At 29.5% G+C, this 115,343-nt stretch carries 108 protein-coding genes, 3 pseudogenes and 1 other annotated feature (1 of these 112 cut by a window edge); of the genes and pseudogenes, 95 read left to right on the top strand and 16 right to left on the bottom strand.

What is annotated here, in order from left to right; translation table 11 throughout:
- Positions 1-109: the beginning of a GGDEF domain-containing protein gene (locus KEC93_RS16950; protein ID WP_039769352.1), read on the bottom strand. 1,598 nt of this gene lie to the left of the window's left edge; the window shows 109 of its 1,707 coding nt (coding positions 1-109); it begins with the start codon at positions 107-109; its stop codon lies beyond the left edge, outside the window.
- 404 nt (positions 110-513) lie between these two features.
- Here KEC93_RS16950 and KEC93_RS16945 point away from each other — a divergent pair.
- From KEC93_RS16945 to KEC93_RS16930, 4 genes and pseudogenes are all read left to right on the top strand, one after another.
- Positions 514-1,992: pseudogene (locus tag KEC93_RS16945) on the top strand (ISLre2 family transposase).
- Positions 1,993-2,198: 206 nt separating this feature from the next.
- On the top strand, positions 2,199-3,332 hold the full coding sequence (locus tag KEC93_RS16940; protein WP_077870074.1) for a deaminase domain-containing protein: 1,134 nt from the start codon (positions 2,199-2,201) through the stop codon (positions 3,330-3,332).
- Between the two features lie 116 nt (positions 3,333-3,448).
- Positions 3,449-4,129 (top strand): helix-turn-helix domain-containing protein, encoded by a 681-nt coding sequence (locus KEC93_RS16935; RefSeq protein WP_111944672.1) that lies wholly within the window; start codon positions 3,449-3,451, stop codon positions 4,127-4,129.
- On the top strand, positions 4,102-5,016 hold the full coding sequence (locus KEC93_RS16930; RefSeq protein WP_111944671.1) for an IS3 family transposase: 915 nt from the start codon (positions 4,102-4,104) through the stop codon (positions 5,014-5,016). Before KEC93_RS16935 ends, KEC93_RS16930 begins: the two co-directional genes overlap by 28 nt.
- 80 nt (positions 5,017-5,096) lie before the next feature.
- Here the strand turns inward: KEC93_RS16930 and KEC93_RS16925 are convergent, their stop codons facing one another.
- Together KEC93_RS16925 and KEC93_RS16920 are read right to left on the bottom strand one after the other, a co-directional pair.
- On the bottom strand, positions 5,097-5,381 hold the full coding sequence (locus KEC93_RS16925; protein WP_077869437.1) for a hypothetical protein: 285 nt from the start codon (positions 5,379-5,381) through the stop codon (positions 5,097-5,099).
- Positions 5,382-5,595: 214 nt separating this feature from the next.
- Positions 5,596-6,579 (bottom strand): SDR family NAD(P)-dependent oxidoreductase, encoded by a 984-nt coding sequence (locus KEC93_RS16920; protein ID WP_077869436.1) that lies wholly within the window; start codon positions 6,577-6,579, stop codon positions 5,596-5,598.
- Between the two features lie 409 nt (positions 6,580-6,988).
- Here KEC93_RS16920 and KEC93_RS16915 point away from each other — a divergent pair, with 409 nt between their 5' ends.
- From KEC93_RS16915 to KEC93_RS16890, 6 genes are all read left to right on the top strand, one after another.
- Entirely contained in the window at positions 6,989-7,393 is a 405-nt protein-coding gene (locus tag KEC93_RS16915; RefSeq protein ID WP_012059488.1) for a MerR family transcriptional regulator, read from the top strand.
- A gap of 171 nt (positions 7,394-7,564) precedes the next feature.
- A complete protein-coding gene (locus KEC93_RS16910) occupies positions 7,565-9,283 on the top strand; it encodes an ABC transporter ATP-binding protein (protein ID WP_077853891.1) in 1,719 nt (572 codons plus the stop codon).
- A 6-nt stretch (positions 9,284-9,289) separates the two neighbouring features.
- On the top strand, positions 9,290-11,140 hold the full coding sequence (locus KEC93_RS16905) for an ABC transporter ATP-binding protein (RefSeq protein ID WP_077869435.1): 1,851 nt from the start codon (positions 9,290-9,292) through the stop codon (positions 11,138-11,140).
- Between the two features lie 22 nt (positions 11,141-11,162).
- Complete coding sequence (locus tag KEC93_RS16900; RefSeq protein WP_077869434.1) at positions 11,163-11,861, top strand: MBL fold metallo-hydrolase; 699 nt, start codon at positions 11,163-11,165, stop codon at positions 11,859-11,861.
- A 170-nt stretch (positions 11,862-12,031) separates the two neighbouring features.
- Positions 12,032-12,775, top strand: coding sequence for a hypothetical protein (locus tag KEC93_RS16895; RefSeq protein ID WP_077869433.1), 744 nt, complete (start codon positions 12,032-12,034; stop codon positions 12,773-12,775).
- Between the two features lie 197 nt (positions 12,776-12,972).
- Positions 12,973-13,533: a class I SAM-dependent methyltransferase gene (locus KEC93_RS16890; RefSeq protein ID WP_077869432.1), complete on the top strand. Its 561-nt coding sequence runs from the start codon at positions 12,973-12,975 to the stop codon at positions 13,531-13,533.
- 169 nt (positions 13,534-13,702) lie between these two features.
- Here the strand turns inward: KEC93_RS16890 and KEC93_RS16885 are convergent, their stop codons facing one another.
- On the bottom strand, positions 13,703-14,425 hold the full coding sequence (locus KEC93_RS16885; protein WP_077869431.1) for a hypothetical protein: 723 nt from the start codon (positions 14,423-14,425) through the stop codon (positions 13,703-13,705).
- Positions 14,426-14,652: 227 nt separating this feature from the next.
- Between KEC93_RS16885 and KEC93_RS16880 the strand changes: the two genes are divergently transcribed.
- Entirely contained in the window at positions 14,653-16,440 is a 1,788-nt protein-coding gene (locus KEC93_RS16880; protein ID WP_077869430.1) for a GGDEF domain-containing protein, read from the top strand.
- Positions 16,441-16,695: 255 nt separating this feature from the next.
- On the opposite strand, the gene KEC93_RS16875 is transcribed toward KEC93_RS16880, so the two are convergent.
- Entirely contained in the window at positions 16,696-18,027 is a 1,332-nt protein-coding gene (locus tag KEC93_RS16875) for a PLL family lectin (RefSeq protein ID WP_077869429.1), read from the bottom strand.
- Positions 18,028-18,405: 378 nt separating this feature from the next.
- Here KEC93_RS16875 and KEC93_RS16870 point away from each other — a divergent pair, with 378 nt between their 5' ends.
- From KEC93_RS16870 to KEC93_RS16730, 30 genes are all read left to right on the top strand, one after another.
- Complete coding sequence (locus KEC93_RS16870) at positions 18,406-18,837, top strand: MarR family winged helix-turn-helix transcriptional regulator (protein ID WP_077869428.1); 432 nt, start codon at positions 18,406-18,408, stop codon at positions 18,835-18,837.
- 323 nt (positions 18,838-19,160) lie between these two features.
- Positions 19,161-20,894, top strand: a complete 1,734-nt coding sequence (locus KEC93_RS16865) for an ABC transporter ATP-binding protein (protein WP_077869427.1) — start codon at positions 19,161-19,163, stop codon at positions 20,892-20,894.
- Between the two features lie 31 nt (positions 20,895-20,925).
- Complete coding sequence (locus tag KEC93_RS16860; RefSeq protein ID WP_111944682.1) at positions 20,926-22,818, top strand: ABC transporter ATP-binding protein; 1,893 nt, start codon at positions 20,926-20,928, stop codon at positions 22,816-22,818.
- A gap of 249 nt (positions 22,819-23,067) precedes the next feature.
- Entirely contained in the window at positions 23,068-24,120 is a 1,053-nt protein-coding gene (locus KEC93_RS16855; RefSeq protein ID WP_077869425.1) for a galactose ABC transporter substrate-binding protein, read from the top strand.
- Positions 24,121-24,203: 83 nt separating this feature from the next.
- A complete protein-coding gene (locus KEC93_RS16850) occupies positions 24,204-24,428 on the top strand; it encodes a hypothetical protein (protein WP_012059475.1) in 225 nt (74 codons plus the stop codon).
- A gap of 37 nt (positions 24,429-24,465) precedes the next feature.
- Positions 24,466-24,789 carry a DUF2085 domain-containing protein gene (locus KEC93_RS16845; protein WP_077869438.1) on the top strand — a complete coding sequence of 108 codons (324 nt, stop codon included), beginning with the start codon at positions 24,466-24,468 and terminating at the stop codon, positions 24,787-24,789.
- Between the two features lie 213 nt (positions 24,790-25,002).
- Positions 25,003-26,991, top strand: coding sequence for a methyl-accepting chemotaxis protein (locus KEC93_RS16840; RefSeq protein ID WP_077869424.1), 1,989 nt, complete (start codon positions 25,003-25,005; stop codon positions 26,989-26,991).
- 176 nt (positions 26,992-27,167) lie between these two features.
- A complete protein-coding gene (locus KEC93_RS16835) occupies positions 27,168-28,148 on the top strand; it encodes a substrate-binding domain-containing protein (protein ID WP_077869423.1) in 981 nt (326 codons plus the stop codon).
- A 491-nt stretch (positions 28,149-28,639) separates the two neighbouring features.
- Positions 28,640-29,101, top strand: coding sequence for a PIN domain-containing protein (locus tag KEC93_RS16830; protein WP_077869422.1), 462 nt, complete (start codon positions 28,640-28,642; stop codon positions 29,099-29,101).
- 1 nt (position 29,102) lies between these two features.
- A complete protein-coding gene (locus tag KEC93_RS16825; protein WP_077869421.1) occupies positions 29,103-29,426 on the top strand; it encodes a thioredoxin family protein in 324 nt (107 codons plus the stop codon).
- A gap of 310 nt (positions 29,427-29,736) precedes the next feature.
- Complete coding sequence (locus KEC93_RS16820; RefSeq protein WP_039769777.1) at positions 29,737-30,168, top strand: HD domain-containing protein; 432 nt, start codon at positions 29,737-29,739, stop codon at positions 30,166-30,168.
- A 199-nt stretch (positions 30,169-30,367) separates the two neighbouring features.
- Entirely contained in the window at positions 30,368-30,838 is a 471-nt protein-coding gene (locus tag KEC93_RS16815) for a GNAT family N-acetyltransferase (protein WP_039769779.1), read from the top strand.
- Between the two features lie 671 nt (positions 30,839-31,509).
- The gene (gene ltrA / locus KEC93_RS16810; protein ID WP_012059836.1) at positions 31,510-32,424 is read left to right on the top strand and encodes a group II intron reverse transcriptase/maturase; all 915 of its coding nucleotides are present in this window, start codon (positions 31,510-31,512) and stop codon (positions 32,422-32,424) included.
- A 180-nt stretch (positions 32,425-32,604) separates the two neighbouring features.
- Positions 32,605-32,853, top strand: coding sequence for a hypothetical protein (locus KEC93_RS26565; protein WP_238953652.1), 249 nt, complete (start codon positions 32,605-32,607; stop codon positions 32,851-32,853).
- 428 nt (positions 32,854-33,281) lie between these two features.
- On the top strand, positions 33,282-33,779 hold the full coding sequence (locus tag KEC93_RS16805) for a DUF3850 domain-containing protein (RefSeq protein WP_077869474.1): 498 nt from the start codon (positions 33,282-33,284) through the stop codon (positions 33,777-33,779).
- A gap of 664 nt (positions 33,780-34,443) precedes the next feature.
- Positions 34,444-35,334, top strand: a complete 891-nt coding sequence (locus KEC93_RS16800) for a cation diffusion facilitator family transporter (protein WP_039769447.1) — start codon at positions 34,444-34,446, stop codon at positions 35,332-35,334.
- Between the two features lie 597 nt (positions 35,335-35,931).
- Positions 35,932-37,479: an acyl CoA:acetate/3-ketoacid CoA transferase gene (locus KEC93_RS16795; protein ID WP_012059458.1), complete on the top strand. Its 1,548-nt coding sequence runs from the start codon at positions 35,932-35,934 to the stop codon at positions 37,477-37,479.
- Between the two features lie 30 nt (positions 37,480-37,509).
- Positions 37,510-38,145 (top strand): class II aldolase/adducin family protein, encoded by a 636-nt coding sequence (locus KEC93_RS16790; RefSeq protein ID WP_023976985.1) that lies wholly within the window; start codon positions 37,510-37,512, stop codon positions 38,143-38,145.
- Positions 38,146-38,624: 479 nt separating this feature from the next.
- Entirely contained in the window at positions 38,625-40,031 is a 1,407-nt protein-coding gene (locus KEC93_RS16785; protein WP_077869473.1) for an amino acid permease, read from the top strand.
- 196 nt (positions 40,032-40,227) lie between these two features.
- A complete protein-coding gene (locus KEC93_RS16780; protein ID WP_012059455.1) occupies positions 40,228-40,437 on the top strand; it encodes an alpha/beta-type small acid-soluble spore protein in 210 nt (69 codons plus the stop codon).
- Between the two features lie 442 nt (positions 40,438-40,879).
- Positions 40,880-42,277, top strand: a complete 1,398-nt coding sequence (locus KEC93_RS16775) for a prolyl oligopeptidase family serine peptidase (RefSeq protein ID WP_077869472.1) — start codon at positions 40,880-40,882, stop codon at positions 42,275-42,277.
- 218 nt (positions 42,278-42,495) lie between these two features.
- Positions 42,496-42,651, top strand: a complete 156-nt coding sequence (locus KEC93_RS16770; protein WP_167514420.1) for a hypothetical protein — start codon at positions 42,496-42,498, stop codon at positions 42,649-42,651.
- 304 nt (positions 42,652-42,955) lie between these two features.
- Positions 42,956-43,216, top strand: a complete 261-nt coding sequence (locus tag KEC93_RS16765) for a hypothetical protein (RefSeq protein ID WP_017211070.1) — start codon at positions 42,956-42,958, stop codon at positions 43,214-43,216.
- Between the two features lie 340 nt (positions 43,217-43,556).
- The gene (locus tag KEC93_RS16760; protein WP_012059448.1) at positions 43,557-43,814 is read left to right on the top strand and encodes a phage holin; all 258 of its coding nucleotides are present in this window, start codon (positions 43,557-43,559) and stop codon (positions 43,812-43,814) included.
- A 97-nt stretch (positions 43,815-43,911) separates the two neighbouring features.
- On the top strand, positions 43,912-44,946 hold the full coding sequence (locus KEC93_RS16755; RefSeq protein ID WP_077869471.1) for a GH25 family lysozyme: 1,035 nt from the start codon (positions 43,912-43,914) through the stop codon (positions 44,944-44,946).
- A 667-nt stretch (positions 44,947-45,613) separates the two neighbouring features.
- Entirely contained in the window at positions 45,614-45,784 is a 171-nt protein-coding gene (locus KEC93_RS16750) for a hypothetical protein (protein WP_017211073.1), read from the top strand.
- A 261-nt stretch (positions 45,785-46,045) separates the two neighbouring features.
- A complete protein-coding gene (locus KEC93_RS16745; RefSeq protein WP_017211074.1) occupies positions 46,046-46,684 on the top strand; it encodes a hypothetical protein in 639 nt (212 codons plus the stop codon).
- 544 nt (positions 46,685-47,228) lie between these two features.
- Positions 47,229-47,618, top strand: a complete 390-nt coding sequence (locus KEC93_RS16740) for an ACT domain-containing protein (RefSeq protein ID WP_039769438.1) — start codon at positions 47,229-47,231, stop codon at positions 47,616-47,618.
- A 135-nt stretch (positions 47,619-47,753) separates the two neighbouring features.
- Complete coding sequence (locus tag KEC93_RS16735; protein ID WP_012059444.1) at positions 47,754-47,960, top strand: alpha/beta-type small acid-soluble spore protein; 207 nt, start codon at positions 47,754-47,756, stop codon at positions 47,958-47,960.
- Positions 47,961-48,443: 483 nt separating this feature from the next.
- On the top strand, positions 48,444-49,181 hold the full coding sequence (locus KEC93_RS16730; RefSeq protein WP_023973848.1) for a cell wall-binding protein: 738 nt from the start codon (positions 48,444-48,446) through the stop codon (positions 49,179-49,181).
- A gap of 111 nt (positions 49,182-49,292) precedes the next feature.
- On the opposite strand, the gene KEC93_RS16725 is transcribed toward KEC93_RS16730, so the two are convergent.
- Together KEC93_RS16725 and KEC93_RS16720 are read right to left on the bottom strand one after the other, a co-directional pair.
- The gene (locus tag KEC93_RS16725) at positions 49,293-50,111 is read right to left on the bottom strand and encodes a TIGR03943 family putative permease subunit (protein WP_023973847.1); all 819 of its coding nucleotides are present in this window, start codon (positions 50,109-50,111) and stop codon (positions 49,293-49,295) included.
- A gap of 595 nt (positions 50,112-50,706) precedes the next feature.
- Complete coding sequence (locus KEC93_RS16720) at positions 50,707-52,317, bottom strand: permease (RefSeq protein ID WP_077869470.1); 1,611 nt, start codon at positions 52,315-52,317, stop codon at positions 50,707-50,709.
- Positions 52,318-53,096: 779 nt separating this feature from the next.
- On the opposite strand from KEC93_RS16720, the gene KEC93_RS16715 reads away from it, so the two are divergent.
- Entirely contained in the window at positions 53,097-53,777 is a 681-nt protein-coding gene (locus KEC93_RS16715; RefSeq protein ID WP_077869469.1) for a YjjG family noncanonical pyrimidine nucleotidase, read from the top strand.
- Between the two features lie 255 nt (positions 53,778-54,032).
- The gene (locus KEC93_RS16710; protein WP_039769421.1) at positions 54,033-55,034 is read left to right on the top strand and encodes a Gfo/Idh/MocA family protein; all 1,002 of its coding nucleotides are present in this window, start codon (positions 54,033-54,035) and stop codon (positions 55,032-55,034) included.
- Positions 55,035-55,156: 122 nt separating this feature from the next.
- Here the strand turns inward: KEC93_RS16710 and KEC93_RS16705 are convergent, their stop codons facing one another.
- On the bottom strand, positions 55,157-55,600 hold the full coding sequence (locus tag KEC93_RS16705) for a hypothetical protein (RefSeq protein ID WP_077869468.1): 444 nt from the start codon (positions 55,598-55,600) through the stop codon (positions 55,157-55,159).
- Between the two features lie 278 nt (positions 55,601-55,878).
- Between KEC93_RS16705 and KEC93_RS16695 the strand changes: the two genes are divergently transcribed.
- The 3 genes from KEC93_RS16695 to KEC93_RS16685 all read left to right on the top strand — a co-directional run bounded on the left by KEC93_RS16695 (position 55,879) and on the right by KEC93_RS16685 (position 58,932).
- On the top strand, positions 55,879-56,670 hold the full coding sequence (locus KEC93_RS16695; RefSeq protein ID WP_077869467.1) for a ferritin-like domain-containing protein: 792 nt from the start codon (positions 55,879-55,881) through the stop codon (positions 56,668-56,670).
- A gap of 508 nt (positions 56,671-57,178) precedes the next feature.
- Positions 57,179-57,556, top strand: coding sequence for a hypothetical protein (locus KEC93_RS16690; protein WP_077869466.1), 378 nt, complete (start codon positions 57,179-57,181; stop codon positions 57,554-57,556).
- Positions 57,557-57,810: 254 nt separating this feature from the next.
- The gene (locus tag KEC93_RS16685; protein WP_172462699.1) at positions 57,811-58,932 is read left to right on the top strand and encodes an IS4 family transposase; all 1,122 of its coding nucleotides are present in this window, start codon (positions 57,811-57,813) and stop codon (positions 58,930-58,932) included.
- 643 nt (positions 58,933-59,575) lie between these two features.
- Here KEC93_RS16685 and KEC93_RS16680 read toward each other — a convergent pair.
- Positions 59,576-60,877: an IS110 family RNA-guided transposase gene (locus KEC93_RS16680; protein WP_111944670.1), complete on the bottom strand. Its 1,302-nt coding sequence runs from the start codon at positions 60,875-60,877 to the stop codon at positions 59,576-59,578.
- 420 nt (positions 60,878-61,297) lie between these two features.
- On the opposite strand from KEC93_RS16680, the gene KEC93_RS16675 reads away from it, so the two are divergent.
- Positions 61,298-61,843: a hypothetical protein gene (locus KEC93_RS16675; protein ID WP_039768287.1), complete on the top strand. Its 546-nt coding sequence runs from the start codon at positions 61,298-61,300 to the stop codon at positions 61,841-61,843.
- Positions 61,844-61,978: 135 nt separating this feature from the next.
- On the opposite strand, the gene KEC93_RS16670 is transcribed toward KEC93_RS16675, so the two are convergent.
- Entirely contained in the window at positions 61,979-62,635 is a 657-nt protein-coding gene (locus KEC93_RS16670; protein WP_236886673.1) for a Crp/Fnr family transcriptional regulator, read from the bottom strand.
- 76 nt (positions 62,636-62,711) lie between these two features.
- On the opposite strand from KEC93_RS16670, the gene KEC93_RS16665 reads away from it, so the two are divergent.
- The 5 genes from KEC93_RS16665 (at position 62,712) to KEC93_RS16645 (ending at position 66,281) form a co-directional block, all read left to right on the top strand.
- Positions 62,712-63,584 (top strand): YitT family protein, encoded by an 873-nt coding sequence (locus tag KEC93_RS16665; RefSeq protein ID WP_077869346.1) that lies wholly within the window; start codon positions 62,712-62,714, stop codon positions 63,582-63,584.
- Positions 63,585-63,683: 99 nt separating this feature from the next.
- A complete protein-coding gene (locus KEC93_RS16660; RefSeq protein ID WP_077869345.1) occupies positions 63,684-64,079 on the top strand; it encodes a hypothetical protein in 396 nt (131 codons plus the stop codon).
- Positions 64,080-64,196: 117 nt separating this feature from the next.
- A complete protein-coding gene (locus tag KEC93_RS16655; protein WP_012059430.1) occupies positions 64,197-64,406 on the top strand; it encodes an alpha/beta-type small acid-soluble spore protein in 210 nt (69 codons plus the stop codon).
- Positions 64,407-64,711: 305 nt separating this feature from the next.
- Positions 64,712-65,431 (top strand): DedA family protein, encoded by a 720-nt coding sequence (locus tag KEC93_RS16650; protein ID WP_242960335.1) that lies wholly within the window; start codon positions 64,712-64,714, stop codon positions 65,429-65,431.
- A 157-nt stretch (positions 65,432-65,588) separates the two neighbouring features.
- The gene (locus KEC93_RS16645) at positions 65,589-66,281 is read left to right on the top strand and encodes an MBL fold metallo-hydrolase (protein WP_077869343.1); all 693 of its coding nucleotides are present in this window, start codon (positions 65,589-65,591) and stop codon (positions 66,279-66,281) included.
- Between the two features lie 125 nt (positions 66,282-66,406).
- Here KEC93_RS16645 and KEC93_RS16640 read toward each other — a convergent pair whose 3' ends face one another.
- A complete protein-coding gene (locus KEC93_RS16640) occupies positions 66,407-66,571 on the bottom strand; it encodes a hypothetical protein (RefSeq protein WP_023973835.1) in 165 nt (54 codons plus the stop codon).
- 583 nt (positions 66,572-67,154) lie between these two features.
- On the opposite strand from KEC93_RS16640, the gene KEC93_RS16635 reads away from it, so the two are divergent.
- Positions 67,155-67,319, top strand: a complete 165-nt coding sequence (locus tag KEC93_RS16635) for an aspartyl-phosphate phosphatase Spo0E family protein (protein ID WP_012059427.1) — start codon at positions 67,155-67,157, stop codon at positions 67,317-67,319.
- A 730-nt stretch (positions 67,320-68,049) separates the two neighbouring features.
- Here KEC93_RS16635 and KEC93_RS16630 read toward each other — a convergent pair.
- Complete coding sequence (locus KEC93_RS16630; protein ID WP_077869342.1) at positions 68,050-68,625, bottom strand: class I SAM-dependent methyltransferase; 576 nt, start codon at positions 68,623-68,625, stop codon at positions 68,050-68,052.
- Positions 68,626-68,958: 333 nt separating this feature from the next.
- Between KEC93_RS16630 and KEC93_RS16625 the strand changes: the two genes are divergently transcribed.
- The gene (locus tag KEC93_RS16625; protein WP_238893217.1) at positions 68,959-70,515 is read left to right on the top strand and encodes a peptidoglycan-binding domain-containing protein; all 1,557 of its coding nucleotides are present in this window, start codon (positions 68,959-68,961) and stop codon (positions 70,513-70,515) included.
- Between the two features lie 57 nt (positions 70,516-70,572).
- Here KEC93_RS16625 and KEC93_RS16620 read toward each other — a convergent pair whose 3' ends face one another.
- The gene (locus KEC93_RS16620) at positions 70,573-71,970 is read right to left on the bottom strand and encodes an aspartate ammonia-lyase (RefSeq protein ID WP_077869341.1); all 1,398 of its coding nucleotides are present in this window, start codon (positions 71,968-71,970) and stop codon (positions 70,573-70,575) included.
- 155 nt (positions 71,971-72,125) lie between these two features.
- Here KEC93_RS16620 and hydF point away from each other — a divergent pair, with 155 nt between their 5' ends.
- Complete coding sequence (hydF, locus tag KEC93_RS16615; protein ID WP_023973830.1) at positions 72,126-73,364, top strand: [FeFe] hydrogenase H-cluster maturation GTPase HydF; 1,239 nt, start codon at positions 72,126-72,128, stop codon at positions 73,362-73,364.
- Here hydF and KEC93_RS16610 read toward each other — a convergent pair.
- Entirely contained in the window at positions 73,361-73,591 is a 231-nt protein-coding gene (locus tag KEC93_RS16610) for a hypothetical protein (protein ID WP_111944669.1), read from the bottom strand. The two genes, hydF and KEC93_RS16610, sit on opposite strands and share 4 nt — an antisense overlap.
- A 144-nt stretch (positions 73,592-73,735) precedes the next feature.
- Between KEC93_RS16610 and KEC93_RS16605 the strand changes: the two genes are divergently transcribed.
- The 11 genes from KEC93_RS16605 (at position 73,736) to KEC93_RS16555 (ending at position 82,430) form a co-directional block, all read left to right on the top strand.
- Positions 73,736-74,353, top strand: coding sequence for a DUF3267 domain-containing protein (locus KEC93_RS16605; RefSeq protein WP_077869340.1), 618 nt, complete (start codon positions 73,736-73,738; stop codon positions 74,351-74,353).
- Between the two features lie 145 nt (positions 74,354-74,498).
- On the top strand, positions 74,499-74,825 hold the full coding sequence (locus KEC93_RS16600; protein WP_077869339.1) for a CPCC family cysteine-rich protein: 327 nt from the start codon (positions 74,499-74,501) through the stop codon (positions 74,823-74,825).
- 151 nt (positions 74,826-74,976) lie between these two features.
- Positions 74,977-75,453 carry a DUF5301 domain-containing protein gene (locus tag KEC93_RS16595; RefSeq protein ID WP_171780648.1) on the top strand — a complete coding sequence of 159 codons (477 nt, stop codon included), beginning with the start codon at positions 74,977-74,979 and terminating at the stop codon, positions 75,451-75,453.
- Positions 75,454-75,580: 127 nt separating this feature from the next.
- On the top strand, positions 75,581-75,865 hold the full coding sequence (locus KEC93_RS16590) for a YjcN family protein (RefSeq protein ID WP_077869338.1): 285 nt from the start codon (positions 75,581-75,583) through the stop codon (positions 75,863-75,865).
- Between the two features lie 239 nt (positions 75,866-76,104).
- Positions 76,105-76,398: a hypothetical protein gene (locus KEC93_RS16585; protein WP_077869337.1), complete on the top strand. Its 294-nt coding sequence runs from the start codon at positions 76,105-76,107 to the stop codon at positions 76,396-76,398.
- Positions 76,399-76,982: 584 nt separating this feature from the next.
- Complete coding sequence (locus KEC93_RS16580) at positions 76,983-77,147, top strand: hypothetical protein (RefSeq protein ID WP_172462698.1); 165 nt, start codon at positions 76,983-76,985, stop codon at positions 77,145-77,147.
- Between the two features lie 24 nt (positions 77,148-77,171).
- Positions 77,172-77,978: a hypothetical protein gene (locus KEC93_RS26745; RefSeq protein WP_077869336.1), complete on the top strand. Its 807-nt coding sequence runs from the start codon at positions 77,172-77,174 to the stop codon at positions 77,976-77,978.
- Between the two features lie 599 nt (positions 77,979-78,577).
- Positions 78,578-79,243 (top strand): Type 1 glutamine amidotransferase-like domain-containing protein, encoded by a 666-nt coding sequence (locus KEC93_RS16570; RefSeq protein ID WP_077869335.1) that lies wholly within the window; start codon positions 78,578-78,580, stop codon positions 79,241-79,243.
- Between the two features lie 201 nt (positions 79,244-79,444).
- Complete coding sequence (locus KEC93_RS16565) at positions 79,445-80,704, top strand: glycosyltransferase (RefSeq protein WP_077869334.1); 1,260 nt, start codon at positions 79,445-79,447, stop codon at positions 80,702-80,704.
- A gap of 303 nt (positions 80,705-81,007) precedes the next feature.
- Positions 81,008-81,895, top strand: a complete 888-nt coding sequence (locus KEC93_RS16560; RefSeq protein ID WP_077869333.1) for an alpha/beta fold hydrolase — start codon at positions 81,008-81,010, stop codon at positions 81,893-81,895.
- Positions 81,896-82,043: 148 nt separating this feature from the next.
- Positions 82,044-82,430 carry a VOC family protein gene (locus KEC93_RS16555; protein WP_077869332.1) on the top strand — a complete coding sequence of 129 codons (387 nt, stop codon included), beginning with the start codon at positions 82,044-82,046 and terminating at the stop codon, positions 82,428-82,430.
- A 209-nt stretch (positions 82,431-82,639) separates the two neighbouring features.
- Here the strand turns inward: KEC93_RS16555 and KEC93_RS16550 are convergent, their stop codons facing one another.
- A complete protein-coding gene (locus KEC93_RS16550; RefSeq protein WP_077869331.1) occupies positions 82,640-83,269 on the bottom strand; it encodes a class I SAM-dependent methyltransferase in 630 nt (209 codons plus the stop codon).
- 441 nt (positions 83,270-83,710) lie between these two features.
- Here KEC93_RS16550 and KEC93_RS16545 point away from each other — a divergent pair, with 441 nt between their 5' ends.
- The 18 genes and pseudogenes from KEC93_RS16545 to KEC93_RS16470 all read left to right on the top strand — a co-directional run bounded on the left by KEC93_RS16545 (position 83,711) and on the right by KEC93_RS16470 (position 93,328).
- On the top strand, positions 83,711-84,316 hold the full coding sequence (locus KEC93_RS16545) for a WecB/TagA/CpsF family glycosyltransferase (protein WP_077869330.1): 606 nt from the start codon (positions 83,711-83,713) through the stop codon (positions 84,314-84,316).
- A gap of 92 nt (positions 84,317-84,408) precedes the next feature.
- Positions 84,409-84,867, top strand: a complete 459-nt coding sequence (locus KEC93_RS16540) for an NUDIX hydrolase (RefSeq protein ID WP_077869329.1) — start codon at positions 84,409-84,411, stop codon at positions 84,865-84,867.
- 211 nt (positions 84,868-85,078) lie between these two features.
- Positions 85,079-85,837, top strand: a complete 759-nt coding sequence (locus KEC93_RS16535) for a nucleoside phosphorylase (protein ID WP_077869328.1) — start codon at positions 85,079-85,081, stop codon at positions 85,835-85,837.
- 93 nt (positions 85,838-85,930) lie between these two features.
- Complete coding sequence (locus tag KEC93_RS16530; protein ID WP_065418304.1) at positions 85,931-86,320, top strand: hypothetical protein; 390 nt, start codon at positions 85,931-85,933, stop codon at positions 86,318-86,320.
- A gap of 157 nt (positions 86,321-86,477) precedes the next feature.
- Positions 86,478-87,086 (top strand): DJ-1/PfpI family protein, encoded by a 609-nt coding sequence (locus KEC93_RS16525; protein WP_077869327.1) that lies wholly within the window; start codon positions 86,478-86,480, stop codon positions 87,084-87,086.
- Positions 87,087-87,362: 276 nt separating this feature from the next.
- Complete coding sequence (locus KEC93_RS16520; protein WP_077869326.1) at positions 87,363-87,854, top strand: GNAT family N-acetyltransferase; 492 nt, start codon at positions 87,363-87,365, stop codon at positions 87,852-87,854.
- A 56-nt stretch (positions 87,855-87,910) separates the two neighbouring features.
- The gene (locus KEC93_RS16515; RefSeq protein WP_238893216.1) at positions 87,911-88,264 is read left to right on the top strand and encodes a pyridoxamine 5'-phosphate oxidase family protein; all 354 of its coding nucleotides are present in this window, start codon (positions 87,911-87,913) and stop codon (positions 88,262-88,264) included.
- Positions 88,252-88,380 carry a hypothetical protein gene (locus tag KEC93_RS26740; RefSeq protein WP_274597750.1) on the top strand — a complete coding sequence of 43 codons (129 nt, stop codon included), beginning with the start codon at positions 88,252-88,254 and terminating at the stop codon, positions 88,378-88,380. The genes KEC93_RS16515 and KEC93_RS26740 overlap by 13 nt, the downstream gene beginning before the upstream one ends.
- A 170-nt stretch (positions 88,381-88,550) precedes the next feature.
- Positions 88,551-88,907 carry a RidA family protein gene (locus tag KEC93_RS16510; protein ID WP_077869325.1) on the top strand — a complete coding sequence of 119 codons (357 nt, stop codon included), beginning with the start codon at positions 88,551-88,553 and terminating at the stop codon, positions 88,905-88,907.
- Positions 88,908-88,998: 91 nt separating this feature from the next.
- Positions 88,999-89,181: an NUDIX hydrolase gene (locus KEC93_RS16505; RefSeq protein ID WP_077869324.1), complete on the top strand. Its 183-nt coding sequence runs from the start codon at positions 88,999-89,001 to the stop codon at positions 89,179-89,181.
- A gap of 7 nt (positions 89,182-89,188) precedes the next feature.
- On the top strand, positions 89,189-89,377 hold the full coding sequence (locus KEC93_RS16500) for an NUDIX hydrolase (protein ID WP_077869323.1): 189 nt from the start codon (positions 89,189-89,191) through the stop codon (positions 89,375-89,377).
- 423 nt (positions 89,378-89,800) lie between these two features.
- Positions 89,801-91,124 (top strand): annotated as a pseudogene (locus KEC93_RS16495) (IS1380 family transposase).
- Positions 91,125-91,319: 195 nt separating this feature from the next.
- On the top strand, positions 91,320-91,544 hold the full coding sequence (locus tag KEC93_RS16490; RefSeq protein WP_012059407.1) for a hypothetical protein: 225 nt from the start codon (positions 91,320-91,322) through the stop codon (positions 91,542-91,544).
- A 243-nt stretch (positions 91,545-91,787) separates the two neighbouring features.
- Positions 91,788-92,000, top strand: a complete 213-nt coding sequence (locus KEC93_RS16485) for a hypothetical protein (RefSeq protein ID WP_026887875.1) — start codon at positions 91,788-91,790, stop codon at positions 91,998-92,000.
- A 158-nt stretch (positions 92,001-92,158) separates the two neighbouring features.
- Complete coding sequence (locus KEC93_RS16480) at positions 92,159-92,485, top strand: hypothetical protein (RefSeq protein WP_077868773.1); 327 nt, start codon at positions 92,159-92,161, stop codon at positions 92,483-92,485.
- A 116-nt stretch (positions 92,486-92,601) separates the two neighbouring features.
- Positions 92,602-92,738, top strand: a pseudogene (locus KEC93_RS26910) (IS1595 family transposase); the annotation flags it as partial.
- Between the two features lie 125 nt (positions 92,739-92,863).
- Positions 92,864-93,040 carry a hypothetical protein gene (locus KEC93_RS16475; RefSeq protein ID WP_172462696.1) on the top strand — a complete coding sequence of 59 codons (177 nt, stop codon included), beginning with the start codon at positions 92,864-92,866 and terminating at the stop codon, positions 93,038-93,040.
- An 81-nt stretch (positions 93,041-93,121) separates the two neighbouring features.
- The gene (locus KEC93_RS16470) at positions 93,122-93,328 is read left to right on the top strand and encodes a hypothetical protein (RefSeq protein ID WP_077868772.1); all 207 of its coding nucleotides are present in this window, start codon (positions 93,122-93,124) and stop codon (positions 93,326-93,328) included.
- Positions 93,329-93,801: 473 nt separating this feature from the next.
- On the opposite strand, the gene KEC93_RS16465 is transcribed toward KEC93_RS16470, so the two are convergent.
- Complete coding sequence (locus KEC93_RS16465; protein WP_077868771.1) at positions 93,802-94,758, bottom strand: LysR family transcriptional regulator; 957 nt, start codon at positions 94,756-94,758, stop codon at positions 93,802-93,804.
- A gap of 168 nt (positions 94,759-94,926) precedes the next feature.
- Here KEC93_RS16465 and KEC93_RS16460 point away from each other — a divergent pair, with 168 nt between their 5' ends.
- The 11 genes from KEC93_RS16460 (at position 94,927) to polC (ending at position 114,197) form a co-directional block, all read left to right on the top strand.
- Entirely contained in the window at positions 94,927-96,387 is a 1,461-nt protein-coding gene (locus KEC93_RS16460) for an aspartate ammonia-lyase (RefSeq protein WP_077310109.1), read from the top strand.
- An 815-nt stretch (positions 96,388-97,202) separates the two neighbouring features.
- The gene (locus KEC93_RS16455; protein ID WP_039768229.1) at positions 97,203-98,468 is read left to right on the top strand and encodes a cation:dicarboxylate symporter family transporter; all 1,266 of its coding nucleotides are present in this window, start codon (positions 97,203-97,205) and stop codon (positions 98,466-98,468) included.
- A gap of 1,208 nt (positions 98,469-99,676) precedes the next feature.
- Positions 99,677-99,799 carry a winged helix-turn-helix transcriptional regulator gene (locus tag KEC93_RS16450; protein ID WP_206154756.1) on the top strand — a complete coding sequence of 41 codons (123 nt, stop codon included), beginning with the start codon at positions 99,677-99,679 and terminating at the stop codon, positions 99,797-99,799.
- Positions 99,800-99,884: 85 nt separating this feature from the next.
- On the top strand, positions 99,885-100,448 hold the full coding sequence (locus KEC93_RS16445) for a nitroreductase family protein (protein WP_023973812.1): 564 nt from the start codon (positions 99,885-99,887) through the stop codon (positions 100,446-100,448).
- A gap of 225 nt (positions 100,449-100,673) precedes the next feature.
- Positions 100,674-101,570, top strand: a complete 897-nt coding sequence (locus KEC93_RS16440; protein WP_039773536.1) for a GNAT family N-acetyltransferase — start codon at positions 100,674-100,676, stop codon at positions 101,568-101,570.
- 50 nt (positions 101,571-101,620) lie between these two features.
- Positions 101,621-101,905, top strand: coding sequence for a hypothetical protein (locus KEC93_RS16435; protein WP_039773538.1), 285 nt, complete (start codon positions 101,621-101,623; stop codon positions 101,903-101,905).
- Between the two features lie 325 nt (positions 101,906-102,230).
- Positions 102,231-103,373 carry a leucine-rich repeat domain-containing protein gene (locus KEC93_RS16430; protein ID WP_039773539.1) on the top strand — a complete coding sequence of 381 codons (1,143 nt, stop codon included), beginning with the start codon at positions 102,231-102,233 and terminating at the stop codon, positions 103,371-103,373.
- A 430-nt stretch (positions 103,374-103,803) separates the two neighbouring features.
- On the top strand, positions 103,804-104,718 hold the full coding sequence (locus tag KEC93_RS16425) for a class I SAM-dependent methyltransferase (protein ID WP_039773541.1): 915 nt from the start codon (positions 103,804-103,806) through the stop codon (positions 104,716-104,718).
- Positions 104,719-105,563: 845 nt separating this feature from the next.
- Positions 105,564-105,794: a binding site (T-box leader), on the top strand.
- A gap of 142 nt (positions 105,795-105,936) precedes the next feature.
- Complete coding sequence (gene thrS, locus KEC93_RS16420) at positions 105,937-107,844, top strand: threonine--tRNA ligase (protein WP_077868770.1); 1,908 nt, start codon at positions 105,937-105,939, stop codon at positions 107,842-107,844.
- A gap of 881 nt (positions 107,845-108,725) precedes the next feature.
- A complete protein-coding gene (locus tag KEC93_RS16415) occupies positions 108,726-109,343 on the top strand; it encodes a hypothetical protein (protein WP_023973802.1) in 618 nt (205 codons plus the stop codon).
- Positions 109,344-109,856: 513 nt separating this feature from the next.
- A complete protein-coding gene (polC, locus tag KEC93_RS16410) occupies positions 109,857-114,197 on the top strand; it encodes a DNA polymerase III subunit alpha (protein ID WP_077868769.1) in 4,341 nt (1,446 codons plus the stop codon).
- The last annotated feature ends 1,146 nt before the right edge of the window (positions 114,198-115,343 follow it).

Raw genomic sequence — 115,343 nt, 5'->3', positions numbered from 1 at the left:
ATTTTAGAACCTTTACAAAATTTATTAATAGTATAATTGAAATAATAATGATGCCCGTTAGAGCTACAAAATTTACCTCCTTTAATTTTATTGATATATTTTTTAACATACTGCCACCCCATATTAATGTTTTTAGATTAATGAACTCATATTCCTGAAAATATTTATTAGATTTAATATATTTTATATGTTTCTACTATGTTCTTTATTTTAGTACATTATTAAGCTACTTTTTTCTATAATTAAAGCTAAATTGTTTATAACAAAAGTATGATTAATTGCATTATAATTCACGATAAGTATTATTATACCATATAAATTTTACATGATATTTTTATGTTTATAATCTTATGATTATTTTTAAATCGTATCGGTGTTAGAGTATAATTTTAGTAGGCAAAGATAATAAAGAATACTATATAAATAATAAAGGAGATGCAAAAGCATCTCCTCAATACATAAATTATCCATTATAATTAAGTTGACGAAACTAAATAGAATAGAGTTAGATTTATGTATGAATTAAGTTTAAATGATAATGGATTTACTTTCAAGGAGTTAGAGAAAAGAATTTATAAATATGCTTGTGATGAAGCTTGCAATGCATTAAAAAGCATATTAGAATCCTTGGATGAAAAACTACTTAATGAAAGAGATAGCAAGGTTTACCGTAATAAAGGCCGTAAGCAAACTTGTTTGAGGACTATTATGGGGAATGTAGAGTATTCTAGGCGTGTTTATGAATTAAAACTTGAGGATGGTAAGAAAGCAACTAAATACCTTTTGGATGAGTATTTAGGAATGGATACTATAGGAAATGTTTCTATAAATCTCGTAGAAACTATTTTGACTAACGTGGCGGATGTTTCTTTTAGAAAGACATCTGAGAATATTAAAACTATGTGTAATCAAGAAATTAGTGCTCAAGGCGTTTGGAACGTAGTTCAAACAGTTGGAGAAAAGATTAAAGAACTAGAAAATCGTAAAATTGAACTAGATGATAAAGGTGTGTTAAAAGGCGAAAAGGAAGTACCAGTATTGTTTCAAGAGCAAGATGGAGTTTGGCTCTATCTTCAAGGTAAAGATAGACCAAAAGGGAAAAATAAAAAGAAAGAGTTAAAACTAGCAGTATCATATACAGGCTGGACTTTACGTCCATAAGCAAAAAAAGAATATGTAGTTGTTGATAAAACTGCTTGTGCAAGTTTTAGTAATTCTAGCCACTTTAAAAAGCTTGCTAGCGCAACAATTTCAGAAAAATACAATGTAGACGAAATTCAAACTAGAATATTAAACGGTGATGGAGCAAAGTGGATTAAGGCAACTTGTGAGGATCAAGACATTCATTTTCAACTAGATCCATTTCATGTAGGTCAAGCAATTATGCGTAAGGTAAGTGATAAAAGAACCCAAAAGCAATTATTAAAACTATTTAGAGAAGGTAAAATTGATGAAGGTCTAGAAGCTATTGTAAATATGATGACACTTACAAATGAAGAAGATGTTTCATTTAAGAAGCTTACTGAGTTATATGATTACTTAGCTCACAATAGAGATGGATTAACACCATATAAATTAAGAGGTAACATAGACATGCCTACGGCGCCGGAAGGCATAGAATACAGGAATTTAGGTACAATGGAACATAATATTTGTGATGTATTAGCTCAAAGGATGAAGGGCAGAAAAATGAGCTGGTCTATTAATGGTGCAGATAATTTATCTAAAATATTATCTGAAAAATTTAGTAATAGGTTGTTTGATACTGTGGATAAAATCTATAGAAATATTATTCCTGATAATGTTATTGATACAATAGTTACAAAACTACCATTAACAGTATTTCAAGCAAATAAAGAATCTAATAAATGTAAGGTATATAAGTGTAATAGCGCACAAATTCCGTACAGCGGAGCTGCCACAACGCTAGGTAGAAAAATAGTGCGTGATTTATGTGGATTAAAATCATTTAGTGATATTAGTTATAGTTAAGTATAAAGCGTGTGTAGGGAAATTCTAAAAATATGATGTAAAATAATGGATAATAAATTAAATAAAATTCTTGCCAACTTTTACTTGACTCAAACCGTATCGGTATTTGATTATAATCATTTTAAAATTTATGATATAATGATTAAATTGTTAAAGAGTTAAAATCAGTAATATATTTAGATAAGCATAAAACATAAGAGGGAAGTATGACTAAAATAAACATAATTTCAAATAAAAGAAAAAAAGAACGAATAAAGATTAATAATTTAAATGATTTTAAAGATGCATTGAAAAAAGAAGGCTATAAAATAAATTACTTTGATGAAGAGAAATTTAAAATAGAAGTTGCCAAGGCTTTTAAAGTAGAGAATAGTCTCATAGAGGAATTATATAAATGTATTGGTAAGGCGCAGGCCACTTACAGAGCAGATGATGTTAGTGATTTAATTAATTACATGAAAAAAATAATACTATTTGAATATGAACATGATAGATTATGGAAAAAAATAAATTCAATAAAAATATTAAATATAAATAGAATTGAATATGAGCGAGATGCAGTATCTAGAGATGATGTTAAAGATATGCTGATTGACATAAAAGAAGTTAAAAAAAGAGTATCCAGAATAGTAAGTGAAAAAGAAAAAGAGAAATTAGAAATTTTGGAAAAAGAATTAGATAATGATTATTTATATTCAAAGGATATTGAGCTTTTGAAGAAAATGCTTCTTATTAAAGAAGAAAGAGTAAAAGAAAGTTATAATGTTAATACTAAAGTTAAAACAATATCTATAGAAATTCCAAAGCAAATAGATTATCACTATATAACGCCACAAAAAGGCACTGTTGAATATCATCAACATCTAAGTAATAATATACCGAGAATGCAGCGATTAATAAAGAATATTAATAAGTATATGAAAGCCGATGAAGAAGAAAGATCAGTATTTAAAATAAATCAAAGTAAAACATTACAGGATTCTATAAATATTGCAGTGGCAGTATATGATAATAAAGAATTTAAGGCGATAAGCGGAAGTAATAATATAAAGGATTATTGTCATGCACCAACGAAAGATGAATCATTTTTTAAAAGTAATAAAGTTAACAAATTGGGTGAGTTTGGAATTGGATATGACAGAATCAATGATAGTGAAAAAAAGATAATTGAAGAAATACATAAACAGATAGAAGCAAAAGTATTGAAAGATGAGGGAAACTTAACTTTATATAGCAAATGGGAGCCTTGTCCAAGTTGCTGCTTTGTAATTAGCCAGTTTTGCAAAAAGCATCCTAAGATAGAAGTTCAAGTTAAGTACCATAAGAAATATGGTGAATAAAAGACATATATTATTTGAAAAATAAAGATGGAACCAACGACAATACATAAATGATATGCTCCCTTTATAGTAGACAGTTAAAATAATAAAACTGTTTCTATAAAGGGGGTATTTTAATGTCAAGAAAAATGAAATGTTCTCTGGAAGAGAAATTGAAAGGAATTAAAGAATACCTATCAGGAGAAAAAGCAGTTATACAGATATGCGATGAGATGGGAATTCATAGTGCCACATTTTATGACTGGTTGAAAATATATAATGATGTTGGTGAAGCAAATTTAATAGTTTCTACAAAAAACAAATATTATTGCGATTCGCTTAAACTTAATGCAGTTAAAGATTATCTAGCTGGAAAAGGCTCTTTAAGAAATATATGTTGCACATATGAAATTTCATCTCCTCGTGTTCTCAGCGATTGGATTAAGAAGTATAATGGTCATAAAACAATTAAATCTCATAATAAGCAAGGGGATAGAATTATGACTAATGGAAGAAAGACTACTTATGAAGAAAGAATTGAGATTGTTGCATTCTGCATTTCGAATAATGATGATTATCAAGCTACTGCTGATAAATTTAATGTTTCTTATCAACAAGTTTATACCTGGGTAAGAAAATACAAAGCTAATGGATATGAAGAGCTAATAGACCGTCGCGGTAAGCGTAAAGATACTGATGAGATTACTGAGTCTGATAAATTATCCGCACAATTAAAACTTATTGAAGCAGAAAATAGACGTTTAAAGATGGAGATTGATTTCTTAAAAAAATTGAAAGAAGTAGAAAGAAGGCGATAAGCACTAAAAGACTCCAAGAATATAAATATATTTCTATAAAAGAATTACATGAAAAAAATGGCTATCCAATAGCTGATCTATGCAATTTAGCTGGGATTGCACGATCATCTTACTACAAATGGATTAACCGTTCAGAGACTGAATTAGATAAGGAAAATTCAATAATACTAAAAGAGATTGTTAAGCTTTATGAAGATGTAAATGGTATCTATGGATACCGTCGGATAACAATGAATATAAATAGACTCCTGGATAAACAGTATAATCATAAACGAATTTATAGATTAATGAAATCTATTAACATGAGATCAGTTATAAGAAAAAAGAGAAAGCATTATATTCAAAGTACTCCACAAATTACAGCAGAAAACAAATTAAATAGAGAATTTTATGCAAAGAAACCAAATGAAAAATGGTTAACAGATGTTACTGAATTTAAACTACTTAATGGTAAAAAGGCTTACCTTAGCGCAATATTTGATTTAGCTGATAAGAGCATTGTTTCTTATGTTGTTGGTCACTCAAATAACAATCAGCTTGTTTTTGATACATTTGATTTAGCAGTAAGTGCTAATCCGACTGCAAAGCCACTGTTTCATAGTGACAGAGGATTTCAGTATACTAATAGGACTTTCAAAGCTAAACTTGATAAAATCAAAGCAACTCAAAGCATGTCACGTGTCAGCAGATGTATCGACAACGGACCAATGGAAGGTTTTTGGGGAACTCTAAAATGTGAGATGTACTATTTGCAAAAATTTTATACATATGAAGAATTGAGACAAGCAATTGATGAATACATAGTTTTCTATAATACAAAAAGACTACAGAAAAACTTAAAAGGTCTGACTCCAATTGAATATCGAAATCAGACCTTGGTTTCATAATTTTTTGTTTTTTCATCTGTCTACTTGACAGGGGGCAGTTCATAAATATGCTGTCGTTGGTTTTGATTTATATAGATAATTTATATTTCACCTTGATAGTCAAATTCATCATCATCTTTATGTATGTCAGAATCAGAATATCTAACTGATGTAGGAATTCTTTCTGTAGAGTCTGGATTTTTTGTATTAACAGGGCTTACGTCGCTTGAACCATGAGTATATTTTGAACGTGAAGCATGACTGTTAGCGTATCTTACTTTTTCTGAATCAAGGGATTGATCGTCCTCAGATGAATGGATATCAATAATTTTTTCAGTATCATAGACGCTTGGTGTTTGATCATCTAGTGTTTTTCCTTTTTTCATTGAAATCACTCCTAACATAATAATCTAAAAAATTATTTATAATATATTAAAATACTCTAAATAAAAATTTAAATAACTTAAAGATAAGTTATATAGTTATTATTGAGAAAAGTAAACTTATTAATACGTGGAAGATTTAGTTTTATAAATATTTAATGAAGATAAAACTAATTAATTATACTTGATTAAATGCTAAAAATTATATTAAGAAAACTTAAATTATGAATTTAACATTTGTAAGATCTTCACTAAGTATCCACAGTTTTTTTGCTAGATCTTTATCTATAGCCCAAGGACGAACACCATTATCTTTCAAACTGTCATAAGGAACAGCTTCAGCTATATTGCAGTCTTCACAGTAAACTCCACCCATTCCATCTAAAATACTATTTGTAGCACACCAAACAGAGGTTGCTGCACCTTGTTCAATGGTTTTAAATTCATTTGATTTTGTATTAGTGTCATCTTTTCTAGTGTTAGTTTTTAGTTCTTGTACAGTAGTTTTTCCATTAACAGAGAATCTTCCAAGATTTGTAGTTGGAATTAAACCTGGATGAACTGAGAAAGCCCTAACACCATGGGTTTTTCCTAATCTGTCTAATTCAACGGCGAATAATGAATTGGCGGATTTTGATTGAGCATAAGCCTTCCAACTATCATATTCTGTTTTTTGAAAGTTTGGATCATCAAAATTGACTCCGCCAAGACGCTGCGCTCTTGATGAAACTGAAATAACTCTAGCACCTTTAGCATTTTTTAGAGCAGGCCAAAGTCGTGCTGTTAACTGGAAATGACCTAGATGATTTGTCGCAAATTGAGATTCATAACCTCTTTTGTCCCTTATTAGTGGAGGTGCCATTATTCCAGCGCTATTTATTAAAATATGAAGAGATCTTTGAGAATTTATAAACTTTTGTGCGAAACTATCAATAGACATTGGATCCATAAGGTCTAAATGTTCAATTTCTATATTTGGAATATTATCCATAGCTCCTTTTGCTTTTTCTATATCTCTAGCAGGAATTATTACTGTTGCACCAGCTTCAGCTAAAACTTTTTCTGTTTCTATCCCAATTCCAGAATATCCGCCAGTAACAATTGCAATTTTACCTTTCAAGTTTATACCATCTATAACATCTTTTGCAGTTGTAGAAAAATTATATTTTGAATTTATTGGTGTTTGAGTAGTGTTTTTCATATATCTTTCTCCTTAGAAAATAATTTGATTTACAAGATAATAGAAATGAAAGAATAACATTCTTTTCACCAATCTTGTAGTATAAGATGAGTATATTTGTTAGAGTGCAGTGTAAGTCAATAGGAAATTTTTTTATATTTTTTTAGTTATTTTCTAATGTATTGATTTTTAGATATATTAACTTTTATAATAACTAATATGATGAAACTGAAATAAGAGAAAATGATAAATAGAAAAATGAGAGATGATTTTATAGTCTTATAAGTAGAGTTCAGTAATATATTTCATTAAGCATAGAGATTTGCATATATAGATAATATATCTAGATGAAGTAATTTTATAGTGTATGAATTTTGCTAATAGAACTTATAGATTTAAATAATTTTTGAGATATTTGGGAGTGTGACTTATGAAATATTCAATGAAAGAAGTTTCCGAAAAATTTAATATAACACCGTATACATTAAGATATTATGAGCGTGAGGGGTTATTGCCTTTTGTTCAACGCGATAATAATGGCAGAAGAATATACACAGATGTTGATCTGGGATCTATTCAGCTTGTTAACTGCATGAGGGCTACAGGAATGTCAATTGCGTATATAAAAAATTATGTTAGTTTGACTACAAAGGGAAAGGATACGGTGGATGAAAGAAGAAATATTATGCTTGAACAAAAAGAAATACTTAAGGAAGAAATCAAAAAATATAATGATCTTCTAGAACTTGTAAATATGAAACTAGACTACTATGATGAGAAGATTTCTAGAGATGAACTGAAAGAGATCATAACTGAAAGAAATAATAAGAATTAAAAATATGAATTGATATTTGAGAGTCACTTTAAGTAATAATTGATAGGAAATATTATAGCTGTTAGGTAACGCATACAAGCAGCTGGAAATATTTATTGTATTCTGTATGCAAAAATGATGTATAATATGGTATGGGAATTAGCATTTAAACAAAGGAAAGGAATAAAGGATATGAACTTATACAGCAAATATTTTAATAAGTATAAAATTCCATTTGGGATAGCTGTTTTTTGTGTTGCATCTGAAGCAATTTGTGATTTGCTTGGTCCAACACTTATGTCTAACATAATTAATACAGGAATTGAGCAAGGATCACTTTCTAAAGTTTATTACTGGGGAATGCTTATGCTTATAGTAACTGCAATTGGAGCTGTTTTCGCAGTTACAAGAAATATTTTAGCAAGTAAGGTATCTCAAAGAATGGGAGCAGATCTTAGGTATGACTTATTTGAAAAGATTGTTTATTTTTCAGAATTAAGCACAGATAAGATTGAAAGTGGATCTCTAATTACACGTATGACAAATGATACGGCACAGGTTATATTGTTCGTTAATGGAATTATGAGAATTTTTTTAAAGGCTCCGATTACATGCATAGGTAGTATTGTGCTTGCAACACTGCTTAATTTTAGGTTGAGCCTTATTATATATGGTGTTGTTGCGATTGTGTCGATACTTATTATTATTAGTATGAAGTTAAGTTATCCGCGTTTTTATGAATTACAAAAGGCGATGGATAAAGTAAATTCAGTTGTTCAGGAATATCTTATAGGTGTACGCTTAGTCAAGGCCTTTGGAACATATGATAAGGAAAGTAGTAAGTTTGAAAATGCAAATACAAACTTAATGGAAAAAGGAATATCATCTCAAAGTGTTATTACATTTGTGTCACCACTTATAACTCTTACTGTTGGAATTGGAACAATAATTGTAATTTCAGCAGGTAGCAGTCTCTTTTCAGCAAACCTTGCAAATCCAGGAGATATATCAGCGTTTGTAATTTATATGGCACAAATTCTTACCTCATTAATTATGATAACAAATATATTCAATACATTTGTAAGAACCAAGGCTTCTACTGCTCGTATTAAAGAAATAGTTGATTGTGATGGAGATTTTTCTCATGATGGTGAAATGAAAGAATTAAATGGTAATATTGAATTTAGAGATGTTACATTTGCATATCCAAATGGTAGTGGTGTACCTGCTTTAAATAATCTATCATTTTCTATTAGAAGTGGACAAAGTTTAGCTATAATTGGTCCAACAGGCAGCGGGAAATCTACTATTGCATGGCTTCTTTTGCGATTTTATGATGTGAACAAGGGAAAAATTTTAATTGACGGCTACGATGTTAAAGAATTAAATGTTGATTCTGTACGAAATAGCATTGCTATAGTGCCGCAGAAACCAATGCTTTTTTCTGGTTCTGTTGCTGAAAATATTAGATGGGGTAAAAGGGAAGCGAGCAATGTGATGGTTCATGAGGCTTCTGAAAAGGCACAAGCAGGTTTTGTAAATAATATGAAAGATGGATATGAAAGTATGTTAGGGAGTGCTGGAGTTAATCTTTCGGGTGGCCAAAAGCAACGTATTTCTATAGCTCGTGGAATACTTAGGGATTCGTCTGTAATTATATTAGATGATGCAACAAGTGCATTAGATTCAGTAACAGAAGCAAAGGTTAGAGAAAACTTAGGTTCAAAAACAAGTAATCAAACTGTGATTACAATCACTCAACGTTGTGGAACAGCGATGTTTGCAGACAGAATTTTGGTTATGGATAATGGATCTAAGGTTGGATATGGAACTCATGATGAATTAATGCAAAGCTGTGAAGTATATAGAGATATTTATAAAACGCAAATAGAGAGCAGCAAGGAGGTATAGGATATTATGACACAACAATTTCCTAAAACTGAAGTAAAAGTACCTTCTATTAGTGGGAGACGTGTGGGTGGAGGCGGAAATCGCTTTGCACCTACACAAAAAGCTAAAAATGCTAGAGGCACATTAGTGCGTATTATTAAAATATACATGCGTTTTGCTAAGACGATCTTTCTAGCTATGATTTTTACAGCTTTTTCATCAGCAATTTCTGTTGGGATTCCTTATTTTGTAGGAAAGACTTTTGATACATTTAGAATAGCAACAAGAACTGTAGATAAATCGACTCTTATATTATTTTTAACTATAATTGCAGTTTTGTATGGAGTTAATTGTCTTATTTCATGGATCAATGGTGTTATTATGCTTAAAGTTTCACAAAAACTTGTTTTTGTAATACGTGCAGAGTTTTTTGAAAAGATGCAGAGGCTTCCTTTGAAATTTTATGATACACGTTCCCATGGAGATACAATAAGTAGAATCACAAATGATGTAGACAATATTAGCTCTACAATTGCACAAACAACTACACAGTTAATATCAAGTATTTTAACTTTAGTTGGATCTTTTATGGTTATGATAGTGTTAAATGTTCCCCTTACACTAGTTGTTTTATTATGTATACCTCTAGTTATACTTTTAACACGTGTAATTGCAACGCATAGCCGCAAATATTTCTTAGCTCAGCAAAGAAATTTAGGCTCACTTAATGGAGTGATTGAGGAAAACATATTAGGACTAAAGATGGTAAAGGCTTTTAATAAGCAGGAGGATGTTTTAAAGCAATTTGCAGAGATAAATGAAAATCTATATGAAAGCAGTAATAGAGCGCAAATATGGTCTGGATATATGATGCCTCTTATGAATGTTATTAATAACTTTATTTTTGCAGTTGTTGCTATTGTTGGTGGTATGCTATCCATAGGATATGGTGTAGCTGTTGGAACTGTAGTTAGTTTTTTAAGCTATTCAAAACAATTTTCACAGCCATTAAATTCTGTAGCAGGTATGTTTAATACAATTCAATCAGCACTTGCAGGAGCAGAACGTGTTTTTGAAATTTTAGATAATGAAGAAGAAAGTGCAGATCTTAAAGATGCAATTGAGATAAAACAACCAAATGGGAATGTAACCTTTGAAAATGTATGTTTTTCATACGATAAGTCTATACCTATATTAAAGAATGTGAGTTTTAAAGTTAAAGCTGGAGAAACAGTTGCGCTAGTAGGAGAGACTGGAGCAGGAAAAACTACTATTGTGAATCTTCTTACTAGATTTTATGATGCAGACAGCGGAAATATATTTATTGATGATGAGCCGATTACCAATATAAAAAGAAATAGTCTTAGGAAATGCTTCTCGGTTGTGCTTCAAGATACTTGTCTTTTTACGGGAACGATTATGGATAATATCCGTTATTCCAAAAAAGATGCAACAGATGAACAGGTTGTAAATGCTGCTAAAATAGCTCATGCTCATGAATTTATTGATAAGCTTCCTAAAGGTTATCAAACAATGGTTTCTGGAGCTACAGATAACTTAAGTCAAGGGCAGAGGCAGTTAATGTCTATTGCTAGAGCAGTTCTATGTGATAGCCCGATTTTAATTTTGGACGAAGCAACTAGTAGTGTAGATACAAAGACCGAAAAAGATATTCAACATGCATTATTAAGATTAATGAAAAACCGTACTAGCTTTTTAATAGCACACAGATTGTCGACTATTAGAGATGCAGATCGCATTATGGTAATTGGTGGTGGAAAAATATTAGAAAGTGGAAACCACAAAAGTCTTATGAATGAAAAAGGTGAGTATTACAAAATGGTTATTAGTCAAATGGGAAAATTAATTGAGGAGTAAATTTTAATTAGGAGGAAGAAAAATGAAAATTGCAGAAGGATTAGATATACTTGAATTAGGAAGCAAAGAAAGAAGAATGAATGCTACACTAATTTGGGATGATAAAAATGTGATTTTAATAGATACGGGATTACCTGGACAAATAGAAAATATTCGTGAAGAAGTGGAAAAGGCAGGTGTATCCTTTGACAAGATTAATAAAATAATTATTACTCATCACGATTTGGATCATATTGGTAGCTTGTCAAGTATTGTTAAGAATTCTAAAAGTGAAATAGAAGTGTTAGCACATAGTGGAGAAAGGCCTTATATTGAGGGAGATAAAATTGGTATAAAAATTACTCCTGAGCGTTTGAGTTCAATGCCAGATTCTATGAAGGAAACCATAAAGCAGCTTAAAACAAAAGTTAATAGAGTTGTTAAAGATGAAGAGAATATTCCTTATTGTGGAGGGATAGAGGTAATTTATACTCCAGGACATACTCCGGGACATATTTGTCTCTATCTAAGAAAGTATAAGGCATTGGTAACTGGAGACGCAATGAATGTTGTAAATAATGAATTAATTGGTCCTAATCCGGAATATACATTTGATATGAAGCAAGCAATAGAATCTCTTAAGAAGCTTACAAAGTATGATATAGAAACTGTTATCTGTTATCATGGTGGAGTATTTACAAAAAGCTCAAATGAGAGGATTGCAAAATTAATTAATAGTTAAGAAGAATATAAAGATAGTAGCCTTATTATGAAGCTGCTATCTTTTTTATCTTCTATTAAAAAAAATTTCCATTAAATTTATAATTATTAGTGAAGGATATATTAATAATATTTTTTAATTATGAAGATAATATAAAGTAGCAAAATAAATGTAGAAGTTAGAGGCTGATTATGAAAAAAACATTATATGATTATAAAGATAAAATTAAAAAATTACCAGTAAAAGAGAAATACAATAAGAGTGAACTATTGATAAACGATTTTTTAATTGATAAGAAAGAAGAGCTTGAAATATATTATTCGCCTCACAATGAATATATAAATTTAGACGCAAGGGTATTTATTGTTGGTATAACTCCAGGCTTCCAGCAAATGAGTACTGCTATTGCTACTGCAAGAAGAGAGTTAGAGAACTCTGATAATATTAAAGAAATTCAGTATAAATGTAAGAAAGCAGGAAGATTCAGCGGTAGTCTCAGAAAAAATTTAATTGATATGTTAGATAAAATAGAGCTTAATAAGAGTCTAAAAATAGATAATTGCAGCCAATTGTTTGAAGAAAAAGATCATTTATTGCACACATTTTCATTAATACCTTATGCAGTCTTTGTAAAAGGAAAAAACTATTCAGGTCACACTCCAAAACTTATTAGGAGTGAATTTTTGATGAAATATATTTATGAGAATTTTATTTATGAATTAAAAGCATTAAATAATTTAGATAAAATTCTTATAGTACCATTAGGCAGGTCAGTAGAAGAAGTATTATACAAGCTATGTGAAAATAAAATTATAAACGAAAAGCAAATATTAAAAGGCTTTCCACATCCATCTGGGGCTAATGTAAATAGGATAGTTCAACTAGAGGAAAATAAGGAGAAAATGATTAATACAGTAAGAAATAATTTAAATTAAAAAGAACAAAAATCAATATTAAAGCACATTATATATAAAATAAAGTCTAAAAGAGGGTTAAAGTGTATACCTTCTTTCTTTATATTTAAAACAAAATTTAAAGATTCTTAAGATTTTACTAAATAGATTTTAATATTTAAGATTTATACTAATTCTATAATTTAACTAAAAGAGAAGAATTCAAGGAGGCTTTTAATATGAAGCTAGTAAAATTTTTAATTGAATATTTTAAATCACCTAGAACTATAGGGGCTGTAGCACCTAGTTCAGAGAAACTTGCAGAGAAAATGGTAGGAGACATAGATTTTAAAAATTCTGAGGTTATAATTGAGTACGGACCAGGGACAGGAGTTTTTACGGACAAGCTCGTAAAAAGAAAAAAGAAAGAGACATTATTAATGTTATTTGAATATAATGAAGAATTTTGTAGACAATTAGAAGAGAAATATAAAGGAGAAGATGATATTATAATAATAAATGATTCTGCTGAAAATGTTGATAAACATTTAGCAAAATATAATCTTAGCAAAGTAGACTATGTTGTATCAGGGTTGCCTTTTGCTAGTCTTCCTAAAGCTGTTTCAAATAAAATTTTAAGACAAACTAGAAATATATTAAAAAGAAATGGATTATTTATAACATTTCAATATACTCTTTTGAAAAAAGAATTTATTACTGGGTATTTTAAAAAGATAAATATAGAAAGAGTTATCTTTAATTTACCGCCAGCCTATGTTTTGAAATGTATAAATTCTTAGGAGAAAGAGGAGAGTTATTTTGTGTATTCAAGAAGAAATGAAATATCATACAATAATCTCATTTAATCATATAAATACGAATGAAGACTAGCAAATAAACGCTAGTCTTCTTTTTGCTGAAATTTAGAATAAAAACATAATAAAATTTAAAGATAGATTACTGAAAAGTTTAGTCTACATTGATGGAATTAAGAACTTTGAATCTATCATTGCATAAATCTATTCTAACCTTATTGTTTTCAAAAACATTTTTAGAAATCTCTTTTGATATTGCTTTCATAGGTTCTACATAGCTTGTATCACTTTTATAGTCACCTTCTACAACGAGAGATAAAATATAGAGTGTATCTTGCTTATCAATTTTAACATCTACTTTTGAACTAGGAGTAAAGTAGCCTTCTGAATTTAAGTAATCTCCAAGTTTTTTCGCTTGAGATTCTGTTATCTTATTAGTATAAAATAAGTGATTTTCGCCATAATCAAGAGCATTTTTTGGTACGTAAATTGAATATAGAATTGAAGCAGCAGACAATGAAAAAATCAAAAGCCCTATGATTATAGGAAATAAATACGAAGCACTTTTCCCTCCATTTTGAATATGGTCATTATACAGCTTTAACTGTGCGAACATAAGAATTATTCCTAAAGCTATATTAATACTGAAAAATATGATAGAAGTATTAATTGATAATATAGGCAACAGTGCTATAAGTGCTATAAACACTAAGATGCTTGTTAAAAGAAATATCCACTTCTTTTTTTGACTTCCAGATCGACCATAATTCAAAGCACACATGATCCCAGCTGGTAGAAATGAGAAAAACACGGAAAATATAATAAATGATTTCGGATTCCACAGTTTTGTTGTAGGTAATTTATTAACCTTTGTCATGAAGATGCCTCCTTAGAATTGTCTTTACAATAATTATATCATAAGTTTATGGAAGCAAAATATGTTAATTCCAATTTATGTAATAAATTTGGTTTTGACTAGATAAACGTTTTTACATTAACTTAACAAAAATTATAAATACTTTTAATAAGATTATGTTATATTTCAACTATATTTACAAGAGCTACTATAATAGCTAATAAGAAGAAATATGGGGAGATTATAATATGTTAAATTCATTAGTTGATAATTTAAAATATAATGAGGCAGAGGAGTTGGAAAATATATTAAATAGTAAAAATATAACTACAGTTTATCAACCCATTGTTTCACTTTTAGATGGGGAAATCATAGGGTATGAGGCGTTAAGCAGAGGGCCGATAGACTCACCATTGCAAAATCCGGATAAGTTATTTAACGCTGCTCAGGTTTATAATAAAACATGGGAGTTAGAACAATTATGTAGAATAAAAGCCATTAAAAGAGCTACCAATATTGAAAAAAATAAATATCTTTTTATAAATGTGGATCCTCATATTTTTAAAGACGAAAAATTTAAGAAAGGGTTTACTAAGGAATTTCTTGCAGAACATAATATGTCACCTGATTGTATAATATTTGAGATTACCGAAAAGACGTGTATAGAAGATTACAGAGGTTTTAAACAGGCTCTCAGCAATTATGTAGATCAAGGATATAAAATTGCAATTGACGATACTGGTTCAGGATATTCTGGGCTTAAGATGCTTAATGAAACAAAGCCACATTATGTAAAAATTGACATGGATCTAATTAGAGATATAAATGAAGATTCATTTAAACAATCATTAGTAGAATGCTTTGTTAAGCTATCAGAAGCAACAAATATGAAACTTATTGCTGAAGGAATAGAAACAGAAGAAGAATTGAGAACATTAGTAAACTTAGGCGTCTATGCAGGACAAGGTTTCTTACTAAGTCGTCCAGCAGGAACTTTTTTAGATATCCCTAATCATATTAAGGATTTAATTGTAAGGTGTAATAAATTTAAGGATAATGTGTATTATAACTATCAGTCAAGCAGTATAGGCGAAATTGTTAGACATGATAGTCCATTTGGGCCTCAAACTTATTGTGGTGATATTAAAGAATATTTTGATTCTAACGATATTACTGGAGCCTGTATAGTAAATAATGATGTACCATTAGGTCTTATTATGAAACATACGTTAGACTCAGCGCTTGCTACAAAATATGGTGTTGCAATTTTTACAAAACGTCCTGTTTCTTTAGTTATGGATACAAATCCTTTAGTTGTAGATTACAACACACCAGTAACAGAAGTTTCAAGGTTAGCAATGTCTAGGAAAACACAAAATATATATGATTATATTATCGTGACTAACAATAATAAATACTGTGGAATGGTTACAATAAGATCTTTGTTAAATTATACTACAATGCTAGAATGTAACTACGCGAGACAACTTAATCCCCTTACTGAGCTACCAGGTAATACCGCTATACAAAATAATATAATGAATATAATTAAAACAAAACGTAAATGTTGTATTCTTTATCTAGATCTAGATAATTTTAAAATTTATAATGACACGTACGGATTTGAAAATGGGGATAGGATTCTTAAATATACAGCTCAATTAATACAAGCTGAAATAAAATCACTTTTCCCTTATAATGGATTTATTGGACATATAGGAGGAGATGATTTTGTAAGTATTTTAGAAAATCCAATTGAAGAATGTGAAGAAGTGTGTGAAAAAATTATAAAGAAGTTTAATGATGGGATTTTAAATTTTTTTAATGAAAAAGACAGAAGTAATAGATATGTTACGGCCACAGATAGATATGGAAAAAATGGTATATTTCCACTTACTTCGCTTTCAATTGCAGGAATTTATGGTGAACTTAATGATTATTCAAATTCAGAAGAAGTAGGGGTAGCTGTAGCTGCAATAAAAAAAGAAGTTAAATGTATTCTTGGAAGTTGCTATTTAATAAAACCGGTTAATTGAATGTATTGTTGATTTTAATAAGAATATAATTGGTTGTTTTTATTTATTATTAATACAACCTTATTTCCATAGATTTTCATTAAGCGGAAGAACAATACACAGATGCAGAAAGTTAGTTGTGAATTTATGAGTTTATAAAAAATCTATATACATTGCTTAACTTGTAAAGTTTATAGCAATAAAAAATGCTTAGTACAGAAAAAACTAAGCATTTTTTGTTCTTTTAGAAAATTATAATTCAATAATTTATACTAGCTAATCTCTCCAAATATGCAATAAAGAATTTCGTGGACCTTTTGCAAATACGTCGGTTCTGTTAGAGCCCCAAGAAACAGCCGCAGGATCTAAAGTGAAGGAACCACCGATTGTTTGCCAATCGCTCCAGCGCGAACCGTTCCATGTCTTTGTAATTAATTGGTTACTTTGATTTCGTGCAAATACCTCTAGCCTATTAGAAGCTCGAGAAGATACAGCAGGGGCAGATGCTAAATTTCCACCAAGATCTTCAAAGTCATTCCAACGAGAACCATCCCACCATTTATGATATAGACGATTTCCCTGACCACGAACAAATACATCAATTCTATTATTTCCCCAAGAAACAGCTGCTGGGCCAGAAGTTAGAACGCCACCAAGGTTTTCAAAGTCGCTCCAGCGAGAGCCATCCCACCATTTGTGATAAAGAGCATTATCTGTTCCACGGACAAATGTATCTATTCTATTTGCGGCCCAGGAAGAAGCAGCAGGTGCAGATGTTAAGACTCCACCGAGATTTTCAAAATCACTCCAACGAGAGCCATCCCACCACTTATGGTACATTGCGTTATTTGAACCTTTACCAAATACATCGATCCTATTATTTCCCCAAGAAACAGCTGCTGGACCAGAAGTTAGGACACCACCAAGGTTTTCGAAATCATTCCAGCGAGAGCCGTCCCACCATTTGTGGTAAAGAGCATTATCAGATCCAGTTACAAATACATCAAGCCTGTTTGCAGACCAAGAAGAAACTCCAGGAGAATATTTTAAAACTCCGCCAAGATCTTCCCATTTACTCCAACCACTACTAGGCGATGGAGTAGGATTTGGACCAGGAGCTGGTGAAGGTTTAATGTTTCTAAGAGTAAATTCAATTATAGATCTAAAAGTGAGATTAATAACGTTGTTAGGAACACCTAGAGAACGAAGAGAAAGAAAAATTGAATTATTTCTTCTTCTAAAGTCATTAAAAATTCTATTTACACTTTGATTTATATTTCCCGGATATGTTTGAGCATTATCTAAAGTGAAAGCAATAGCGGTTCTAAAATAGTTATCGCCAACTCCTTGGAATAGTGAGAAAAGTTGAGGCATTTGATTACGCATTAATCTTAATATTCTATTAACTTCTTGGTCAGAAGCTCTATAAGAATCTGAGTGAATTTCTTTAGTCAATAAGTTTGAATCTTGAAATTCATAAGAATCTTCGTATCTATCAAATCTTGACATTTGATCATTATCGCCGAAATTTTTCATTTGTTCATCAAAAAATGGACAAATATTTTTCTGCATACAATACGGACAGTAAAAAAAATCATCATTATACATTGAGAATCTCCTCGTATTTTTGCTATGGCAGTAAAGCCTGTCTCATTCATTTTATGATTGCGGTTTAGGTATGTTACAGAGATAGTAAATTTAATATACATATGCAGCAATTGAGTTTCTATATTCAAAAAAATAATAGATTTAAAGCAGGAGTATAAATACAGTAATGAAAGGCTTCAAGTTGTTATTGGAGATTTTGATTCATCAAATAAAAATAGAAAATATCATATAAAGAATTGATAATAAATAGAAGGAAACTAATTTCTAAGAGTTGAAAAATATTATTTTTAAAATAAAATTATATTACCTTGACAAACTTAAAAAATAAAATTAAGATAATATATGTTAGAAATCTAACAAATTGATGGGAGCATAAGTATGGATAAAGAGGTACACATTGGGAAAAAATTGAGTATGTTATCTAGGAGATTGCATAGAAGAATAGATAAGGAAGCTTCAGAATATGGTGTGACTGGAGTTCAAGCTAGGATTCTTGGCTTCATATATCATAAATCAGATAAAAAAGACATTTTTCAGAAAGACATAGAAGAGGAACTTGATATTAGACGTTCTTCAGTTACGAGCGTACTCCAATTAATGGAGAAGAACGGGCATATTAAGAGAATAAGTGTATCAGAAGATGCACGTCTTAAAAAAATAGTATTAACAGAAAAGGGCTTGGAAATTCAAAGAAATGTATATGAGTTTATCCTTAGAGTTGAAAAATCATTAAGAGATGAGTTAAATGAGGATGAATTCAATATATTAGTTTCTTTAATTGATAGATTAGCTAAGAAAATTGCAGATTAAAGCACATTCAAAAAATAACAAGTACATTTGCCAGCCTATTTTCCACCATAAAGGAAGCTCGACTCGCATACGCTCACTGAGTAAGCGATTCACACAAAATCATAGATTTTGGTTCTCTGCTCATCGGCAAATTGACCTAATAGGCCCGCTATGAGGGAAATTTGCCTCCTTGCCTGATGAAAAATATCCACACATTAGAAAGGAGTAGCTATGCTGCATGTCGGAACTTCTATTGGCAACTTTGGACTTGTTATTTATTTTCATGTGCTATGCAATTTTTTTTGAGCTATTAGTTAGAAACCTAACAAAGAAGGAGGAAAATTATGATAAAAAAATTAGCAGGTTTTGTAGCAGAATTTAAAAGAGATAGTATTCTAACTCCTCTATATGTAGCATTAGAAGTAGTTATGGAAACAATTATTCCGCTTTTAATGGCATGGATTATTGACAATGGAGTAGGAAAAGGTAATGTGAAATATGTAAGTATTGTTGGTGGGGCAATGATAATAACATCATTTTTATCTCTTACTTTTGGAGTCTTGGGTGGTGTACATGCAGCTAAAGCTTCATCAGGGTTTGCTAGAAATTTAAGAAAGGGAATGTATTATAATATACAAAATTTTTCTTTCTCCAATATAGATAAATATTCTACAGCTGGACTTATAACAAGACTGACTACAGATGTAATAAATGTTCAAAATGCATTCCAAATGATAATAAGAATGGCTGTAAGGGCGCCATTTATGCTTATATCCGCTACAACAATGTGTTTTTATATTAATGCAAAATTATCTATGATATTTATAGGTGCTATAGTTTTTCTTGGAGTTATATTATATTTCATTATGACTACAGTACACCCATATTTTGTTGAGGTTTTTAAAAAGTATGATGATTTAAATGCCAGTGTACAAGAAAATTTAACTGGAATTAGAGCAGTAAAGGCTTATGTAAGAGAAGAGCATGAAACAAGCAAGTTTTATAAAGCTTCTAAAACTTTATACAAATATTTTATAAGAGCTGAAAAACTAATCATAGTTAATGCTCCAGCAATGCAATTTACAGTTTATACATGTATTTTGCTTTTATCTTGGCTTGGTGCAAAAATGATTGTTTCAAATACTATGTCAACTGGAGAATTGATGAGTTTATTTACTTATACTCTTAATATATTAATGAGTTTAATGTTCCTTTCGATGGTATTTGTAATGGTAATTATGTCTAAATCATCAGCTGAAAGAATTACAGAAGTTTTAAATGAAAAAAGTGATTTGGCAAATGATGAAAATCCAGTTTATGAAGTAAAAGATGGATCTATAACTTTTAATAATGTTGGATTTTCCTATAACAAAAATAAGGACAACCTTGTTTTAGAAAATATCAATTTGAAAATTAATTCTGGTGAGACTATTGGAATTATAGGAGGAACAGGAAGTTCAAAAACTACTCTTGTTCAGCTTATTCCAAGATTGTATGATGCTACAAATGGTAGTGTTGAGGTCGGAGGAGTTGATGTTCGAAAATATGATATAGAAACACTTAGAGATGAGGTTTCTATGGTATTACAAAAGAATGTTTTATTTTCTGGAACAATAAAAGAGAATTTAAGATGGGGAAATAAAGATGCCTCTGATGAAGAGTTAATAGATGCATGTAAGCAAGCACAAGCAGATGAATTTATAGAAAGTCTTCCAAATAAGTATGACACTTTTATAGAACAAGGCGGAACAAATGTATCTGGAGGACAAAAGCAAAGATTATGTATTGCAAGAGCGCTACTTAAAAAACCTAAAATATTAATTTTAGATGATTCAACAAGTGCTGTAGATACTAAAACTGATGCTTTGATCAGGAAAGCATTTAAAGAAACAATACCAAATACTACAAAGATTATTATTGCTCAGCGTATTTCTTCAGTTCAAGATGCAGATAAAATTATTGTATTAAATGATGGGAAAATAGATGGATTTGGAACTCATGAAGAATTACTAAAATCAAATGAAATATATAGTGAAGTTTACGAATCTCAAATGAAAGGGGCGAGCGACAATGAGTAAAGATAATGCTAGCAATAGACCTCCTAGAATGATGGGACGTGGCGGACGTGCTCCAGTAAAAGCCGATAAAAATTCTTTGAAGATACTAAAAAGATTATTAGCGTATATACTTAAGGAATATAAGTTTTTATTTTTCATGGTACTAGTAACTATTATTATAAGTTCTCTTGCTAATGTTATTGGAACGTTATTTTTAAGAAACTTAATCGATGATTATATAACACCACTTTTAAATAAATCAGGAGCAGATTTTGGTCCGCTTCTTAAAATGATAATTACTATGGCAGTAATTTATTATGTTGGGGTTATATCAACTTATATATATAGTCGTATAATGATTGTAATCTCACAAGGATCTCTAAAAAGAATAAGAGATGATATGTTTGCTCATATGGAGAGTTTGCCAATAAAGTTCTTCGATACACATGCTCATGGAGATTTGATGAGTTTATATACAAATGATACAGATGCTTTAAGACAAATGATAAGCCAAGGAATACCACAATTATTATCAGCTATCATAACTGTTGTTAGTATATTTGCTTCAATGATATATTTAAGTATTCCTTTAACAGGCGTTGAAATTATAATTATACTATTGATGTTTAGAGTTACTAAAGTTATTGGTGCAAAGAGTGGAAAATATTTTGGTCTTCAACAAAAAGATATAGGTGCAGTAAATGGATATATAGAAGAAATGATGGAAGGGCAAAAGGTTGTAAAAGTCTTTTGCCATGAAGAAGAAGCAAAAGCTAACTTTGATAGATTAAATGATATGCTCTTCAATAGTGCAAATAATGCAAATAAATATGCTAATGTCTTAATGCCTATTATGGGCAACATTGGATATATAAATTATGTAGCTGTTGCTATCTTTGGATCAGTTTTAGCTATTAGTGCATTTGGTGGATTTACGCTTGGTGGACTTGCAGCTTTCTTGCAGTTAACAAGAAATTTCAGTCAAACAATTAATCAAATGGCTCAACAATTCAATTTTGTTATTATGGCACTTGCAGGGGCAGAACGTATATTCAAGCTTCTTGATGAAAAGAAAGAAACAGATGAAGGTTATGTTACTTTGGTAAATGCTAAGGAAAATGAAAATGGGGAATTAGAGGAGTGCAAAGAGCGTACTGGAATTTGGGCATGGAAACATCCTCACGAAGATGGAACTATTACATATACAAAGCTTCTCGGCGAAGTAGTATTTGATGATGTGGACTTTGGATATAATGATGAAAAGATAATTTTGCATAATATAAAGCTATATGCTAAACAAGGACAAAAAATAGCCTTTGTAGGTGCTACAGGAGCAGGTAAAACTACTATTACTAATTTAATAAACCGCTTCTATGATATTCAAGATGGAAAGATAAGATATGATGGTATTAATATCAACAAAATTAAAAAGGATGACTTAAGAAGATCTCTTGGAATAGTGCTTCAAGATGCACATCTTTTCACTGGAACGGTAGCAGATAATATTAGATATGGTAAATTAGATGCTACAGATGAAGAAGTAGTTGCAGCAGCAAAACTTGCAAATGCAGATACGTTTATAAGACACCTTCCAAATGGTTATGATACAATTCTTACAGGAGATGGAGGCAGCCTTTCACAAGGTCAAAGGCAGCTACTAACAATTGCTAGAGCAGCAATAGCTGATCCACCAGTTTTAATCTTGGATGAAGCAACTTCAAGCATAGATACAAGAACAGAAAGAATTGTTCAAGAAGGAATGGATAAGCTTATGAAAGGAAGAACAGTTTTTGTAATTGCTCATAGACTTTCAACAATTAAAAACTCTGATGTAATTATGGTATTAGACCAAGGTAGAATTATTGAAAGAGGAAATCATGATGATCTAATAAAAGAAAAAGGTAAGTATTATCAATTATATACAGGAGCTTTTGAATTATCATAAAGCTGAAATTTAATGACCACAAAATTGTGGTCATTAAATTTTTTCTTTAGAAAATTATAATTCAGTAAAATATATTCACGGGGTACTCCATGATGGCATAATTTTTTGAAGAGATAAATTAACTCGGTTTAATATTTTAAAAGAATACAAAATAAATCATATTAGCATAAGTAAGAATATTTTCTATGCAGAATAAAACTCTTATTAAAAGACAATCTATGATTATAACCAATATAGGAGGGTCTTGAAATGAGTGTATTTAAAAAGGTAAGCATATTTACTACAATTTCTTTTTTGATAATTACTATGCTAGTGGGCAGTATTCCGAAGAGTTTATCAACTAATTTAAATGATACTTCAATAATTCCAGTAAAAGTAGCTGTGTTTCAATCTAGAGAAGATGATCAATATAATATTGAGGTTAGAAAGAACTTAGAGGAGATTCAGGAAGAAAATAAGGGTAAGGTTGAGTTCACTTTTTTTGATGGAAAAGGGAATCAGGTTATACAAAATGAAAGTATTTACGAAGCTATTGATGATCAGTTTAACTTGTTTGTAATAAATCTGGTTGATACAAAGGTAGATACTATAAGTGATGTAATTAATAAAATTGAAAAAAATAATATACCATTAATTTTAGATGGAACACCTAATAAAGATATATTAAATTTTATTACTCCTTACAAGAGTATTGTTTTTCTTGGAACTGATACAGAGCAATCTGGAGTTCTAGAAGGTAAGATAATTGTTGATTCATGGAATGCCAATAAGGGAGCTATAGATAAAAATAAAGATAATATACTTCAATATATTATGCTTCAGGGAAAAATAGATCATCCTGGTACTATTGATAGAACGAAGTATTCTATTTCAACAATTAACGATACGGGAATAAAAACCCAGGAACTTGCAGCACAAAGTTGTAATTGGGATGAAGAATGTGCTAGAGCGAGCATTGACTCATTATTTTTAAGATATGGCAATAATGTTGAAGCAATTATCGCAAATAATGATGCTATGGCTATAGGAGCTGTTAAAGCGCTTCAGAAATATGGGTATAATAAAGGTGATAAAAATAAAAATGTTTTGGTAGTTGGAATTGATGCTATTCCAGAAGCTATAGAATTAGTAGATAAAGGATTTATGACCGGGACAGTTATTCAAGATGCAAGTGCAGAAGCTCAAGCAATATATTCTGTAGGCATGAACTTAGTTAAGGGAAAAGATCCTCTCGAAGGTACAAAATACAAATTTGATGATAATAGAATCTTACGTATGCCTTACCGTGAATATGTAAAATGAATTAGAATTTGGAGAATTATTGCAATGTAATATTTCTCAGTAGTATAATTATGGTAGTTTTATTGTTGCGGGGGATACAGAGAATGAATAATATAAATGTTGGATGTCCTAGATGTGGGAGTTTAAATGTCAAAGTAGTAAGTGATATTACTGAAACTACGAAAGGCTTTGGTGCGGGAAAAGGCTGCTTAGGATATATATGTTTAGGTCCAATTGGATTGCTATGTGGAATGCTCGGTATGGGAAAAACTAAAACTAAGACAAATACTTATAGGGTGTGTGCAGATTGTGGCGCAAGATTTAAATAATATAACGGATAAGAAAACAAAGTTCTGGATACTTCTTATGAAAGCTGGTGCACTTAGTGGTTGTCATCAAATGTATGAAAGGAGTTTCAGTTTTAGGGGATTTCAATTTCCAGTGTGTGCAAGGTGCACTGGAATTTATTTGGGTTATATAATTGCAGTGATTTTGTTTGTAGTCAAAGTAAAGATTAGTTTAAAGATATGTGGAGTATTGATTTTAATTATGATTTGTGATGGTTTACTACAATTATTTAAAATTAAGAAATCAACTAATATTAGAAGGCTATTTACGGGAGCTTCATTTGGAATTGGATTAGTTTTCTTATTAATGCATGCAATTAAAACATTATGTGAGAAATTATAAATATATAAAAATTATTTAACTAAGAATTGCAGATGAAGATACTTTCATCTGTAAATTTTTTTGTGAAAATTCATTTTAAATAGATGATTTTGAAAAAATAAAGGGAAAATACAGAATAATGTATAAAAAAAGTATACTTAGAGGAAGAAAAATTGTATTATAGATAGAGTAATAATGCTAGTATAATCTATACTGCCTAAAAGGGGGATACTTATGAAAAAAGGGGAAACTAAGTATAAGGTTTCAATTAAAACAAAATTGCTTGGAATTATTATTCCAATGCTAGTAATAGTAATTTCATTGCTTATTTTTATTTCCTACAATAAGTCTAAAAATATAATAAGCAACTCAGCTAATGATTTGTTAGAAACTTCAAGTAAGAAGCAGGTTGATCAAATTGAATCATTGTTAAATGAAAACTTGTCATCATTTAGCACTTTAAAAGATTCACTAGAAGTTGCGAATTTAAATGAAAAACAACTAAAAGACTTACTAAATAAATATTATGGATACAGTGACAATTGTAAGGAAGGATTTTACATTGGTGACGAGAGTGGAAAGCTATTTAAAGCAGAAAAATCTAATAAATCAGATAAAGATGTACTTGATTCAGTGTGGTATAAAGAGGGACTTACTCGCGTTAATATGGCATTTGGATCACCATATAAGAATGAATTTGGTAAGAATGTTGTTAGTGCTTCGGCAATATTAAATGATAAATCAGGAATAATAAAGATTTTTTCTGTAGATCTTTCATTGGATAAAGTATCGATAATTGTAAATTCAATGATTGATATGCATGATGCAGAAGCTCTCTTGATAGACAGCAATGATAAAACAATAGTAGCTAATAGAGATAGTTCATTAATTTCCACTAAACTTGATTCTAGCAATGATAAATTTTTTACAGATGTTGCAGGAAAAATTGAAAATAAAGATTACAATTCATGCGAGTTAGATGATAACAGGGTTGTTTTTAAAGAAGTAGAGGGAACCAATTGGATTCTTGTATCATATGTACCGACAAAATCTATTTTATCAGAACTTATAAAGCTTCGTACTTTTATGATTTTAATAGGCATTATATCTATTATTATTTTAGCTGTTTTAGTGGAAAGAGTTGTACAAGTAGTTATAAAACCTATTAGAAAACTTACAGACACAATTGTATCTATGACTAATGGAGATTTTACAGTTGATGTGGAAATAAGGGGTAATGATGAAATTTCAGTTATGCTGAAAAGTGTAAAAGAGTTTATAACAGTAATGAGAAATATGATAAATAATATTAGTATAGTATCAAATAAGATGAGTGAACAATCTGAAGGCGGTATAAGAATCTCTACAGAGTTATATGATTCATCTAAACTTCAATCTGAGTCTATGCAGAATTTAAACCTCACAGTAGATCAGTTATCAAGTTCGGTAGGAGAAATAGCTGAAAATACAACAACTTTAGCTAATGTCGTTTCTAATACTAGAGATGATGGTAATAATGTGAATGATAAAATGAAGGAAACTATTAATATCTCAGAAAAAGGTATGAGAGATATGGAAAAAGTAAGCGCAGCTATGGAAAATATAAGGACTTCAATAGGATCACTTGAACAAGCTATAAATAATGTTGGAAAATCTTCAAGTGAAATAACTAATATTATAAATGTTATTGGAAGTATTGCAGAACAAACTAATCTTTTATCACTTAATGCATCAATAGAGGCGGCTAGGGCTGGAGAAGCAGGAAAAGGCTTTGCTGTTGTAGCAAGTGAAATAGGCAAATTAGCTAATACAAGTTCTGAATCTGTTAAAAATATTTCATCTATTGTAAATGAAATTAACAAACTTGTTTCAGATACTGTAAAGCAATCACATGATAGTGCAGAATATATCAATGAAAGTAGTTATTTAATAAGTGGAACAGCTGATACATTTGATAATATTTTCAATAAAATTAATTCAGCAAATGATCTAATTCAAGAAATGATTGAAAAAGTTGGACATTTAGATGATGTTGCAACAACTGTAGCAGCCATAGCAGAGGAACAAGCAGCAAGTTCGGAGGAAATTTTAGCAACGTCAGAAGTAATGGTTGATCAGTCAAATAATATTACTAAAAATAGTGAAAAAGTAGCTAATGATGCAGAAACTTTAGCAAATACATCTGATGAACTTAGCAAACAGATTAAAATGTTTAAAATATAGGGATATTTTTTATTCTCTAGGAATTTGCATTAGAGTAAAATCTGTGGGTATTGTGACACTTGCGAGAAATAAATTATCAAAAAGACTAATTTAGAAGGTTTCACAGTTGCATGCAATTTTGTTCTATTAGATTTTATAATTATTACATAATGAGTTTTAAGGGGGAAGTATATAGTATGAGAAAGAGAATATCTATATTATTAACTATAATTATGATGTTTGTTATGGTATCGGGATGCAGCTCAAAGAGTAGTTCTTCTACAAAGAAAAACGTAAAAATTCTATTATCAATTTCAGATGCATCAGATGAATTTCGTAGCATGCTAGCAAAAAGTGCAAAAGACTTTGCTGATAGTGAAAAAGTGGATTTAGATATTAAAGATGCGGCAGGTTCTATAGAAACTCAAGTGTCTCATATGAAAGAGGCAGTTTCTGGTGGATATGATGTTATACTATGCACTCCAGTGGATTCAACTACAGGGCTACAACTTAAAAAAGCGGCAGGAAATCTTCCAATAGTATTTATGAATAGTAGTCCAAGTGAAGAGTTACTAGAAAAAGATAAGTACATTTATGTAGCTTCAAATGAAAAAGTTGCAGGGCAGTATCAAGCTGAATATATTGCAGATTATTTTAAAAATAAAAATAATCTTAAAGTGGTTTTATTAAAAGGTGAGAAGAACCATGCGGCTACTAAAGGGCGTACGAAGGCAGTAAAAGAAACTTTCAAGGAAAAAGGAATAGATGCGGATTATGTTTTTGAGGATAATGCAGATTGGAGCAGGGCAAAAGCTAAGGAGATGTTTAATATATTCCTGTCTACAGGTAGAAAATTTGACTGCGTAATTGCTAATAATGATGAAATGGCACTTGGAGTAATGGATTCATTTAAAGAAAATAAAATCGATACTTCATTAATTCCGATTGTGGGAATTGATGCTACGTCAGATGGATGCAAGGCTATTGTAGATGGAGGTTTACAATTTACTGTTTATCAGTCTGCGAAAGACCAAAGCAAAAATGCTGTTCAGGCAGCTATTCAACTAGGATCAAATGGTGAGTTATCTAATATAGAAAATTTAGCACAGGATGGGAAACACATATGGGTTCCATTTGAAAAAGTAACAAAGGATAACGTGAAAAATTATATGAGTTAATTTTATACTAATAGTTTTTAATAAATTAATCATATAAGATTCAGAGAAATAAATAATAGTTGATTTTAAGATGTAGTTATTTGATAATTACGTCAATTGTATTATAAAAAAGTTATTTCAACTAATGGAGAAGACTTAAGTCTATAAAATATACTGATTGAAATTTAACAAATAAAGCCGTGCATGGAGTTAATATACACGACTTTATTTATTATTTGGGGCTATATCACTAATAGGTTTGCCACTTAAAAATTACTATTTTGCAAGTGGCACATGTAAGTAGGTGAGGAGAATACAATAAAAATAAAACAATAAAAATTATGTCTAAAGCTTTTCGTATGTATGAGAGAAAAACTTATATAATTAAAAGAATGAATTTTCGATAGATGAGAAAACTAAGATTATAATAATTAATAAAAAAATAATACGGAGTATAATAAATATATAAATAGATTAAGGATAATACTATAGCAATTGTGGGAGGGATAATTATGAACAAGTATTTATTGGATACTAATGTTGTAATAGGGCTCTGGAAACAGTATCCTTCGATTATTAATAAACTCATAGAAGATGAGAAAATAATAATTTTAAAAGAAGTGAGTGAAGAGCTTGTGGTCAAGGAAAGGAAAGAATACAAAGGTCAACAAGTACTATCAGAAAGATTCTGTAAATTGCTATTTTCAATTATAGAAATAAATAAGAGTAATCTCGAAGAATTTTCATCAAAATTAAATATAAAGTATTCTAAAAGTGGTAATATATATTTAAATAGTATAAATAAATTATCACAGAATGATTTGTTACTTTTATATGCGTGTCATTCAGATGATAGTCTTATATTAGTGACAGAAGATAAATATTTATATAATGCTGCAAATCAAATATTAGGTGAGGATAAAGTTGTGACATTAAATATGATGATAGAAGAGCAATATAGTGAGGTAAATTAAGTTGGACAATTTGAATAATGATACGGAACTATTAGATCTAATAAAAGACAAAAGAATGAGCGCGATATATTTTACAGGAGGAGCTTGCGGGGCGTGTGAAGTCATTAAAACTAAGATTGAAGATATTTTAAAAAGATTTCCTGAAATTAAGAGTGGAGAAGTAAATGCAGAAAAGCATTTAGATTTAGCAGCAAAATATAATGTATTTTCTGTACCAATATTTCTACTTTATATAGAAGGCAAGGAAAGTATAAGAGTAGGAAGAAATTTAGATTTACTAGAATTAGAAGCAAGTGTAAAGAGATATTATGAAATGATATTCTAATTTAAAGGCGAATACAACTTTGTATAGATTATTACAGTATAAAAAACTGCTTTGGATATTAATTTTATAGCAGTTTTTTTGCGGTAAATGCAGAATAAAATCTATTTCAGATATTGTTTCTGATGCTCTTGGAGGTTATGTCCTTAAAAGGTACAATGTCCATAAGATGCCTTTGGTGTTTATACCGAAGAAGTCGAATGTTATGTCCCCAAAAGGTACAGTATCCATAGAGTTGACTCGATTATAAGTTCACAAATTATATTTTAAATTTACTGAAAATATAATTTGACTAGTAAAAGGAGATGAAGATATGTTGGAAAAAGCTATATGTATAGCAGCAAAAGCTCATGAAGGTCAGGTGGATAAAGGTGGTAAACCATATATTCTTCATCCTCTAAGATTAATGATTTCAAAGAGAAGCCAAGAAGAAATGATATGTGCAGTGCTTCATGATGTAATAGAAGATACTGATATTACAATAGATTATTTAAAAAATGAAGGCTTTTCAGAAGAAATACTATCTGCACTGGATGCATTAACAAGACGGCATAATGAAACATACGATGAGTTTATAGAAAGAATAATTACTAATAGGTTAGCGTGCGAGATAAAGCTAGCCGATTTAAAAGACAATATGAATCTATCAAGAATTAAAAATCCTTCTCAAAAGGATCATGAAAGAATAGAAAAATATAATAAAGCAGCAGATAAAATACTTAATGCATTAGAATTTTATAGATAGGAGTAACATAGAGAGGATGAAGAACAGTTTTTCTTTTGATATGGAAAATATTATAGATAACATGAAAGTTTCAGGAGCATTTTTATTTTAATTGTTATATTAAATGGAACATTCTTAATTAATATTGATAAATAGGTAATTTTATTGTATCCTATTATATAAAAATTAAACTAGCAAGTTAGTAGTGGGGGAAAGCTTTATGATAATAAGAGAAATACAGGAAAAAGATAATGAACAAGTAGAATCATTAATAAGAACTTGTTTGATAGAATTTGGGGCTAATAAACCTGGCTGTGCTTGGTCTGATCCTAACTTAGGATGTTTTTACCAAGTCTATAGCGGTGAAAAATCTAAATACTGGGTAGTTGAAGAAAATGGGAAGATAGTAGCAGGATGTGGGATAGGGCCATTGTTAGGAACTGAAGATGTATGTGAATTACAAAAAATGTATTCTTTAAAAGAAGCAAGAGGCTCAGGTATCGCAAAGAAATTACTAGGTCTTTCTTTAGAATTTGCGAGAGTACATTATAAAAAATGTTATTTAGAAACTTTTGATAATATGGAGGCCGCTAAGAGATTTTACGAAAAGAATGAATTTCTTAGATTAGAAAAACCTTTAGTTGAAACTGAACATTATGCCTGTGATGTGTGGTACATAAAGGAATTATAAATTTTATTGAAGTTTAAGATATATAAATAGTATAAGATAATAAACTAATACAATATGCAATGTTTTAAATGTATATTTATTAGTTTATTTTTATGCCTATAGATATCCAACGTTAAAACTAGATTTATGTGATAACTTACCGGTACGCCAAGCAAGGGCGTAAAAGATAATGAGGGCTAACCTTCCTCATTATTACTATATAGCAGGTGGGAATCCTGCATGACAAAGGCCAGCAACCAGTCATTAGTTAGTCTTGGGCTTATTATGGCGATGTAATAAGTTAAGTGTAGACAAACAAGGTACCAGGCCGCAAGCGAATGCTGAAACTACTAGCCACGAAATTATCACAAAGTCAGAAAGGACGATAATATCGGTAAATTAGAAGTCAGAACATAGATAATCATTATTGCAAGAATATCTGTGCTTTCTCGTGGTTTTAAGGTGTAGCATGGTATACATTGATATAGTACGTCAACTTGGGAGGACTCATTATTCTCTGACTTCAGAGTATGGAAAACAATGATTAGAAATCAGAGGTATTCAAATGATAATGAGTAGTCGGATTACACCATAGTACTGAAGAAATGAGTAATGACCATGGAGGGAAGGGTGTAACATATTATAGACCTTGAAAAGAGAAACAGAAATTCTCACACAGAGGAGGAAAAAAAATGTACACAAAACTTGAGAGGATAGCAGAAATAGCTGGAAATAATCCTAAAGAGAAATTTACATCACTAATGCATTTAGTTAACAAGGAAATGCTAATTTTATGCCATTATGAACTGAGCGGAAATAAGGCTACAGGAGTGGATAAGGTAACAAAGGAAGAATATGAAACTAACTTAGAGAATAATATTGATAATCTACTAATTAGAATGAAGACTTTTAAATATAGACCGCAGCCTGTAAGGAGAGTATACATAGATAAGTCTGGTTCAAACAAGAAAAGACCTCTAGGTATACCGGCATATGAAGACAAAGTTGTACAATTAGCCATTAATAAAATATTAAAATCAATATATGAACAAGATTTCATTGATAGTTCTTTTGGGTTTAGACAAAATAGAAGTTGTCATGATGCTCTTAAAATCTTAAATGTATATTTATCTGAAAAGAATGTGAATTATGTTGTAGATGCTGATATTAAAGGATTCTTTGATAATGTTGACCACAAGTGGTTGATGAAATTTCTTGAACACAGGATTGCAGACAAGAACTTACTTAGATATATAGGTAGATTTTTGAAAACTGGAATAATGGAAAACGGAAAGTTTTATAAAGTATATGAAGGAACTCCACAAGGGGGAATAATATCTCCAACATTAGCAAACATTTATTTACATTATGTTTTAGATATATGGTTTAATAACTTTATCAAAAAGAAGTGTAAAGGACAGGCGTACATAGTACGCTATGCGGATGATTTTGTTTGCTGTTTTCAGTATGAAGACGAAGCGAAAGCTTTCTATGAAGCATTGAAAAACAGATTAGACAAATTTAACTTGCAGGTAGCTGAAGATAAAACTAAAATATTATATTTCGGTAAGAATGCCTACTATGATAGAAAATTCAAGAGAGCATGAAAGTTAGAATCATATAAAGATAGAACTTTTGATTTTCTAGGATTTACACACTTCTGCAGTTGCAGAAAGAATGGAAGTTTTAGAGTTAAGAGGAAGACTAGCTCAAAGAAATTTGGAGCTAGCATAAAGAGATTGAATGAATGGTTAAAGAATAATAGAACAGTGCCGCTCACATTATTAATGGAGAAACTGACACAGAGACTAATAGGATATTATAGGTATTACGGAATCACTGACAACAGTTTAAGTCTCGCAACTTTCAGATATTTAGTAAGAAAACTAACTTTTAAATGGCTAAACAAAAGAAGTCAGAAAAGAAGTTATAACTGGAGAAGTTTTGACACTATGTTTGAGTGCTTCAAAATACCTAAAGCTAAAATATATGTTAATATTTTCAACTTAAAAGAAGATATATCATATATACTGTGAATTATAATGTGGGGAGCCGTATGCGGGAAATCCGCACGTACGGTTCTGAGAGGGGTTAGGGAAGTGATTCCCTAGTCTACTTACCAAATCATAAATATTTTGATTCCGAAAAGCTATGAAAATATCTCTGAAGGTTCTAAGCAGCAGATTGTATCCACTTTAGCATGCTCCAACTTTCAGTTTGACAAGCTAAAATGGAACAACCTACAATTTAGTACTTTCAGCGAAATTTTCATAGTCCTGCGAAATAACAATGTTTCTACTTTCAGTGGATTATTTATATATTAATTGGAGATTACATAATTTAAAAGCTTTTATTAAGAATAGTAGAAGTATTTTTTGACACAATAGTTATATAGAGCAAATACTCAATTTATTTAAGTCTAAAATTTTAAAATATAATACACTATAGAAAGAAGATGATTTAAATGATACATGAGCTAAAAATAACGCCTAATAACTATAAAGTGATAAGAGATGGAAGTAAAACTTTTGAATTAGTAGAATACAATAGGGAGTTTAGTGTTAGAGACATTCTTGTATTTGAAGAATATGAAGACTCAATCGGATATACGGGAAGAAAAATTATTAAAGAAATTTCATATGTTTCTAATAAAGGCGAAGATGGATTAAGTGATGATCTTTGTATACTTGGATTAAAAAATACATTATGTGTAGAATTAAAAAATGTAGATTCTGATGAAATAACTTTAATGAATCAGTTGAGAAAAGTTGAAAAGGAAAATAATGAGTTTGAGACTGCAGTGGTGAAAAATCATGTCAATAGAGCAGTAGAAGAATTCTGGGATAAAGTACAATCTTCATTGGGGGCATTAGAGAAGATTGGAATAAAAGCTGATATTGTAATTCAGGATTATCCAAAGCACCTAGAAAAAATTAGAAGTGAATTACCACACAAAGTATAAAAGAGATAGCTAATTATATAAATATAATTCTATAGAATGCTTAACAAAATGCTTTTTTCAATTAATACCAATATACTATTTGCAATAGCTTTTTAAAGTAATCTTATATTTTTGTACAAGCTGGCATGAATGTGAATAATTAGATGTATTGGAAATAAAGATTTTCGATAATTGGTATATATATGTTAAAATTCACAATGCACATTTCACAATTGCGTTAAAATTCTTGTAATATTTTTTAGAATTATGATGAAGGATTATTTTTGCAATATATTAATTTAAAATGGAGGATTCGGAAGATGGGCTTCTGAGTCCTTTTTGTTGTCTGTATTTCTTTTTATATAATATTTGAGCTAATAGATCGTGGAATATATGAGATATCAATTAGAATTTATTTTCAACTGATAATAATAAGTACTTGATATATTTTTAGATATATTAACATATATAAAACAATAACATACTATAGAAGTATAAAATATATTACCAATTGATAATTAATGAGCAAACTATTATTAAAATAATTGATGAAGTAGGATGTAGAATAAACTTTTTTAGAAGTAACATAACGAAAAAATAATAATATATTAGTTATCTATAGTTGAATTCATCAACCAATTTATTATGGTTACTTAAATTTTATTAATTAAAAGTAGGTGTAATTTTGGAGAAAAACAATTTTAAAGAAATAAAAAGAGTGCTTTGGATTATTATGTTTGCAAATATAATAATAGCTTTTATAAAAATAGTAATTGGTACTTTGGCAAATAGTTCGAGTATAGTGGCGGATGGATTTCATTCAATAACAGATGGATCATCTAATATTATTGGACTTATTGGGGTAGGAATAGCAGCCAAGCCTATTGACGAAGAGCATCCTTATGGACATAAGAAATATGAAACACTTACAGGATTATTTATTGTTGGAATGTTAGTTTTTATAGGTGGAAAGATTATAATCGATGGGATTAATAAATTTATGCATCCAGTTAGACCAGAAATTACAACGATCAGTCTAATTGTAATGCTTGTTACACTATGCATTAATATATTTATTACAAAGTATGAATATAAGAGGGGACTAGAGTTAAAGAGTACAATTCTAATTTCTGATTCAATGCATACAAAAAGTGATGTATTTGTAACCATCGGTGTAATTATAGCTGTTAGCGCAATAAAATTGGGAGTATCGCCACTTATAGATAGTTTTGCTTCTGTTGTAGTTGCTATCTTTATATTTCATTCTGCCTATGAAATATTCAGAGCTGCTAGCGATATTTTAGTTGATAGTATTGCAGTAGAAGCTGGGACAATAAAAGAAATTACAATGTCCCAGAAAAGTGTAAAAGGTGTTCATAAAATAAGAAGTCGTGGAACTATTGAAGATATGCATATAGATATGCATGTTTTAGCAGATTCAAGAATGAGTCTTGAAGAGTCGCATAAATTAACTCATGAAATTCAAGATGCGTTAAGAAAGGAATTTAATAATAATGCCGATGTAATTGTTCATTTAGAGCCATATAGAGAAAATATGAATAATAGAGCAACTTAATATATAACATATATTGCTGATTATAAGTCAGAATATAACAAAAGAGAAAACAATATAAGTTTTATATTTTATAATATAGTAGTAACTCCTTTGATTTTAAGACAATCAGAGGAGTTATTGCTGTATTAAAGAGGGAAAATTTAAATGTTAAATGGTTTTATTGGAGAACATATATTGCAAGAATTTTAGACGTAATTATGCATTTTGAATTGCAACATATATGTTAAAGCGATATGTGAAATATAATGTTGTTATTTGGTAATCAATAATAAATCGAAAAATAGTTAAAAAAATATCAATATATATTAACCAATATGTGATTGCTTTCATAAAATGTAAGTATAATCAGATAATAAATATTTTGATTTAATTTTATATTTTAAATTTTTTTGAAAAATGTGGGAGAAATATAGAAATGTTAGCGATATCAATACATTAACAATAAAAAATAGATTTTTGAATAATAATGGATTAAAAAATAATTCTGAATTGTCAGAAAATTAGATTGACAAAAAATAGACAAGCTATTAAAATAAAGGTAAGAGGAATTGATAAAAAAATAACAAAGGCTATTATATTTTTCAGGAGATGATATTTATGGTAAAAATAATTAATTCTAAAGAAGCAGCAGATTTGGTAAAAGACAATAATGTTTTAGCAACATCAGGTTTCGCATTACTAGGAGTTCCAGAATCATTAATCAAAAGATTGGAAGAAAGATTTTTAGAAGAAAATAGCCCCAAAAATCTAACATTAATGTTTGCAGCAGCATCAGGTGATAGAGGAAGTAAAGGATTAAATCACTTAGCACATGAAGGGCTAACAGGTAGAGTTATAGGAGGACATTTTGGCTTAGCACCTAAGATAGGCGCATTAATTAGAGATAATAAAACATATGCATATAATTTACCGCAAGGAGTTATGTGTCATATGTTTAGAGATAAAGCAAGTAATAGGACTGGCACTATAACTAAAGTTGGACTAAACACTTTTGTAGATCCTAGAGTAGAGGGAGGAAAAGCAAATTCAATAACTAAGGATGATATAGTACAAGTAATAGATATATTAGGTGAAGAAAATTTAATATATAAATGTCCAAAGATAGATATTGCTTTTATTAGAGGAACATATGCAGATGAAAAAGGAAATATTACAATGGACCATGAAGCTACTTATTCTGAGGCTGCATGTATAGCTCAAGCAGTTAAAAATTGCGGAGGAACTGTAGTAGTTCAGGTTGAGAAGATTGTTAAATTTGGAACATTGGATCCAAGAGCTGTGAAGATACCTAGAATATATGTTGACTATATAGTTGAAGCAGAAGATAAAGAAGATCAAGCTCAAATATTAGGATACAATTATGACCCTTCATTAACTGGAGAGGCAAATATGGTGGTCGATGGATTAGCACCTTTAAAATTAGATGAAAGAAAAATTATCGGAAGAAGAGCTGCAATGGAATTAGTAAAAGGACAAGTTGTGAATATCGGGATTGGAATGCCAGAAGCAATTTCAAATGTTGCTAATGAAGAAGGAATATGTGATTACTTTACGTTAACTGTAGAACCAGGAGCTATAGGGGGAATTCCTCAAGGCGGTAATAAATTTGGAGCATCAATAAACCCAGAATGTATGTATGATCAACCAACACAATTTGATTTCTACGATGGAGGCGGATTGGATATAGCATTCTTAGGTCTTGCAGAAGTAGACAAGCAGGGAAATATAAATGTAAGTAAATTTGGACCAAAGGTGCCAGGCTGTGGTGGATTTATTAACATTACTCAAAGCTCGAAGAAAGTAGTCTTCTGTGGAACTTTTACAGCTAAAGGATTAGACATAAAAATAGAAGATGGGAAATTAAAAATTATAAATGATGGATCAAATAAAAAATTTGTAGACTCTGTTCAGCAGATTACTTTTAGTGGAAATCGTGCAACGAAGTTAAAGCAACCTGTTATGTATATAACAGAAAGAGCTGTATTTGAGTTAAAAGAAGATGGATTACATTTAACTGAAATTGCACCTGGAGTAAATCTTGAAAAAGATATATTAGCTGCAATGGATTTTGCACCAATAGTAGATAAAGATCTTAAATTAATGGATGCTAGAATATTTGAAGATAAAGTAATGGGATTAAATTAAGTGAGTGTTATGGTGAAGGAGAGTGTAAGTATGTTAGAAAACTTAAAAATCAAACTTATAAAAATTGCTAAAGACGCAGAAAAATATAACTTATGCATAGAAAAAATAGGAAGTTTTAGTATTAAAGACGAAAGTTCTGGTTATGTAATTATAACACCATCAAAAATTAAAATAGAGGATTTATGTAAAGAACATGTTTGTGTTGTAGATTTAAATGGAAATAAAGTTGAAACAATGGATGGAATTGAGCCAAATAGTGATATGCAAATGCATCTTGATATATATAAGGCTCGAAAAGATATAAAAGCTTTTATGCATATTCACCCAGTTTATGCGACTACTTTTGCGGTAGCTAATAAAGTAATTCCTCCAGTAACTTATGATGCGGCAAACTACGGAGGTTATATATATTTAGCTAATTATGAAAAAGCAAAAACTAATGATCCAGCAAAAGACTTAGTAGAAAGATTGAGCACAAGTGATGCTTGTTTATTAGAAAGTAACGGAGTAATTGTTGTTAGTAAAGATATAGAAGATGTATTATCTAAAGGAAGATATGTTGAAAAAGTAGCCGAAGTTTATTATAGAGCGTTAACTTTAAATCAATTTAAAGAACCTAAAAGATTTACAAGAGAAGAATTGATGGCTTATCTTATAGCTCAATAAAATTTTACAATAATCTTATTATAAAGTGCCGAGCTTATGCCTCTTATCGTTTTAAAGTAATGATAAGAGATATAAGTTCGGCATTTTTTAATAAATTTCTTCATTTATTACTAATATTATTCTTATATTTGTTTAAAATAATGATGGATATTATAGGTTTAAATTTATTTAGAAACATAGATTAAAAATAATGCAGTAATTTTTTGTTGGGTTTTCGTCGTTAACCTATGATTTTCTTCCTTATATTAGGACTTTGCATAATATTATGTTAAAAAGTATTGGTTTTTTAAGAGAAAAATTAAAAAATATATAAATTATTAATGTGTTAATGTCTTGCCTAATATTATAAAAATATGATAATATATTAATTGATTTGTTGTACTTTTAAAATTTCTAGATAAATATTTAATATGTTATATAGAGGTATATAGTTATTAAGAGATTTTTGACGAATGGATTAAGTAAATAGGAGGACCTATATGAATATTTTTAAGAAAAAATCGTTAGATAAAATGCTAGAAGGCGCGCAAAAGTCAGCTTTAAAGAAAAATCTTAAAGCAAAAGACATAGCTGCCTTTGGTATTGGAGCAGTAGTAGGGGTAGGTATTTTTGTTGCCACAGGGACAGGAGCACATTTAGCTGGACCAGCTGTAATTATTTCATTTATTTTAGCAGGTATAGTAGCTGGCCTTTGTGCATTGTGTTATTGTGAACTTTCAACTATGTTTCCAGTTGCGGGAAGTACATATTCTTATTCATACATAGTATTTGGTGAAATAGTAGCTATGATAATTGGATGGTGCCTTACTGCAGAATATTTAGTTGCATGTAGTGCGGTTGCATCAGGTTGGTCAGGAACCTTTATTGGAATATTAAAATCAGTGGGTGTAACACTTCCACAAGCTTTGATAACGTCACCAAGTAAAGGTGGAATAGTGGATTTACCAGCTGTATTAATAATTGCAATAATAACTTACATATTATATTACGGTATGAAGGAAAGCGCTAGAGTTAACAATTTAATTGTAGGAATAAAGATAACTATAATTATTGTATTTATAGTTCTTGGAGTATCACATATAAATCCATCTAACTATCAACCTTTTGTACCATTTGGATTTAAGGGGATTTTTGCAGCAACAGCTACTATATTCTTCTCGTTTATAGGATTTGATGCAATATCTACAGCGGCAGAAGAAGCTGAAAATCCTAAAAAAGACATTCCACTTGGACTTATAATTTGTTTAATAGCAGTTACTTTGCTTTATGTTTCAGTTGCAGTTGTGCTTACTGGAATGGTACCTTATAATGAAATAATTTCAGAAAATGCAGTACCAGGAGCTTTAGCTAGAGTTGGTATAAATTGGGGAGCAGCGTTAGTTGGAACTGGGGCTATACTTGGAATGGTTTCTACTATGATGGTTGTACTTTATGGCCAAGTTAGAGTATTCATGGTTATGTCAAGAGATGGACTTTTACCAAAATTATTTTCAAAAGTGCATCCAACACATAAAACTCCACACATTTCAACTATAATAACTGGAAGTATAGCAGCAGTAATAGCAGGATTCTTACCATTAGATATTATAGTAGAATTTTTAAGTACAGGAACATTATTAAGTTTCATTTCTGTATCTGTTGCCGTTATAGTACTTAGAAAAACTATGCCAGATTTCAAAAGAATGTTTAAAACTCCAGGAGTACCATTTACTCCATTAATATCAATAATATGCTGTATAATTTTATTATGCGGATTAAAATTAATAACTTGGATTGGATTTTTAGTATGGCTTGCTATAGGTTTAATAGTGTATTTTGTTTACGGAAGAAAGCATAGTGCACTTCAAAATGAAAGCAATCAAGAAAATTCAGACAAGGCTGTATAATTTATAATACATAAAAAAGTAGTAATCATAGATTGCTACTTTTTTTATGAATTTTAGTACAAGATATTGAAAGTTTTTTCTAATTATAATTTATGATGCTACTTTTGTTAATATTTTTATAGGTTATAATTCATCATAATGGTTAATATATTACTGCCAAGCAAAATTTATATTAATTTAAGGGAGGTAGATATATATGTCTTCAAACAATAGTGGAAGAAACAGAACATTAATACCAGAAGCAAAACAAGGGTTAAACAGATTAAAAACTGAGGTTGCTTCAGAAATTGGATTACAAGACTATGAAAATCAAGATAAAGGAAACCTTTCTTCAAGACAAAACGGAAGCGTTGGTGGATACATGGTTAAACACATGATCGAAAGTTACGAACAAGGTTTAAAGTAATTAAGAACTAAGAACGTAGAAAAAGTTTTCTTTAAAAAACTGTAAATCTCAATTTGCGGTTAAGTAAGGCTGGTAGAGCATTTAATATTAAATTATTTGTTCTACCAGCTTTTTTATTCTTTTGTGAGATTTTTTTACGTGTACTTAAAAAGAATGAGGTTAAAAAATCGTCAGCTTCACAGTTGTCTATCATTTTTTTGGATAAAAATAATAACAAAATTATTGACATTTAATAGCAAAGAAGCTAATATAAACATGTGAAGAAACGATTACAAGATATTGTTATTGTTACTTACTAGATCAGGCGAAACCTTAATTAATGAGAAGAGATATTACCTAGTCTCTTTTGATTAATTGGGGTTTTTATATTCTAATATATAATTCATAGTGATTGAGGATAGGAAAGTCTTATAATCTATATTCTAAATATAGGAGGAAAACAATGAAAAATATGATTAGGAAATATTTAAAAACTATAATATTATGTACTATCGGAGCTAATATGTCTACTTCTTCTACTGTTGATGTTTCCGCTACAAGTAAGCAAATAAATGAAGAATCTTATAGAACCGTTACAGAAACATTTGATTGGGGTCCAGCAATTACAAAAATAATCATTTATTTAGGTGCAACAGTATCAAAGGATTCAATAACCAACGAAACTTTTAAGATACGTGTAGTAAGAACTGAAAATAGGATAGAGAGTCCGATTTTAGGGGAGGCAGAAGGAGAGTGTAAAATCATAAAAGCTTATGTTTCTGATAATGATGGAAATGTCCAATTTAAAGGGAAATATGTAACACTTGAATTGGAAGTTGGACCTGATGTATCTTTAACTTCGCCAATTAACTATGATTTAACTACGAATCTTAATGGATGGGTTAATTGTGATTTTACAATTAAACAAAATAATGATATCGTTACGGATTCGGGCAAAATTTCTGGCTTAGTTATAAATAAATTTGCGGGTGGAACTAAAAAGCTTGTTGATGATTTCAAAATCGGAAGTGCAACTTATGATAACATTACTATAAAATATGTAAGCTATACACCAGAAAATGATTATAGTAAAAAACCATTAATTATTTGGTTACATGGTATTGGTGAAGGAGGGACAGATGGACTTTTACCTATATCAGGGAATAAAGCTGTAAATTTTGCATCAAAAGACATACAAGTATATTTTAACGGTGCATATATTTTAGTTCCTCAGGCACAAACTTTTTGGATGGATGGATTTAATGGTTTTGGAGATGGAAGCTCAAAGTATGAAAAAGCTCTTATGTCATTAATCAAAGATTACGTATCAAAGAATAGTAATATTGACACAAATAGAATTTATATAGGCGGAGATTCTAATGGTGGCTATATGACAATGCTTATGATACGTGATTATGCTGATTATTTTGCAGCAGCCTTCCCAACTTGTGAGGCGCTAAAGGATACATTGATTACTGATAAAGATATTGAAGCGTTTAAGAAAGTGCCAATTTGGTTTACAGCAGCTAAAACAGATACAACAGTACCTCCAGCTGATTATGTAGTCCCAACTTATGATCGTTTAGTGCAAGCCGGTGATACAAATGTTCATTTTTCATTTTTTGATAATGTAATTGATACTACAGGTTTATACAAGAAGGCAGATAACACACCATATGAATATAATGGGCACTGGTCATGGATATACGTATATAATAACCAATGTTCATCAATAATAAATGGAAAAGTAACAACGCTTATGGAATGGCTCTCTGACCAGCAATTAAATAAAGAAACTAAATCTCAAACAGGAATGAGACCTATTACGGTATCTCAGACTATTACTATATCGCAAAACTAACATTTAGTAAGCGCATGCACAGGAGAAATGAAAAAAAGGTATGCTTTGAAAGCAGTTTATATTTTAGAAAAGAGATTCTTATATACAATAGCTATTAAAGCCCTACTTTTAACTTCAAAGTGTATTTCATAGTCTTCATTAGATATTTTTAAATAAAGTATGTATAAAATATTATTTATTATGCACATTATGAATATAAGTCAAAAGGAGAGAAAAATATGAATAATCAAATTGATTACAATTCTATTTGTGATAATGAATTGAAGGAAAAAACTATAAAGGAATTTCATAGAGCAATAGTTAAAGATCTTATTAATAAATATGGAGCTCAAACTATGAAAGATGTTATGAGAAAAGTAAATTTACAGCGTTAGAAAGTTTGTTATTAATTAAATAGAATAGTTAAAGAGAAGTGTTTCATAATGTTTGGGACTCTTCTCTTTATTATTTGGTTCTATCACCACATAAATCTAGATTTGAAGTCGGATATCTATAATCACCAATGCATATTACAATTGATTTTCTATATTTTATTTTTTAAAGCAAATTTGCTGCACTTCTAAATTTTCTTTTGGAAATTAGTTAAAAAATTCAGATAATATGAATATGCTATAGTAAATCGAATGTTATATAATCGTTTTCTAAAATTTAAGGGGATATAAATGAGAGGAGAATTCTATGAAGATATCAAGAGGATGGAAAGTTCACAATAACATAACAGATGATGATATAAATGTGCTTAAGACAGCATTAAGTGAATTAATTGGTGTTGAGTATGAACCTAAAATCTTAGCTACTCAGAGCGTAAATGGAACAAATTATTGTTTTATATGTAAGTCAAAGGTTGCAGCGCATAATGGACAAGGTATTTCGAAAGTGATGATTTATAAGCCGCTTACGGGAAATGCAAAGATAACGAGCATTGAGTGTATATTATAAAATAAATCACAATAAAATTAGTTTAGTTGAAAGTAGGGATAATATTTCTGTGCTTAGTAAAATATTATCTCTATTTTTATTTGAGATTTATATTACATTGCCTCTTCTTTAAATAAATAACTTTAATATAATAAGGTATTACTTAGATTAAAACTTAGATGGATTGTAAAAATGGCATTCATAATATATTTTTAAACATATATATTTTAAGAGGTATTAAAGTGATGAATGATAGTACCACTTATAAAATAGAATTCGTACTGTTAGTTCAATTTTAAGTCGCCATTAAGAGTTTTAATTCATATTATGTATATATAAAAGAAGAGAGGTGAAGATAGGTATGTTAGGTATTGATCTTCAAGCAAGATTAAAAAACAAAGCCTTTTGGGTTGCAATAGCTAGTGCTATAGCATTATTAGTGCAACAATTAGGGTTAAATATAATTCCTAATAACTATACAGAAATTGTTAATACTATTTTAACAATCTTAACAATGCTAGGAATTATAGTTGATACTAGTACACCAGGTTTAAGCGACCAAACTACAAATGATGAAGCAAAAACTGTCCAAGCTTCAGATTCTAAAGAAAATAAATAAAAGCAATAAGTTAATGGAACAATAGTAACTGAATATTTGAGAGTAACCCTTTAGGGTTACTCTTTATAAATATGAAAATCGGAAGGGAGTATGAATTATGGGGTATATAAAAGGTATAGATGTATCAAATAACAATGGAAATATAGATTTTGGAGCTGTTGCAGGAGATGGGGTTCAATATGTTTATTTAAAGGCAACAGAAGGGGCAACATTTAGAGATAGCAAAATGGAACTATTTTATAGTGGCTGCAAAAATAATAACTTAAAAGTGGGAGCATATCATTTTTTAGTTGGGACAAGTACTCCAGAAGCACAAGCCCAGAATTTTTATAATAAGATAAAAGATTATAATTGGGATCTAGTGCCTATGATGGATGTAGAAACTAACTTTAGCGGACTTGCAGATTATGTTACAAGATTTGTTACTGCATTTGGCCAGCTAACGTCTATTCCATTAGGCATGTACAGTTATACAAGTTTTATAAGTTACCTTACCAATGCAAAATCAGTTATACAGGATATGCCTTTCTGGGAGGCTAACTATAACAATGATCCTTGGAATTTGCCATCAAATTTCTTTACCAATAGGGTAGGGCATCAATATACTGAAACTGGCAGAGTAAATGGGGTAAGTGAAGATTGTGACATAAATTCATTTACTGATGGAGCTTTAATAAGCAATGTTACTAAACCAGGACAATGGATTATAAAGGATAATAAGTGGTGGTATAGGCACACTGATGGAAGTTATACTAAAAATGGATGGGAAAAAATAAATGGAAAGTGGTATCTATTTGATAGTGAAGGCTGGATGCTTTATGATTGGAAGTTGAGTGGAGATTATTGGTATTACCTGGGAAATTCAGATGATGGATCAATGAAATCAGGATGGTTATTGAAAAATAATAAGTGGTATTACCTTGGAGACTCTAGAGATGGATCAATGAAGACAGGATGGCAGAAAATAAATGGTAACTGGTACTACTTTGGAACGGATGGAGCCATGGTTACTGGATGGTTTAATGTAGGTGGATACGATTATCTAACTTATTCTACTGGCGAGTTAATTACCAATATAGATATATACGGATATCGCTTTGATGAGAATGGACATGCTACAAAGTTAAGCTAGCTTGAACAGATACAATAATGGTATTTTGAGCATAGGGAGGGATAGATAAACCAATCAACAGCTTGATTTATAATTTGTAAATAAAAGATAATATCTTGATTAGTAACAAGATATAAGTGGTGAGTATAGATAATTCAACTATAAGTTAGATTTATACTATGAAATATATCTTAACTAGAAATGAGTAATATACTTTTGTGGAATGTTTCATTGGTAATTATGATGGATGTGATTCGTAATTGAAATTCCAAATCTATGATTTGGTCAATTGAAATTACTCAGTGAACGAAGTGAGTCGAGTTTCCTTTGAACTATTCCAAATGTGCTAGTTCAAAAAGTGAGAATCGAAAAGTGATGCTCCAAATTTTACATTTGGTAAGCAGAACTTTCTCTATGAACGCTTATTCTTTGAGGCTAGCACTTTGGGTGCAACTTTATAGCCAAAGAATCGCCCATTAGAATTACCTAGAAACTGGAACAAAAGTATATTATTCGTTTCGGTGGGGGTGTACGCATAAGTATAGGCTGTAGTTGCTGTATCTATACAAAGAGCGTTTTAAAAATTATCTACGTTAAAAGATATAATTAAATTTTAACTATTTCTTAATATTTTTGTACACACAAAATTAATATCAAAGTTATATTATATAGAAAGGAGGGCAATGAAATGGGAAATATAATTAAAATTAATATGTATGCAGAAATGAAAAGAAAAAGAAATAATAAATTAAACGTAACAACAATAGAAAAAGTTATCTTGGAATATAATAATTGGATAAAGAATACCAACAGAGAGGATAAAATAGAGAGTTATGAAAAGTTCCTACATACAAAATAGTCTATAAAGGGTAGTTTGCGATTTTAGTTCGTTAACTACCCTTTATTATTTTTAAAAGTAATTTAATTTGGATAATATTTTTATGTTAAAAGTGAGTAGAAATTTGAGCCTGAAATTAGTTAGAATGCCCTAAAATAAAGAGGCAGGGGGATGGCTTAAGTTTGTATGAAACTTAGGGTAAGCGTAATGTAGCTATGCATATACAATCTATCTTTGGGTACTATAGTAGTATAGAAAAATATGCATCTAGGAGGAGAACTAATGAGTAAAATGAAAAGAACAATTTTTAATTCACTTATATTAATCTTAGGTATTATGTTACTTGGATGTAGAGATATAGATTTAAGAAGTTCTACTGTAATAAATGAAAATGGGTCAGGTATTGTAAAATTGCAAGTTGTATATGATGATTTTATATCAACAAAATTAAAAAATGATGTAATTGATCATGAATGGGCTAAAGAAAATGGATATAATTTTAATAAGTATTTTAAAGACAATATGAATATTGAAGAAATTACCTATGAGTTCAAAGATATTAAAGAATTAGAGGAAAAAATAAATTCAAGTGGATTAGCAACAATGACTGATTTAAAAAGAGCAAGAGGAAAAGATGATGTATACACAATTGATGTAAAATTCAATAAATCAGCAATAGATAACTTAATAAAAAATAATACTGATGATCAAAAAGTATACAGTTATATTAAAAATATAAAATTTATTAATGAAGTTGAAGTACCAGGGAATGTTATAGGTTGCAATGCAGAAGAAGATGTTGATGAAAATACAAGAGTATGGAACTATAAATTGAGCCAAATAGATGATGATACTAAACTAGATCTTGCATATAAAATAAAGAAACATGCATTTCCAATTTCAGTATTACCTAATAATTAATTATATATGTTGCAATTCACAATGCACATTTCACAATTCACAATTACGGCTAAAATTCTTGCAATACTTTTAGAATTATCATGAAGAATTATTTTTGCAATATATATATCATATTAAAATTATAGATGGCTAAAGAGAGGTAAAGTTAATATATTTTTTTGAGTAAGAAAGTATTCAGATTGCAATGTATTCTACACATTTTAGGAATAAATAAACACCTAATTTAGTGAAATTATAAATGAAAAATCGTGATCGAAATATATACAATAATATGTGACGTTGATTGAAATTTTACATTATGTTAGAATAGATGAATAAATTTAACATGTAATAATTAAGGCTGAATTGTTTTTTTGATTCAATAGTTCAACATGATTAGCTGTTCTAAGATAAACTTTAAAGTTAATTGTATTTACTAAAGGATAAAAGCCTGAGAAGTATTTTAATAATATTTCTATTGGCTTTTTTCTTTTTGTATATTTTAAACTATAAATTTGCGATAAATAAGGCGTTTAAAAATGAGAAGAAAGGATGAAAGAAAGATATGTCGGAAAAAATATTAACTATCAGATTATTAGAAGAAAAATATGGAGTGTGCAGATTAAATAACAACGAATCAATTCCTGAATGGATAAAAAACAGTGATTTTTTTTCTATAACAAAGACATGTGATGAATTATCAATAGTATGCCTTGAAAAAGATATACCTGATGAAGTTAAATGCGAAAAAGAATGGAGAATTTTAAAGGTTGAAGGTCAGCTGGACTTTTCATTAGTAGGAATTCTTTCATCAATTAGTACGATTTTAGCGAAAAGCGGAATAAGCATATTTGCAATTTCCACTTATGATACTGATTATATCCTTGTTAAGGAAAAAGATGTAGATAATGCTATGAAAGCACTTATTAAAAATAAATATGAGGTTATAGTTTAAGGAGGAATATCTAAAATTAACTAATACAAGCTATCTGTACTACTTCTGTTAACATTTTTATAGATTATATTTTGTGATAGTGGTTAAGATATTACTGCCAAACAAAATAAAAAAAATTAAGGGAGGTAGATTCATATGGCTTCAAACAATAGTGGAAGAAACAGAACATTAGTACCAGAGGCAAAACAAGGGTTAAACAGATTAAAAACAGAGGTTGCTTCAGAAGTTGGATTAAGCAATTATGAAAGCATGGATAAAGGAAACCTTTCTTCAAGACAAAACGGTAGCGTTGGTGGAGAAATGGTAAAAAGAATGATAGAAAGCTATGAACAAGGACTATAATAAATAAAAGTAAAGCACTAAGAAGATTCTTAGTGCTTTGCTTTTTTCTCTGGAAATTATAGATAAACAATATATAACTTAGACTTATGTAATAATCCACCGAAAGGAGAAACATTGTTATTTCACAGGACTATGAAAATTTCGCTGAAAGCACTAAATTGCAGGCTTCACCACTAATGCTTGTTCTTTGAGGCTAGCACTTTGGGTGCAACTTTATAGCATTAGAATCACCCATCAGAATTACCTAGAAACTGGAACAAAAGTATGTTATTCATTTCGGTGAGTTATATGCATAAGTTCAGGTCTTAGTTGGATTATCTATAAAGCTAAATCTGAGTATAAGTTTTAAAAGCGTTAAGAAAATATAATATGTGAAACAGATATCTGTGTATTTTCCTTTTTTAAGAGTTATTATATTCTATTAGTATTATTGACATCACATGGTAAAAGGTGTAATAGTAATATGTGTAGGGAGGAATGGCAATGAATAAAGTGAAAAAGTTGTCCTTAGTAATCTTAACTATCTTGTCAATACAAATTACTAATTCTACTATGGCTAATGCATATTGGAAACAAAACAGTCAAGGATGGCAATTTACTAAAGGAGAAGCTTACTCAGTTGGATGGGATAAAATTGATGGTAACTGGTATTATTTTGATAGTGATGGAATAATGGAAACAGGATGGATTAATGATAATAATAAATGGTATTATCTAAATGATAGTGGAGCTTGGGAAGAATCTAAGACTACTACTGTTGTTCCAAATGATATTCAGGTTATGTATGATATAATTAATATTTATAATGATTCTGGAACTATTAAATATGAGAATAAGGGATTTATTAATCAAATAGGATTAAGTGATAAGAGTTTATATAAATTCTCTGCAGAAGACCAAGTTGGAAACAATATTAGTGAATATTACTATGATTCTTCTAATGGAAATGTATATAAAATAAAACAAGGAATTACAACACTGCTTAATTCTAATATTACTATAAATAACACTAATACTCAGATTTCAACGATTGAAGCTGTAGAGAAAGTGAAAGATTATCTTCTAGCGAATGGAAAATATGTTCCAAGTAAAGTTGAGTATGATCATGATGAGTCTAACTCTTATGTAATTCATTGCTATGATACAACAGGAGAATACGTAACAACTGGCGGATGGTATTATGTAGATAAATTTACTGGAAATGTGACATCAATGTTTTAGAGCTATAAAATAAGAATAATCTAACGTAGAAAGTTAGGTTATTCTTATTATATTCATTATATTTTTTTTACATAGAGATTATGTTGACTGAAAATTATATTGTCATATATTTTAAAATGGATAAACATAAGAAGTGTCAGGAGTAGGATCTTTTTCTATATTCTCAACAGCTATAACTGGATCTATTCCATCTTCAGAAGTATTAATTTTGATTTTACCCTTTATTTTTACCCAAGTACCATTATCATATGAATCTGAATCACCGCTAGAACATTCAATTCCTGCAACCTGAAGATCAGCAGCACAACACACCATCATAAATCGTGCAATTATAAATTGATTTTCTTTTAAATCTTTATCCCTATATACAAATCCTGAAATTTCTATTTCCTTTCCTTCATATTTTTTAGGGTTTCCTAAAATCTCATCAAGAGAAGATACAAAGTTATTAATGTTTACTTCTATAATATTATTCACAATATTTAGCTGAATCTTATCTACTTGACCTTGCCCATCACTTTCGGATTTTCCACTATACAATTCATATGTTGAGTTAAGGGAAGGCAAGCTGTTATTTGAATTATTGGAAGAGCTGTTAGTAGATGATGATTCGTTAAGCTTTCCATTTGTATCAATGCCTTTAGTGGCAGAATTTGCGCTACTACTTTGCATAAAAAGTATCATAATCAAAGGAAAAATAAAGATAAAGTGATTCTTAATTTTAAATTTTTTTCTATTATTATAAAAGACATCTGAAATCAAAAATAAGGTAATTATGAACATTGAAATCATTCCAAAGATTGCAAAGGGGATAATTCTTGGATGTACATATGTGAGAATTTCATTACTTACAATAATTTTTAAATAGAATATTGAAAAACCTAATAGTATTAATATTTTTGCAACTACTTCCGCATTAATTTTTTTCATATTTTCATCTCCATATCAAATTAAAGAGTATCTTAAGATAAAATATATTGACTAAGATAAGAGGATATTCTAAAATTGCTATATTCTTATATTCTTATATTCTTATATTCTTATATTCTTATATTCTTGGACTTAGGTTAATATTATGGACACATTTTTTACTAGTACATTGAATCTAAGTCAGTGATCTGTACACACCTTCTATTGAATATATGCTATTATTACTAGAATTCTTCTCGTTGCTGAATTAATATAATCTATAGAACTATAAATTCATTGGTGGTTACATATAGATATCAAATTTAAGAATTCAACTTATTAGATGAACATATTTACAAAATTGCTAGAACTTTAAGCTCATATATTAACTAGAAATCATAAATATATTTGTGTAGAAAACATTTGAAAATGAGCTGTTAAAGGTTCTTGGCTGTAGGTTGTTCCATTTTAGCTTGTCAAACTGAAAGTTGGAGCATGCTAAAGTGGATACAACCTGCGGCTTAGAGCCTTCAGCGATATTTTCATAGCTTTTCGGAATCAAAATATTTATGATTTCGGTAAGTTATAACATAAATCTAGTCTTAAAGTTGGATATCTATAGCCTAAGGTTAATAAGAATACTAAATGATACTACAACAATAAAAAATATTAGCTTTATTGCAAATTTTCTTTTGAAGTTTCCAAAAATCATAATTGTATTTTTTATATCAAGCATAGGGCCAACAACTAAAAAGCCCATTACAGAGTTAACTGAGAATTGTTTTAAAAATCCCTTAGCAATGAATGCATCTGAGGTTGAACAAACTGAAAGTACAAAAGACAATAATATCATTGCAATTAGAGGGGGTATATTACCACTCAAAATTGGAATGTTGGTACCGGCAGATACTATATTTTGAAAAATGCTAGATAAAAATGTACCAATGATCATAAACTTTCCTATATTAAAAAATTCATCGCCAGTATGAATAAATACTGCTCTGATTTTTTCAAATTTATTTCTTGAATAATCATAGTCATCATTACAAAAACCGCATTCGCAACTTAATGCATTATTATTAATACTTAATATATCATCATCTTTCCTTGTTAGAAAATGCATAATTAAACCAACTAGAATAGAGATTATTATGCCTGCAACGACTCTATAAATTACAACTGCCTTCATGCCTTGAAAGGCATATACTGTTGAAATTATAGCTATTGGATTTACTATTGGGGCAGATAACATGAAAGTAATACTAGCAGCTATAGGAACTTTTTTCTTTATGAGTCCTTTAACAACAGGAATAGTTCCGCAATCACATATTGGAAAGAGTAATCCAGCAAGAGCTGCAATAACACATGATAAGAATATATTACGTGGAAAAAATTTAATAAATGTATCCTTTGGGATACAAATTTGTATTATTGCAGATACAAAACTTCCAACTAAGATAAATGGTATACCTTGAATTAATATGCTAATGAATACAGTGTAAAAATTTTTAAACTTGTCCAAATAGAATGAATACCCACTACTATCAGTAATAGATAATGCAGCAAAACACGTAAATGACAATATTAGAAGGCTCATATAAAACATAGTTTTAATTGCAGAAAAACTATGACTACTAATTTCTCTATATTCGTCTTGATGTATTTCTTTAATATTTAATGAAGGCGCATGCTCTAATAAGTTAGCCGTTTCATTAATTCTCTTTATTTGATTCTGAATATTTAAGAAGTCTTTTTTGTTGATATTATTTATATTGTTTAATATTATTGTCTTGCTATTATAGATTTGAGTACTTAACATGCTTTTCATATTTCTGAAATAAATGAAGAACTTTTTCGTATCAATTAAGGTTACGATATCGTCAATTCTGCATAACTTTCTTAAATTTTTATTATTGAACATATTAATTATAGAGTTAGAATTTTTCATACCATTAACTTCAATAAATATTCTATGGGGAGAATATATTTCTAAAATTTTGTTTATATACTTTTCATTAATTTCTTCATTAGAAGTATTTTCGATGTTTATAATATTCATATTTTCATTTGAATTTATAAATTCATTTTTTATTTTGCTTTGTCCAAATTCATCTTGGATGACAACAATAGTTTCATTTTGTAAATCGCAATTTTTAATCATAGAATTTATAAAATTAGTTTTTCCAGACTGTAGGAACCCTAGTATTATTTCTATTTTTGTTTTCATATAAATCTCCTTGTTGCAATGTATTTGCATTTAAATGTATTATATTACCATATATATAAACAAACAAGAATAATCTTGCGATAATTTTTGGCATTATTTTTATATTTGAAATTAGTAAGATGAGTGTGAATTTAGTAGAGGCCTAGATAATACTCTTTTTATGGGCGCAATAGATATTTTAATAAAAAGATTAAAAATAATTAAGATATATAAATAGAGAAGGAAAGTCGACTCACTTCGTCACTGAGTAATTTCAATTGACCAAATTATATATTATAATTGGGTTATCTATATAGATACCTCATTGAAAATTTGATTTATACTTTCGGGTAATTGTTGTATAAGTCTAAGTTATATATTGTTTATCCATATAGATAAACAACTTAAAAATTAGATGAACATATTTACAAAGTTGCTGATATTTAAAGTTTGTATCTTCACTAGAAATCATAAATATATTTGTAACCACAAGGGTCATAATATGAAGAAAACATTTGAAAATGAGCTGTTAAAGGTTCTTAGCAGTAGGTTGTTACATTTTAGCTTGTGAAGTGAGAGTCCAAAATTTTATTTTGGGTTCTCGAACTTCCTCAGCGAATGTAATGAGTCGAGCTTCCTTATGAAAGTTGGAGCATGCTAAAGTGGATACAACCTGCTGCTTAGAAGCTTCAGCGATATTTTCATAGCTTTTCGGAACAAAATATTTATAATTTGGTAAGTTACTACATAAATCTAGTTTTAGAGTTGTATATCCATAAAAGGAAAGGGAGAGGCATGAAATGAAATACAATACGTTATTATTTGATGTTGATAATACATTACTTGATTTCGATGCAAACGAAGGAGAATCGTTTAAGAGTTTAATTAGAGATAAGGGTGAAATATATTCAGAAGAATTGTATGAAGTTTATAAAAAAATCAATCAAGGCATGTGGGCTGATATTGAACTAGGAAAGATTAAAGTAGATGAAGTATTAAATACAAGATTCTCTAAGTTAATGTCTGAGTATGGGAAGAGTATAGATGGTGGAGAGTGGGAGAAGACCTATAGATTGTATTTAAATCAAGGAGTGCAGTTAATGCCAGATGCCCATGAGGTTTTGAGTAAACTGCATGAAAAGTATACTTTATATATCGTTACTAATGGAATTGCGAGGACACAGTATTCAAGAATAAATGGCGCTGGAATTTCACAGTACTTTAAAGACTGTTTTATATCAGAGGATATAGGCGCTAATAAGCCAGCAATTGAATTTTTTAACTATGTCAAAGATCATGTTGAAGGGTTCAATGAGGCAGAAACATTAATTATTGGAGATTCTATCACATCAGATATTAAGGGAGGAAATCTCGCTGGAATTGACACTTGTTGGTTTTGCAAGGAGGGAACAGTAAATGAATCATCAATATCTCCTAACTATGAAATACATTCGTTAAAGGAATTACTTCAAATACTATGATGATAAGAATAATAACTTTGAATTTTATTAATTGGTTTGATTTGGGATGATTAAATTAAATTTATAGGTTATAATGCTATTAAAAGTAACTATGATATCGAATAAATAAAGAGCTTAGGCTAATTGTTATGCTAGAGGAAATATATATTAGTAAATAAGCAAAAACTAAAAAGAAATTGAGTTTAGTTAAATATATTTGAGTATTTACTGATAAGGTTACTAAAGAGATATCAATAGTAAAAGGGAGGAATTAATATGAAATTAGGAATTGTTGGAGCTGGGATGATAGTAAAGGATTTTCTTTCAATTAGTCATCTTTTACAAGATATAGAATTAGAGGCTATTTGCGGAACTCCAAGAAGTGAAGAGGCATTGAATGAATTAAAAGATAAGTATGGGATTAAGAAGGTTTTTTGCGATTATGATGAACTACTAAATAGTGATTTAGATATAATTTATATTGGTGTGCCAAATAATTTACATTTTGAATTTGCTAAAAAAGCATTAGAGGCTGATAAAAATGTTATAGTTGAAAAGCCATTTACATCAACATATAAGGAATCATTAATTTTAAGTGATTTAGCTAAGAAAAAGAAATTATTCTTATTTGAGGCTATAACTAATCAATATTTCCCAAATTATAAAAAGATAAAAGAGTTACTTCCGACTTTAGGGAATATAAAGATTGTTCAGTGTAATTATTCTCAATACTCTAGCAGATATGACAGCTTTAAAGAGGGGAAGGTATTACCTGCTTTTGATCCTAAATTCTCTGGTGGAGCATTAATGGATTTAAATATTTATAACATCCATTATGTAGTAGGTTTGTTTGGCAAACCAGAAAATGTTGAGTATTATCCAAACATTGAGAGGGGAATAGATACATCAGGTGTATTAATCTTAGATTATGGAAAATTTAAATGTGTTTGTGTTGGTGCAAAAGATTGTAAGGCACCTATAGCAAATAATATTCAAGGAGATAAAGGTTGTATATATCAAGACACTCCAGCCAATGTTTGTAAGAGATTTGAATTACTTATGAATGATGGAACTAGCTCAGAAGTAAATGAAAATAATTATGAACACCGTATGGTTAATGAATTCATTGAATTTTCAGAAGCTGTCAAAAATAATGATTTAGAAAGATGTTATAAAATGCTAGATCATAGCTTGATAGTTAGTGAAGTTCAAACAATTGCTAGGCATAAAGGTGGAATAATATTCCCAGTAGATGATTTTACAGAAACAGAAAGTTAATTTGAATTTTGTAATAGCATAGCAGCTTATGTATCAGGCATACTAATCTTAGACCAATGTATGCCTGATTTTTTATCCGATAGTAATATCGCCAGCTGCTGCATTATTAGATACTGATTTTTTTATGAAATTAATCTATTTATATAATCTAAATCTAAGCTATTATCAATGATTTTATACTCTTTATTTGAGTTATCATAGTCATTGATAATATTAATATATTCTTTCCCATGTATGATAATATCAGTAGTAATCCTGCTTTTATCATAAATGTAAATATGAATAGCACCCTTTGTTTTATTAGCTGTACTACCATAATGTCGAACTAATTTTATGTTGGAAACATTAGCTAAGATTTCATTTATTTTATCCTTATCTTTAATTGATTTATCTTGTCTCGAAAGTGTACTTCTAATCTCTACTTGTTCAATATTTTCTTTGTTATAATTATTTAATAAAAAACTATTCAAAGTTCCAGGTTTATGATATAAGTAATATCCTGTTCCTAAAGCTAATATTAATAAAATTGAAAAAAGCAATATTGAAAATTTCTTTTTATTTCTCATAAATAATAACTCCTAACATACAAGTTATGTAAACCAAATTATACCATAATATTAAACTGAATTATATTTCAAAATAGGTTTATATATAAATTTTGTTTTTTAAAGTAACTTTTATTGACTGCTAGTACCACATGGAAATGTGGGTGATAAGTATACTGAATTGAGATAATTTATATTATTGGCATAGCTAGGGGATTATTGATTTTAATGCACAAATGAATTATAAATTAATACAATGAAAGTGAGTTAATTATTTGTAGGAGAATCAATAATATTTTATGGAAAACAATAATAATCAAATGAGTAATAATTATCAGATGAACAATGATGATCAGTTACAGATAGCAATTCAGGGGGTAAAAAAAGCAATTCAAGGAGAAAGAGAAGATGAATTGTTTTATGATTATCTTATTAGTGAAGCGCCAACAAATGAAGAGAAAGAAATAATATCATCTATTAGAGATGATGAGCGCAGACATAATATGTTGTTTAGAGGGATCTATGAAGATTTTACAGGTGATATGGATGCTACAATGGAGAGTGAAGAAGCAAATTTTGAAGTCCCTGAATCATATTTAGAAGGTATTAAGAAAGCTTTATTTGGAGAGCTAGCAGCAGTAGAAAGATATAGAGCTATTAGGAGAGGACTTCCTGAAGGAGTTTACAGGGATGTATTATTTGATATAATTACAGACGAATTAAAGCATGCTTCAAAATACAATTATCTATTTACATTAAATAGTATTGGAAATAATGAATCTATGAATAGAAGCTTAATGAGACAAGATACAGTTATTACAGAAAATATAGAGAACACAAATGATCTTACTCCAGATGATTGGGTTAGTTATATTGCTCCACTAGTTAATCGCGCCTTAACAGAATCAAAAGAAGGGGTCAATTCTGAGCATTTGTATCAAGAATTTATATTATCAGGTGTACTTGTTGGCTTAGGAAAGAATCCTAATGAAGCCATGGAACAGGTTGAAGAGTGGCGAAAATCAGGAGCTTCAAAGAAATTAGCTATGAGCAAAATGAGCAGATATTTTAATGATTTAGATAACATTTAAATATAAATATCCACCTATAATCTATACTTATGTGTATACTTCACCGAAATGAATAATATACTTTTGTTCCAGTTTTTAGGTAATTATAATGGGTGATTCTAGGGCTATAAAGTTGAACCCAAAGTGCTAGCCTCAAAGAACAAGCTTTGAACTAGCACATTTGGAACAACTTATAGCCAAAGAATCACATCCATCAAAATTACCAATAAAACATTCCACAAAAGTATATCACTCATTTCTGGTTTGAAGGTATTTCATAGTTTAAGTATAGTTTATGATTTCAAGTGAAGATATTAACTTAGAGTTTTAACAACTTTGTAAGTATATTCATATTAATCTTTATAAATTAACTAATGAAAAAGCGTGTAAAATGATTTATAATTTCCAAATTTTTAATACCACAACATTCATGAGTGTTGTGGTATTTTATTAAGAAATATTCATGATAAGCAACTATTAAGAGTCATATTCATAATATAAATTATTAATAAATTCTTTGGAGAAAGATATGTTTGATAGAAGTCCATATAGAACAATGATGAGAGCATTAGAAAAAGCTACTGCATATAGAAGAGACGGGATAATTTATATATTTGTGACAGGTGAGATGCCAACGCCATGTGATGAAGTTAAAATAGTTGGCACTTATCCAGGCAATATTGTGCATATAAAAGATCCAGGAGTAGCAGAACTTTTTATTAAAATGGGGCGTAAGCCTGAAGAAGAAGGGGAGTATTGCATTCCTATAGTGATGCCATTTTTTATTGAGGAAGAGATAGAAGATTCGAATTATGATGAGGTAGCAATTTATGTGAATGACAATTTGTATAAAAGGATAGAGGTCGAAGAGTGGAATGAGACATTTGCGCGCGTGACAAAGGAGTAAATGTTATACATTTACAGTATAGTGATTTAGATTTTTATTGTCTTGTAATTATGAAAGAATCTATATACCACAATATTCAGGTATGTAGCTAGATTTGTGTACAACAAATCTACTACATTCTTTTTTTTATTCTATAGGAATTTATCATATGTGTTGATTAACCAAAAAATAGAAGTGAAAATATATAAAAAATGAGGTCATTCTGTAGTAATATTAAAGTGCGAACCAAAATAATACTTAAGGAGAATGCCCTCATGAAAAATACTACCACTATATTTGATATATTTCAAACATTTTTAAGTGAAAAGGAAGTTGAAAAATTTAGTAAAATTTTAGAATATGTTGATACTGCAAGAAAATTCACATTATATGATTTAATAAAATTCTTTATTGCAGCAGCTACGAATGAATATAAGAGTTATAGGGATGGCGTTGAGCATATGGAATCAGTAGGGCTAACACCAGTTGATTATTCAACTATTTCTAAAAAAGCCTCTAAGGTAGATTACAAAATTTCTAAAACTTTATTTGAGATTATTGTTTCTAAATGTAATCGTAGAATGCGAAGAATTCTAAATTTGCCAAAACAATTAATAGCAATTGATTCAACTACCGTGACCGTAGGTGAAAACCGTCTTAAATGGGCAAAATTTAATGGGAAGAAATCTGGAATAAAACTTCATATATCTTTAAATATTAATGACTTTACACCACAAAAAGTTATTGAAACTATTGCTAAAAAGCATGATGGACCGATAGGTGAAGGTTTAATAGATGTACACTCTATTTTAGTTGAAGATAGGGCTTATGAAAATCATGAGAGATTTGATATGTTTAAAGAAATAAAACAATCTTTTGTTATAAGAATAAAAAATAATACAATACTTTCAAAACCAAAGAAATTGAGAAGTTTAGGAGTAGTAGAAAATTCTTCTGTAATTCGAGATGTTACATGTTATTTAGGAAAAGAGACTAAAAAAACTCAAAATAGATTTAGAGTAGTTGAATTTACTGATTATTATGGTAAATCAGTAAAAGTGTGCACTGACCTAATGAACATTACTCCAGAAAAAATAGCAGAAATATACAAGGAACGTTGGAAAATTGAAACCTTCTTTAAATTTATAAAACAAAACTTGAATGTAAAAAGAATATTTGGAACAACTGAAAATGCTGTCTATAATCAACTTTTCATATCATTGATAGCTTATGTTTTGCTTCAATTTACTTATGTTGAAACGACTAAAAATTTAAAATATGTTAAATTATCACTAATTCAATTTGTAAGAAAATTGCTTAAAAAAAGTCTTAAGGTCGAAGTCTATATATCTATTAACTTATTTTTGAAAAATATCAAAAATAAGTTAATAATTTAAAGTAAAAATTTGGTTAATCAACACTTGTGGGAATTTATAATGTAATAGAATCTGTGGATAACTTATGAAGAAGGCTATTTAATTAGTTTTTGTATAGAAAAAGAATAAAAAAGAAATCTTATTCGCCTGCCAGATTTTCCTCACATGCGTTCGGAAAGGCAGATGCGTAAAAAAAATCTACACATATGAAAAGAGTGCGAAGCACAATACGGAACTTAACCACAGTCGCCTGCGATTTTTTTATTGTTTCATGGTAGATTTGAAATAGTATACTTTAAAATAACAAGTGAGGATTTTAAAGGAAATTTCACTCTCAAATTGTCAGTGGCCCCTTTTAAATTATTACTAATCAAGATATTATCTTCTTGATTGTATAAGCACATTTTTAGGTGAGGTATATGTTGATGGTGTTATTGAAGCAGATGAAGTATTCGTATAGAATACATGGTGTTTTGTAAATTATGTTATAATAAGCATTATAAAAAAACTATAATCAAGTAAGCAATAGCAATTAATTAAGAGCATTATTTAAAAAGACCAGCTAATAATAGTCAAGTTAATTTTCAAAAAAATAGTTTTTGGAAAAAGAGTATGGCAAACAAACCGTTTTAAAACACGAACGGTTACAGAAATTGGAATAAAATTAAGCGACTTTGTTTAAAGAGTTATTTTCTAGGAACATTTGCTTATGTATTTTGGGATCTCTTTGCTCAAACGGAGTTTGATTTCGGAGAACAGCAAAAATGTAGTTTATAATTTTATGCATTATAGCGACTAAGGCGATTTTAGGCTTTTTGCCTTTAAGGTTTATTTGATAATAATCTAATAGGACTTTATTTATAGGAACTCCATTACGATTGTTACGGATTGAAGCTAGTGCAACAGAATATAATGCTCTTCGACCGATTCGAGTTCCTCTTTTTGAAATTTTATTATCATCGCCTTTAAAATTACCTGATTGATTAACTGAGCTATCAATACCAAAGAAAGCTACAAGATGTTTGGGCTTAAGAAAACCATCAATATCACCTATTTCAGCTATTATAGTAATAGCAGTTAATTGCCCTATGCCAGGAATTGAATCAATTAGTTCAATATTAGCTCTAATAGATTCAGGAAAAGTTTCAGACTGTATAAAATTGTTAATTTTCTGTAGCAATGTATCAATCTCTGATTGAATAGTTTTTATTAATGTTATAGAGCTGGCTATTTTGACGGCTAAACCGTCTAACGGTAAGCCAATTATTTTAGCTTCATTAGCAACCTTAAATAATTTGGAATATGTATTTTCCGACCAGATAATGCCCTTTTTAGAGCTATTAAGGAAAATCTTAATTATATTTTCCTTAGGTGCCTCTAAAATTGATTGTGGCGTTGGATATTGACTTAAAAGCTCAATTGAACTTTTAGATGTTGAATCTGAAAATATAGTATTATAGCCAGGAAAAATAACTCTTAAATCAGCGGATAATTTTTTCTTAAAAGTAGAGCTAGTATCTGTAAGTTTGTAATACTCTCTTACAAGATTTTTCAGAAGAAAAATATCAAGGCTAAGTTGTTGTGATAACTTAATGTTTTGAAATTTTCCTATTGTTGCAATAGATAAAACGTCTTTTTTATCATTTTTCACTTTTCTTATGTCACCATTTTTGTTAGACTTAGTAACGAGTGGATTGATAACAAATGTGTTATCGAAATATTTATTAAGATAGTGGAAAAGAGATAAATGGTACACGCCAGTGGACTCCATGAAAATTGCAGTTTTCATGTTAAACTCTTCTTCCACTTTTTTTATTTCATTAACTAAGTGGTTGAAGCCATTGAGATCATGCTTTATTTTAAATGACTTCTTATAAATATCACCATTCGGTGCGAGTATTGCAGTATATGAAAAATCAGCTGAAACATCAATTCCTATTACAGGACTATAAAAAAAATTAGACATTGTATATATCTCCTTAAATTAAATTTTAGATATAGAATAGAACTTCCACTCTGTCAGATAGCTTATAACCTTGTTTGTGACACGGGTAATTCCCGAAGGGAAACCCAACCAGCTAAACATAGAATTCTACCTGATGAAATGATACGCTTTTTTACGGGTATAGGTTCTAAAAGACCTCCCAGGAGGTTTACATCTATCTTCTATTCAGGAGTATTATACTAGACTATATAAAACTTGGTTAGATTCCTTTAAGGAATTTAAATAAAAAACTATTTAAGATATGAAATGCATATTCCCTATCGGGGCGTAGGCAAAGTAATAAATTAGAATATTAAAAATAATAAGAGGTGTAATGTTCGTTAGAAAGATAAATAGTTTTCTATCAAATGTTACAACTAGATTATACAAGGAGGTTCGTTAATGAAGATTATTAGCAAAACTAATGGTATTAATTTTGGAGTTTCAAGTGAATTTAAAAGCGAATATCTTGCACCAATAATACAAAATTTACTGTTTAAAGCGGAAAATGAGTGGGATGATTATAATGAAGTTTATCATTGCTGTAAATTAATTGAGAATGTAAGAAACAATGAAAATATAAATATGGACTTTCATATTATGAAGAAAGACGAAAAATGTTTAGGTGTTGCTCTTGTTAGTAGTGGCATTCTTGATTATAAGATGTTTTTTAAAGAACCTATAAAGATAAACGAAGAGGATAAAGACATTTTGATATTCAACTATTTTCATATAGCCCAAGAAGGCAGAGGAAATGGAGAAATGTGGTTGAAGAACATAATACAATATTATAAATCTAAACATTATAAAGCAATTTATTTAAAATCAAGTCATCCTAAGGTATTTTCTATGTATAATCGTTTGGGCATAGAAGTAGGAGAATATTCAAGTTATAGTGATAACAATTTATTTCATAGGAAAGGAAAAATATTTAAAATTACACTTTAAAGACATATATATAAATATTTCATAATTTTCATATATATTAAGTATTGTAGGTGGGAAATCCCACTTATAATTTTTATAGGCTATATTTCAACATTATATTAAAACATAGCCTATTTTTAAGATAATTTTAGCCTTTTACTCTACATATTTAATTAAAGCTTCTCGTTCTAGTATTATTACCTTTTTATATTTTAGTTTAATATATCCTAGTTTGCTAAAGTAGTTTAATATCTTGGTGGTTGTAACTCTATTTAGACCAATGCAAGAAGCGATTTCTTCATGAGAATAAGGAATGCAATCTTCGCTTATATTTTTATCTTTATTAGGAACAGCTGTCTGTTGCAATAAAAAATTAGCTACCTTTTCATAACGATTATAAAAGTAAGCTTGGTTAAGCAGACTTGAAAGATGATTACATGTATTTGAAAGCAACTGAAAAAGCAGAATCATCAATTCTTTTGATTGAGTTAGGTAAGGATACAGATCTTCTAATGAACAAGAAATCAATTCAACATCATTAACCGCACTTACTGTAGTAGGCTGTTTTGAACTTTGAATGAAAGATGATTCACCAAATATTCTACCTTTTTCAACTATCTCTATTGTAATTTCACTACCGTCTTTTGAAGAAGAATATACTCTTACTCGGCCAGCCTTTATTAAGTATAAATGGGTTGCGTTATCATCTTGCATATAGATAATATCATTCTTATTATATGTTAATGATTTTCCAACTTTTTCAAAATAATAATATAATTCTTCTGGAATTTTTATTTTATCCAAATTTTTCACCTTCTTTTATGAGATTGTAACATAGATTACATTTTTGTTTCAAGTATTATGGTATTCTGTGTCTTGGGGTGATAATATGAAAGGAAAAATCAATAGTTTAATTTACATTCTTCTAGGGAATATATTAATAGCTTTTGCTATTAGCACATTAATATTAGAGAATAATATTATTGTTGGTGGAGTTACAGGATTAGGAAGAGTGATAAATCATTTTACTGGGGCAAGCTTGACAATAGTTGTGTACATTATAAGCATTGCATTATTTTTATCGGCATTATTTTTTTTAGGAAAGAAATTTGCTTTATCTACTTTAGTATCTACATTTTTATTTCCTATTCTTTTGGACTTTTTTGAAAAGCATGAAAATTTGCATCATTATTGCAATGATATATTATTATCATGTGTCCTTGCAGGATGCTTAATAGGAATAGGAGCAGGACTTATATTAAAAGCAAATGCATCATCTGGTGGAATTGATATTATAGGAATTATAATAAATAAAAAATTTAATACTCCAGTTCATATCACTTTAAATGTCATTGATTTATGCATTTTAACTTTGCAGATTACATTTTCAAGTGCTACTAATGTATTGTATGGTCTGGTTGTTGTATTTTTAACTTATTTTATGTTAAATAAGACTTTAACTTTTGGAAAAGAAATGATACAAGTAGTTATTATGAGCGATCATTATGATGAAATAAAAAAGGCTATTATCTCAGAGGCAGATACAGGAGTAACTTTATTGCATGCAGAAAAAGGATACTCAAAAGTTGAAGCTAAAGCTATCAGCACAGTTATTCCAGCTGAGAAGCTGCAAAAAGTAAAAAATATTGTTAATAAAATTGATTATAGCGCTTTTATAACAGTATCAGACGTTAGGGAAGTTGGGGGAAGAGGATATACTCTAAATCGTGCATATGACAATTTAGATGTGTCTACAACGTAATTAATAAAGAATGATTAATAATAGTAATTTAAATGCTCAAGGTGAAATATTTATACTAAAATTGATAATTTAAAGGATGCTATAAAGCCCAATACAATAATGTATTTAAAGAATAGTTTAAAATCACAGCTTGGAAAGTATGTTAAAGAAAAAGATCCCAAGCCAATAAATAATTTTATAGAATTTTTTAAAGCTGCATATCCTGAAAATAGTAGAAGAAAAGATTTTACATGGGTGTTAATGGATATAAACAGTATATCAGAGGAGCAGGCATGGACTACTTTAACTTATATTAATAGAGAGTGTCTAAGTAATTCTATGGAACTAAGTTCTGCTGAAAAAAAAGACATAATAGAAGTAATTAAGAAATTGATTGCTAAAGGAAATGTTAAATTTATAAATAATATGAAAAGTCTTAAACAATTCACTGATATTTTAGGAATAAATATCATAAATGATGGTAAAGGATTCAAAGTAAAACATAAGATTATCTAAAGTTATCTAATACAAGCTATCTGTACTACTTTTGTTAATATTTTTATAGATTATAATTTATCATACTGGTTAATATATTACTGCAAACAAAATATTAATTAAGGGAGGTAGATGTATATGTCATCAAATAATAGTGGAAGAAACAGAACATTAGTACCAGAAGCAAAACAAGGATTAAACAGATTAAAAACTGAGGTTGCTTCAGAAGTAGGATTACATGATTACGAAAATCAAGATAAAGGAAATTTATCTTCAAGACAAAATGGATACGTTGGCGGATACATGGTTAAGCACATGATTGAAAGCTACGAACAAGGTTTAAAGTAATTAGTAACATAGAATAATAGAAAACCATTTCTTCGCAATATAATAACTATCCCCTTGCGGTTAAAAAGCCAGCAGAGCAATATAACATTGTTATATTTGTTCTGTTGGCTTTTTATAATGTTTAAAGGAATATATGCTAAATGATTAAACTATGCAAAATAAATGAAAAGAGGTTATAATTAGTAATATAATAAATGCATTAATTCCAAATAAATCATATTTGCTTGCGACTCTTTATCAAATATGGAGAATTAAGATAAGATTTATTGCGAAGGAAGTATGCAGAAAATTATTAAGCCGTGGAAGTGAGAGTATTGGATCATGTTATAGAATTGTTTAATCATTATGGATATATAGCAGTGCTTATAAGTTTAGCGTTAGAATTAATAGCATTTCCTTTGCCTGGTGAGGCACTAATGACTTATTGTGGATATGTTGTTTATATGAATAAAATGAGTTATCTGCTCAGCATTATAGTGGCTACAAGTGGGGCTATAATAGGTATTACTATATCATATTTCATTGGCAGGGCATTAGAAATAAAATTAATTGAGAAATATGGATCTTATATTCATCTAAATAAAAATAGGATGGATAAGATTTCAACATGGTATCAAAAATATGGTGGTATATTGCTGATTGTAGCATATTTTATTCCAGGAATAAGGCATATTACAGGCTACTTTTCTGGCATGACTAAGGTATCATATAAGAAGTTTGCGATTAGTGCATATTTAGGTGCATTCATATGGACTACTACATTTATATCTTTGGGAAGGGTTCTTGGAGCAAACTGGAATAAATATAATGAAATATCAAAATGGTATCTATTAATAGCAGTTTTAATCGCTATATTATTAATACTTCTTTATATAAGCTATAAGGAAAAAATAAGTGTGCTTTCTAAGTTTCTAAAAGAAGAGTTTTGCAAAATATTTTATTCAATGCTTAAAGTAAAGGTATTGGTTACTGGATTAGCAGTTTTATTTTTGATATTTATAGTTGTTATGATAGGATTTATTTAAGATTAGTAAGTTAAGATTTGATAGAGAGTAAAAAATAAAATATATTCGCCAGTGATTTTGCTTGTCTTAAAGAATTGATTATTTAAGTTAAATTGGTGAAGATTACTCTTGTGGATGTAGAGCATGAGATGAAATTTATAAAAAAAGGATGATGCAAATGAATATTACATATGTTGAACATAGCTGTTTTTCAGTTGAACTTGATAAAGTAGTTTTGATATTTGATTATTTTAAAGGTCAGCTTCCAGATTTTGAGCCAGAAAAGACAATATACGTGTTTTCAAGCCATAATCACCATGATCATTTTAATATAGATATTTTTCAGTTATTAAATAAATATCCAAATGTTGTGTACATTTTTTCAAAAGATATCAAGAAGAAATTTGGTAGAAAATTTTTTAATACTCATGGTGTTGTTGATGAGGTTTATGAAAAAATAGAATTTATAGATATTAATAAAACTCTTGAAATATCAGATTTGAAAATAGAGACATTAAATTCAACAGATGAGGGCGTAGCATTTATTGTAACAGCAGAAGATAAAACAATTTATCATGCGGGAGATCTTAATCTATGGTGGTGGAATGGAAGGGATCAAAAGGACAATGAAAGTGCAAGAGAAAGATTTGAAGAAGAAATTAATAAGATCAAGAATAGACATTTTGATGCTGCATTTGTAGTTTTAGACCCTAGGCAAGGGGACGAATTTTACTTAGGATTTGATTATTTCATGAAAAACACTAATACAGATAAAGTGTTTCCAATTCATTTTTGGGGAGACAGCTCCGTAATAGAACGATTAAAGGAAATGAAATGTTCAGAAGATTACCGTAATAAAATATTTCTTTAATAAATTAAAAAAGAGTGAGTATTATGTTGTTAAGTTTTTTAACATATAACAAACAACAATTGGCACTCTTTTTTGCTTATTATATTTAGATATCTTGGACTACTTTAATAAATATAGATACATTGTTATTCAACTTTTTTAAATGGGATAACATTATTCTTTTTAGGCATATCTGTGAAATTATCATCTTCGATTTCCTTTTCAGTAAAACTTAAATCAAGATCTTTATTTAGTAGTTTGATAAATGATATAATTCTTTCTCTACGAGTTTGAAATAGCATTTTGTTCATTAAAATTCTCCTTTTCACAAAAATTAATATGAAAATAGCTTGCCCTCAAATGAATAAAATATTCAAAATTAGGCACAACAATTCTATAATTTTTAAAATATATAATTTAATAAAAATAGCCCCTTAATTAATAAGGGGCTGGTAAAAGAGAAGAATAATGGCCGGGGGTGCAATTTAATAAGTTTGAATGTTGTATCAAGAGTAGTCTATGAAACATTGTAATATATATTCAAGTTATAATTAGTAAAAATAGAGTTTTTAGGATAGATTGTTTTAATTTATTAATGACTACTCATAAGCACTTATTTTTAAGATATAAATTTACTTTTATATTTGATATTATGTATGAAATTGGTTAAACGTAGGCAAGATGTTATATTAATACTATTTTTTCTAATATTTTTAAAGAGTATAAGTGTAAGTTAAGGTTAATATATTAGTGTCAAAACAAATTAAAATAAATCAGTAGAAAATAGAAGCAAACCCTCCTTATGCAGCAATTTTGGCAACATACCTTACTGGTTTATCTGATAAAATTATAAAAAAATTCTTAAAGATATTAACAAATAAAGGAGAATTAATTATGGATTCTATAAACAAAATAGATAGGCAAATTTATGAGATGGAACAAAACCTTCTAAATATAATAAAGGAAAAAGTTGATTTGTTCGATCCTGAGGTAATTGTTGCAAGTCAACAATTAGATTCTATTTTGGACGAGTATAGCCATTTAATTCAATTAAGCTAGATTAGAAATCTAGATAAAAAAGAGTTCTTATAAAGAGGGGCTCTTTTTTTGTGATATAAATATAGATAAACCAAGTATGGATTAGAATCATACATATAGCCAACCGAAAGTAAAAACATTGTTGCTTCGCAGGACTATAAAAATTTCGCTGAAAGTGCTAAATTGCAGGTTGTCGCCACTTGTGCTTGCTCCCATTTTCAGTGTGACAAGCACAAGTAGAACAACCTACAATAAAGCACTTTTAACAGCTCATTTTTAAATGCCTGCTGCATAAAAATGTTTCTACTTTCTAGTATTGTATTTATTGTAAAGTATAAATGAAGTTCTTAAATTGTTTATCCATATAGACAAGCTTTTACTTATACCTTTGATTTACATGAGTTAGCTTGCTTTATATGTCAATTTCTTAGCTTGGATATATATAAAAATATAGATAACACAATCATAAACTATACTTGAACCATGAAGTATTTTCCAACCAGAAATGAGTAACATACTTTTGTGGAATGTTTCGTTGGTAATTTTGATGGCTGTGATTCTTTGGCTACAAGTTGTTCCAAATGTGCTAGTTCAAAGCTTGTTCTTTGAGGCTAGCACTTTGGGGGCAACTTCATAGCCTTGGAATCACCCAGCAGAATTACCTAGAAACTGGAACAAAAGTATGCTATTCATTTCGGTGAGGCATACCCATAAGTTCAGGTATTAGTTGGTTTATCAATAGAAATTGATTTTATTTTTGGGCGATTATTCCGTAGAAGTCTTCACCAATATCTATAGTTGATATGGTTGAAAAATTAAGTTCATCCAATAGTTTTATTAGATCCATCCTGTCTAATCTACGTTCAATAGGAGGTCCAAAATTACTATCAATTTTTTCCCATTCAAGTATAGCAATTTTCCCTTCTGGGCATATTATTCTTTTTATTTCATTTAAAAATCTCTCTTTTTCTTCGACTTCATGAATTATATTACTTGCAAAAGCAAATGTGACCGAATTGCTTTCTAATTTTAAGTGATTTTCCTCTGTTAAAATAGTCTCAACATTTGATATGTTATTTTCAATTATTTTTTCTTCAACATCTTGCAACATTTCATCTGATATATCAAGTGCTAATATCTTACCGTTTTTTCCTACAATTTTAGAGGCGGGAATAGTAAAATATCCAATGCCGCATCCTATATCAGCCATTACATCTCCAGTCTGCAGATCAAGATTAATAAGTGTCTGTTCAGGTGGCAATATTTTTCTTCTCTTTTCATTTTCTATCTTGAGCGTGTCTTTTGCATCTAGTTTTTGTGTCATCATTTAAAAATACACCTCCTAAAATTTGTTTTAGGTACATGAAAGAAAGTAATAGACCAAAGATTCATAAGATATTTCGTATAGTTTCTCCACCAACACTACCGTTTTATCTTGAAGAAACTTTCCTTTATTCATGCTCTATTTGTCCTGTATGAGTTCAATTAAATTAAGCTGGAATATAAAATTCCAAATTAAAGGTTTCACATAAAAAGATATTAAGAGTACATAAATATTATGCACTTTCAGTAAATAATTATTAACCATAATTATATTTTTTAGTAATAAATATTGCATTTATTAAATATAATATCTTGAAAAAATAGAAAGAGGAATGTTATGGAGAATATAAGTAGTGGAAATGTTACAGGTAGTACTGGCGAAAATATGATACCAAATACAGCTGGAGGTTCAACTTTAAGTGCAGGAGGTGCTACAGGAAGCGCTGCTGGGAATGTCACAACACCAAGTACTGGAGGTGCTACATTAGGTGCAGGAAACATTACAGGAAGTGCCCCAGCAAATACTGGAACGACGCCAAGCACTGGAAGTGCTACACCAAAAATAGGTGGCTTGAAGATACAATGTTTCAGAGGAAACGATTATATTCCAGTAGATAGAGCTAGAATAACAGTAAGAGGACAATCTACTTTAGGTAATGATAGAACCATTGAGTTAGTTACTGATGTAGTTGGATTAACTAATATTATAGAACTACCGGCACCACCATTGGAATATTCCTTAAATCCTAATAGTAATCAAATACCTTATAGTTTATATGATATAACTGTTGAGAGAGAAGGGTTTAATCCTATAATAATAAGAGGATGCCAAGTGTTTCCTACAGAAATTGCATATCAGATATGTAATTTGCAACCTAATTTAGGCAGAGGCTCTATGAGACAAGAAGTTATAGACATACTGCCAAATACTTTGAATGGAAATTTTCCTCCTAAGATACCAGAGGCAGAAGATAAGCCATTACCACCGCCAACTTCAGGGGTTGTATTACCACAGCCTGTAGTGCCTGAATTTGTCATTGTTCATCAAGGTAGTCCAAATGATCCATCAGCACCAAATTATAAGGTGCCATTTAAAGATTATATTAAAAATGTTGCCTCATGTGAAATATATTCAACTTGGACAGGATCAGCTATAAGAGCAAATATTTTCTGTATTGTATCATTCACATTAAATAGAATATTTACTGAATGGTATAGAGGTAAGGGAAAAAATTTCGATATTACAAGTTCCACAGCTTATGATCAAGCATTTAATTATGGCAGAAATATTTATGATAACATAAGTGAAATTGTAGATGAAATCTTTTCAACATATATAAGAAGAGTTGGAAGAAAGCAGCCGCTTTTTGCACAATATTGCGATGGAAAGAGCGTTACTTGTCCTAACTGGTTAAGTCAATGGGGAAGTCAGGAATTGTCACGCCAAGGTCTTGGACCATACGATATATTAACACGTTACTATGGAAATAATATTGAATTAACTACAGCTGAGAAGGTTGCAGGAATACCAATGTCATACCCAGGAAGAGAATTAACACTTGGGTCATCTGGACCAGCTGTAAGAGTAATTCAAGGTCAATTAAACAGAATAGCAAGAAATTATCCGCTCATTCCTAAGATAGCTGAAGATGGAAAATATGGACCAAAGACAGCTGCAGCAGTTAAAACATTTCAACAAATATTTACATTACCTCAAACAGGAGTAGTTGATTATGCAACATGGTATAGGATATCAGATATTTATGTTGGAGTAACAAAACTTGCAGAACTTAATACAACTGAATCAAGCAGAAGCTTTGGAATGAATGAATTTAGACCACCAGTTATACCTGGATTTGATAATGAAAGGAATATTCCAAGATTTTATTATTAAAATAAAAGTGTGCCCTTTAGAGTAAAAATATACTTTAAAGGGCACATTCAATTTGTTTTATTTTCCTGGGATATGGGTTCTTATTAATTCAGTTGGAGATAATATTTTATCAATGATATCTTCAGGTAATATTTGTTCTTCTAGAAGAATCTCTCTTATGGTTTTTCCAGTGGCTAAGGCTTTTTTTGATATTAAGCTGGCTTTATCATAACCTAGGTGAGGAACTAAGGATGTTGCAGAAACTAAGGAATTTTCTAGGTTTTCTAAGCATCTATCCTCATCCATTTTTAGATCATTTATGCATTTATCTTTAAAAAGTGTGACGCTTCTTTCAAGAAGTTCTAGAGATTCAAGTAGACATTCTGCTATAAGTGGAGTAAAAGCGTTTAGTTCTAATTGTCCCATAGAACTTGCCATGGTTATGGCGCTGTCATTAGAAATAACTCTTAAGCTTACTTGAGCAACCATCTCAGGGATAACAGGATTAACTTTTCCTGGCATAATTGTTGAGCCTGCCTGCATCTTAGGAAGAAGTACTTCTCCTATTCCACCACGAGGACCAGAATTAAGGAGCCTCAAATCATTTGAAATCTTAAGAAGATTTACGCTGCACGATTTTAAAAGTCCAGAAGTTTCTACGAATATATCACAGTTTTGTGTAATGTCCATAGGGTAATCAGATCTTGCTATTCCAAGGCCAGTAAGGTTTTGGATAATATCTGTCATCATAAATACATATTTATTTGTAGCATTTAAACCTGTACCTATAGCTGTACCACCAAGGTTTATCTGTCTTAATCTTTCTTCTACTTTGTATATTCTCCATCTGTCTCTTTCGATAGCTTTAGAATATGCTCCAAAGCTTTGCCCCGCAGTCATTGGAAGTGCATCCATTAACTGAGTTCTTCCAAGCTTTATTATATCTGAAAATTCATTTTCCTTAATTTGAAGAGCTTCTTGCAAACTTGATAAAGAATCACTTAATTTTCTTATTAATCTAATTGCCGCAATTCTAAGGGCAGAAGGGTAAACATCATTAGTTGATTGTGACATATTAACATGGTTAAGAGGATGAACTAAATTGTAGTCCCCTTTAACGCCTCCTAACAATTCAATAGCTCTGTTAGCAATAACTTCATTTACATTCATGTTAGTAGATGTACCAGCTCCACCTTGAAATGCACTAAGTTTAAATTCATAATCAAATTTTCCGTATATAACTTCTTCGCTTGCTTTTATTATTGCATCGGCTTTTTCAGGGTCAAGAAATTTTAAGGTTTTATTTGTCATAGCAGCTGCTTTTTTAATAAGGGCAATTTCTCGTATTAAATTTAGATTTACACTTTTGCTGTTTAAATCAAAATTCTCCAAAGCTCTTGCTGTATTTATTCCACTATATGTAGAATTATCAATATTTCTTTCACCTAATACATCTTGTTCTAATCTATAATTCAAAATGAACACTCCTTAATATTTTTGTACTGATAATAAATCATCAATAAATAAAGAATTATTTTGCAATGTATATCTTTATATTTTATATTATAATAGAATAGGCAACTTAAAAAAATATTTTTGAGTAATTAAAATTAATTCAAAGGAGAAATAATATGAGTTTAAATACAACACCGTCTGGAGAAAGAGTACATATTGCTCTATTTGGTATGACAAACGCTGGAAAATCAAGTATTATAAATGCACTTACAAATCAAGAAATTTCAATTGTTTCTGATGTTAAGGGGACAACTACAGACCCTGTTTATAAAGCTATAGAAATTCTTCCGATAGGACCTTGTATGATTATTGATACAGCAGGACTTGACGATGAAAGTGAATTAGGTGAGTCAAGAAAAAAGAAAACTATTGAAGTTTTATCAAAAACAGATGTTGCATTAGTAGTGGTAGATGCTACTGTTGGAGTTACTGAGAATGATAGATCAATAATAGATCAAATAAAGGAAAAGAAGATACCTACAATTTGTATTTTTAATAAGGCAGATAAGAAAAGCATAGAAAAAGAGGAATTGGCTGAGATAGAAAAGACAATTGGAACTACTGTTGTTTCAGTTTCTGCATTAAATAAAAATGGAATAGATGAGCTTAAGCAAAAAATTATAAGCGTAATACCAGATAATGAAGATAAATTTAAATTAGTTGGAGACCTTATAAGCCCAGGAGATTTAGTTGTTCTTGTTACGCCTATTGATAAGGCAGCTCCTAAAGGAAGATTAATCCTTCCTCAGCAGCAAACAATAAGAGACATAATTGAAAGTGATGCCATAGCTATTGTAACAAAAGAGCATGAGTTAAGAGAAACTCTTGAAAATTTAAAGAAAAAACCTAAACTTGTTATAACAGATTCACAAGTTTTCTTAAAGGCATCAGCAGATACGCCTAAAGATATAATGCTTACATCATTTTCAATATTGCAAGCAAGATATAAGGGAGATCTTATGGAACTTGTAAAAGGAGCTAAAGCAGTAGAAAGTTTAGAAGATGGGGATTACGTATTAATCTCAGAAGGATGCACTCATCACAGACAATGTGATGATATTGGAACAGTTAAAATACCAAGATGGGTACGTCAGATGACAGGAAAACAAATTAATTTTGAATATTCTTCTGGAAATTCATTTACTGATGATGTTAAGAAATACAAACTTATCATTCATTGTGGAGGCTGCATGTTAAATAGAGCTGCTATGCTTTCAAGAATTGGTAATGCAGTTAAATATGAAATACCAATTGTAAATTATGGAGTATTAATAGGATATGTTCAAGGAATTCTAGAAAGAGCACTTGAACCTTTCCCAATGGCAAAAGCAATATATGATGGAGATTTTAATTAGGAAGAATTTATGCAGTAACTTACCGAAATAAGAATTATGCTGTTGTTCCAGTTTCTAAGGAAATTATGATGGATGATTCTAAGATCAGTTGCGTCCAATATGCTAGCATCAAAGGCAGGCTTTGAACTAGCATAATTCTTATTTCTAGTTAGTATATATTTCATGAGCATATATGGAACAAGCATAGATTCAACTTCAGTTGATATCCACATAAATTCGACTCTCATTTTCAAATTCCTGCTACATAAAAATGTTTCTACTTTCTAGTTGAAGCATTTTTCTTTATATAAATCTAGTTTTATGTAGTAACTTACCGAAATAAGGATTATTCAATAAAAATCAACTATGTTTTGATGAAAGGATTTTAATTAATGAGATATTTAAAGAAAATACCTTCTGCAGATAAGGAAGTTAGTATTAAGCTAATATCAGAGGGATGGACAAAACTAAAAGAACCCTCTAATTTGGGTATAGCAATGTTACTATCAGTGCCTTTTATGCTTATAAATGGGATTATATCTATTGCTATTTCCTATTATTTATATCCACAATTGAAAGAAATTTTTAGTAGTAGTGGGCATGGCTTTAGTATTAATTTCACAGTAAATTTATTTACTCTTATATACATTGTTGCAATTTTCATCTTTATGACTATACATGAATTTCTTCACGCTTGTTTTATACCTAATGTATTTAAATCAAGTCAAATATATTGGGGGATAAATGGCTTTTTCGGATTTGTTTACACTACTGAAAAAGTCAAAAAGAGCAGATTTTTAATTATTTCTATTATGCCTTTCATTTTGCTGTCAGTTGTATTACCTTTTATTCTGAATTTTTTCGGATGGTTAAATGGATTCACTATATTTCTATGCTTATTAAATGCAATGGGTTCATGTGTCGACTGTCTGAATATATATTTAGTAGCAATTCAAGTTCCAAAGGGTTCATATATTGTTAATAATGGATTTGAAACATATTTTAAGTAATTTAGGATTATGAACTTAATGGTCCTTTTTTGCGTAGCAATTGCTATAAAACATATTCTTTGAAAATTGAATAATGTGATATTTACAAAATATGTTATAATATCTATATTAAATAAATCATAATTTTAGAGATGATAAAAAGATTATGGATAAAGGAGAATATGTGAAATATAAATGTTTGTGTTGTGGCTATATGACATTAGAAACACGTGCTGAATTTGATATATGTCCTGTTTGTTTTTGGGAAGATGATGCGTATATTATTATGGATGAAAAATTCAATTCAATTACATCATTATATAATGAAACAGAAGATGTTTCACAAGAAAAATTATTAGATATAAAATCAGGTGCTAACCACGGGCTAACTTTACGAGAAGGACAAGAAAATTATAAAAAATACGGTGCATGTGAAAATGATATGAAAAAGCATGTTCGAAAACCAAGAAAAAGTGAGTTTTCTACTGAATAGAAGTTTTACAAATCAAAAGTTGAAAAGTATATTATTATCACATTATTATTAATGGCTTTGTGATATTTTGGAGTTACATAGTACTAAAATAAAACGTAATAGTAAATTATTGAGAAGTAAGTATAATTCGCATCTTGTGAAGGAGAATAATATGAATAGAAAGATGAAATGTTTAGTTGTTGTAACAATTTGTATTGTTGTTGCCGTAGGTTTGATTTTTATGTTAAGGGAAAGTCAACTAGAAGTGCCTAAGTCAAAACAATTAAGTAGTGTTGAATTTATCAATATTAGCCATTGTCAAGGTGTTGAAAAGATTACTATTTCTAAACAATCAGATATAGATAATTTGCTAAATATATTGAAAAATTCAAATAAGACAAGTAAAGATAGTGTTTCGAATTTTCCGGATAAAACAAAATTTACTCTAATTGGTTTGAATTTTATAAATGGGGGGACTAGTTGGAGGTCATTCTATGAAGAGAATGATGATATTTACGTGGATCAGCCTTACGTTGGAATTTTTAAATTAAATTCCAACGATTTAAATCTACTAAATGAAATTATGAAAAGTGGAAGTAAAGAAAGTATTTCAATACGAGTTGATGATATACTAAAAAACAACTTCTAAGAAAATGAGTATCATGTTGTAGTAGATAAATTATAAAGTTATGTCATGGTATTCTTAAATTGCGTCATAACAGTAAATTTATTGTTGATTAATAGAGTGGAATTTTTATAAAGGAGGGGAGAAGTAAGTGAAAGTATTAAAGAAGTGTATTATCTTTGTAATAATAGTGTTGGCGTTTTCAGGAAGTTATTTATTTTGCAATTCAACACCTGAAAAGTCAATAAGAACACACTTGTTTTTTAACGGATATTTAGCAAAGGCGTTAAAAACAGATATATATATGAGTAATGAGATACCATGGAAAGGTAAATATTACTGTGAAAATCCAGGAATTGGACCTGATTTTATAGCCGTAGAGAAAAGTAATTTAGGATTATGGTATGTTGACCTAAAAAATAGTGGAGGTGGCTAATGTTATAAAGAGCAAATGTATATTTTTTCTTAAATCATAAATTGTTAAAATCAAATAACAAATTATAAAATAGTATTATTTAATACATTGGCTTTATGAGTTTTTAGTGCGCAATCAAACCAACTCATAAAACGTAATGGTAAATAAAAAAACGTACATTTTAATATTTGAAAAATATGTTATAATTGGAATACAATGTTATTAAGTCATTTTATTTATAGATGGGGAAGAGTATTTTTATGAAAAGTTATTATTATTTTTTAGCACTTGCAACATATGTAGTATCCTTTTTAATATGTTTTAATATCTGCTTAAAAGTAGATATAGAAAAATTTATATGTGATAAAATAAGCAGAAGAGTTTGTTTGGTTATAATTGCTTTTTTATTTAGTAGTGTTGGTTCTTTAGTCATAAATGGTTTAAATATTGCAAGAGAATACAGATCTTTGATTGATTGTTTTTTTATTGCTGGACCAGCGACGGCTCTTTTTGTTTGGGCAATACCAGTAAAAATAAATCGTAATCATCCATGAGTAACAATTAATACAAGTAAAGACTAGATTGAAATATTACATGATCATCTAGAAGTTGCAGTGTTTTTTTGCATGATTTAGACATAATACACAATGATCTTATATTGAGCATTATAGGTGGACAATCTAAGCTATAATTTCTTCAAGCTATATTTCAACATAATATTAAAACACAGCCAAAATAAAAATACCAACATTTCTATTTAAGAAAAGTTGGTATTTTTATTTTTACCATAATAGTTGATATTAGCATACCTACATAAGTTTTAAAGCACACATATATGCTATCAGATCATATATGTGTGCTGCAACTAAATATATTAGTAATTATATTTAGTGATTCAAATGGATTAAAGTATCTTATACAAATAAATAAATAATAAAAGCTAAAAACTTTATAGGTCAGAGTAATGTATTACCCTCAAACATTGGAATAAAAGGCTTAAAAATAGAGAGCCAGTATATGTATGTTATGTGTAATATTTTGTAATTAATGTTATAATAAGTGTTGTGTAAAGCTATAATCTAATTAATAATAGTAATTTATTATGTATAAATAAAAAATGAAATTGAGGTAAGTAGAAATGAAAAATTTAAATAAAATAATAGCGACTTCATTGGTAGTAACTTCGATACTTACATTAAATAAAATAGTAGCAAATGCAGAATGGAAACAGGATTCTAATGGATGGTGGAATACAGAAGGTAGCCCATGGTCAATAGGTTGGAAAGAGATTGACGGAAAGTGATATTACTTTGATAACAACGGATATATGAAAATAGGTTGGCTGCAAAATGGAGATAAGTGGTATTATTTATCTGCTAGTGGTGCTATGGTCCAAAATACAACAATTGATGGATATAACATAGGTTTTGATGGCGCATGGATTCAGGCTGAGCAAAGTAATACATCAAATTCAGAAAGTAGTGGAAAAGTCACAACTATTGATGATTTCACGAGCATTTTGAAATTAAACGGATATAAATTAGAAGTGAAGGATGCAGATGAAGATTTCTTACCAACTACAAGAAAAATAATAACTTTTGGTAATGAACAACTAGTTGTGTATATATATAATAGCAATACAGAAATGGAAAAAGACTCACTAAATATTAATAAAGATGGATTTGGATATACAATTACTGAACCATGGGGGGAAGAAAAATCAAAAAGTGCTAGTTGGAGTTCATATCCTCACTTCTTTAAAAAGGGAAATATTATTGTTCAGTATATTGGAAAGAATGAGAAAATCATTTCTGATTTAAAGAGCATTTTGGGAGAACAGTTTGCAGGAATTAAAGAATGTAGTGATATAAGTTCATCAGAACAAGATATTAGAGAAATTGCATTTAATCAATTAGATTCAGAAACCCAAAAGAAAGTAAAAGGAACATGGAAAGATAGTAAAATTTCTATAAAAACTATAACAGGAGGAGTTGGACTTACTGATGAGTCTTATTGGGGAAAGGATGCATATTGTGTTGAATTTATATTAGATGTTAATTATGTTCCTAATAATATTTTTGTGTTTATAGGAATGGATAATCATAAAATAATAGGATATGGGCTTGTAGATTAGATGAAAATAGTTAATGCATTACATGTAGATTTAACTTAGTAGATTATGAAAATGTTCTTTGAAAATTGAATGGTGTGATATTTACAAAATATGCTATAATACTAAAAGGTGAATAGTAATTTGAGAGGAGGATTTAAATGAATATTGCTCTTTGGATTGCAATAGGTGCTACTTTTTTATGCATTTTTGTTGCTAACAATAAAAAAGGTAAGAAGAGATAAATTCCAATTCGTAGAGTTACTTATATATGTTATTATATCTGAAAATTTAATAGTAAATTAGAGTATCGCACTATTCATAAAGCTAAGAATAGATTTGCGATATTTTTTATGTGCAATTCTAAAATAAAGGGGATTAAATTATGAAAGCATATAAGTGTAGCAAGTGTACTTAATTGTAGCACTTGGATGAAAGAGTTAATCGATCTATAGGAATCGGTCCAAGACCAAACCATATAGAAAAAGGTAATACTGAACTTTGAAAAAAAGATTTTAAACCAATTAAAAAGCAATGCCATGAAAAGTTTAGTTAGGAATAGTTCGGCATACTATTATAAAACATAGTAGTAAATTGTTGTGAATTAATAAGGAGGGATATTTATGGTAAATATGTTGTTTAGTTTATATAACTTTCATGAAAGTTGGGCAAAAGATATAGTATCGAAATATATAAATTCTAATGATAAAGTTTTAATAATCCCATTTTCATTTGGCGAAAATATAAGTAGTGATAATGATTGGCAGAACGCCTATAGTAAGAATAATGGTAGATATTATGAAAGTATTGTTGTTCTATTTTTGAATTACGGAATTGAAGAAGAAAATATAAATTGGATAAATTATTTTAAAGATACAGAGGAAAATGCGAAAGTCAAAATAAAAAATGCCAACATAATATTTTTTACTGGTGGTCTGCCAGATAAAATGATGTTACGCCTTAAAGAGTTTAATCTTATTGATGATATTGAAAATTTTACAGGTGTTATTATTGGCAGTAGTGCAGGAGCAATGATCCAAATATCAGAATATCACATTACTCCAGATGAAGATTATGAAATATTTACATACAATACGGGACTAAATTTGATTAAGGATTTTGATATTGAAGTTCACTATGAAGAAACTGAAATTCAGAATAAATACATTAATAAGGTATTAGAAGAAAAAAGAGAGAAAGTATACGCAATTACAAATACCGGTGGAATAATTATTGATAATAAAAAAATAACCTTATTAGGGGATATTCAAACATTTAGCAAGCTGTAATACACAATCTGTAGAAAGTTAGTATCAGATTAATTTAAATAATAATATCTTCATCATTTTCTTATAAAAAGTAATAGTAATATTATGTGAATTATCAGTTTCGTAATGGGACAGAATATATTAAGTGTAAGGACATAAGAAATATAAACAGGGGATAGTTTTAACTAACAACTGATTATATTGGTGAAGGAGAAACTATGTATGAAAGTAGTATTTTTAACATTAGGTAGCAGAGGCGATGTTCAACCATATGTTGCACTTGCAAAAGAACTCATAAAAAACAGGCATGAAGCATTGGTGTGCACTGGGGCGAGTTTTAAAAGTTTTGTACAGGAAAACGGTGTGAGTTTTTGTGAAGCTTCAGCAGACCTTATGGCTATCCTAGAGAGTGAGGAAGGAAAAAAGATTTTTAATGGCGGACACTATAATGTTTTTAGAATGTTAAAGTATGCAAAGGAAGTAATTACACCCGCATATAGAAAAAGCATGGATGACTTTTTAGAGGCTTCAAAAGGAGCAGATATCATAGTGTATCATCCTAAAGCACTAGGGGCAGTTGATATTGCTGAATATTTAAATATTCCCTGCATCAGTATGCCTCCTATTTCAATTGTTTATCCGATTACTGAATTCCCCAACCTGGCCATATCTGCTAATAAGAATTTTGGACCATTCTTAAATAAACTCTCTTATAAAGCTTCTTCACTTGGAGAGTTATCTTATATGAAACATATTAACGACTTCAGAAAAAAATCATTGCATTTACCAAAAAGAAAGGCAGGGGAGCTTGCGTTTAAAGTGAATGGGAAAAATATTCCGATAGTATATCCGATTAGCCCGTTTCTCTTTAAGGAAGTAGACACTTGGAGGGAGAATGTTTTTCTTTCAGGATTTTTCTTTTTAGATATAGTTGAAACTGAGCTTGATGATGAATTGGAGGATTTTCTGAAATCCGGTGTCAAGCCTATTGTTGTGTCTTTTAGCAGTATGCATCTAAAAGACCCTAAAATATTTAAAGATAAGTTGATTAAAGCATTAAAGGAGACCGGTAACAGAGCTATTGTTTTAACTGGAACAAGTGGTATGACTTTTGAAAATGATGATAATATTATGGCAGTAAAAAAAGCATCTCATAGACTACTATTTAGAAGAGCTAAATGTATTATTCATCATGGTGGAGTCGGAACTATGTCAGAGGCTCTCCTTAGTGGGGTTCCACAATTAATCATGCCATTTACTGTAGATCAGCCGTTTTGGGCTAACAGACTTTATTTAAAAGGACTTACTACACATCCATTAAAGGAAAAAAATCTTGAAGTATATGATTTAGTTAAAGCATTTAAAGAGATGGAAAATGATAGATATATTCGAAATGCTGAAGAAATTAAAAATATTATTGAATCTGAAAAAGGACTTGAAAATGCAGTAAAACATATTGAAAGAGTATACAAAACATTTTGAAAAGATAATATCAATTGTAAAGAAAGATAACTTTGCTGCATTACAAGATTAATTAAAGGTATAAGAGAATTAGGGGAAATGTTGATTTACATTTTTATTAAATCATGAATCAATAAAATAAAATGACAAATTGTGAAATCTTATTATTTAAGAGATTGAATTTACTATATTTTCAATGCATAATACTACTATAAAACGTAATAGTGAATTAATGCTAAATAATGATCGTTTATTTACAAATTGATAAAAAGACGTTTTATAGTAGTATATTAATAATAAAAATACAAAAGGGAGATGTATGCGATGGCACGCATAAATGCAAATGGAATACAAATTGAATATGAAATTTTTGGGGAGAAGACAAATCCTACTATAGTACTTATTGCAGGAAATGGTGCTCAGCTAAATTTTTGGGAACCAGATTTTTGTGAAATGCTTGCAAAGGAAAATTTACAAGTTATAAGGTTTGATAATCGCGATGCGGGATTGTCTACAAAATTCGATGCGGCTGTTATTCCTGATATGGAAAGAATATACCAGGCAGCGCAAGAGGGAAAACCAATTAATGTCGCCTATACATTGGAAGATATGGCTGATGATGTGGCTGGCTTATTAGATGCGCTCAATATAAAGAAGGCTCACATCTGGGGTGCTTCTATGGGAGGCATGATTGCCCAGGTTTTTGCTTATAAACACCCTTCACGTATATATAGTTTAATTTCCATTATGTCATCTACAGGTAATCCAAACAATCCACAAATATCACCAGAAACATTGAAGATTGTTACAGCAATGCCCCCAAATGGACGAGATGCATACATTGATTATACTTTACGTATGTGGAAAAATCTTTGGAGCGAAGGGTTTCCTTTTGAAGAGGAACGTGCAATACGATATACTGAAGAAAGCTATGATCGTTCTTATTATCCACAAGGAGCTGTACGCCAAAATGCGGCGTTGGTTGCTAATGGAGATAGAAGACAACACCTTTCATTATTAACAGTTCCAACACTGGTGATTCATGGAACAGCAGATCCATTGATTCCTGTTGAAGCAGGAAAAGATACAGCACGTACAATACCTAATGCTAAATTACTTTTGATTGAAGGAATGGGACGTGATATGCCTAAAGGAACGTGGAAATGCATAGTTGAAGCTATTGCTAATCTAGTAAACGACACGTCTCATTAATGTTAATGAGAAAAGATACAACCATGTTTATTATGTAAGCAGAAAGTGGATTGATTATTATCGCAAATTCCACGTTATAGTTAAATTATTTCACATTATTTTTTTAAAATGAACTATATGTTAAATTAAGAAAGGGGAAAAATATACGATGAAAGCACAAATTAATCTTATTACGATTTGGACAAATGATATAGAGAGAATGAAAGATTTCTATAATAAAGTTCTTGGATTTAGAATTGAAAATGATCTTGGTAATTATGTTGAATTTGAAAATGATGGAGTAAGGTTTGCTATTTGTATGAGAGATGTTATGTATGTGTATAGTGACGAATATAGGAAAGAGTCATTTGGACAGGGATTTGAACTTGCTTTCCCATGTGAAAGTCCTAATGATGTTGATGAATCATTTAAGACGTTAATCTCAAAGGGAGCGACTTCTGTTCACGAGCCACAAGATATGCCGTGGAATCAAAGAACAGCACTATTTGCTGACCCAGATGGAAATATACATGAAATTTTTGCAGAAATTAAATAATACGTAGTTTTTTTAAAATTAGTATTATAGATGGACAATCTCAACTATAATTTTTTAGGCTATATTTCAACATCATATTAAAACATAGGCAAAATAAAAATACCAACATTTCAATTTAAGAAAAGTTGGTATTTTTATTTTTGTCATAATAGTTAACTAGCACATCTACATAATTTTATTGTAAGCAAAAAAGTTTAGATTTATCAGATTTATATCTCTTTTCTGCATTTTATCATTAAAAAGTTTACTGGAGGTTTATCTGGATTATCCTTATATATGTCATCAATTTCTACAAAGTCTATAAGACCATAATTTCCGAATTCTTTCTCTATAGACTTAGAATTGTAGAAAAACAGTTTTACCCCATACGCTGTTTCATAATAATTTTCAGCAAGCTTCGTACCATTACCGTACATTGGAGCTTTTTCAGAAACGGCTGTAAAAATCATATATCCACCTGGTTTTAAATGGTTATAGCAATCATTAATAAACTTTTTTCTTTCATCCTCATTTAACAAATGAATAAGTGCAAAGCTAGCTACACCATCATAGAGTTTATTTTCAAAAGGCATATCTGATACTGAGCCATGATAAATTTTATTATTAATTCCATTTTCTCTTGCTATATTAATTGCTGTTTGAGAAATTTCGATTCCTGTAACTTCCATGTTATTATCAACAAATGGTTTTATATTTCTTCCATATCCAACACCTGGTATTAAGATATCTTTCAGATTATTTTCAGCAAAGTACTCTGCAACTACAATTGCAGTGCTTGATGGCTCAAAACCCCACATTGCTTGCTTTTCTGAAAAATTTTTTTCCCAAAACTCTGACATATAAACATCTCCTTTAAAATTTTTTTATAACTTTATTATTAATATAAATCTTATTTTTAAAGCAAAGATTATTTAAGTTATTTATAACCTAAATATAATTGTTTTAATCAAGTACATTGCAGACTGCATTTATCTATAATATATCCGTTTATGCTTTTAGTCAATACTTATTAATGATTAAGTAACTTTTATTATGTTTTTATGGAAACCTATAAACTTTATGGTCCAAAGTAATGTAGAGCATTAATAATATGAGAATAAAAGACTTAAAAATATAGAGCAGATATATGGATTGTATGTGTAATATTTTGTAAATAATGCTATAATAAGTGTTATACAAGTTGCAATCTAATGGATGATATTAATAAATAATATCGAAGTATTGCATTTAATATTTTTTGAAATTATTACTAATTGGATTTTAATAAAAGAGGATATGATATGGGCAGTTATGTAAATATTTTAGGGATAGATTTTTCAAAACTAAATCTAAAAGAAACAGTTGAATTAATTGATACAAAAATATCAGAAGGTAGCAATAGAATATTTCACTTAATTACTGTAAATCCAGAAATTGCAGTACAGATTCAAGAGGATCCGGAATTAAAGAAAATATCACTTGGTGCAGATCTAATAACTCCTGATGGAGTGGGAATTGTTTGGGCTTCAAGATTAAAAGGAAATCCTGTACCAGAACGTGTTACAGGTTATGATTTACTTTTAGAAACCATTAAAGTTGGAAATCAAAAAGGGTGGTCATTTTATCTGCTAGGTTCAGATGAAGAAGTAAACATGAAAGCATCTGAAAATATCAGGATTTCCAATCCAGATATTCTTATAGTTGCATTAGGGTCACCACTTGCTGACAAATGGATTTATAGTCATAAAAACGATATTAACCCTAAAGTCGTTTTTGGTGTAGGAGGAAGTCTAGATGTAATCGCTGGAAAAGTAAAGCGTACACCAGAAATTTTAAAAAAGTTAAATCTAGAATGGTTACATAGAAGGATAACCCAACCTTTATGTAGAGTTTTGAAATATGTGTAGTAGTAAGTATTATGTGGAACTTGGGGTTGATGCAGGGGAGCAAATTATGATGAACTAAATTCTATATTAAAAATAAATAATGGGAGGAAATTATGAGTAATTATATACTTGAGCTGAGAAAATTTGTTGGAAAAAGACCACTAATTCAGTGTGGAACGTGCGTAATTATTAGTAATCAAAATAAAATACTAATGCAGTTAAGAACTGATAACAAAAAATGGGGTTTGCCTGGTGGCTCAATAGAAATAGGTGAGAAAGTTGAAGAAACTGCTATTAGGGAAGTGAAAGAAGAAACAGGGTTGACAATATTTTTAAAGGATTTAAAATTATTTGGCGTTTTTTCAGGTGAGAGACAACATTATATATATCCTCATGGTGATGAAGTATATAATGTTGTTACCGTATTTACAACAAATGTATATGGTGGTGAATTACAGATAGATAATGAAGAAAGCAGTTCTTTAGAATTCTTTGAAATTGACAACTTACCAATTGATATTAGCCCTCCAGATATTGAAATTATAGAAAAATATATTGGTACCGTAATTTAATTTGCAGTCACTTAAAAGTAATGCAAATTATAAATCTTCGATTGCAGAAATAGATAGTAAGTTTCTAATATAATTGGGATAAACAAAATTTTTAAGTCTTGATAATACTGAATAAATAATAAATTAATATTGCAATTGCTATTGTAATTAAATGCAAAATAAAAATTATTAGATATAAACAAATTGTAATTTAAAAGGGAGAAACGATTTTATGATAACTAATACTTTTGATGATAAAACAGAAGCTATAATTAGCCCAGAAAATTTTTATGAAAAAAAAGAAAAAGTATGTGAGACTTGTATTGTAACTTTTTCAAATGTTGTAGTAGAAAATATTTTACAGACGTTTAGATGTGAAAAAATTGATGATATAATGTCAGCTAATGGATTAATTCCAATTTATAAATTGAATTACAAAGGAAAAGAAATTGCATTTTATATGACTATGATTTCATCAACAGGTGCTGGGACATGCATTGAAGAAGCTCGTTGCTTAATTGGTGCAAAAAAATATATAATGTTTGGTTCTTGTGGTTGTTTAGATAAAGAAATTACTGCAGGGAAAGTAATAATTCCAACAGAAGCATACCGTGATGAGGGCTTTTCTTATCACTATGTTCCAGCAGAAGATTACATAACAATTAGAAATGCTGATGTTATTGCAAAAGCATTTAAAGATATGGGAATTCCTTATGTAAAGGGGAAAACATGGACAACTGATGGCATTTATCGCGAAACGAAAGCTAACATGGAAAAAAGAAAAAAAGAAGGCTGTATTGCAGTAGAGATGGAATGTGCTGGTGTACAAGCCGTATGCGATTTTAGGGGACTTGAATACTATGATTTTTTGATTAGTGGTGATTTACTTGATTCTCAGGAATGGGATAGAAGAATATTAGGAAATGATGAAGAAAGGACTCATCAGTTGAAAAATTTTTATATAGCTTTGGAATTAGCTTTGAGAGTTTAACGAATTTTAATTTATAGTTGAGGTAATCAGCTATCTGTAGATAGAACGTAATAGTAAATTATTATGAATTAACGTTAGGAGAAGAATATTTTTATGAAAATAACATTTGAAAAATTAAGTAACTTTTCTCTAATATATATTAAATTAAAAGAGTCTAATGTCAAAGTCAAAACAATTCAGGATACCCTGTGTGAGCTATTATTTGATAAGGATAACAAATGGATAGGTATAAATATTTTTAATGAAAGCAAGTGCTGTGATGAGTTTATCCTTCCTAAGGTAAAGCGTATAGGAAACATAAATGTTCAGCGGACTGATGAAATGGTAACAATATTATTTAATGAAATGACTAATACATACAGTAAGAGAGAAGAGCTATGCAATGTTGATTATAATGAAAATGAATTTTTAGGAATTGAACTTATACTTAAAGGCTTTAATTGCAACACAGAAGTGATAGAGACATTTACGATATTTCGTTAAATGTGTAAGTATTTATAAATAGCATGTAAAGTTTATATTAAATGAAAAGCAGGTAATTAGTGTTATTTTGAGTGGGCATTACGGGCCGCACTTTTAAAATTAAGAATAATTGATGATGTGAGCTGTTTTTAAAATTATAAAATTGGGAGTTGATAACATGAATTATAGAGTTGATATACTTTTATTTGATGAATTTGAAACATTAGATGTATTTGGTCCTGTTGAAATATTTGGACGATTACCGGATATTTTTAAATTGAATTTTATATCGGTTGATGGTGGCATTATTGAAAGTTCTCAAAAAGTGAGAGTTGATACTGATTTATACACAAGAGACAATGATACTTTGAAAATTTTATTTGTACCAGGTGGAAGTGGTACAAGAGAAAAAGTTAATGATAATGATTTTATAAAATTCATTGAAAATATGTCCAAAGAATCAAAATATATAATTAGTGTATGCACAGGTTCAGCTTTACTTGCTAAAGCAGGAATTTTAAATGGGAAAAGAGCGACATCAAATAAAAGAGCATTTAAATGGGTTACAGAACAAAATGAAGATGTATTATGGGTAAAAGAAGCAAGATGGATAAAGGATGGTAACATATATACATCTTCTGGAGTATCCGCAGGAATTGATATGGCATTGGGTCTGATAGAAGACTTAATAGGAAAAGAAAAAGCATTAGAAATTAGTCAAAGCATTGAATATTCATGGAATGAAAATAGTAGCTATGATCCATTTTCTAAAAATATGAATGATTAGATAAGAAGTAGTAGAAGAGAGGAATTTCAATGCAAACAGTTATAGGTGTGATTTTTGTATTGATCATGATAATAATTGGCATGATTTTTGGGAGATCGGTACAATTCATAGGCATAATTGTTAATGGTTTTGTTAAATTTTTCAAGAAACTATTTTAAAAGAAGTAAGTGTTAGTATTGATATTTTTCATAATCAGAGATGTAAGGATATTGAAGTTAAGTAAAATAATATATGCGTAATTAAATAGCGAAATAAATGTTTGAGAAGGAAAATATTATGGAGTTAAGCAAATTGATATATAAAAGAGCGGATATACAAAATGTTGATATTATGTTAGAAATTATACATAGGTGCATGAAAGAAGTGAATTATATAGATTATAATGAGAGTGAATTTCAAAAATATTTAGGTACATTTACTGCAAATTGGCTAAAAAACATTATTGAAACAAGACATTATTATGAAGTTTGGTATAATAACAAGATTATTGCTTGTGGAGGAGTAAGTAGAGATTATAGTCAAGAAAAACAAAGCTATTTTACTGCTATATTCGTAAATCCAGATTATAGGGGGAAAGGTATAGGAAGAGACCTTGTACATCATCTTGAACTTGATGAATGGTGTCTTGATAGCAATTTAATTGAAATTCCATCTTCCAAAAGTTCTCATAGATTTTATAATAAGCTTGGTTATGAGTATAAAACATTTCCACCAGTATTTAATAAAAATGATGGTTCAACTATTATGTATAAATATAAGAAAATATAACAGGACATACCTGCAATTAAAGTTAGGAGCAATAATCTATAAAGGAGAGAGTGAAAATGACTGCATACGAAAATAGTTTAAATATTCTAGAAGTGTTATTTGGAAAAGATTATCAATTTGCTTTAGCAACATCAAATGATAATATTCCATCTGTTAGGTTTGTGGATACTTTTTATGATAATGGTGTATTTTATATTGTTTCTTATGCAAAATCGCAAAAAGTACAAGAGATCGAGAAGGATAATAAAATCTCAATGTGTAATAAATTATATCATTTTACTGGAATTGCTCATAATATTGGTCATCCATTATTAGAAAAAAATTATGGGATTAGAGAAATATTAATAAAGGCATTTGAACCCTGGTATTTAAACATAATAACGAAAATGATGAAAATATGTGCTATGTAAAAATAGAATTGAAAAACGGTTTCTTTTATAAAGATGGAACTGGATATAAAGTTGATTTTGAAAATAGACAAGCTGAGGAATTTCCATTTACATTTCATATAGTAACAGTTGATTGATTTACTCTTAGATGAGGCATAATTTGTCATGGTTTCTTTATGAAAGTAATTGAAAAAGAACTAAATGTATCATAAAACATAATAATAAATTTATGGGAACCAATAGTGTTTGTTTAACTAAAAGATAAATAGGAATTTGTAACGAAAATAAAATATGAGGAGAATGTTAAATGAGAGAAATTATAAGAACAGAAATAGACGAAGAATGGGCACACTCTGCGATTGTTGAGGCAGGAAATCATGTTTATATCAGCTATTGCATGAAGAATGAGGGGCAATCAATAGAAAACCAAATAAATGGTGCATTTGATGTTTTGAGTGAAAGACTTGAAAAGATAGGCTTGACATTGAAAGCTGTAGTGCAAATGGATTGCTTATTTAGAGATATTAAAGATTTATCGTTTTTAGGAGAAATAATTAAGGAGAGATTTGAAGGAAAATATCCAGCAAGAAAGGCATGTGAAACAAAGTTTATTAGAGATGGAATTGACTTTCAGATTGATGCAGTAGCTTTCAGAGAGAATTAAATAAATTCAAAATTATCTTTTAGTTACTTCGAAACTGAAGAGCATTATGAATTAGACATCTAAAGAATTGTTAAGGGTAGTGTGAAAATATATGGATGAATACATAAAAAAGTTAAGAAAGCATATTGGTAATTCACCATTACTTCTTGTAGCAGCTGGAGCTATAATCCATAAAAATAGAAAAATATTATTACAGAGAAGAGCAGACAGTGGTAACTGGGCAATAACATGGAGGAGTTCTAGAATTAGGAGAAACAGTAGAGGAAACAGTTAAACGTGAATTGAATGAAGAAATAGGTATAAATCCAATCAAATTAAAATTTTATAAGGTTTTTTCAGGAGAAGATATGCATACAGTATATCCAAATGGTGACCAAGTATATTATATTAATGTGATTTTTCTATGTGATGAATACGAAGGGGAATTAAAACAGGATAATTTTGTTTATTCGTTGCAATTACAAGTATAATATTTTTTAATATGAAGGGTATCTATTCAGGAGTACCAGGGGTGTTTCTACCATATATGATATTTGCAACGCTAGAGACCATAAACAATAAATAATAGATATAGTGCTTTTACATTGGAATGATATGGACTAGAGTTGCTAAAAATATGAAAAATAATTGATTGAAATGCTTTATTGCTTAGAAGTGAATTTTCGGTATTTTTATTCCTCAATTTAAAAAAACGTAATAGTAAATTATCGTGAAATAAAGATTATTTATCCTGAATTATTCATAAAATTATATGAAACATGCTTTGCATGGCTCGTTAAGCTGTTCTTAACAAATTCAAAACTTCACTTATTAAGTGAAAAAATATAGAAAAATAGACTCAAATTTGTTATGGTTAATTTGCGAAAAAAAACAATTAACAAAGGAGAGTCTATATGGGTAGTTTATTAGAAAAATCTTTGAATTTCAAGAGAAATGTAAAAATTAATTTTGATGGTGGAAATTTAACATCAGATTCTGGTCTTATTTTATATAGTGAATTTGATGAAAGAATAGGTTTTTCAAGAACTGTAAAAGATGTTTTTTATGTTAATGATGGAATTAATCATAGAGAACATACAAACGAAGAGATATTACTACAAAAAGTTTATCAAAGAATAGCTGGCTATACAACCGACGATAATTCAGATGAATTAAGATATGATCCAGCGCTTACTACAATTTTAGATAAAAATGCACTAGCTTCACAGCCTACAATTTCACGTTTTAATAACAATCTCGATAAAGAAAACTTAAGACAATTTAATAAAATAAATGAGTTGGTTTTGGATAAAGTATACTCAATTGATATGCCAAATCAAATAATTTTGGATATTGATTCTACTAATTTTGAAACTTATGGTAATCAATATGGTTCAGCATACAATTCACATTATTCAGCAAATGGATATCATCCACTATTAGTTTTTGATGGACTAACAGGTGATTTATTAAAGGCAGAGTTGCGTTCTGGAAATGTTTATACATCAAGAAAAACAGTGGCTTTTATTGGTCCATTATTAAAAAGGTATTCAAATAAATATATTTGTACAGACCTATACATTCGTGGCGATAGCGGTTTTGCTATACCTTGGACTTTATGAAATTGCAGAAGAACATGATGCTAAATATGCAATAAGATTAAAAGCAAATGCAACATTGTATAAGTATTCTGAAGAATTTACTACAAGAATGGAGATATTATGCAAAAGAAATATCTATGACCATTATACTATATATGGTGAATTTGTATATAAAGCAAAGAAATGGACTAAAGAACGTAGAGTTGTTGTGAAATTAGAAAAGAAAGAAGGTCAAATGTGTATAGATTATACTTTTGTTGTGACTAACATGACCAGCCATCCAGAAGCTGTAATAAAATTTTATTGTAATAGAGGAACAATGGAGAATTTTATTAAAGAAGGCAAAAACGGCTTCGCTTTCGATAAAATGAGTAGTTCATCTTTTATCGCAAATGCTAATAAGCTTCAAGAGATGGTTTTAGCATACAATTTAAACAATTGGATGAGAAGATTATGTTTTACAAATTCAATGAAATCTCTAAGAATAGAAACAATACGAATGAAAATAATTAAAGTAGCTGGTAAACTTGTAAAGAGTAGTAGATACTTAAAATTCAAACTCTGTAGTTCATGTGCTTATCAAAATGAGTTTTGGCATATTTTAAAAAATATCAATTCACTGCCGTTATTAAATTGATTCAGATTACAATTTAATATGTAAGATATGGTTAAAACCTAAAGTCCGTAGCGAAGCTGTACGTATATTTAGAAAAATAATTAAAAATTAAGAAAAGAAATAGCTAATAGCATGAAAAACTAACTTTCTTATGTTATTAACTATATCTATGAATAATTCAGGTTTATATAATGGAAATATGGGGAGAATGAAATTATGAATGAAAAGGATAAAGAAAATAAAAATACAGAGATTGATGATGAAAACAATGAAAGTTCAGAAGAAAAAGGAGAAGATAATTATTTGGCATTAGGTATGTGCCTAGGGATTTGTCTTGGGATGACCGTAGGCCAGTTGCTTTTTAAAAATATTGGTACTGGCATGTGCATTGGTATGAGTTTGGGATTAGCGATTGGTTCAAGCGTAAAAAAGAAAAAATAATTGTATTTATGTATAGATTATGGACATGGTGTGTAGTTGAAATAATGAATAATTTTATTATTAAACGTAATAGTAAATTATTATGTATTAATTATAAACGTATATGAGGGGGAGATGTAAATAAAAAAATCAAAAATTATAATTAAAATAGTAATAATGACACTGACCCTTATTATTTTGTCTGCATCATTCTCAAATCGTGTGATATATGGTACTTGGAATATATTTAGCTATCCTAATAGGATGTATTTCGATGAATACCGCTATGATATTGGAATAGTTGTAACATTACTAGATTATGAAAAGCCTCAATATGAAGTTTCTAGAAATATTGATAAACTTACAGGTAAAAGAATTTATAGCAAAGAAAAAAACTTTATTGGAAACGGAAAAGTAGTTTATTTGCATTTAGATGGCGATAGATATCTTGCTTTTGCATCTGGCGGTGGTGGGTGATATACATTAAATGCTATAATAAGTGCTTCGTATTCTTAAATTGTGTATTAGTTAATGAGAATAATGTTCTTTGAAAATTTAGCAATGTGGTTTTTACAATTTGTGTTATAATTAATTAATAATAGTAATTTATTTTGAAGCATTTATGGGGGATAATTATGGAAATGTTGAAACATTCTAAGGTTGGAATTATATCTTTTTTGGTGGCACTCATGCCAATTATTTATGCTGTAATAATAACAGTTGAGGACATATTGTTCCCTATAAATTCAGGTTATAATATGCGCTTACCTACTTCGATTATGATCAGTATGTTTGTTATAGCTCTTATTGGCCTTATACTTGGAATTATTGCAATTGCTCAGAAAGGATATAAAAAGATTTTACCAATATGTTCAGTAATAATCAGCTTATTAATTTTATCAATACCAATTATTCTTTTAGTAAAAGCTAGTATTGATATATCAAATATGAAAGCTACTTAATAAGATAAGTTTAGTATTATGCTTACAAGTATTAATAAATAGTAAATTGAAATACCTACATCATTTTATTTTAGAGACAAAATTCAGAGCATATATGGGTGTTTGAAGTGTGTTCGAAATGGCCTAAAGTATTTTGTATAGACAAAGAGATAATAAAGACTAAAAGCTTTATAGTTCAAAGTAATGTAGCGAACTCATATATCAGAATGAAAGACTTAAAAATAGAGAGCCGATGTATTCATGGTATGTGTAATATTCTGTAAAAGAGATTTTTACAAAATATGTTATAATAGTAAGCGATGATGTAATACTTAGAATTTATGAGTATTGCACTAGTATAAATAATTACGAACACATATGGTTGAGAGGGGAATCTTTATGATCTTAGAACATAGATTAAGGAAATCAATTTTATTTACTATTGCATTTGGTGCAATTTCTGGCGTCATTTTAGGAATTACCAAAATAGAAATGCCCATTTGGGGATATGCAATTTTGGGCGGAACTTTAGTATCAATACTGACTGGTATACATATTTGCAGCAATAGAAAATAAACAGTACCAATTTTGCTATAAGACGTAACAGTAAATTTTTATGTAACATAGTAAATAGAGCGAATTATAGGAGGAAATTAAATGAGTAAAAAAAATTATGTGAATATATTGACAGTTATACTAACCTTTATAATCGTTCACATTATTTATAACTTAACAGGATTTCATTATAATTTTTCTGAAGTAATATTAAATTTAAAATTATTAATTGATTTGGGATTATGGTTGCTAATATACGTACCAGTTAATATGATTCTTGATAAAATATTATTGTCCAAAGGAAAATGATTTAATAAAGGTCACAGTCATTATAATAAAATAAAAGATACAAGTTCACAATTTTCTTATATTTAGTATTATAGGTGGACAATCTTACCCATAATTTTTTGGGGTATATTTCAACATTACATTAAAATACAGCCCAAATAAAAATACCAACCTTTCAATTTTAGAAAAGTTGGTGTTTTCATTTTCTAAAAGCTTTTAAATGAACTACCAGATATAGATATCCAATCTAAGAATTACACTTATGGATTGAAATATATGCTATATCAGAAAGGACAGGTACTCTTTTGCGCAGTGTTACATTAGAGAATATGTTGTAGGAATTTCTTCATTAGAAGTTGTTCCATTTTGCTTGTCACGAGCTTGCCTCGGGAGCATGATGAAATGGTGCAATTTCTGATGTTAGAAATCCTCAACTTATTCTCAGTAACCGGAACAACAGAGTACGTATCCTTTCGGTAATTTATCTCATAATTCTAAGTTATATCCTCATTAATTTCAGGTATAGCCATTTTTAAGAACTCCTCCATTGCTCGTGTGAAGTATTTTCCCTTTTTGGTGTAGAAATATACGTTACGGCAAATACTATTTTCATTCAGCTTATAATAGATTACGTTAGGGTCAGGTTTTGTATATCTTATAAGAGTATCACTTAAAAAGCTGATGCCCATTCCATAGCAGGTAAGGTTATATGACGTAACTAACTGATCCAATTTTAAAATTACATTTGGTGAAAAGTTATGATGTTGACATATCTTCTCAGCACGTTTACGTGTATCATTTCCAGATCTTAAAAATAGAAATGGTTCATCTTTAAATAGTTCCAAAGGAACACTAGGTGTAGATGAATCAAGATGTTTATTATCTATTATGTCATGAGCAGTTAATTGATAATTTATGGTTTTACTATTAACTTCAAATTTCTTTGGAACAGCTAAAAGCAAGTTTTCATTACAGTACTTATGTCTAGAATATATATTTTCGTTAAACTCATAATTATCTATAACAAGATCTAAAGCACCAGAGAAGAGTTGCTGCTCTAAAAGTGCAGTATTAGCTTCAACCATATGAATAGAAACAAGTGGGAATTTTTCTCTAAAATCTGTGATTATAGGAGGAAGAATATAAGAAGCAAAAAGATTACTTCCGCCTATGGCTATATTTCCAGTACGTAACTCGTTCATATTGCTTAAGAAATTCTCGAATCCATTTTGAATATCAAGAATCTTTTCTATACATTTTACATACTCCTGTCCACAAGGAGTTAATTGAATTGGATTTGTACTTCGGTCAAACAAAGGAAAACCTACACGCTCTTCTATCTTTTTTATAGTTGCACTAAGGGAAGGTTGAGAAATATACAGGTTTTGAGCGGCTTTTGAAAAACTTTTTTCCTTATTAACCTCATACACATATTCCATACCTTTAAACATAAATAACCTCCACATATAAATAAAAATCTATAATACTTATATCATTATATGTATTTGATTATATTGTAGAGGACACTTATAATTAAGTCAACAGATGAATTAGAAGAATTTGATAATAAACCAATAATTTATACAAGAAGTGCCGATTATAATGTGGGGGCGAAGGTTATGATAAGGGAAATAAAGTTAGAAAATAAAGATATCAATTTCCGTAAGGAGAACGACTCAATTGGAAGCAAGGACATACCTGAAGATGTATATTATGGTGTACAATCTTTGCGTGCTGCTGAAAACTTTAGGATTACTGGATTGTTCATGCATCCAGAAATTATAAATAGTTTAGCATATATAAAGAAAGCAGCTGCTATAACAAATTGTGAAGTTGGAGTTTTAGACAAAAAGATTGCAGATGCAATTGTAAAAGCTTGTGATGAGATATTAAGAGGAAATCTGCATGAATACTTTATTGTTGACCCAATTCAAGGTGGAGCAGGAACTTCACTTAATATGAATGCTAATGAGGTCATAGCCAACCGTGCAATTGAGATACTTGGAGGTAAAAAAGGAGAATATTCTATTGTACATCCAAATGATCATGTAAACTGCGGACAATCTACTAACGATGTTATACCAACTGCAGGAAAAATTACTGCTTTAAAATTATTGGAACATGCTCAAAGTGAGCTATATAGATTACATGATGCATTTTCACAAAAAGCCATAGAATTTGATCACATAATAAAAATGGGAAGAACTCAAATGCAAGATGCAGTACCAATTCGTTTAGGTCAAGAATTTAAAGCTTATTCAGTAGCTATAATGAGAGATGTTAACCGTATGGAAAAAGCTATGGATGAGATGCGAGTTCTTAATATGGGCGGAACTGCAATAGGTACTGGAGTTAATGCAGACGTAAAGTATCTTAAACGAGTTGTTCCAAATCTATCAGAGATTACAGGAATGGACCTTATACAAGCTTTTGATTTAATAGATTCAACACAAAACTTAGATTCCTTTGTAGCAGTATCAGGAGCTGTTAAGGCTTGTGCAGTAACATTATCTAAGATTGCTAATGACTTAAGATTAATGTCTTCTGGACCAAGAACAGGATTTGGAGAAATTAATCTTCCAGCAAAACAAAATGGTTCCTCTATCATGCCGGGAAAAGTTAACCCAGTTATTCCTGAGGTAGTAAACCAAGTGGCATTCAATATTATCGGTAATGATACGACAATCACAATGGCAGCAGAAGGTGGACAATTAGAACTTAATGCATTTGAACCAATTATATTCTATTGTTTATTTCAATCAATTGATACTCTAACTTATGCAGTTCAAACTTTCATAGATAATTGTGTAAAAGGTATTACAGCCAATGAAGAAAGATGCCGTGATTTAGTAGAAAACAGTGTTGGAATAATCACAGCAATTTGCCCGCATGTAGGATATTCAACAGCTGCAAACCTAGCTAAAGAAGCTATAAAAACAGGAACATCTATTAGAACTTTGATATTAGAAGCGGGGCTTTTAAGTGAAGATGAACTAAATGAAATTTTAGATCCATTTAATATGACAGAGCCAGGGATATCAGGAAAGAAATCTATTAGTAACGAATTAAAAACAGTTTAATCTTTCTAGTAAGGTATTTATTAGATAAACATACTTACCAATTTGCTAAAACTTTAAGTTCTCATCTTTGTCAGAAGTTATAAATATTTTCATGGCTTTTCGAAATCACAATATTTATGATCTCGGTGAGATGTATGCATAACTTAACATATTAGTTGGATTATCTATAATATAAAATTTTGTAAATAAGTTTATAATTAAATAGCAAGAAAAATCATTTGGAGTGATATGAGATTCATAATTTTAATCTCATATCACTCCTTATTTTTATGCTCTTGGCACATGGTAAACTCCATATTAATTAATTGACATGAAAAAATTTTTTCTAATTCATATAAAGATGTTTGAAATAGATGCTATATTACAAGAAAGCATCTTGTAATATGTACTTAAGGCACTAAAATAGAGGGTTTAACGTATATTATTTGAGTTGGAATTATAATAAATTTAATTTATAAAAGTCGCACTAACGAATATTTTAATAAGCCTAAACTGGATTTTTTTGATTATTCAGAATTTTAAAAACATAAGAATAAATGATTTTTTGTGTTATAATACATGCGGAAATTGAATTTTCTTGTATAAATTTTCAAAAGTGAGACATTATGTCAGCGCTTGATTATAAAAGCAATAAGAAATTTAGTAAAATAACATTATTTTTTTAATGAAAATCTATTGTTTTTTTATTAAGTATGTTTAAATTTGGAATTTTGTCTTTTTAAATACTTATAAGGTTTTATCAAATATATTCTCTGTAGTAAGTTTTTGAAACGAGAAAATTCTAAGTTGCAGCATTTTAGAAGGGGGATATTAAAATGAAAAAATTAGGATTAGCATTTCAAATTCTTCTAGGGCTTGTGCTAGGTATTGCAATAGGAGCTGCTTTTTATGGCAATCCAGTTGTAGCATCATACTTACAGCCTATTGGAGATATATTCATCAGACTAATCAAAATGATAGTTGTTCCTATAGTATTTTCATCACTTGTTGTTGGTGTTGCTGGTGTAGGCGATATTAAGCAGGTAGGAAAAATAGGAGGAAAAACTATACTGTATTTTGAAATAGTAACTACAGTTGCCATTGTAATAGGACTAGTTGTAGCCAATGTGGCTCATCCAGGAAGTGGAATTAATATTCAACAACTTTCGTCAGTTAGTATCGAAAAATATATGAATACAGCTGAAACTGTATCTAGCCATGGTTTTGCAGATACATTTTTAAATATTGTTCCAACAAATATCTTTGAATCTCTTTCAAAAGGTGATTTACTTGCAGTTATATTCTTTTCAGTTATGTTTGGTTTAGGTGTTGCTGCAATTGGAGAAAAAGGAAAGCCTGTTCTTGCTTTTTGTCAAGGTGTGGCTGATTCAATGTTTTGGGTAACTAATCAAATTATGAAACTTGCACCACTTGGAGTATTTGGATTAATTGGTGTAACAGTTTCTAAATTTGGAGTAGCTTCATTGATTCCATTAGGTAAATTAGTTATTAGTGTTTATGTAGCTATGATTTTCTTCATATTTGTTATATTTGGCTTGATAGGTAAGATGTGTGGTTCAAGCATTATATCACTTATGAAGATTTTAAAAGATGAAATTATCCTCGCGTACACTACAGCAAGTTCTGAAGCAGTTTTACCAAAACTTATGGAGAAGATGGAAAAGTATGGCTGTCCGAAAGCTATTACATCTTTTGTTATTCCAACGGGGTATTCATTTAACTTAGATGGATCTACCTTATATCAGGCGATTGCAGCACTTTTTATCGCGCAAATATATGGGATAAATCTGCCAATTGCTACGCAAATAAATTTAGTATTTGTACTAATGGTTACATCAAAAGGTATGGCTGGAGTTCCAGGGGCATCCTTTGTTGTTTTATTAGCAACCGTTGGTTCTGTAGGTATACCTGTAGAAGGGGTAGCTTTCATTGCAGGAATAGATCGTATTGTTGATATGGCAAGAACTGTTGTTAATATAATTGGAAACTCATTAGCTGTTATCGTTATTTCTAAGTGGGAAGGGAAATATGATACAGAAAAAGGAAAGAAATATTTGAACGTTATCAAAAAAGCAGCTTAATCACATAGAAACATGTGAATCTCAAAAAGCAGAAATAGTGTTATTTCCAAGGACTATGGAAATATTGCTGGAAGTACTAAATTTCAGGTTTCATCACTAATGCTTGCTCCAAATTTCATTGTGACAAGCATTAGTTAAACAACCTACAATTAAGAACTTTTAACTGAAAATTTTTAAAGATAAGTATAGAATATTCTATGCTTATTTTTTTTGAGTTCTGCATGAAAGTAATGTAGATTTATTAATGAAATGCAAGAATTAGCATTTAGTTTTCAAGAATGGTTAGAAAATAAATAAATATATTTAGATAGTCATGTCCTGATTACATTATTTATGGAGTAATAAAAATAAAAAATAGAAGAAATACCGCATTATTCAATAAAAATGAATTTGCGGTATTTTTTTATTTAAGTACTGCACAATACTTAAAATAATAGGTACAAAAAATGCCCCAATAAAGGGGCGTATATGTATGTGATAATTAATATTTGCGGGGTATTTATATTATACGTTAATATATCTTAAATAATACGTAATTAAAATATCATATTCCCACATTAAATGGATTGAAAATGGAGTACTGATCTGATTATGGAGACATTCTTAGTTTATGAGTATTTTATGAAATTATTCATGATAAAAATAATAAAAGCTCCCTAAAAATAGGGAGCTCAAAAAATAATGAACAAAAGTGTAAAGACTTATAAATAAAGAGCAACTAAAAGATCAAAATAACGAGCAAGAGGTTTCCTTTAATTATATGAAGGTTAAATTCATATAATTAAAAATATTAATATAATTTTTAAATAAGTATTCAAACAATTCAATTCAAACTAATATGTTAGTAGTTTGGAAATTTTGAAATTTAAGATGTAAAAGATAATTGACCACTACCAGCTATTATGACTTTATAACCATATTGCATAGGATTTAATACATATTGCAAGGAGTTTGGCTCAAAGCGTATAGATTGTTCCATTTGAGTAGCCACCTTTCACAATTCGAGTGTTATACAAGTAAGCAATTAAATTTATCATGTGGAATTATTAAATAAATATGCATAATGTAGATTTGGTGAAGTAAATAAAATATGTTCTTTGAAAATTGAATAATGTGATATTTAAAAATCTGTTATAATATTTATTAAAGAAAAGAAAGTTTGTTTAATAGATATTATGAAGGTTAAGGTTATGATAAAGAAATAAGATATGCCTGTTTGTGATGTTGCCACAACTGTACAGATATTGGGCAGTAAGTGGAAACTATTAATTATAAGAGATTTGATAGATGGACCAAAGCGAAACAGTGAAGCAATGGGGACATTTGTATAAAGAGCGATTATAGAGACTTTTTTGTGCGTACTGTACATATAAAAAAAGTTTTTATATAATAGTTTGATGAAGGAGCTGATATTATATGAAGACAGTTTTAGAAGTTATAAAAGAAAGAAGATCTATAAGATTTTTTAAAGAAGAACAGATAAAAAAAGAAGAGTTAGAGAAAATTTTAGAGGCTGGTTTATGGGCGCCGTGTGCAGGAAATCTACAAGCGGTAAAATTTGTTGTAGTTCAAGATAAGAGATTAAATGATGAATTGGGAAAGATAAATAGAGAACTTTTCGGAGCTGCAAGGAGAAACGATAAATCAAGTGGAAGTATTGCTGATGATGATAGTATTAAAAGTGCTTTTTATAAAGCTCCTGTAGTAATTTATTTATTCGCACCAGATAATTATCCTTATGCAATTCATGACTGTTGTGTTGCAAGTCAAAATATTATGCTTGAAGCAGCAGAAATAAATATTGGTTCTGTTTGTATTTCAAGAGGAGAAAAAACATTTGAAACTGAATTAGGTAAGAAAAGTAAGGAAAAATGGGGATTAGATAGTACTTATAAATGTCATAGTATCATTCCTCTTGGTTACATATCTAAAAATGGTAAACCACAGTCAAGGAAAGAAAATAGAATTATTTTTGATTAAAAAGATTTATGTATTGTTTAAAATTTAATAACGTATTTAAATATCACATTATCATAGTAATCGATAGATAATGTGATATTTTTATGTACAGTTCTACACAATAGTAGATTGTGTAGTAGACAAATTATAATTTCTCGGTGCATACCCATTTTTGAAAGTCGACTTGACAAAAAAATAAAAACGAGATAATATAGTTGATAATATCAATTAATTTGGAGGCGCGGTATGAATAAAGAGGAAGTAATTAGAAAAGAGATAAGATTAATTGTAAGAGAATTGGGTTTATTAAATTACAATTGCTTTAATTCAGGCTTGACACTTGCACAAGCACACATATTAAACTACCTAAGGCAAAACGGAAAGACTCCTTTTAATGAATTGTTGATAAACCTGGGTATTGATAAGGCTTCACTTAGTAGAATAGTTAGTAATATGGAAGCAAAAAATTACTTAGAATTGAAAAAGTCTGAAAGTGATAAGAGAATGAGAGATATTTGCCTTTTACCATTGGGTTTGACAACTATTAATGATGGGGATTATAAAGCAAATACATTTATGAATGAAATTTTAGATTTAGGAGATAGCGAGGATATAGACAATATTGTTAGGGCATTTAAAGTATTTCGTATTCTTGCATTAAAAAACAATCTTAAAAAGAATGATTCTAGAATTTTGATTGAAAAAATTTCAGAAAATTATATGGATGATGCAATAAAATTAGCAACAGAAGTATTTTTTAATGAGCAGGGTATCCCAGTAGAATCGATTGCAATTGATGCTAATTTAAAACCAATCTGGTGGTGTGCAAGAGTAGGTGAAGACGTTATTGGGGTTGTTGCAACATGGAAAGAAAAAGATAAATGGAAATGGGGAAGATTTGCTATTGATAAGAGACTGCGAGGTTTAGGTCTTGGTCAAAAAATGGCTATCCATTCATTAAAAGAGATTTTTAGACAATATACGGACGAGTTATATATTGAAGCAAGAGAAGTAACCGTAAATATGCTAATAAAATTTGGATGCAAAGTTATTGGAGAAACAGAAGATTTTTATGGCGAGCCCATAACACCAATAGTATTAAATAAAGAATTGTTTGATGAACATTTGAAAAGTTATATCTAACTTATAAAATTATTGGAAATAGAATAAAAATAAGAATAGAGGTGTTTTATATGAAAACAGAAAAAATTATACTTACTCTTGTTTTAGTTGTTATTTGTATTTTGATAACACAGATTTTTCTTGCTATGGCAGTTCTCATGCTTTGTGAAAATAGTAATAGCAGAATAGAAATTTTTGCATATGTTTCAAGTGTGGCGCCTGGAATTATCTTAGGTTTATTTTTAGGTAAGCTATTTGAATTATTAACAGGAAGAAACTTTGGAAAAATGTATTACAGATTCTATTCTTTTGATAAATCTAATAATTTTGATAATGATAATAAAAATGTAGATTAAAATTCAATTAAATTTAGATATATAAATGTGCTTTATTAATGTAGTGATATAGATATTAATTAGTTAGATAAATTCCAATTTATCGTTGAGGTAATTTGTAATGTTCTTATATCATGAATCAATAAAAATAAATAGCAAATTGTAAAATCGTATTATTCAAGAGATTGAATAATACGATTTTTTTTATGTGTTATAACACTAAAATACGTCTTTTATTGATCAATTTTCAATCGTTTGTAGAATAAATAATGAAAATATTGCCATAAATATGATATAATTATATATTGTTCCATTAAATACGATAAATTACATAGGGGGGTAAAGAATGAAAAGTTTGAGACTAATAAAAGTAATAGCGAGTTCATTATGTGTAGCTTCGTTATTAGCACTAAACCCAATAGGAGCGAGTGCAGAGTGGAAGAGCGATCCTAGAGGCTGGTGGTATACAGAAGGAAGTTCATGGGCTACAGGCTGGAGGCTAATTAATTCTAAATGGTATTATTTTGATTCTAAAGGCTACATGGCTAAAGATACAACAATTGATGGGTGTTATCTAAATGAAAGCGGTGCATGGACAGAACTTACAACAAGCGGAAACTTTAAATTTGATAAATCAACTGGAACAATAGTAGAATATACCGGTTCTGATAGCTCAGTCGTGATACCAAATAAAATTGATGGTACTGAGGTAAAACGTATAAGATTTACATCGGCATCTACCTGCAAAAACTTAACAAGCATAACAATACCAGACAGTACAACAGGTATAGAATCTATAGTATGTATGAATTGCAGTAACTTAACACACGTAGATATTCCAAGTAGTGTAAAACGTATAGATAGATATGCATTTAATGGATGTAGTAATTTACAAAGTATAACTATTCCAGATAGTGTGAAAATTATAAATGAATACGCCTTTAGTGGGTGTAAGAGTTTAAAAAGCATAATTATTCCAAATAGTGTGGAGTCTATTGGGCCTCAGTCATTTGCTGGATGTAGTGGTTTAACGACTTTAACCATTCCAAATAGTGTAACAAATATGGGGGATGCTATATTTAGGAATTGTATTAATTTAACAAACATAACAATTCCGGATAGTGTAAAAAGCATAGGCTATAGTGCATTTAGTGGTTGTAGCAGTTTAAGTAGCATAACAATACCAAATGGTATAACAATCATAAACGAGAATGAATTTCAAGGTTGTAGTAGTTTAACAAGCATAGTAATACCAAATGGTGTAACAAGTATACAAAGAAGTGCATTTGAAGGCTGCACAAATTTAACCAGCATAACTATTCCAGATAGTGTAACAAGCATAGCAACTCACCAAAAAATGCCTAATGGTATAGGAATTAATCCATTCTATGATTGTACAAATGCTACATTTTATGTAAAGAGTCAAACATTAAAACAGATTTTAATTAATTCTGGTGTAAGTGCAAGCAAAATCATAGTAAGTGCTTAGCCATAAATAATAAATCAAAAAAATAAATAGTTTTGTAGGGTAGTGCAAAAGCTACTCTATTTTTATAAGTAAAATTTATATCTTACCTTATTTTTTTATGTTTTTTCACAGTAAAGCTGACGCCACTAGATCTCCTTAGTATTTATTCAACAGTCTAATGATAATACAATTAATCCAGAAAAAATTAAACAAATATATTGCAAAAATAATTCTTCATAATAATTCTAAAAATATTAAAGGAATTTTAGCTGTAATTTTGAATTTAGAAAAATATTTTTATATATGAATACATTAAAAAAACGCCACTATAAATGTGACGTTTTGTAAATTGTTTATCTTTACTATATTTATAATACCATAAAACAATAAAAATGTCAATACTTGTAATTTGGTTGGTGAATTGGTATTAATTATTAGAGGTGATAATTTTATGGAACAAAAAAGTATGACTGCATTGATTAGTGCGTTTTCAAGAGCGTATCATTCTGTTAAAAACAAAGAGAAAGTTTTTGATGATTACTTAGCAAAGGATATTCTAACTCAAAATGAATATGAACAAATTTCAAGTAATATGTCAAAAGGAATTAAATTTTTCAACCCATCATTTGATGGTACACAAGATGAAGCGTTACGCTTTATCGTTGACAATCAGTTATCTCCAACTCCAATTGGTAGAGCAGCATTTACAGAAAAATCACTTGAAAATGCCGTAAAAATTGGTGCAAAACAATATTTGATTTTTGCCGCTGGGTATGACACCTTTGCATATCGTCAGCCTGACTGGGCAAGAAATATTCAGATATTTGAACTTGACCATCCTTTAACTGGTGAAGATAAGCAAAAGCGTATTCAAAAAGTAATGAAAGAAATACCTCCGAATTTACACTATATATCTATTGACTTTACAGAAAAGAATTGGGAAAGAAACATAATTAAATGCTCTCAATTTGAGCAAAGTAAAATAAGTTTTTGTAGTTTACTTGGCTTGAATTACTATTTAACTAAGAAAGATTTTGCATATGCAATTAATACTATTTCAACCATTGTGCCGAAAGGTAGTAGCATTGTTTTTGATTATCAAGATGAAAACACATATACTTCTAAGGCAGGCGAAAGAGTTAAAAAGCAAATTGCACTAGCTAATGCAACAAATGAAAAAATGCTTGCAAGTTATTCTTATTTAGAGTTGGAAAAACTATTGTCTGATAGTGATTTCTTAATTTATGAACATTTAACACCAGATGAAATAACGGAGCAGTATTTTAAAAAATATAATCAAGCGAATCCAGAACATCCTATAAGAGCATTTGATAATGTTAATTATTGCTTAGCAGTAAAAAAATAAAAGTGAAATTCAAGAAATAATTAATACGTTATTTTATTGAATTATGCATCAAATCTAAAACACATTATTCTAAACGGATGATGTGTTTTTTTTCAAAAAATAAAAAAGGAGAGAAGCTCATTAGTTGCACCCAAGATGCTAGCCTCAAAGGCAAGTTCTCATATTTTACAAAAGCATAAGTCTTATTTTTAGTTTGGATATGTTTGATAGTTTTTGTAATCAAAATATTTATGATTTTGATAAGTTACTACATAAATTTAGATTTAAAGTGGGCATCTATATAGGGTTCCATATTGATAATAATACATGTCAACTGTTTCAATTTCCTGAATAACAGCGATATTGAAATTTCATAAGTTTGAATATCATTGAGGAACCATATATATAAACAGCTTAAGGATTAAACTCGTTAGATAAATATACTTGCAAATTTGCTGGAACTTTAAGGTCTTATCTTTACCAGAAATTATAAATATATTTGTGGAGAAAACATTTGAAAATGAGCTGTTAAAGGTTCTTAGCGGTAGGTTGTTCCAGTTTAGCTTGTGAAGTGAGAGTCCAAAATTTTATTTTGGGTTCTCGAACTTCCTCAGCGAATGTAATGAGTCGAGCTTCCCTATGAAAGTTGGAGCATGCTAAACTGGATGCAACCTGCTGCTTAGAACCTTCAGCGACATTTTCATAGCTTTTCGGAATCAAAATATTTATAATTTCGGCTTGTATATAACTGAGTTTATGGAAGCAAGAAAATTTTTGTGGTAAAAACTATTTACAAGATACTACAAAAGTGCTAGTATTTATTATTAATAAGAGCAAAGTGCACGTAACTCTTAAAAATTAAATATTTTCAGGCAATGAAAGGGAAAAGTATTATAGAGTACAGTTTTCAGAGAGGAAATGTCACCGACTGTAAGCATTTCTAAATATGACTATGAGAAAAACTACCCTGGAGCTATGGTTTATTAGCAGATTTTGTGAAATGCCATCGGTGAAAATCGTTAAAAATTTTAGAGAAGAATTGAGTTTATTTAATTCAATTTGGGTGGAACCACGGATATTATGCATTCGTCCCAAGGCTTGGGACGGGTGCTTTTTTTGTACAAAAATATATGAATTTAAAAAAGTATGAGACGCAATTTGGAATAAGTTGTGTTATCGATTATTAACCTATAGATATATCTAATGTTATAAAATCTTAAAGAAGGAGGTAACAAGTTTATGATAAATATAAAACTTAAAGATGGATCAATAAAAGAAATTGCAGATGAATCTAGTATTTATGATTTAGCAAATTCAATTAGTAAAAACTTAGCTAAAGTCGCAGTAGTGGGGGAAGTAAATGGGACATTAGTAGATTTAACTTACAAATTAAAAAATAATGATGAGGTAAATATTTTAACTTACGATGATGAAAAAGCAGTTGAAGTTATAAGACATTCTACTTCTCACGTTATGGCTCAAGCAGTTAAAAGAATTTATAAGGATTCAAAGCTTGCTATAGGACCTGCAATAAACAATGGTTTTTATTATGATTTTGATATTGAAAATTCATTATCCAATGAAGATTTAAATAAAATTGAAGCAGAAATGAATAAAATAATAAATGAAAATCTTAGCTTTGAAAGAATCGATATTTCTAGAGACGAAGCAATAAAATTAATGGAGGAAAAGGGAGAAACATATAAAGTAGAACTTATTAAGGATCTTCCTGAAGCTGAAAAGATATCTTTATATAAACAGGGCGATTATATAGACCTTTGCAGAGGGCCTCATATTCCATCAACAAAGTATATTAAGGCATTTAAACTATTAAGCGTTGCTGGAGCATATTGGAGAGGAAATGAAAAAAATAAGATGCTTCAAAGAGTTTATGGAGTTGCATTTTCTAGTAAGAAAGAATTAGAAGTGCATTTGCATAATTTAGAAGAAGCAAAGAAAAGGGATCATAGGAAATTAGGAAAAGAATTAAAATTATTTACTTTTGCAGAAGAAGGTCCAGGATTTCCATTTATGCTTCCTAAAGGAGTAATATTAAAAAATACCCTAATAGATTTTTGGAGAAAATTACATTACGAAGATGGTTATGTTGAAATTGAAACTCCAATAATGCTTAATAAGAAACTATGGGAGACTTCAGGGCATTGGTATCATTATAGAGAAAATATGTATACTTCAACAATTGATGAAGAAGAATTTGCTTTAAAGCCAATGAATTGCCCAGGTGGAATGTTAGTTTATAAATCAGAATCACATTCATATAGAGATTTTCCAATGAGAGTTGGAGAATTAGGACGAGTTCATAGACATGAGCTTTCTGGAGCACTCCATGGTCTTATGAGAGTAAGAGCATTCACACAAGACGATGCACATATATTTATGTTACCAGATCAAATAAAGTCAGAAATAAAAGGCGTTATTAATTTAATTGACAAGGTATATTCAAAATTTGGGTTTAAGTATAATTTAGAACTTTCTACAAGGCCAGAGGATTCAATGGGAAGTGATGAAGAATGGGAATTAGCAGAAAGCTCATTGAAAGGTGCCTTAGATGAATTAAATCTTGAATATAAAATAAATGAGGGTGACGGAGCTTTTTATGGGCCTAAAATAGATTTTCATCTTGAAGATAGCATAGGCAGAACTTGGCAATGTGGAACAATTCAGTTAGATTTTCAATTGCCTCAAAGGTTTGAATTAGAGTATGTAGGTAGTGATGGAGAAAGGCATAGACCAATAGTAATCCATAGAGTAGTATTTGGAAGTATAGAAAGATTTATAGGAATATTAATAGAACATTTTGCTGGAAAGTTTCCAACATGGCTTTCTCCAGTTCAGGTAAAAATACTTCCTATATCAAATAAATTTAATAGCTATTCAGAAAAGATTAAAGATAAATTAAGCTCAGAAGGTATAAGAGTTGAAATTGATCAGAAAGATGAAAAGATAGGTTACAAAATAAGAGAAGCCAGAAATGAAAGGGTTCCTTACATTATTATTGTTGGAGAAAAGGAAGAAGCAGAAAATAATATATCATTACGCAGCAGAAGTAATGGAGATGAGGGAACATTAAATTTAGAAGATTTAATAGAAAGAATAAATAATGAAGTTAAAAATAAAGCTCTATAATTAAGTAGAGATAATACTGAAATATTAAGATATTGAATTTAAGGAATAATTAAAGTAAACATCACTTTAGTTATTCCTTTTAATATTGTATATAGATAACCCAACTATAATCTATACTTATGCGCATACCTCACCGAAATGAGTAATATACTTTTGTTCCAGTTTCTAGGTAATTATGATGGGTGATTCTAAGGCTATAAAGTTGTACCCAAAGTGCTAGCCTCAAAGAACAAGCTTTGAACTAGCACATTTGGAACAACTTATAGCCAAAGAATCACATCCATCAAAATTACCAATGAAACATTCCACAAAAATATATTACCCATTTCTAGTTGGGATATATTTCATAGTATAAATCTAACTTATAATTGGCTTATCTATATAGGGCTCCATATTGATAACAATACATATCAACTGTTTCAATTTCCTGAATAACAGCGATATTGGAATTTCATAAGTTCGAATATCATTTAGGAACCCTATATATATCCAATTTGAGAATTATACTTATAGCTTGAAAAATCTGATATATCAGAAAGGACAGGTACTCTTTTGTGCAGTGTTACATTAGAGAATATGTTGCAGGCATTTCTTCATCATAAGTTGTTCCATTTTTGCTTGTCACGAGCTTGTCTCGGGAGCATGCTGAAATGGTGCAACTTATGATGTTAGAAAGCCTCAACTTATTCTCAGTAACCGAAACAACAGAGTGCCTGTCCTTTCGGTGAGTTATATGCATAAGTTCAGGTCTAAGTTGTTTATCTATAGATACCTACATAAGAATTTAAAATATTATTTTAAATTTCTGCAGTTTTTAATTTATTAAACAAGCAATTATATATTATAATGTTATATATCACTTGATGAAGGAGAAGGAAAATATGTTTTTATTTGGCGGGAATAAATTGAAGGTAAGAAGCGAAGAAGATGAGGATGGAGTTAAAACTTTCGTGGAATACTATGGAATGAAGAAAAGCGATGAATTTAAAGTAAAGGTCTTAAATGAAATGATTGGAGAGAACCTTTGTTTAATAGTTTTAGACTCTAGAATGTTGTATTTTGGAAATCAAGTGGAGCATGAGGTTCCAGTTGAAGAAATAGTAGAGCATTTAGGAATTTCAAGAATAGCATATAAGAAGTTTGAAATAAAGAAGGTACCAGAAGTATCTATGTTTGGTATTAGCATAAAAAAGGGAACTAAAAAAACTGATAAAGATTATGTAATAGGATTTGTTGTAAATAAGTATAATTTTAAAAGAATTGAAGAATATGTAAATAGAATGAATCTATATTATTTCATAGATAACGCTGGACTTGGTGAAGAGGATTTATTACAGAAGTTAAGTGAAAATTATGAAGAAATTGATGAAATGAGTAAGGAATTTTACTGTGAGATATTTAATAATAATTACATAAGTCAGTTAGTTATTTCATCAGAAAATGAGAACGCTATGGCAATAAAGGAAACGGTTGGCAGGTGCCATTCTGAGTTAAAATAAATAGTTTCACTCTAAGAAGAATGTATGCAAATTTTATTATTTATTAATTTGCCAGTGAATTCAACGTCTAATAGAATTAGCAAACATTCTTTTGCCTTGACAACATTATTAGATTATGGAATGATAGTTAGGCATAATCAAAAAAATAACAAGTCCATCTACCAAGCTTATTTTCCATTATGCTTCATCAGCAAATTGCACTAATAGACTTGCTATGAGTCCAATCTGCTTTTTCGCCTAATGAAAAATAATTATGGTATTTTGGGCTCGTTATTTTTGTTCATATGCCTTAAATGTCGGAAAACTACTAATTGATTAATTATTGTACAAATGAAAAATTAGTTGAGATTGAAAAATAATATAAATATTATCTAGATTAAATATGAGGGAGGTATAGGAATACTTTTTTGATAGAATTATTTCTATGCGTTTTTTTGAAGCTTAACAAATTGCAAGTTTAATCTATATAATAGTAGCATACTGAAAATTTTTTAGAAAAGGTTAATGAGTAGTATGAAGAGAATAAATGAAGCTTTTAGTGATTATGAATCGGCTGGCAGCATAAATACTGCCGTTATACAATCCGTAGTCTTGCGTAAGAAAACTAAAGTGCTGGAAATGGAAATTAGTTCAGATAATTATATTGAACTAGGGGAAATTGAAAGTTTCAATAGTTTTATAAAAGGTAAATTCGGATTAAATGATTCTAAAATTATTGTAAAGTATAGTGACGAGGTCGAAATAAGACCTATAGAAAAAGAATTGAAAAATATCGTATATTCCTTATCTACAAAGTATCCTGCATTAAAGGCAGCGGTTAATAATAGTGACTATGAAATAGAAGGAAATACTATAAATTTTAATTTTAAAATTCCTGTAGCAGGTTTTCTAAAAACCATGGAATATGATAAGCAAATTAATAAAGCTATAAAGCATATGTACGGGAAACATTATAATATCAACTTTATTGACCAAATAGATAGCGAAGAATTAGTAAAAATTGCAGAAGATAAACGTGCTAATGAGATGAAAGTTATTAAAGAAATAAAAATTAACCAAAGCAATAATCCTCCTGAAGTACCTAAAGCTGAAGAAGGTAAGCCAGAGGTAAAAGCTGAGGGTGATGGCAAAAAGGCAAGTAATCCATTCTTGATTTTAGGGCGAAATGCTAATATTAAGGAAAACATAATTAAAATTAATGATATAACGCCTGATGAGGGAAGAGTAGCTTTAGAGGGTGAAATATCTAATTTAGAAGCAAAAGAATTAAGAAGTGGAAAGATGTTAATCTCCTTTGATTTATATGATGGATCAAATTCAATGACTTGCAAGATTTTTGCAAAGCCTACTGAGTATGATGAAGTATTTTCTAGAATAAAAAAGGCTAAGGGGCTTAGACTTGCTGGAAATGCAGGATATAGTAATTTCTCTCATGAAGTTGAACTTATTGCTAACACTGTTATTGAAACAAATGGAATAAAGAAATATAAGAGACAGGATAATTCTGAGGTCAAGAGAGTAGAGCTTCACATGCATACTCAAATGAGCCAGATGGATGCCATGTCTAGTGCTAGTGATTTAATTAAGAGAGCTATGGGCTGGGGAATGAAGTCTATTGCTATAACTGATCACGGAGTAGTTCAGTCATTTCCAGAAGCGCACAAATTGCTTGGAAGAGATAATCCAGATATGAAAGTCATATATGGAGTTGAAGCTTACCTAGCACCTGATAAAAAGCCATCTGTAACAAATGTTAGGGAAGAAAGTATTGATACAGTATACTGCGTTCTTGATTTAGAAACTACAGGTTTTTCTCCTCAGACAGAAAAGATTACTGAAATAGGAGTAATGAAAATTAAGGATGGTAAGGTTATAGATAAGTTTAGTACTTTTGTAAACCCTCAAAAGTCAATTCCTATGAGAGTTGTAGAGGTTACAAAGATAACTGATGATATGGTAAAAAATGCAGAAACCATTGATAAAGTTTTCCCTAAATTGCTTGAATTTATTGAAGGAAGTGTTTTAGTTGCGCATAATGCTGACTTTGATATTGGATTCTTAAAGCATAATGCGAAAGTTTTAGGTTATGAGTTTGATTTTACCTATGTAGATACTTTGGGATTAGCGCAAGATGTATTCCCTGATTATAAATCTTATAAGCTAGGAAGAATTGCTAAGAATCTTGGAATAAAGGTTGAAGTTGCCCATAGAGCTTTAGATGATGTTGATACAACTGTTAAGGTATTTAACATAATGATTGAAAAGCTAAAAGAAAGAGGTGCACAAACTCTATCAGATATAGATTTATATGCAGCTGATGAAGAAGCTAAGAAAGTAGCATATAAAAAGGTTAAAACTCATCATGCAATAATACTAGCAAAAAATTACGTGGGGTTAAAGAACTTATATAAATTGGTATCATATTCTCATTTAGATTATTTTTATAAAAAACCACGTATATTAAAGAGCATGTTTAAGAAATATTCTGAAGGTTTAATTATTGGAAGTGCTTGTAGTGAAGGGGAATTATATCAAGCAATACTTCTTGGAAAACCAGAAGAACAAATTGAGGAAATTGCTAATTTCTATGATTACTTAGAAATTCAACCTTTAGGTAATAATGATTACTTAGTAAGACAGGAGCAAGTTCCAAATAAAGAATATTTAAAAGAAATTAATAAAAAGATTGTAGAACTTGCAGAAAGATTAGGAAAGCCTGTAGTGGCAACTGGAGATGTTCACTTCCTAGATCCTGAAGATGAAATATACAGACGTATATTAGAAGCAGGACAGGGATTTAAGGATGCAGATAATCAAGCACCATTATATTTAAGAACTACTGAAGAAATGCTTGATGAATTCTCTTATTTAGGAAGAACAAAAGCTTATGAAGTTGTAGTTACAAATACTAATATAGTAGCAGATATGTGTGAGCAAATAAGCCCAATTTCTCCTGAAAAATGTCCACCACATATAGAAGGTTGTGAGCAGACAATAAAAGATATAGCTTATGAAAAAGCTCATGAACTTTATGGAGATCCACTTCCAGAAATAGTTCAGGCAAGACTTGATAAAGAGCTGGATTCTATTATAAAAAATGGATTCTCAGTAATGTATATCATAGCTCAGAAGCTGGTATGGAAATCAAATGAAGATGGATACTTAGTAGGTTCCAGAGGATCTGTTGGTTCATCCTTCGTTGCAAATATGACTGGTATAACAGAAGTTAATGCGCTTCCACCTCATTATAGATGTCCTAAGTGTAAGTATTCTGATTTTGAGGATTATGGCGTTCTAAACGGCTTTGACTTGCCAGATAAAGTATGTCCTGTTTGTGGAGAAAAGCTTCATAAAGATGGAATAGATATACCATTTGAAACATTCCTAGGCTTTAATGGAGATAAAGAACCAGATATAGATTTAAACTTCTCAGGGGAATATCAGGCAAAAGCCCATAGATATACAGAAGTTATCTTTGGAAAGGGAACAACATTTAAAGCAGGGACTATAGGTACTATAGCAGAAAAAACAGCGTTTGGTTATGTTAAAAAATATTATGAAGAAAAGAATCTTCCAATAAACAAGGCTGAAACAATGAGAATTTCAGTAGGGTGTACTGGTATAAAAAGAACTACAGGTCAGCATCCAGGTGGAATTATAGTTGTACCAAAGGGAAGAGAAATATTTGAATTCTGCCCTGTGCAGCATCCAGCTGATGACGCTAATTCTGATATTATAACAACACATTTTGATTATCACTCTATTGACCAAAATCTATTGAAGCTTGATATACTAGGGCACGATGACCCGACAGTTATAAGAATGCTTCAAGATATAACAGGGGTTGATCCACATGAGATTCCTATGGATGACAAGGATACTATGTCCTTATTCTTCTCAACAAAGGCTCTTGGGGTAACTCCAAATCAGATAAATTCAGAGGTTGGAACATTTGGAATTCCTGAGTTTGGTACTAAATTCGTAAGAGGAATGCTTGTAGATACAAAACCAAAGACTTTCTCAGATTTATTATGTATATCAGGACTTTCACATGGTACAGATGTATGGCTTGGAAATGCTAAGGACTTAATTGATAATGGAGTAATTACCAGCATAAGTGATGCGGTATGTACCAGAGATGATATCATGGTTTACTTAATTAGAAAAGGACTTCCACCTAATACCGCATTTAAAATAATGGAAACTGTTCGTAAAGGTAAAGCCTTAAAAGAACCTAAATTTCCAGAATATGAAGCTATGATGAGAGAACATGATGTGCCAGAATGGTATATAGAGTCTTGTAAAAAGATAAAATACATGTTCCCTAAAGCCCATGCAGCAGCTTATGTAATGATGGCATTTAGAATAGCATGGTTTAAAGTTCATATACCTCAGGCTTATTATGCAACATACTTTACTATAAGAGCAAAAGCCTTTGATGCAGAATTTATGATCTTTGGAAAAGAAAAGGTTAAAGCAAAGATGCAGGAAATTCAGGCTCTTGGAAATGATGCTGGTCCTAAAGATAAGGATATGTATGATGACCTTGAAATAGTTTTAGAAATGTATGAAAGAGGATTTAAATTCCTTCCAATTGATTTATATAAATCTAGTGCTACAAAATTCCAGCTAGAAGAAGATGGAATAAGACCACCAATAAACAGTATAGCAGGTATGGGAAATGTAGCGGCAGAAGGTATAGCAAGTGCAGCAAAGGAAAAGGAATTTAATTCAGTAGATGATGTAAAGAAACGTTCAAAGATTGGTAATGCTGCCATAGAACTTCTTAGAAAATTTGATTGTTTAAATGGCCTTCCAGAAAGTGATCAAATGAGCTTCTTTGACGCAGTGTAGATTATAATTCATACTCAACCGAAAGAGAGAATACTCTGTTTTTCGATTGCTAGAGAATAAAAGCTGATGATTTCTAACATTAGAAGTTGCACCAATTACTGTTTGTTCCCAATATAAAATTGTGACAAACAATAATTGAACAACTTCTAATGAAGAAATCTTACATCTTTATTCTCAATGCAATGCTACAAAAAAGAGTAATCTCTCTTTCTAGTATGGTCTAAATTATAAGTAGAATTTAGGTTTTCTAGTGAATTTGTACTCTTGCTTAATTAGTATTTTAAAATTTGAATTAAAAATTTATATAAAAAATAATGTGAAAAAACACAGCCTAGTGAGTATAGATGCAGGCTGTGTTTTTTGGTTATATATTTGCTGTTATTTTAGTTATAGTATATTTAAGTAAAATAGATTATTTTCCATTATCTGTTGAGCCAACTTGATTGTTGCCTTTATCACGATTATTCTTGCCTTTCATCTTATCAACATTGCTCTTGTCATTCTTATTTCTGTTGTATTGAGAAGATCCCATTTATATCACCACCTTACTTTTTATTTATTATTCGCGGAAAGAGTTTGTGATATTCATATTGAGATTAGTTTTTGTAATTATATTCACTTCCTGAGCTAGTAAACTCAATAAAGTCATCTGATAGTATGTCGCTTATCAGCTATGTGCTCCCAAGAAATATTTTACTTGAAGATGATACTATTAAACTCACTTCTTTTGTAAATTGAGTTTGCAAAACAATTTGACACTAGAAATGGCGGCTTTTATTATTTCTAAAGTGCTTATAAATTTAAATTGATATTTAAGTGAATTGGATTTTTATTACAAGCTATATAGTGCCTAAATATTTTAGGATTGGGAGTTGAGTATATGGATTAAAAAGGTTTTACTATAAATTAAAATAAATAGCAGAATGAAAAGGACACAATAAAAATAGATGTGTGGGAAGTATTTGAAATCTAAGCAAGAATAAATTGGAAAGGGAAACATGATATGGTAGATTTTGTTCAAAAAAGTATAGAAAATTGGATATGATGAATAAAAGCATGCAATTAATGTTTGCAGTTCCATTATGTGGGGTGCTATAATTACTTAGTATCGATATTATAAATATAGTAAATGGCATAGTTTGTTTT

The organism is Clostridium beijerinckii (assembly GCF_018223745.1).
GTDB classification, from domain to species: domain Bacteria; phylum Bacillota; class Clostridia; order Clostridiales; family Clostridiaceae; genus Clostridium; species Clostridium beijerinckii.
The sequence above is the reverse complement of the archived record's forward strand: the minus strand, read 5'-3'. Positions and strand labels throughout refer to the sequence as shown.

What these genes read in the sequence shown, in the direction of transcription:
- KEC93_RS16840 (WP_077869424.1), top strand. Translation starts at nt 25,003, where the DNA reads ATGAAAAAAGGGGAAACTAAGTATAAGGTTTCAATTAAAACAAAATTG.
- KEC93_RS16490 (WP_012059407.1), top strand. Translation starts at nt 91,320, where the DNA reads ATGAATGAAAAGGATAAAGAAAATAAAAATACAGAGATTGATGATGAA.
- KEC93_RS16855 (WP_077869425.1), top strand. Translation starts at nt 23,068, where the DNA reads ATGAGTGTATTTAAAAAGGTAAGCATATTTACTACAATTTCTTTTTTG.
- KEC93_RS16910 (WP_077853891.1), top strand. Translation starts at nt 7,565, where the DNA reads ATGAACTTATACAGCAAATATTTTAATAAGTATAAAATTCCATTTGGG.
- KEC93_RS16470 (WP_077868772.1), top strand. Translation starts at nt 93,122, where the DNA reads ATGAGTAAAAAAAATTATGTGAATATATTGACAGTTATACTAACCTTT.
- KEC93_RS16780 (WP_012059455.1), top strand. Translation starts at nt 40,228, where the DNA reads ATGTCTTCAAACAATAGTGGAAGAAACAGAACATTAATACCAGAAGCA.
- KEC93_RS16705 (WP_077869468.1), bottom strand. Translation starts at nt 55,600, where the DNA reads ATGAGAAATAAAAAGAAATTTTCAATATTGCTTTTTTCAATTTTATTA.
- KEC93_RS16745 (WP_017211074.1), top strand. Translation starts at nt 46,046, where the DNA reads ATGAGTAAAATGAAAAGAACAATTTTTAATTCACTTATATTAATCTTA.
- KEC93_RS16475 (WP_172462696.1), top strand. Translation starts at nt 92,864, where the DNA reads ATGATCTTAGAACATAGATTAAGGAAATCAATTTTATTTACTATTGCA.
- KEC93_RS16845 (WP_077869438.1), top strand. Translation starts at nt 24,466, where the DNA reads ATGAAAGCTGGTGCACTTAGTGGTTGTCATCAAATGTATGAAAGGAGT.
- KEC93_RS16725 (WP_023973847.1), bottom strand. Translation starts at nt 50,111, where the DNA reads ATGAAAAAAATTAATGCGGAAGTAGTTGCAAAAATATTAATACTATTA.
- KEC93_RS16665 (WP_077869346.1), top strand. Translation starts at nt 62,712, where the DNA reads ATGAAAGGAAAAATCAATAGTTTAATTTACATTCTTCTAGGGAATATA.
- KEC93_RS16875 (WP_077869429.1), bottom strand. Translation starts at nt 18,027, where the DNA reads ATGTATAATGATGATTTTTTTTACTGTCCGTATTGTATGCAGAAAAAT.
- KEC93_RS16830 (WP_077869422.1), top strand. Translation starts at nt 28,640, where the DNA reads ATGAACAAGTATTTATTGGATACTAATGTTGTAATAGGGCTCTGGAAA.
- KEC93_RS16625 (WP_238893217.1), top strand. Translation starts at nt 68,959, where the DNA reads ATGGAGAATATAAGTAGTGGAAATGTTACAGGTAGTACTGGCGAAAAT.
- KEC93_RS16755 (WP_077869471.1), top strand. Translation starts at nt 43,912, where the DNA reads ATGGGGTATATAAAAGGTATAGATGTATCAAATAACAATGGAAATATA.
- KEC93_RS16885 (WP_077869431.1), bottom strand. Translation starts at nt 14,425, where the DNA reads ATGACAAAGGTTAATAAATTACCTACAACAAAACTGTGGAATCCGAAA.
- KEC93_RS26745 (WP_077869336.1), top strand. Translation starts at nt 77,172, where the DNA reads ATGAAAATAGGTTGGCTGCAAAATGGAGATAAGTGGTATTATTTATCT.
- KEC93_RS16865 (WP_077869427.1), top strand. Translation starts at nt 19,161, where the DNA reads ATGATAAAAAAATTAGCAGGTTTTGTAGCAGAATTTAAAAGAGATAGT.
- KEC93_RS16880 (WP_077869430.1), top strand. Translation starts at nt 14,653, where the DNA reads ATGTTAAATTCATTAGTTGATAATTTAAAATATAATGAGGCAGAGGAG.
- KEC93_RS16595 (WP_171780648.1), top strand. Translation starts at nt 74,977, where the DNA reads ATGAATAGAAAGATGAAATGTTTAGTTGTTGTAACAATTTGTATTGTT.
- KEC93_RS16465 (WP_077868771.1), bottom strand. Translation starts at nt 94,758, where the DNA reads ATGTTTAAAGGTATGGAATATGTGTATGAGGTTAATAAGGAAAAAAGT.
- KEC93_RS16550 (WP_077869331.1), bottom strand. Translation starts at nt 83,269, where the DNA reads ATGTCAGAGTTTTGGGAAAAAAATTTTTCAGAAAAGCAAGCAATGTGG.
- KEC93_RS16460 (WP_077310109.1), top strand. Translation starts at nt 94,927, where the DNA reads ATGATAAGGGAAATAAAGTTAGAAAATAAAGATATCAATTTCCGTAAG.
- KEC93_RS16720 (WP_077869470.1), bottom strand. Translation starts at nt 52,317, where the DNA reads ATGAAAACAAAAATAGAAATAATACTAGGGTTCCTACAGTCTGGAAAA.
- KEC93_RS16915 (WP_012059488.1), top strand. Translation starts at nt 6,989, where the DNA reads ATGAAATATTCAATGAAAGAAGTTTCCGAAAAATTTAATATAACACCG.
- KEC93_RS16415 (WP_023973802.1), top strand. Translation starts at nt 108,726, where the DNA reads ATGTTTTTATTTGGCGGGAATAAATTGAAGGTAAGAAGCGAAGAAGAT.
- KEC93_RS16565 (WP_077869334.1), top strand. Translation starts at nt 79,445, where the DNA reads ATGAAAGTAGTATTTTTAACATTAGGTAGCAGAGGCGATGTTCAACCA.
- KEC93_RS16445 (WP_023973812.1), top strand. Translation starts at nt 99,885, where the DNA reads ATGAAGACAGTTTTAGAAGTTATAAAAGAAAGAAGATCTATAAGATTT.
- KEC93_RS16730 (WP_023973848.1), top strand. Translation starts at nt 48,444, where the DNA reads ATGAATAAAGTGAAAAAGTTGTCCTTAGTAATCTTAACTATCTTGTCA.
- KEC93_RS16770 (WP_167514420.1), top strand. Translation starts at nt 42,496, where the DNA reads ATGAATAATCAAATTGATTACAATTCTATTTGTGATAATGAATTGAAG.
- KEC93_RS16765 (WP_017211070.1), top strand. Translation starts at nt 42,956, where the DNA reads ATGAAGATATCAAGAGGATGGAAAGTTCACAATAACATAACAGATGAT.
- KEC93_RS16520 (WP_077869326.1), top strand. Translation starts at nt 87,363, where the DNA reads ATGGAGTTAAGCAAATTGATATATAAAAGAGCGGATATACAAAATGTT.
- KEC93_RS16480 (WP_077868773.1), top strand. Translation starts at nt 92,159, where the DNA reads ATGGAAATGTTGAAACATTCTAAGGTTGGAATTATATCTTTTTTGGTG.
- KEC93_RS16440 (WP_039773536.1), top strand. Translation starts at nt 100,674, where the DNA reads ATGAATAAAGAGGAAGTAATTAGAAAAGAGATAAGATTAATTGTAAGA.
- KEC93_RS16545 (WP_077869330.1), top strand. Translation starts at nt 83,711, where the DNA reads ATGGGCAGTTATGTAAATATTTTAGGGATAGATTTTTCAAAACTAAAT.
- KEC93_RS16870 (WP_077869428.1), top strand. Translation starts at nt 18,406, where the DNA reads ATGGATAAAGAGGTACACATTGGGAAAAAATTGAGTATGTTATCTAGG.
- KEC93_RS16805 (WP_077869474.1), top strand. Translation starts at nt 33,282, where the DNA reads ATGATACATGAGCTAAAAATAACGCCTAATAACTATAAAGTGATAAGA.
- ltrA (WP_012059836.1), top strand. Translation starts at nt 31,510, where the DNA reads ATGTACACAAAACTTGAGAGGATAGCAGAAATAGCTGGAAATAATCCT.
- KEC93_RS16555 (WP_077869332.1), top strand. Translation starts at nt 82,044, where the DNA reads ATGAAAGCACAAATTAATCTTATTACGATTTGGACAAATGATATAGAG.
- KEC93_RS16515 (WP_238893216.1), top strand. Translation starts at nt 87,911, where the DNA reads ATGACTGCATACGAAAATAGTTTAAATATTCTAGAAGTGTTATTTGGA.
- KEC93_RS16900 (WP_077869434.1), top strand. Translation starts at nt 11,163, where the DNA reads ATGAAAATTGCAGAAGGATTAGATATACTTGAATTAGGAAGCAAAGAA.
- KEC93_RS16425 (WP_039773541.1), top strand. Translation starts at nt 103,804, where the DNA reads ATGGAACAAAAAAGTATGACTGCATTGATTAGTGCGTTTTCAAGAGCG.
- KEC93_RS16430 (WP_039773539.1), top strand. Translation starts at nt 102,231, where the DNA reads ATGAAAAGTTTGAGACTAATAAAAGTAATAGCGAGTTCATTATGTGTA.
- KEC93_RS16925 (WP_077869437.1), bottom strand. Translation starts at nt 5,381, where the DNA reads ATGAAAAAAGGAAAAACACTAGATGATCAAACACCAAGCGTCTATGAT.
- KEC93_RS16695 (WP_077869467.1), top strand. Translation starts at nt 55,879, where the DNA reads ATGGAAAACAATAATAATCAAATGAGTAATAATTATCAGATGAACAAT.
- KEC93_RS16570 (WP_077869335.1), top strand. Translation starts at nt 78,578, where the DNA reads ATGGTAAATATGTTGTTTAGTTTATATAACTTTCATGAAAGTTGGGCA.
- KEC93_RS16540 (WP_077869329.1), top strand. Translation starts at nt 84,409, where the DNA reads ATGAGTAATTATATACTTGAGCTGAGAAAATTTGTTGGAAAAAGACCA.
- KEC93_RS16890 (WP_077869432.1), top strand. Translation starts at nt 12,973, where the DNA reads ATGAAGCTAGTAAAATTTTTAATTGAATATTTTAAATCACCTAGAACT.
- KEC93_RS16645 (WP_077869343.1), top strand. Translation starts at nt 65,589, where the DNA reads ATGAATATTACATATGTTGAACATAGCTGTTTTTCAGTTGAACTTGAT.
- KEC93_RS16790 (WP_023976985.1), top strand. Translation starts at nt 37,510, where the DNA reads ATGTTAGAAAACTTAAAAATCAAACTTATAAAAATTGCTAAAGACGCA.
- KEC93_RS16635 (WP_012059427.1), top strand. Translation starts at nt 67,155, where the DNA reads ATGGATTCTATAAACAAAATAGATAGGCAAATTTATGAGATGGAACAA.
- KEC93_RS16585 (WP_077869337.1), top strand. Translation starts at nt 76,105, where the DNA reads ATGAAAAGTTATTATTATTTTTTAGCACTTGCAACATATGTAGTATCC.
- KEC93_RS16710 (WP_039769421.1), top strand. Translation starts at nt 54,033, where the DNA reads ATGAAATTAGGAATTGTTGGAGCTGGGATGATAGTAAAGGATTTTCTT.
- KEC93_RS16785 (WP_077869473.1), top strand. Translation starts at nt 38,625, where the DNA reads ATGAATATTTTTAAGAAAAAATCGTTAGATAAAATGCTAGAAGGCGCG.
- KEC93_RS16660 (WP_077869345.1), top strand. Translation starts at nt 63,684, where the DNA reads ATGTATTTAAAGAATAGTTTAAAATCACAGCTTGGAAAGTATGTTAAA.
- KEC93_RS16610 (WP_111944669.1), bottom strand. Translation starts at nt 73,591, where the DNA reads ATGAGAGTCGAATTTATGTGGATATCAACTGAAGTTGAATCTATGCTT.
- KEC93_RS16605 (WP_077869340.1), top strand. Translation starts at nt 73,736, where the DNA reads ATGAGATATTTAAAGAAAATACCTTCTGCAGATAAGGAAGTTAGTATT.
- KEC93_RS16920 (WP_077869436.1), bottom strand. Translation starts at nt 6,579, where the DNA reads ATGAAAAACACTACTCAAACACCAATAAATTCAAAATATAATTTTTCT.
- KEC93_RS16895 (WP_077869433.1), top strand. Translation starts at nt 12,032, where the DNA reads ATGAAAAAAACATTATATGATTATAAAGATAAAATTAAAAAATTACCA.
- KEC93_RS16600 (WP_077869339.1), top strand. Translation starts at nt 74,499, where the DNA reads ATGGATAAAGGAGAATATGTGAAATATAAATGTTTGTGTTGTGGCTAT.
- KEC93_RS16675 (WP_039768287.1), top strand. Translation starts at nt 61,298, where the DNA reads ATGAAGATTATTAGCAAAACTAATGGTATTAATTTTGGAGTTTCAAGT.
- KEC93_RS16750 (WP_017211073.1), top strand. Translation starts at nt 45,614, where the DNA reads ATGGGAAATATAATTAAAATTAATATGTATGCAGAAATGAAAAGAAAA.
- KEC93_RS16735 (WP_012059444.1), top strand. Translation starts at nt 47,754, where the DNA reads ATGGCTTCAAACAATAGTGGAAGAAACAGAACATTAGTACCAGAGGCA.
- KEC93_RS16655 (WP_012059430.1), top strand. Translation starts at nt 64,197, where the DNA reads ATGTCATCAAATAATAGTGGAAGAAACAGAACATTAGTACCAGAAGCA.
- KEC93_RS16525 (WP_077869327.1), top strand. Translation starts at nt 86,478, where the DNA reads ATGAATTATAGAGTTGATATACTTTTATTTGATGAATTTGAAACATTA.
- KEC93_RS16560 (WP_077869333.1), top strand. Translation starts at nt 81,008, where the DNA reads ATGGCACGCATAAATGCAAATGGAATACAAATTGAATATGAAATTTTT.
- thrS (WP_077868770.1), top strand. Translation starts at nt 105,937, where the DNA reads ATGATAAATATAAAACTTAAAGATGGATCAATAAAAGAAATTGCAGAT.
- KEC93_RS16435 (WP_039773538.1), top strand. Translation starts at nt 101,621, where the DNA reads ATGAAAACAGAAAAAATTATACTTACTCTTGTTTTAGTTGTTATTTGT.
- KEC93_RS16680 (WP_111944670.1), bottom strand. Translation starts at nt 60,877, where the DNA reads ATGTCTAATTTTTTTTATAGTCCTGTAATAGGAATTGATGTTTCAGCT.
- KEC93_RS16775 (WP_077869472.1), top strand. Translation starts at nt 40,880, where the DNA reads ATGAAAAATATGATTAGGAAATATTTAAAAACTATAATATTATGTACT.
- KEC93_RS16505 (WP_077869324.1), top strand. Translation starts at nt 88,999, where the DNA reads ATGGATGAATACATAAAAAAGTTAAGAAAGCATATTGGTAATTCACCA.
- KEC93_RS16510 (WP_077869325.1), top strand. Translation starts at nt 88,551, where the DNA reads ATGAGAGAAATTATAAGAACAGAAATAGACGAAGAATGGGCACACTCT.
- KEC93_RS26740 (WP_274597750.1), top strand. Translation starts at nt 88,252, where the DNA reads ATGTGCTATGTAAAAATAGAATTGAAAAACGGTTTCTTTTATAAAGAT.
- KEC93_RS16740 (WP_039769438.1), top strand. Translation starts at nt 47,229, where the DNA reads ATGTCGGAAAAAATATTAACTATCAGATTATTAGAAGAAAAATATGGA.
- KEC93_RS16905 (WP_077869435.1), top strand. Translation starts at nt 9,290, where the DNA reads ATGACACAACAATTTCCTAAAACTGAAGTAAAAGTACCTTCTATTAGT.
- KEC93_RS16485 (WP_026887875.1), top strand. Translation starts at nt 91,788, where the DNA reads ATGTATTTCGATGAATACCGCTATGATATTGGAATAGTTGTAACATTA.
- KEC93_RS16455 (WP_039768229.1), top strand. Translation starts at nt 97,203, where the DNA reads ATGAAAAAATTAGGATTAGCATTTCAAATTCTTCTAGGGCTTGTGCTA.
- KEC93_RS16835 (WP_077869423.1), top strand. Translation starts at nt 27,168, where the DNA reads ATGAGAAAGAGAATATCTATATTATTAACTATAATTATGATGTTTGTT.
- hydF (WP_023973830.1), top strand. Translation starts at nt 72,126, where the DNA reads ATGAGTTTAAATACAACACCGTCTGGAGAAAGAGTACATATTGCTCTA.
- KEC93_RS16580 (WP_172462698.1), top strand. Translation starts at nt 76,983, where the DNA reads ATGAAAAATTTAAATAAAATAATAGCGACTTCATTGGTAGTAACTTCG.
- KEC93_RS16715 (WP_077869469.1), top strand. Translation starts at nt 53,097, where the DNA reads ATGAAATACAATACGTTATTATTTGATGTTGATAATACATTACTTGAT.
- KEC93_RS16940 (WP_077870074.1), top strand. Translation starts at nt 2,199, where the DNA reads ATGACTAAAATAAACATAATTTCAAATAAAAGAAAAAAAGAACGAATA.
- KEC93_RS16860 (WP_111944682.1), top strand. Translation starts at nt 20,926, where the DNA reads ATGGGACGTGGCGGACGTGCTCCAGTAAAAGCCGATAAAAATTCTTTG.
- KEC93_RS16450 (WP_206154756.1), top strand. Translation starts at nt 99,677, where the DNA reads ATGCCTGTTTGTGATGTTGCCACAACTGTACAGATATTGGGCAGTAAG.
- KEC93_RS16685 (WP_172462699.1), top strand. Translation starts at nt 57,811, where the DNA reads ATGAAAAATACTACCACTATATTTGATATATTTCAAACATTTTTAAGT.
- KEC93_RS16815 (WP_039769779.1), top strand. Translation starts at nt 30,368, where the DNA reads ATGATAATAAGAGAAATACAGGAAAAAGATAATGAACAAGTAGAATCA.
- KEC93_RS16795 (WP_012059458.1), top strand. Translation starts at nt 35,932, where the DNA reads ATGGTAAAAATAATTAATTCTAAAGAAGCAGCAGATTTGGTAAAAGAC.
- KEC93_RS16820 (WP_039769777.1), top strand. Translation starts at nt 29,737, where the DNA reads ATGTTGGAAAAAGCTATATGTATAGCAGCAAAAGCTCATGAAGGTCAG.
- polC (WP_077868769.1), top strand. Translation starts at nt 109,857, where the DNA reads ATGAAGAGAATAAATGAAGCTTTTAGTGATTATGAATCGGCTGGCAGC.
- KEC93_RS16850 (WP_012059475.1), top strand. Translation starts at nt 24,204, where the DNA reads ATGAATAATATAAATGTTGGATGTCCTAGATGTGGGAGTTTAAATGTC.
- KEC93_RS26565 (WP_238953652.1), top strand. Translation starts at nt 32,605, where the DNA reads ATGGAGAAACTGACACAGAGACTAATAGGATATTATAGGTATTACGGA.
- KEC93_RS16530 (WP_065418304.1), top strand. Translation starts at nt 85,931, where the DNA reads ATGAAAATAACATTTGAAAAATTAAGTAACTTTTCTCTAATATATATT.
- KEC93_RS16760 (WP_012059448.1), top strand. Translation starts at nt 43,557, where the DNA reads ATGTTAGGTATTGATCTTCAAGCAAGATTAAAAAACAAAGCCTTTTGG.
- KEC93_RS16690 (WP_077869466.1), top strand. Translation starts at nt 57,179, where the DNA reads ATGTTTGATAGAAGTCCATATAGAACAATGATGAGAGCATTAGAAAAA.
- KEC93_RS16640 (WP_023973835.1), bottom strand. Translation starts at nt 66,571, where the DNA reads ATGAACAAAATGCTATTTCAAACTCGTAGAGAAAGAATTATATCATTT.
- KEC93_RS16935 (WP_111944672.1), top strand. Translation starts at nt 3,449, where the DNA reads ATGTCAAGAAAAATGAAATGTTCTCTGGAAGAGAAATTGAAAGGAATT.
- KEC93_RS16535 (WP_077869328.1), top strand. Translation starts at nt 85,079, where the DNA reads ATGATAACTAATACTTTTGATGATAAAACAGAAGCTATAATTAGCCCA.
- KEC93_RS16630 (WP_077869342.1), bottom strand. Translation starts at nt 68,625, where the DNA reads ATGATGACACAAAAACTAGATGCAAAAGACACGCTCAAGATAGAAAAT.